This is a genomic window from Streptomyces sp. NPDC091279 (assembly GCF_044757465.1).
Lineage (GTDB): Bacteria > Actinomycetota > Actinomycetes > Streptomycetales > Streptomycetaceae > Streptomyces.
In genome coordinates, this window is sequence record NZ_JBIVVA010000020.1 from 1 (window position 1) to 112216 (window position 112216).

Consider the following 112216-nt stretch of genomic DNA (forward strand, 5'->3'; position numbering starts at 1 on the left):
AAACGCCCGGTTACATTTCGAACCCGGAAGCTAAGCCTCACAGCGCCGATGGTACTGCAGGGGGGACCCTGTGGGAGAGTAGGACGCCGCCGAACTCCTTTTATAGCTCCGGCTCTTGGGCATCACGCCCAAGAGCCGGAGCTTTTTTGCGTTGAGGTAGGGTCAGGGGGCATCATCGTCACTTTTCCTCATCAGGAGGCCCCCGGGTGGAGGTCCAGGAGACCCGTGTCCAGACGGACCGGGTGCTCACCATCCCCAACATCCTCAGCATGGCGAGACTGCTCGGCGTGCCGCTGTTTCTGTGGCTGATTCTGAGGCCCGAGTTCGGGGGCCCGCAGAGCGACGGCTGGGCGCTGCTGGTGTTGGCTCTGAGTGGAGTCAGTGACTATCTGGACGGCAAGCTGGCACGACGCTGGAACCAGATCAGCAACCTCGGCCGGCTTCTCGATCCCGCGGCCGACCGGCTCTACATTCTTTCGACTCTCGTCGGCCTCACCTGGCGCGAGATCCTGCCGATTTGGCTGACGTCTCTCCTGCTGGCACGCGAGCTGGTTCTGATGGTGATGGTCGGCATCCTCAGACGGCACGGCTATCCGCCGCCGCAGGTGAACTTCCTTGGGAAGGCCGCCACCTTCAACCTCATGTACGCCTTCCCTCTGCTCCTGCTCAGTGACGGAAGTAGCTGGATCTCGTCACTCGCTGCTATTTTCGGATGGGCGTTCGCCGGATGGGGTACAACCCTCTACTGGTGGGCAGGAGTCCTGTACGTGGTACAAGTCCGCCGACTGATCCGCGCAGACGCCCAGGACGATTGAGCCCGCCGATCGGGGCGGCCGTGGTCTCGATGGCCCCCGACGGAAAAGTGCGGGACAATCCTGACGGGTGAAGTCGGCAGTACCGTCGTCTCTTCGAGGAGGACGCTTCCGACATGAAGGCCGTCGTGATGGCTGGCGGTGAAGGCACACGCCTTCGCCCCATGACCTCAAGCATGCCCAAGCCGCTCCTGCCCGTGGTCAATCGACCGATCATGGAGCATGTACTCCGGCTGCTGAAAAGGCATGGGCTGAACGAGACCGTCGTCACCGTGCAGTTCCTGGCCTCTTTGGTCAAGAACTACTTCGGTGACGGTGAAGAGCTCGGCATGGAGCTCACCTATGCCAATGAGGAGAAGCCACTCGGTACCGCAGGCAGCGTCAAGAACGCCGAAGAGGCTTTGCGCGACGACGCGTTCCTCGTCATCTCCGGTGATGCCCTGACCGACTTCGACCTCACCGATCTGATCAGCTTCCACAAGGAAAAGGGAGCCCTGGTCACCGTCTGTCTGACGCGGGTGCCGAATCCGTTGGAATTCGGTATCACCATCGTCGACGAAGAGGGCAAGGTCGAGCGGTTCCTGGAGAAGCCGACCTGGGGACAGGTCTTCTCCGACACCGTCAACACCGGCATCTACGTCATGGAACCCGAAGTCTTCGACTACGTCGAAGCCGATGTGTCCGTCGACTGGTCCGGTGACGTCTTCCCTCAGCTGATGAAGGAAGGCAAGCCCATCTACGGCTATATCGCCGAGGGCTACTGGGAGGACGTTGGTACGCACGAGAGCTATGTGAAGGCCCAGGCAGATGTCCTGGAGGGCAAGGTCGACGTCGAACTCGACGGATTCGAGATCTCGCCCGGCGTGTGGGTGGCCGAGGGCGCCGAGGTGCACTCGGACGCCGTTCTGCGCGGGCCGCTCTACATCGGTGACTACGCCAAGGTCGAGGCCGGCGCCGAAATCCGTGAGCACTCCGTCATCGGCTCCAACGTCGTCGTGAAGAGCGGCGCCTTTCTGCACCGGGCCGTCGTCCACGACAACGTGTACGTCGGTGAGCACAGCAATCTGCGGGGCTGTGTCGTCGGGAAGAACACCGACATCATGCGGGCCGCCCGGATCGAGGACGGCGCCGTCATCGGCGACGAGTGCCTCATCGGCGAAGAGTCGATCATCCAGGGGAACGTGCGGGTCTACCCGTTCAAGACCATCGAGGCCGGTGCCTTCGTCAACACCTCGGTCATCTGGGAGTCCAGAGGACAGGCACATCTGTTCGGCGCCCGTGGCGTGTCCGGCATTCTGAACGTCGAGATCACGCCAGAGCTGGCGGTGCGTCTCGCCGGTGCGTACGCGACGACCCTGAAGAAGGGGTCCACCGTCACCACCGCCCGCGACCACTCCCGTGGTGCCCGTGCGCTCAAACGGGCGGTCATCTCCGCGTTGCAGGCCAGCGCCATCGACGTTCGGGATCTGGAGAACGTTCCGCTGCCGGTGGCGCGGCAGCAGACCGCGCGGGGCAGCGCCGGCGGCATCATGATCAGGACCACGCCCGGGGTGCCGGACTCCGTCGACATCATGTTCTTCGACGGCCAGGGCGCCGACCTGTCGCAGGGCAGTCAGCGCAAGCTCGACCGGGTGTTCGCACGGCAGGAGTACCGGCGCGCGTTCCCCGGTGAGATCGGCGACCTGCACTTTCCGGCCAGCGTCTTCGACTCGTACACCGGGTCGTTGCTGCGGAACGTCGACACCACGGGCATCGCCGACTCGGGGCTGAAAGTCGTCGTCGACGCCTCGAACGGCAGTGCGGGGCTGGTGCTGCCCAGCCTGCTCGGGAAGCTCGGCGTCGACTCGCTGACCGTCAACCCCGGTCTCGACGAGTCCAGGCCGACCGAGACGGCCGAAGTGCGGCGGGCGGGGCTGGTGCGGCTCGGCGAGATCGTGGCGTCCTCGCGTGCCGCGTTCGGCGTGCGATTCGACCCCGTCGGTGAGCGGCTGTCGCTCGTCGACGAGAAGGGCCGGATCATCGAGGACGACCGGGCGCTGCTCGTGATGCTCGACCTGGTGGCCGCGGAGCGGCGCAGCGGGCGGGTGGCGCTGCCGGTGACCACGACCAGGATCGCCGAGCAGGTGGCCGCCTACCACGGCACGCAGGTGGAGTGGACGACCACGTCGCCCGACGACCTGACCCGTGTCGGACGCGACGACTCGACCATCTTCGGCGGTGACGGGCGGGGCGGCTTCATCGTCCCGGAGTTCAGCAGTGTGTTCGACGGGACGGCGGCCTTCGTCCGGCTGATCGGCCTGGTGGCGCGCACGCAGCTCACGCTCAGCCAGATCGACGCCCGGATTCCGGGGGCGCACGTCCTCAAGCGCGATCTGGCGACTCCCTGGGCCGTCAAGGGCCTGGTGATGCGCCGGGTCGTGGAGGCGGCCGGAGATCGCTTCGTGGACACCACGGACGGGGTACGGGTCGTCGAGGCCGACGGGCGCTGGGTGATGGTGCTGCCGGACCCCGCCGAGGCCGTCACCCACCTGTGGGCGGAGGGCCCCGACGACACCTCCGCGCAGGCCCTGCTCGACGAGTGGGCGGCCGTCGTGGACAGCGCCGGACGCTGATCGCCTACCACGCGCGCGTGCCGGGCAGGTGCCCTCAAGGGGGCCTGTCCGGCACGTGGATGGGGCCATTCGGAGGTACTGGTCGCGACGTGCGACGATGTGCGGCATGCCGCAGCAGCCCCCCGTTCGGAGGACACCTACGCCACCCTCGCGTCCGGACGCCTCCATGTCGCTGCTCACCAACGTCATGGACCACAGCCTCGACGACGGATACGCCGAGGCGGCCGACCGGAAGCGCGCCGCGGGTGACGCGGGCCTGCCCAGGACGCTGCGTTCCCGGCTAGGTCTCGCCGCCGGTCTGGTGCTGGCCGCGCTGGTGGTCACCGTGGGCGCGGCACAGGCGCGCGTGGCGGCCCCCGTCGTCGCCAAGGAGCGCGAGGAACTGATCGACCGCATCGACCGTGAGACCACAGCGGCCGACAAGCTGGAGGGCGCCGTCGACACCCTGCGTGACGACGTGAGCGCCCGGCAGAAGAAAGCTCTCAGGACGAGCGGCGGTGGCGACCAGGCCGACCTGGTGGGCCTGTTGTCGGGCGCCGTCGCCGTGCACGGTCCCGGTGTGAAGCTCGTCGTGAACGACGCCAAGGAAGCCAGCACCGGCGGCGACGGCAACCCCCGGGAGACCTCCGGGTTCTCCGACACCGGTCGGCTCCGGGACCGTGATCTGCAACGCGTGGTCAACGGACTGTGGGAGTCCGGGGCCGAGGCGATCTCCATCAACGGGCAGCGGCTGACGGCGCTTTCGGCGATCCGGGCCGCGGGAGACGCGATACTGGTCGACAACAAGCCGCTGGTCCCGCCCTACACGGTGCTCGCCGTGGGGGACGGGAAGAAGCTGAGCACCACGTTCCAGAACAGCGCTGACGGGCTCTATCTGCACGCCCTGCAAGAGACCTACGGCATCCGGACGGCCATCTCCGTGGAGAGCGGCCTCCAACTGCCGGCAGCACCGAGTGTGATCGTTCGTACAGCACAGCCGAAAACCGAGAAGGGCACATCGTGATCGCCGTACTGGGCCTCGTCGTGGGAGTGGTGGCCGGCCTTTTGGTCCGGCCGGAGGTTCCGGCAGTCGTCGAGCCTTACCTGCCGATCGCCGTGGTGGCGGCGCTCGACGCCGTCTTCGGAGGGCTGCGGGCCATGCTCGACGGCATCTTCGACGACAAGGTCTTCGTGGTGTCGTTCCTCTCCAATGTGGTCGTCGCCGCTCTGATCGTCTTCCTGGGCGACAAGTTGGGCGTGGGCGCGCAGCTGTCGACCGGTGTCGTCGTCGTTCTCGGCATCCGCATCTTCTCCAACGCCGCGGCGATCCGCCGGCACGTCTTCAGGGCGTGACGCCGATGAGCAACCAAGAAGGTGAGCCGCAGCATCGGCTGCGCAAAGAGCTGCCCGCTGAGGTGCCGGCCGGCGCGGCCCCCGAGCCCGCCGAGGACGCGCCCGCGCAGCCGCCCGGGTTGACGGGGCGTCAACGGTTGATCCAGGGACTGTGGCCGCCGCGCGTGACGCGTGCCCAACTCATCGTCGCCCTCTTGCTGTTCGGGCTCGGATTCGGCCTGGCCGTGCAGGTCGCGTCGAACAGCGACAGTGACAGTGCGCTGCGCGGGGCACGTCAGGAAGATCTTGTGCGCATCCTCGATGAACTGGATGACCGCACTCAGCGTCTTGAGGACGAGAAGCAGGGACTGGAGAAGCAGCGCGACGAACTGGAGAACAGTTCGGACCAGGCCGAGGAGGCCCGCAAGCAGACCGTCGAGAAGGAGAAGCAACTCGGCATTCTGGCGGGCACCGTGGCCGCGCAGGGTCCCGGCATCACGATGACCATCGACGACACGAAGGGGACGGTCGAGGCGGACATGCTGCTCAACGCGATCCAGGAACTGCGCGCCGCGGGCGCGGAGGCGATCCAGGTGAACGGCGTGCGCGTGGTGGCCAACACCTATCTCACCGACTCGGGCAAGAGCGTGAGCGTCGACGGGAACAAGATCAACGCGCCCTATCGTTTCAAGGTCATCGGCAAGCCGGCGGACCTCGAACCGGCGCTCAACATCCCTGGAGGCGTGGTGCAGACCCTTGAGAAGGAGCAGGCCACCGTGACCGTCGAGCGGTCCGACAAGATCGTTGTGGACGCCTTGCGAGCGGCGAAGAAGCCTGACTACGCTCGGTCGTCCTCCCGGTGAACCGGGGGTGCATGGAGCTCGTCCGGCAGGGGCATGAGGTTGCGGGGGGTCGGCGCACGGATTGGCTGGTGCGTGGTGGAAACTGTCTGGTGGTTACGGACGTTGTGAGGATGTCCGGGTCGGCCGGTGTATGGAATCAGGGTTCGTCCTGCCCCACGGGCGGGTCTGTTTCGGTCAAGGGGAATCGCCCGTGAAGTTGTTTGCGAAGTTGTTCGGCAAGAGTCAGCGAGAGGGCAACGCCAACGCGACCGCCCACCATCGCGTGCAGCCCGACGCGGACGGCGAACGCCCGCTGTTCCGGGATCAGGTCGGCGGTCCGGACGGTGGCCAGGGCGCGGCGTCGGTTGACCCTGGCCAGTCCGGCGACATAGGTTTTGGACAACCGTCAACCTCAAGTACGGGTGGAGGGTTTTCCCCTATGTCAGCCCTGGTGTGTACGAGGTGCGGTAACCGCAACGCGGAGAACAGCCGCTTCTGCTCCAACTGCGGTGCGCCGCTGCGGCCCGGCGCCACGCCGGAACGGCCGTCCGAGACGACGTCCACGATCTCCATCTCCGGTCTTGAGGCCTACGACGCCGAGGTCACCGGTCAGACGCAGCTGCCGGCGCTGTCTCCCGAGGCGCAGGCCGCCGTGGACGCACTGCCGGTGGGCTCCGCCCTCCTGGTCGTGCGCCGCGGGCCGAACTCGGGCAGCCGCTTCCTGCTGGACGGCGACCTGACGACCGCCGGGCGCCACCCGCAGAGCGACATCTTCCTGGACGACGTGACGGTCTCGCGCCGGCACGTGGAGTTCCGCCGCGCGGCGGACGCCTCGTTCACGGTCGCCGACGTGGGCAGCCTGAACGGCACGTACGTCAACCGCGAGCGGATCGACCAGGTCGACCTGGCCAACGGCGACGAGGTGCAGATCGGCAAGTACCGGCTGGTCTTCTACGCGAGTCAGCCGGGTTACTGACCCGCCTCCGGACCAGGTCCGGAGGAATCCGAGGGAAGGTCCATGCTGCGAACACCGAGCGGCGGTGCCGGACACGGCACCGCCGCCACGGACAGCGGGCTGATGAGTATCGGCACCGTGCTGAACGCGCTGCGCGACGAGTTCCCCGAAGTCACCATCTCCAAGATCCGCTTCCTGGAGTCGGAGGGGCTCATCGAGCCGCAGCGGACGCCCTCGGGGTACCGCAAGTTCAGCCCCGCCGACGTCGAGCGCCTCGGCCATGTGCTGAGGATGCAGCGGGACCACTATCTGCCCCTCAAGGTGATCCGTGAGCACCTGGACGCCATGGAGCGCGGTGAGGCCCCGCCGTTGCCCGTGGTGGGGCGCCAGCGGGACGGAGAGGCCGCCCTGGAGGTCCTGGAGGGTCCCACGGCGGCCAGGATCGGCCGCGCCGAGCTGCTCGCGGCCGCCGACGTCGACGAGCAGGTGCTCGCCGAGTGGGAGTCGTACGGGCTGCTGACGGCGCTGCCGGACGGGTCGTTCGACGCGGAGGCGGTCACCGTGGCGGCCCTCGTGCTGGAACTGGGCCGGTTCGGGATCGAGCCGCGCCATCTGCGGTCCATGAAGGCGGCGGCGGACCGCGAGGCCGGTCTGGTGGACCAGGTGGTGGCCCCGCTCAAGCTCCACCGCAACCCGCAGACCCGGGCCCACGCCGAGGCCCGTACCAAGGAGCTGGCGGCGCTCACGGTGAAGCTGCACGGCGCCCTGGTGCGGACCGCGCTGGGTGTGCGGCTGCCCTGAACCGGCGGGTCGGGGGAGGCCGGATAGTCCTCCGGTTCCGGGCCCGACTACCCAAACATCCCGAGCACGTCCTAGGGTTGCTGTGTGAACGAGCTCGATGTCGTAGGTGTCCGGGTCGAAATGCCCTCCAACCAACCGATCGTGCTCCTGCGCGAAGTGGGAGGCGACCGCTACCTCCCCATCTGGATCGGGCCGGGAGAGGCGACGGCGATCGCCTTCGCGCAGCAGGGCATGGCCCCCGCGCGACCGCTGACCCACGACCTGTTCAAGGACGTGCTGGAGGCCGTCGGCCAGGAGCTGACCGAAGTGCGCATCACGGACCTGCGGGACGGCGTCTTCTACGCGGAGCTGGTCTTCGCCAGCGGGGTGGAGGTCAGCGCCCGGCCGTCCGACGCCATAGCGCTCGCGCTGCGCACCGGAACGCCGATCTACGGCAGTGACGGGGTGCTCGACGACGCCGGTATCGCGATCCCGGACGAGCAGGAGGACGAGGTCGAGAAGTTTCGTGAGTTCCTCGACCAGATCTCGCCGGAGGACTTCGGCACCAGCAATCAGTGAGCGTCGTCGGCCCGGCGGACCGACGCGGTCCGTGCGGGCCGGTGTTCGTTGTCGGGCGGTGCGACAGACGGCAATTGGCGTCGGTGAGTGGTGCGTCCTGCGGCTCGTCGCGAGCGCATTCGGCTAGCCTTTCCCCGCGGTGGGGTACGGGAAACCACTCCTGGGGTGATTATCACTCGGCGTGCCGAGTGTGGCGATCGTTGACGCGCCCCTGGTGACTGCCTACCGTCGAGAAGGCAGGTCAAGGACGGAGGTCGGCGTGAGAAGCAGCGGCGACGGCACGGCTGGGGGCTCCCCCGGACGCAGTCCGGTGCAGAGTGGTCCGTACCCGCTTCACAACAGCTCGGCCGACCACGCCCCGAGGCGACCGGCGGCCGTGCCCGGCGGCGGAGGGGCGGCGTCCATGGGGTCCGAGGAGATCGGCTACCGCGGCCCGACGGCCTGCGCGGCGGCCGGCATCACCTATCGGCAGCTGGACTACTGGGCCCGTACCGGGCTCGTCGAGCCGAGTGTGCGGCCCGCGTACGGGTCGGGGACGCAGCGGCTGTACAGCTTCCGGGACGTCGTCGTCCTGAAGATCGTCAAGCGGTTCCTGGACACGGGCGTGTCCTTGCAGAACATCCGGGCCGCCGTCGCCCATCTGCGGGAACGGGGCTTCAGCGATCTGGAGCGGATGACGCTGATGAGCGACGGCGCCACCGTCTACGAGTGCACGTCGCCCGACGAGGTGCACGCGCTGCTCCAGGGTGGCCAGGGCGTCTTCGGGATCGCCGTCGGGGTGGTGTGGCGGGACGTGGAGAACGCGCTGTCGCAGCTGCACGGCGAGCGGATCGACACCGGCGAGACCCTGATCGGGCAGAACCCGGCCGACGAGCTGGCCCGGCGGCGCAACAAGGCCGTCTGAGGCGTCGCGGCGGGGCGTTGTCAGTGGCGTAGGGCAGCATCGGAGATGTGAGAACCGCGCCCACGATCCTGCATCTCGACATGGATGCCTTCTACGCCTCGGCGGAGCAGGCGTCCAAGCCGAGCCTGCGGGGAAAAGCCGTCGTGGTGGGCGGGCTCGGGCCCCGGGGTGTGGTCGCCACCGCCTCCTACGAGGCGCGGGTCTTCGGGGTCAGGTCGGCGATGCCGATGGGGCAGGCGCGGCGGCTCGCGCCGAACGCCGCGTACCTGATGCCGCGCTTCGGGCTCTACCGGGCGGTCAGCGAGCAGGTGATGGGGCTCCTGCACGCGCTGTCGCCACTGGTGGAGCCGCTGAGCCTGGACGAGGCGTTCGTGGACCTGGAGGCCGCGGGGGCCGCCTGGGACCGGGACTCGGCGCTGCGGGTGGGGGAGCGGCTGCGGGCCGACATACGGGCCGTCACGGGGCTCACCGGGTCCGTCGGGCTCGCCGCGTCCAAGATGCTCGCGAAGATCGCCTCCGAGGACGCCAAGCCCGACGGCCTGGTCCTGATCGAGCCGGGGACCGAGCGGGCGCTGCTCGGGCCGATGCCGGTGCGGACGCTGCCGGGCGTCGGGCCGGCCACCGGCGATCATCTGCGGCGGGCCGGGATCACCACGGTCGACGAGCTGGCCGAGGCCGGTGAGGACGAGCTGGTGCGGCTGCTGGGCAAGGCACACGGGCACGGGCTGTACGCGATGGCGCTGGCGCTGGACGACCGGCCGGTCAACGCCGAGCGCGAGGCCAAGTCGGTGTCGGTGGAGGACACCTACGACGTCGACATCCATGACCGGGTCCGGGTCGCGGGCGAGGTGCGGCGGCTGGCCGACCGGTGTGTGGGGCGGCTGCGCGGGGCCGGGTTCTCGGGGCGGACGATCGTGCTGAAGGTGCGCCGGTACGACTTCTCGACACTGACCCGCTCGGAGACGCTGCGCGGGCCCACCGACGATCCGGAGGTGGTGCGGGAGGCGGCGGCCCGGCTGCTGGACTCGGTGGACACCACGGGCGGTGTCCGGCTGCTCGGGGTCGGGGTCACCGGGCTGGCCGACTACACGCAGGAGGACCTGTTCGCGCAGGCCGCGGGGGAGCGGGCGGCGCTCGTGCTGGAGGAGACGCCCCCGGAGCCGGTGGCGGTGGAGGCGGTACCCCGGGAGCGTGGGTGGGCCGCGGGCCATGATGTGCGGCATGCCCGGTTCGGGCACGGGTGGGTCCAGGGGAGCGGGCTCGGGCGGGTCACCGTGCGGTTCGAGACGCCGCAGGACACGGTGGCGGGGCGGGTGCGGACGTTCCGGACCGACGACACGGAGCTGGAGCCGGCCGAGCCGCTGCCGCTCGTGCTCGTGTCGCCGGAGGCCGGGGAGGCTGGGGAGGCCGGGGAGGCCGGGGAGGAAGCCGAGGAGGCCGGGGAGGAGGCCGGCGCTCAGGGGTCTTCCGAGCCGGCCAGCTTTCCGAAGTCACGGTCGGGGAAGGGGGAGGGCGACGGGGCGGCGACGTCGAGGCCGTAGTGGTGGTAGAGCTGGAGTTCCTGTTCGGGGGAGAGGTGGCGGCCGACGCCGAAGTCGGGGGCGTCCTTGATCAGGGACCGGTCGAACGGGATGTGCAGGGTGCCCTCGACCAGCTCGCTGGGCTCCAGGGGCACGAAGGCGTCCCGGGAGAACAGGCCGGTCCTTATGGCCGCCCACTCCGGCACGCCGGTCGCGTCGTCGAGGTAGATCTCGTCGACGGTGCCGATCTTGGTGCCGTTGCAGTCGAACGCCTTGCGGCCGATCAGGTTGCGCGGATCGATATCGGTCTGCACGGGCCCTCCTCTTGGTCGCAACTCATCCGTAAGCACTACAAAAGAGCACATTAGGCGGTGCGTCCAGTCGAAAATCGGTGCTGAAGACGCGCTGGTAGGCTGGCAGCGGCTGCTGACCCCGCGCGGGAGAGTCCTCCGGACATCACCGGAGGCGCCGAAGGAGCAAATCCTCCCCGGAATCTCTCAGGCTCACGTACCGCACGGACGAGGTCACTCTGGAAAGCAGAGCGGGTGTCGACGGCTCCCACTCTCACCGACGGTGAAAGCCGGCAGCCCTCGGGCGTGGCCGGTGAAGCTCTCAGGTCGAGATGACAGAGGGGGAGGCCGTCGGGGTACCCGCGCCGGGGTGCCCCTCGAAGGTCGCTCAGACCAGGAGGCCTCCGCCCATGACTCCCCACCGCACCCCACTCGCCGCACTCGAACAGGGCATTCCGTTCGAGCAGCGTCATATCGGGCCCGACCATGAGGCACGGGCCAAGATGCTCGCGCAGGTCGGCTATGGCTCGCTGGACGAGCTGACCGCTGCCGCGGTGCCGGACGTGATCAAGAACGCCGACGCGCTGGATCTGCCGGGCGCCCGTACCGAGGCCGAGGTGCTCGCGGAGCTGCGGTCGCTCGCGGACCGGAACAAGGTGCTCGACTCGATGATCGGGCTCGGCTACTACGGCACCTTCACCTCGCCGGTCGTGCTGCGCAACGTCATGGAGAACCCGGCCTGGTACACCGCCTACACGCCGTACCAGCCGGAGATCTCGCAGGGGCGTCTTGAGGCGCTGCTCAACTTCCAGACCATGGTCGCCGACCTCACCGGGCTGCCCACCTCCGGCGCCTCGCTGCTCGACGAGGGCACCGCCGCCGCCGAGGCCGTGGCGCTGTCCCGGCGTATGGGCAGGAACAAGAAGGGCCTGTTCCTGATCGACGCGGACACCCTGCCGCAGACGATCGCCGTGATCGAGACGCGGGCCGAGCCGACCGGCGTGGAGATCGTCGTCGCCGACCTCGGGGCCGGGATTCCCGCCGACCTCGCCGGCCGGGAGATCAACGGCGTCCTCGTGCAGTACCCCGGCGCCTCCGGTGCCGTGCGGGACCTGAAGCCGCTGATCGACGAGGCGCACGAGCGCGGCGCCCTCGTCACCGTCGCCGCCGACCTGCTCGCGCTGACGCTGCTGAAGTCGCCCGGGGAGCTGGGCGCGGACATCGCCGTCGGCACCACGCAGCGGTTCGGGGTGCCGATGGGCTTCGGCGGGCCGCACGCCGGGTACATGGCCGTCCACGAGAAGTTCGCCCGCAGCCTGCCCGGGCGGCTGGTGGGCGTGTCCGTGGACGTCGACGGGAACCGCGCCTACCGGCTCGCCCTCCAGACGCGTGAGCAGCACATCCGGCGCGAGAAGGCGACCAGCAACATCTGCACCGCGCAGGTGCTGCTCGCCGTCATGGCCGGCCTGTACGCCGTCCACCACGGGCCCGAGGGCCTTCGGGGCATCGCCCGCCGCACCCACCGCTACGCCGCGATCCTCGCCGAGGGGCTGCGGGCCGGCGGGGTCGAGATCGTGCACGGCGCGTTCTTCGACACCCTGACCGCGCGGGTGCCCGGCCGGGCCGCCGGGGTCGTCGCCGCCGCGCGGGAGAACGGCGTCAACCTCCGGCTCGTCGACGCCGACCACGTCTCCCTCGCCTGCGACGAGACCACCACCCGGTCCCGTCTCGGCGCCGTGTGGAACGCGTTCGGGGTCGAGGGGGACGTCGAGGCGCTGGACGCCGTCGCCCTGGACGCCGTTCCGGCGGGGCTGTTGCGTGATGACGAGATCCTCGGGCACCCCGTCTTCCACCAGTACCGTTCCGAGACGGCGATGCTGCGCTACCTGCGGCGGCTCGCCGACCGGGACTACGCGCTGGACCGGGGCATGATCCCGCTCGGTTCCTGCACCATGAAGCTCAACGCGACGACCGAGATGGAGCCGGTGACCTGGCCGGAGTTCGGGCAGCTGCACCCCTTCGCGCCGGCCGAGCAGGCGCAGGGGTACCTCACCCTCATCCGGGAGCTGGAGGAGCGGCTCGCCGAGGTCACCGGGTACGACAAGGTGTCCCTCCAGCCGAACGCCGGGTCGCAGGGGGAGTTGGCCGGGCTGCTCGCCGTGCGGGGGTATCACCGGGCCAACGGGGACGAGCGGCGGACGGTGTGTCTGATCCCGTCGTCCGCGCACGGCACGAACGCCGCCAGCGCCGTGATGGCCGGCATGAAGGTCGTCGTCGTGAAGACCGCGGGGGACGGCGAGATCGACGTCGAGGATCTGCGGGCCCGGATCGAGCAGCACCGGGACGAGCTGGCCGTGCTGATGATCACCTACCCGTCGACGCACGGCGTGTTCGAGGAGCACGTCGCCGACATCTGCGCCCAGGTGCATGAGGCGGGCGGCCAGGTGTACGTCGACGGCGCCAACCTGAACGCGCTGGTCGGGCTCGCCAAGCCGGGGCACTTCGGCGGCGACGTCTCGCACCTGAACCTGCACAAGACGTTCTGCATCCCGCACGGCGGCGGCGGGCCCGGCGTCGGACCGGTCGGGGTGCGCGCGCATCTCGCGCCGTATCTGCCCAACCACCCGTTGCAGCCCGCCGCCGGACCCGAGACCGGGGTCGGCCCGATCTCGGCGGCGCCGTGGGGTTCCGCGGGCATCCTGCCGATCTCCTGGTCGTACGTACGGCTCATGGGCGGCGCGGGGCTGAAGCGGGCCACGCAGGTCGCCGTGCTGTCCGCCAACTACATCGCCAAGCGCCTGGAGCCGCACTACCCGGTGCTGTACACCGGCCCCGGCGGGCTGGTCGCGCACGAGTGCATCATCGATCTGCGCCCGCTGACCAAGGCGACCGGCGTGAGCGTCGACGATGTCGCCAAGCGGCTGATCGACTACGGCTTCCACGCGCCGACGATGTCGTTCCCGGTGGCCGGCACGCTGATGATCGAGCCGACCGAGTCCGAGGACCTGATCGAGCTGGATCGTTTCTGCGAGGCGATGATCGCGATTCGCGGCGAGATCGAGAAGGTCGGCGCGGGCGACTGGCCGGCCGATGACAACCCGCTGTGCCACGCCCCGCACACCGCGGCCGCGCTCGGCGGTGAGTGGGAGCACGCGTACACGCGCGAGGAGGCCGTCTTCCCGGCCGGGGTGTCGGCCGCCGACAAGTACTGGCCGCCGGTGCGCCGGATCGACCAGGCCTTCGGTGACCGCAACCTCGTCTGCTCGTGCCCGCCGCTGGACGCGTACGAGGACTGAGCGTGAGTGAGGGGGCTCCGTCTTTCGGCGGGGCCCCTTTTCGCTATGCCGGGTAGGCATGGGTCTGGGACGCCTTGAGGGTGGCCCAGACCGGGGCGCCCGGGCGGAGGTCGAGTTCGGCCGCGGCGACCGTCGTGAGGTCGGCCAGCAGCGGGAGTTCGCCGGTGAGCTGGGCGCGGATCTGGTCGCCGTGGCTCTCCAGACCCGCGACCTCGCAGCGCCAGAGGTTGCGGGCGCTCACGCCGGTCGGGCGGTCCCGGTGCAGGGTGACGGCGTTCGGCGGGAACGCCACGAAGGCGTCCCCCGACAGGAGTTCGGTGACGGCGACGGACTGACCCGTGTCGAGCCGGACCGTCTGCCCCTCGGCGCGGCCCCGGTAGAGGTTGAGGCCGACCAGCTGGGCGATGTAGTCGGTGCGGGGGCGGCGCGCGATGTCGGCCGGGGCGCCCTCCTGGACGATCTCGCCCCGCTCGATGACGACCAACCGGTCGGCCAGCACCATCGCGTCCAGCGGATCGTGCGTGACGAGAACGGCGACCGCCTCGAACTCGGCCAGGTGGCGCCGGAGTTGGGCGCGGACCTCCAGCCTGGTGCGGGCGTCGAGGGCGGCGAGCGGCTCGTCGAGCAGCAGCAGCCGCGGGCCGGTCGCCAACGCCCTTGCCACGGCGACGCGTTGGGCCTGGCCGCCGGAGAGCCGACGCGGTTTCGCATCGGCGTGTTCGGCGAGGCCCAGACGCTTCAGCCACCCGGCGGCGCGGGCGCGGGCCGCGGCCTTGGAGGCGCCGTGGCAGCGCGGGCCGAACGCCACGTTGTCGAGGGCACTGAGATGCGGGAACAGCAGATAGTCCTGGAAGACCACGCCGACCGGCCGTCGTTCGGGCGGTGTCCGGTCCAACACCGCGCCGTCCAGCCGCAGATGGCCCCCGGAGAGGGGGACGAGCCCGGCGAGGGCGCGCAGTGCGGTGGTCTTGCCCGCGCCGTTGGGACCGAGCAGGGCGACGACGTCGCCGGGGGCGGCGGTCAGCGTGAGGTCGAGGCGGAAGTCGCCGCGCGCGACGACGAGATGGGCGTCGAGGCCGACCGCGTCGCCCGGCTCCGGGGTGTGGGTCATGAAGCCGTCATCCAGCGGTCCCGCAACCCCGCGAGCACCGCGATCGACACGGCGAGGAGCACCAGACTGAGCGCGATCGCCGCCTCCGGGTCGCTCTGCATGGCGAGGTACACCGAGAGCGGCATGGTCTGGGTGCGGCCGGGGAAGTTGCCCGCGAAGGTGATCGTCGCCCCGAACTCGCCCAGCGCCCGCGCCCAGGCGAGGACGGCGCCCGCCGCGACGCCCGGCGCGATCAGCGGCAGGGTGACCCGGCGGAACGCGGTGAAGCGGGAGGCGCCCAGGGTGGTGGCCGCCTCCTCGTAGCGGGGGTCGGCGGCGCGCAGGGTGCCCTCGACGCTGATGACCAGGAACGGCATCGCCACGAACGCCTCGGCGATCACGACGCCCGCCGTGGTGAACGGCAGGGTGATGCCGAACCAGGAGTCGAGCCACTGGCCGATGATGCCGTTGCGGCCGAGGGCGAGCAGCAGGGCGACACCGCCGACGACCGGCGGCAGCACCAGCGGCAGCGTCACCAGGGCGCGGACCAGACCCCGGCCGGGGAACTCGGTGCGGGCCAGGACCCAGGCCAGCGGGACGCCGACGACGAGACTCACCGCCGTCGCGGAGGTGGCGCACAGCAGGGACAGGCGCAGCGCCTGCCACACCTGGGTGCTGGTCAGCTGGTCGGGCAGGGTGCTCCAGGGGGCGCGGACCAGCAGCGCGAGCAGCGGCAGCAGCAGGAACGCCAGGCCCAGCACGGCCGGCAGCAGCAGGGGGAGCGGCACGCCCCGGTGGATGCGGAGGGGCCGGTTCCGGCCGCGCCGCGGACCGTCCCGGCGGGGGGCGGTCCGGGCGGCGGACTGGGCCGGTGGGGTCACGGCTTGAGGAACCCGGCCGCGTTCAGGACCTTCTGGCCGTCGGCGGACTCGACCAGGGCGATGAACGCCTTGGCCACGGGGGCGTTCGGGGCGTCCTTCAGGAGGGCGATCGGATAGTCGTTGATGGCGCTGGCGGACTCCGGGAACTCCACGCCCTCGACCTTGTCGCCGGCGGCCTTCACGTCCGTCTTGTAGACGACGGCCGCGTCCGCCTCCTTCAGGACCACCTTGTTGAGCGCGGACTTCACGTCCTGCTCGTAGGAGACCGGGGTCAGCTTCAACTTGCTGGCGGTCAGGGCCTTCTGGGCGGCGGCGCCGCACGGCACCGTCTTGTCGCACAGCACGACCTTGAGGCCCGACCTGGTCAGGTCCTTGAGGGAGGTGATCTTGTCGGGGTTGCCCGGCAGGGTGGCGATCTCCAGCTGGTTGCGGACGAACGTGGTGGGCGTGCCGGCCGCGTCGCCCTTGTCCGTCACGATCGCCATCGTCTTGGTGCTGGCGGCGGCGAAGACGTCGGCGGGGGCACCGCCGGTGATGTTCGCGGCGAGGGTGTCGCTGCCGCCGAAGCTGAAGTGGACCTTGGTGCCCGGGTGTTCCTTCTCGAACTGGTCGGCCAGCGTCTGGAAGCTGCCCTGGAGGGAGGCCGCCGCGAAGACGGTGATGTCGCCGGAGAGCTTCGAGGAGGCGGATGAGGAAGAGGAAGCGGACGGGGTGGCGTCCGCCGTCGTGCCGGAGTCGGAGGAGGAACAGGCGCTCAGGGTGAGCAGCGCGGCGACTCCTGCGCCGGCCACCTGCAACGAACGGCGGGTCCGGCGCGCGGAACGGGTCATCACGGGTCCACTCCCTGGTGTCTCGGTGGGGAGAAGCCGGTGGGGCCGCCCCTGTCCGCCGATCATACTGACGCAGATGCGAGGCGTACGTCTCCTGTCACATCGCATGAGCGGGCGTGATACGGCGGGGCGTTGGCATGTGCGTTCCTACGGAGCCGGTCCGGTGATCGGTCAGACACGGTCGATATGGACATTCGTCGACTTCACCCGGGCCGTCGCCTCCACGCCGACCTCCAGGCCGAGTTCCTCCACGGCCTCGCGGGTGAGCAGGGAGACCAGCCGGTGCGGGCCGGCCTGGATCTCCACCTGGGCGGCGACATCGCCGAGCTTGATGGCGGTGACGATGCCGGGGAAGGCGTTGCGGACCGAGGTGTACGACGTCGGCTCGTCCTCGGCGGCGTTGGCCCGGGCGAGTTCGACGGAGAACGCCGCCAGGTCCCGGCCCTCGATGAGGCGGCGGCCGCTCTCCTCGCGGTGGGTCGGCACGCGGCCCGCGTCGGCCCAGCGGCGGGCGGTGTCGGGGCTCACGCCGAGCAGCCGCGCTGCCTGGCCGATGGTGTAGGACTGCATGCCGCTCACGATAGGCGGGAGCGGCGGCCCGGGCTCGGCGGGGGACCGTCAGCCGGTGTGGACGCGGGGGCGGCGTTTGCGGTCCCGTTCCGCCTCGCGCAGCACCTCGCGGGTGACCGGGGCGACCTCGCCCTGGCCGAAGAGGAGGAAGCGCAGGAAGTTGGCGAACGGATTGCCCTCGGTCCACTCGAAGTACATGTGCGGAATGCAGCCCGTGGAGTCGCGGACGTGCAGCAGCAGGGCGGCCAGGGCGTTGGCGATGGAGGACGACTCCAGGGTCAGCACCCGGTACCGGTCGTGCAGGACCTCGCCGCGCACCGTGACGACGGACTCGAACTCGGAGGGGTCGGCCACCGTCACCTCGACGAACACGAAGTCCTCGCCGGGGATGTCGTTGTCGTTGCGGATCTGCTCCAGCTTCTCCCGGTACTCGGCCGGGTCGCGCTGGTCGGGCTCGTTGGCGATGAACCGGATCTTCCGGCTGGCCATGTCTCTGATGAAACGTTCCGCCATGGGGTCGAGCGTCACGCCGTTCACGCGGAGTTCGAAGGCGCGGGCCAGCCGGGAGAGCAGCGAGACCAGGATGATGCCGGCGATGAAGCAGGCGCCGATCTTCACGCCGTCGGGGCGCTCGATGACGTTCACGACCGTCGTGTAGAGGAAGACCGCGGCGATCACCGCGAAGCCGATGCTCCAACGGCGTTGGCCCGCCTTGCGGGCGGCGATGGTGACGGCGATCGCGGCGGAGCTGATCAGCACCAGGACGCCGGTGGCGTAGGCGCCGCCCTGGGCGTCGACGTCGGCGTTGAAGATCCAGGTGACCAGGAAGGCGACGAGGGTGAAGACGATGACCATCGGGCGGACCGCGCGTGCCCAGTGCGGGGCCATGCCGTAGCGGGGGAGGTAGCGCGGCATCAGGTTGAGCAGTCCGGCCATCGCGGAGGCGCCGGCGAACCAGAGGATGGCGATGGTGGAGATGTCGTAGATCGTGCCGAAGACGCCGCCCAGGTACTCGTGGGCGAGGTAGGCGAGCGCGCGGCCGTTGGCGTCGCCGCCGGACTTGAACTCCTTCTCCGGGATGAGCAGCGTGGTGATGAAGCTGGTGGCGATCAGGAACACGCTCATGATCAGGGCGGCCGTGGTGAGCAGCTTCTTGGTGTCCCGGATGCGGCCGGTGGGCCGTTCCTCGGTCTCGCCCGGGTCGCCCTTGACGTGCGGCATCACGGCGACGCCGGTCTCGAAGCCGGACAGGCCGAGGGCGAGCTTGGGGAAGACGATCAGGGCGACGCCGATCATCGCGAAGGCGTTGCCGTGCTCGGTGGTGAGGGCGCTGGACCAGTCGGTGATCACATGTTCGGCGGTGACGACGTGCCAGAGGCCGACGGCCACGACGACGACGTTCAGCGTGAGGTAGAGGCCGACCAGGGCGGTCGCGACGCCGATGGCCTCCAGGAAGCCCTTGAGGAAGACCGCGCCGAGCAGGGCCACCAGGATCAGGGTGATCAGCATCTGCTTGTCGTGCAGGGCGCTGGTCAGATGCGGGTTCTCGATCAGGTGGGTGGAGGCGTCGGCGGCCGACAGGGTGATCGTGATGAGGAAGTCGGTGGCGGCGAAGCCCAGCAGGGTCAGGACGAACAGCTTGCCCTTCCAGAACGACAGCAGCCGCTCCAGCATCGCGATCGAGCCCTCGCCGTGCGGGCTCTCCTCGGCCACCCGCCGGTACACCGGCAGCGCGCCCGCCAGGGTGACGACGACCAGCACGATCGTCGCGATGGGGGAGAGCAGACCGGCCGCGAGCGCCGCGATGCCCGGCTGGTAGCCGAGGGTCGAGAAGTAGTCGACGCCGGTCAGGCACATCACCCGCCACCAGGGCTGGCCCTTGTGCGGGGGCTCGGCGTGGGGCTGGGTGGCCGGGGTGCCGGTCTTGCCGCCCATCTCGGACAGGCCTTGCAGCATCCAGGTACGCAGACGGCTGGCGGGCGGGGGCTGGGTGGTGGCCATCGGCGTGCTCCTGGTGGGTGGCTCAGCGTGAGGTTCCGGCCATCACGCGGACGGCCGCACCAGCGTAAGCAGAGAGTGACGCGAGGGCCCACAGATGATCAGCTCGGAAGCGTCAAACTTCCGTTAAGACCGGCCTTGTCGGCGTTGCGCGGGCGGTGCGGGGCGGAGTTCGGGGGGCCGGGGCGCGGTTGGGCCGTACGGGGGAGGGGGCTGGGCGTACGGAGCGTCATGGCGTGCGGGGGTGGGGGCGGGAGGTGGTGGGGGTTCCGGTGGCTGGAAACGGTTGATGTGGGGTGCCGGTCTCCGGGACTCGGTCGTGTCGGTGGGGGCGCCGGCTCTCGGGAGCGGTGGCAGTCGGTGGGGGTGCCCGTGCTGGTGCGGGGTGGTGGTCGCTGGGGCGAGGGGTGGCTTCGTAATGTTCGGGTCTGGGGGCGAATGTTTCGGTGGTGGGGGGTGGGGCGGTGCGTGGCCCGGGGATCAATGTCCCGTGACGGTAAGGGAGTTGGCTGCGGATTCGCGGCGTACAAGGGGTTGCCACCGTTTGGGAGGTGTCTCTAGGGTGCGGCAACGACGCATCTTTCCGGATCTTCTCCGAAACTTTCGGTGCCAGTGGGAGGCCGTGGACACGGCCTCCCGTACCCAAGGAGCGCAACATGGGCGACCGGGAACTGTCCCGCCGCGGCTTCCTCTCGGCCTCCGCCGCGGCCGGTCTGGGCATGACGGCACTGAGCGGCTGCGGCGGGGAATCGGACAGCGGCTCCTCGTCGGGGCGGACGACGATCGAGTGGTGGAACATCTCCACCACCGAGCCCGCCAAGAGCGTCTGGGCCCAGCTCGCCAAGAAGTTCGAGACCCAGCACCCCGACGTCACCATCAAGACCGTCCAGCTGGAGAACGACGCCTACAAGGCGAAGATGACCGCGCTCACCGCCTCCGGCAAGCTCCCGGACATCTTCCACACCTGGGGCGGCGGCATCCTCGGACAGCAGGTCGACGCCGGACTCGTCGAGGACCTCACCGACCGGACGGAGCCATGGGCCGGCGACCTGCTGCCGGCCGCCAGACAGCCCTACCTCGTCGACAAGAAGGTGTACGGCATCCCCTTCGACGTCGGCATGGTCGGCTTCTGGTACAACAAGGCCCTCTTCGAACGGGCCGGCATCAGCGAGCCCCCCACCACCTGGGGCCAATTCCTCGAAGCCGTCAGCACGTTGAAGTCCGCCCAGCTCACGCCCCTCGCGCTGGCGGGCAAGGAGAAGTGGCCCGGCATGTACTACTGGGCCTACCTCGCGATGCGCACCGCGGGGATCGCCGCGCTGCAAAGGGCCGCCGCCGACAAGGACTTCAGTGATCCGGGGATCGTGAAGGCCGGCGCCCACCTCAAGGACCTGGTCCAACTCCAGCCGTTCCAGAAGGGGTTCCTCGGCGCCGCCTACTCCACGCCGACCGGGCAGGCCGCGACCGTCGGCAACGGCAAGGCCGCCATGGAACTCATGGGCCAGTGGGCCCCCTCGGTCGAGGCGGACGCGGGAAAGGGGCTCGGCGCCGACCTCGGCTTCTTCCCGTTCCCGGCCGTCGAGGGCGGCAAGGGCGCGCTCACCGAGGTGTTCGGGGGCGGCGGCGGGCACGCGCTGCGCCGGGGCGCCCCGCAGGCGGCCGTCGACTTCCTGAAGTTCTTCGCCTCCGAGACCACCGACCGCCAACTCGTCGAGAAGACCGGCGTACTGCCCGTCGTACCGGCCGCCGAGAGCGCCCTCGAAGACGCCAACACCAAAGCCGTTCAAGCACAGTTGAAGAGCGCCACCGGGTTCCAGCTCTACCTCGACCAGGCGTATCCGCCCGCCGTCGGCCAGGAGGTCAACGACAGCGTGGCCGCGCTCATCGCCGGGTCCATGTCCCCCGAGCAGGTCGCACAGTCGATCACGAAGACCGCGAAGGAAGAGCAGTAACCGGCGATGACCTCCACCTTCCTCCCGGACCGACGGACGGGCCCCGGCACCGCCGCGGAGCCCCCGTCCTCCGGCGCGGCCCCGGGGCGCAGACGGCGGCGCCTGCTGAACCTGCTCACCGCGGTCGGCTTCCAACTCCCCGCCCTGGTGCTCTTCATCGGCCTGGTCCTGCTGCCGATGCTGTTCGCGCTGTACGCGTCCTTCTTCCGCTGGGGCGGCTTCGGGATGCCGACCGACTACTCCGGCACCGACAACTTCACCCGGCTCTTCCAAGACCCCGTGTTCCTGGGCGACTTGGGGCGCTGTCTGGTCCTGGTGGCCCTCTCGCTCGCGCTGCAACTGCCGTTCGCGCTCGGTATCGCGGTGCTGCTCAACCAGAAGCTGCGCGGCCGGGCCGTCTACCGGATGCTGTTCTTCGCGCCCTATGTGCTCTCCGAGGCGATCACCGGCGTCCTGTTCAGCATGGTCTTCGCGCCGGGCGACGGGCTCGCCGACCATGTCCTGGGCGCGGTCGGCCTCGACGGGCTCGGCGGGGAGTGGTTCGCCGGCCCCTCGACCGTGATGGCGACCCTGTTCCTCGTCATGACGTGGAAGTACTTCGGCTTCCACATGATGCTCTACCTGGCCGGACTCCAGTCCGTCCCGGCCGAGTTGACCGAGGCCGCGCTGATCGACGGCGCCGGACCCTGGCAGCGGTTCCGCAATGTCACCCTGCCGCTGCTCGCGCCCACGCTGCGCATCAGCGTCTTCCTGTCGGTGATCGGCTCCATCCAGCTCTTCGACCTGGTGTGGGTGGTCACCCAGGGCGGCCCCGACCACCACTCGGAGACCCTCGCCGTGACGATGTTCCAGTACGGCTTCAAGCGCTACCAGGTCGGCTACGCCAGCGCCATCAGCGTCGTCATGTTCGGCATCTGCCTGGTCTTCTCCCTCGCCTACCAGCGGTTCGTGCTCCGCCGCGACCTCGAAGGCGCCACCACCACCATGAGGGGAGGCGGCGCGTGAGCCCGCGCAGGCCCGCCCGGGCCCTGACGCTCCACGGGGTCCTGGTCGTCATCGGCGCCGTGATGGCCGTTCCGCTGCTGTACGCGGTGCTGTCCGGCTTCAAGTCCACCGACCAACTCTCCCGCAACCCCGTCGGGTTGCCCGCGCCCTGGGTGATCGGCAACTACACCGGCATCCTCGGCTCCGGGGACTTCTGGCGGCTGGTCGGCAACAGCACGCTGATCGCGGTGGCGACGACGGTGCTGGTGGTCGCCCTCTCCGCGCTCGCCGCGTTCTCCTTCGCGCGGTTCGCCTTCCGGGGCCGCGAGGTGCTGTTCACCGTGTTCACGATGGGGCTGATGTTCCCGTTCGCGGTGGCCGCGCTGCCGTTGTTCCTGCTGCTGCGCTCGCTCGGCCTGCTGGACAACCCGCTGGGGGTGATCCTGCCGCAGGCCGCGTTCGGGCTGCCGATGACCATCATCATCCTGCGCGGCTTCTTCCGGCAGATCCCCGGCGAGCTGGAGGAGGCCGCCACGCTCGACGGGTGCGGCCCGTTCGGGTTCTTCTGGCGGGTGCTGCTGCCGATGGCCCGCCCCGCGCTCGGCACGGTGTCGGTGCTCGCGGTCGTCACCAGCTGGAACAACTTCTTCCTGCCGCTGCTGGTGTTCACCGACAGCACCTGGTGGACGCTGCCGATCGGCGTCCAGCAGTTCCAGGGCCAGTACGCGGCGGACTACGCCCGCGTCTTCGCCTACCTCGTCCTCGCCATGGCCCCGGCGCTGGCCTTCTACGCCGTCGCCGAACGGCAGTTGGTCGGCGGCCTCACCGCGGGGGCCACCAAGGGGTGACGGCCGGGCACGCGGGTCACGCCGGGCGGGCGGGGGGCGCGGTGCTGGCGCGGCGGACCAACTCCGTGCCCAGCTCCACCCGGGGTGAGTCGGGGCGTTCGTCGCGGGCCAGCCGCAGCACCGTGCGGACCGCCAACGTGCCCATCTCCGCGAGGGGTTGGCGGACCGTGGTGAGCGGCGGCGAGGACCAGCGCACTTCCGGAAGGTCGTCGAAACCCACCACGCTCAGGTCCTGCGGCACCCGCAGCCCGCGCCGGCGCAGCGCCTCGATCGCGCCCAACGCCATCTGGTCGCTGGCCGCGAACACCGCCGTCGGCGGCCGCTCCAGCTCCAACAGGGCGCCGCACGCGGTGAATCCGGACTCCGGGTGGAAGTCGCCGGGGACGACGAGGTCGGCGTCGACGGCGATCCCGGCGCCCTCCAGGGCCGCACGGTAACCGTCGTACCGGGCACGGGAGCACAGCAGCCGGGCGGGGCCCGCGATCAGGCCGATCCGCCGGTGACCGAGGTCCAGCAGATGCTGGGTGGCCGCCATGCCGCCCGCCCAGTTGGCGGCGCCGATGGTCGGCACGTCCAGCCCGGGCGAGCCCGCCGGGTCGACGACGACCAGGGGGACGCCGAGCGCGCGCAACTCCTCGTGCACCACCGGCTCCAGGGCCGAGGTGACCAGGACGACGCCGTCCGAGGCGCGCGAGCGCAGGTTGCGCATCCACTCCCGCGCGGCACCGGAACGCCCGTGCAGGGCCGACACCACCGTGCCCACCCCGGCCGCGTGCGCCGCCTCCTCCACACCCCGGATGATCTCCACGGCCCAGGGGCTGTCGAGGTCGTCGAAGACCAGGTCGAGCAGGGCGGCGCGGGTGCGGGAGGCGCTGGGGCGTCTGCGGTAGCCGTGGCGCAGCAGCAGGTCCTCGACCCGGGCGCGGGTGCTGGGGGAGACGTCCGACCTGCCGTTGACCACCCGGGACACGGTCGGCACGGACACCCCGGCCGCGCGGGCGATCTCCGTGATCGTGACCCTGCCCCGGGCGTCGGCGCCCTGACCGGCGTCCGCCGCGTGTGCTGCCACGTCCCCCACCTCCGTCGACGGTTCCCGCCGCGTGCCGTGCGGGGCGGGCGGCGAAACTTCCAGGATTCTTCCGGAAACACGCAGACTAGGGGAGTACGGGGGAGGAGTGATCACCGGGGCCGGCGGAGTGCGGGGGCGGGGCTACGGTCGGTGAACGGCGCCGGACGTGCGTCGGGGCCGGCTCGCGAGTCTCCGCGACCGGCCCCTCAAGTACCCCGGGCGGTGCGCCTGCCGCCCGGTGCCGCTCAGACGGCGGCGGTGATCCTGTCGGCGTCGACCGGTCGGTGCGGGCCGATGACACGGCCGTCGGGCAGCAGTTCACCGGTGTCCTCGAAGAGCAGGACGCCGTTGCACAGCAGGCTCCAACCCTGCTCCGGGTGGTGGGCCAGGAGCCGGGCCGACTCGCGGTCGGCGGAGGCTGCGGTGGAACACGGAGGCTGGTGCTGGCACATGGCAGGGATCTTTCGCTGTGTCGTCGTATGGGCGTGGGCAGTTGCGTCTGTGGTGTCTTTCCCGCGGCGAGTGTGTTCGTTCATTGCCGCCCCCCGTGGTGATGAGTCGGTCGAACCCAGTGTTGCCCCACGGACGTCGTTCCGCAGGGATTTCGCGGCACCGCTTCTCATAGTTGATGACGCATCACCCGCGTGGACGGTTCAGCTCGGTGGCACTGTCCCTTCGGATGGTTCCCGCTGGTCTTTTGGGGCTAGTCCATCCAGGTCACGGACAGGAAAAAGGCTCGTACGAGCAAGAAAATGCTCGTACGAGCGCAACGGCTCCGAGGGGTACGGGAGATCAGGCGGGCGAACCCAACAGCGGCGCCGGGGTGGCCCGGTGGGTCAGCACCGGCAGCAACTCGGCGACCCGGTGCGGACGGTGGGCCGCGATACCGGGCGGCGCCGGCGCGAGCGGGACCAGCAGGTCGGTGGCGGCGGGGTGGCCGTCGGCGCCGTCCGCCGCGACGTCGCCGTGCAGCCACAGGGTGAGCATGTAGAGCCGTGGCACCGACAACAGCCTTGGCTGGTAAGGCTGTTGGAGCAGCTCGGCCTGGCGCAGGGCCAGCTCGGTCGAGGTGATGTAGGGGCCCTCGAAGAAGTGCGAGAAGGCCCAGCCGTCGGGGGTCAGCCGGGTTTCGGCGGCGGCCACCGCACGGTCCCCGCAGCGGATCAGGAAGCGCCAGCCCGCCAGCCGGGTGGCGAACGGTCCCGCCGGGGTCGTCTCGTCCAACACATGGACGGGCAGCGGGAGTTCGGCTGCGGCGGGGCCCTTGGCGCGCAGCAGGGCGGGGGTGCGGGCCTCGTGGACGGCGGTGGGTGAGGCCAGGGCGGTGACAACGGTGCGCAGTGCGGGCGCGGGAGCCGGGGGGACATGCAGCGGCATGGTGGGTCGCCTCTCATTCGACAGGCACGGTGGCGCGAGGGCGGGGCGGACGACGCTGTCTGCTCACGAAGGTCAGAGGCGGGGCCACGGCCCGGGACGAGGAGGGTGGGTGAGGCATGCCGCACGTCAACCTCGACGGCAGGTTCCGGTACCGGGGTCGCCAACTCTCTGCCTTGCCCGCGAGTTTATACGACAAGTGTTCAGGCGGGGTTTCGGCTAGCCGCTTTCGGTGTACCCGGCAAGGTCGCAATCGGTCGGCGTTCTGCGGCGAAAGTCCCGTTTCCGATCCGATGGTGCGCGGGTGACCTCGGGAAAGGTCCGGCCAGCGGTCGGCCCATTCTCATCGTCGTTTTTCACGAGGGATCGAGTACCGGAACCGGTCACCTCTCCATGCCCCGTGAATGTGCCACTGGTCACACATCGTCAGGGTAGTCGGTGACGTGGCCGATCGGACACGTTATCGATCGGCTCGACTGGGCATCATCCACCGTGACCCAGGAGGCCGGCGGTCCTGATCGTCAAGGATCGCCCTTGTGAGGAGGGACCCCATATGGGGGAGAAGGTCGTGGCGGGTCGGTTCGACCTGTCCGATCGGCAGCACTACCGCGACAAGCTCCGGCGGTGTCTGTCGGGGCTGGAGCTGCTGCTGGAGCGCAAGCGGTTCGACCGGCCCAAGAACCTCATGGGTCTGGAGATCGAATTGAATCTCGCCGGCCCGGACGGGATGCCCAGAATGCTCAACGGGCAGGTCTTGGAACGCATCGCGAGCCGTGATTTCCAAACAGAACTCGCCATGTTCAATCTGGAAGTCAACATTGCGCCACACACGTTGGGAGGCCGGGTATTCGACCGGCTCGCCGAAGAACTCCGCACCTCGCTCGCGTATGCCCACCGAAAAGCCGGAGAAGTCGACGCGGGAATCGTGATGATCGGTATTCTTCCGACGCTCGAACGCGACGATCTGGTCTCTTCGAACCTTTCCGACGTCGACCGCTACACCCTGCTCAACGATCAGATAGTGGCCGCCCGCGGCGAGGACTTCCTGCTCGACATCGACGGCATCGAACGCCTCACCTGCACCTCCAAGTCCATCGTGCCGGAGGCCGCCTGCACCTCCGTGCAACTGCATCTCCAGGTCACCCCGGACCGGTTCGCCGACGTGTGGAACGCCGCCCAGGCCGTCACCGCCGCGCAGATAGCCGTCGGCGCCAACTCGCCGTTCCTCTTCGGGCGTGAGCTGTGGCGGGAATCCAGGCCGCCGCTGTTCCAGCAGTCCACCGACACCCGCCCGCCCGAACTCCAGTCCCAGGGCGTACGCCCGCGCACCTGGTTCGGGGAACGCTGGATCACCTCCGCGCACGACCTCTTCGAGGAGAACCTCCGCTACTTCCCCGCCCTCCTGCCGATCTGCGACGACGAGGAACCCCTGGACGTGGTCGCGGCCGGCGGCGTCCCCAGCCTCGCCGAACTCGTCCTGCACAACGGCACCGTGTACCGCTGGAACCGCCCCGTCTACGGCGTCGCCGACGGCGTCCCGCACCTGCGCGTGGAGAACCGCGTGCTGCCCGCCGGGCCCACCGTCACGGACGTCGTCGCCAACGCGGCCTTCTACTACGGGCTGGTCCGCGCCCTCGCCGAGGAGACCCGGCCGGTGTGGACCCGGCTGCCGTTCGAGGCCGCCGCCGCCAACTTCGACGCCGCCTGCCGGTACGGCATCGACGCCCAGCTCACCTGGCCACGGCGCGGCCGCTACGGTTCCACCGCGCAGGTCGACGCCGTCACCCTGGTCCGCGACGAGCTGTTGCCGCTGGCCGAGACCGGGCTCGCCGCGTGGGGCGTCGAACGCGCCGACCGCGACCTGTATCTCGGGGTCATCGAGGAGCGCTGCCGACGCCGGGTCAACGGCGCGACCTGGCAGGCGGCGACCTTCCACCGGGCGCTGGAGGCCGGGCTCCCGCGCGATGCCGCGCTGGCCGCCACCACCCGCCGTTACAGCGAGCTGATGCACCTGGGCGAACCCGTGCACACCTGGCCGGTCGGCCTCCCGACACCGGTCCCCACGGGGTGAGGGCGCCGATTTCGGTGAGGTGAGTGCCGGTTCTGGCGGGTGAACGGTGGTCGGGCTCGGGCGCGCTGGTTGCGCGCCGGGCGCTCCGGCCGCCGTTCGCCCGCTGCCGTGCGGGGGGTCGCCCGCGTCTGTCCCGGACCGATCGGGCAAGCTGTGACGTCCCATGACGTGACTGGAGGCAGGCGTGCAGGCAGAGGCGGGCGCGGTGGCCGGATCTCTTCCACCCGAGCGGCCCTCGCGGCGGTTCCTCCGTGACGAGACGCTGCTCGTCCTCGGGCTCTCGCTCGGCGCGAGCGGGGTGTCCGCCCTGATCAGCTTTGTCGGCTCGGTCACCAAGCCGGGCGGCCTCAAGGACCAGGCGGCCACGCTCAACGCGTCCGCCGCGCCCGGTCGGCCCTGGCTCGATCTCGCCTGGCAGCTCTTCGGGATCGCCACCGCGCTGGTGCCCGTCGCGCTCGTCGCCCACCTTCTGCTGCGCGAGGGCGCGAGCCTGCGCACCCTCGGCTTCGACCGCACCCGGCCCTGGTTCGACCTCGGGCGCGGGGCCGGGGTCGCGGCCGTGATCGGCAGTACCGGCATCGCGTTCTACCTCGCCGCCCGGGGCCTCGGCTTCAACCTCACCGTCGTGCCCGAAGCACTGCCCGACGTGTGGTGGAAGTACCCGGTACTGGTGCTGTCCGCGCTCCAGAACGCGATCCTCGAAGAGGTCATCGTCGTCGGCTATCTGCTGCGCAGGCTGGGGCAGTTGGGGTGGACGGCGGGGACGGCGCTGGTCGCGAGTGCGGTGCTGCGGGGTTCGTATCACCTGTACCAGGGGATCGGCGGGTTCATCGGGAACCTGGTGATGGGGCTGGTGTTCGTCTGTCTCTACCGGCGGTGGGGGCGGGTGGGGCCGCTGGTGGTGGCCCACTCACTCTTGGACATCGGGGCGTTCGTCGGGTACGCGCTGCTCGCGGGCAAGGTGGGCTGGCTGCCTACGGCTTGAGGCGGGGCTTGCCGAACGGGGGCTTGTCGGGCCGCAGTTGACCGGTCTGCGGCTGTCCGGCCTGCCGTTCGTCGGCTTGCGGTTGGCCGGCCCGCGGCTTGCCGGTCCGTGGTGCGCCGGTCCGTGGTGCGCCGGTCCCGCGGGGTTCCGGTCCGCGGCCGGTCACACGAGGAGTTCTCCGTCGACGACGGTGATCGCGTGTCCCTTCAACAGGGTGCGGTCGCCCAGGAGTTGGGTGCCGACCAGGCCGGTGCGGCGGGAGGCCTGCAAGCCCGTGAGCGCGGCGCGGCCGAGGCGGGCGGACCAGTAGGGCGCGAGTGCGGTGTGGGCGCTGCCGGTGACCGGGTCCTCGTCGATGCCGGAGTTCGGGAAGAAGCACCGGGAGACGAAGTCGTAGCCCCGGGACGGGTCCTGGGCGCGGGCGGTGGCGATCACGCCTCGGGTGGAGGCGGCGGCCAGTGCCCGGTGGTCCGGGGTGAGGTCGCGGACCGTCTTCTCGTCGGCGAGTTCGATGAGCAGCTCGCCCACGAGGGGGCCGGTGTCGAAGGTCGCGACCGGCTCGGCGCCCAGTGCCTCCGCGACGCCGGGTGGGGCCTCGTCCCGCGTGAGCGGTGCGGTCGGGAAGTCCAGGATGATCGAGCCGTCGCCCTGCGGGGTCGCGATCAGGATGCCGCTGCGGGTGGCGAAGCGGACGTTGCCCTGGTGGGTGGCGGTGGTGTGCAGGACGTGGGCAGTGGCGAGGGTGGCGTGGCCGCACTGGGGCACTTCCGTGGTGGGCGTGAACCAACGTAGGGCCCAGTCGGCGGCGCCCTCGCCCCGGCCGGCGCCCTCGCCCCGGAGGGGGTGGGCGAATGCCGTTTCGGCGTGGTTCAGCTCCGTGGCGATCTGTTGGAGGCGGGAGTCTGGGGGGAAGGTGTCCAGGAGGACTACGCCTGCGGGGTTGCCCTTGAAGGGGTGGGGAGTGAAGGCGTCTACGACTCGGATGCGCATGTGGGGACGGTAGGGGGTGAGCTTGGTGGTCGGCCAAGGCCAATCGGGTTTGGGTGGACTGGGGTGGGTGGTCACGTGCGGCGCCATGGGGGCTGGTCGCGCAGTTCCTCGCGCCCCTGGGGGGGGTGGGGGTAAGTCGTTGTTTGTTGGGTGACGGTAGGTACGGTCTCGCTCGCGTTCTTGTCCTGGAGGGACGGTCATGAAGGTCGCCGAAGCTGTGGGGCGGGCGCTCGTCTCCGCCGGGATCGGCCAGGTGTTCGGCGTGGTCGGGTCGGGCAACTTCCACCTGACCAACGCCATGGTCGCGGCCGGCGCCCGCTTCGTCGCCGCCCGGCACGAGGGCGGGGCGGCCACCATGGCCGACGCGTACGCCCGGGTCAGCGGTGCGCCGACCGCCCTCAGCGTCCACCAGGGACCCGGCCTCACCAACGCCCTCACCGGCATCACCGAGGCCGCCAAGAGCCGCACCCCGCTGCTCGTCCTGGCCGCCGAGGCGACCGGGCCGCACTCCAACTTCCGTGTCGACCAAGCCGTGTTGGCGCATGCCGTCGGTGCCGTCACCGCGCGCGTGACGACGGCGCACGACGCCGTGGAGCAGGCCCTCGCCGCACTGCACCGGGCCCACCGCGAACGCCGTACCGTCCTGCTCAACCTCCCTCTGGACGTACAGGCGTTGGAGGTGCCGGAGGGGGTGCGCGCTGCCGTGCGCGAGCCGTCCGGGCCGGTTGCCGTCGAGCCGCCAGCAGGCCAAGTGGGCGAACTGGCAAGGGTGTTGGACGCGTCCCGGCGGCCGGTGTTCCTCGCCGGGCGCGGTGCGCGGACGCCCGCCGCCCGGGACGCCCTCGCCGAACTCGCCGACCACTGCGGCGCGTTGCTCGCCACCTCGGCGGTCGCGCGCGGACTGTTCCAGGGCGACGACTGGTCGCTCGACGTCTGCGGCGGCTTCACCTCCCCGCTCGCCGCCGAACTGATCACCGGCGCCGACCTCGTCGTCGGCTGGGGCTGCGCCGTGAACATGTGGACCACCCGGCACGGCCACCTGATCGGCCCCGGCGCGACCGTCGCGCAGATCGACGACGACCCCACGGCGCTCGGCGCGCACCGGGCCGTCGACCTCGGTGTCACCGGGGACGTGGAACTGACCGCGCGCCGGGTGCTGGCGGCGTGCGGGCCACGGCGTGCGGGGTACCGGAGCCCGCAGCTCGCGGCCGACCTCGCCGCCCGGGTGCGCTGGCGGGACGTGCCCTACGACGACGAGAGCACCGGGGACCGCATCGACCCGCGCACGTTGAGCGCCGCCCTCGACGACCTCCTCCCGGCGGAACGGGTGATCGGCGTCGACTCCGGGAACTTCATGGGCTATCCGACCGCCTACCTCTCGGTGCCGGACCAGGACGGATTCTGCTTCACGCAGGCTTACCAGTCGATCGGCCTCGGGCTCGCGACGGCGATCGGAGCGGCGCTGGCCCGGCCGGACCGGGTGCCCGTGGCGGTGCTCGGCGACGGGGGTGCGCTGATGAGCGCGGTGGAACTGGACACGGTGCGCAGACTGGGGCTGCCGATGGTCGTCGTGGTCTACAACGACGACGGGTACGGGGCCGAGGTGCATCACTTCGGGCCCGACGGGTTCCCGCTGGACACGGTGACCTTTCCGGACACGGACATCGCGGCCGTGGCCCGGGGGTACGGCTTCGACGCGGTGACCGTGCGGACGCCGGGGGACCTCGACGCCGTTGCCGCGTGGGTGGCGGGGGCGAGGTCGGCGCCGTTGCTGATCGACGCGAAGGTGACGCGGGAGCACGGGGCGTGGTGGCTGGAGGAGGCGTTCCGGGGGCACTAACGGCAGTGCCGGTGACCCCGGGTCCCACTGGTCCAGGGGCGAGTGCCGGTGGCGTGCGAAAGGGCCGGCTCGACGGTGATCTCGTCGGGCCGGCCCCTTTCTCCGCCGTTCACCTCGAAGCCGTTCGGCCCCAACTGCCTGGAACGGCCGGGTGGTTCGGGCTGTGGGCGGTCAGTCCGTGCCGGACTCCATCGCGGCGCGGTCGAGGAGCGCGTCCTCGTCGGAGGACTCGCCGCGCGAGGCGATCGCCTCGGCGCCGCCCTCCGGCATGCTGCCGATCAGACCGGTCGCGGCGGCCTGCGCGGCGCCGATCGAGGGGCTGCCGCCGCCGATCAGACCGAGGCTCGCGTACTGCTCCAGCTTGGCGCGGGAGTCGGCGATGTCGAGGTTGCGCATGGTGAGCTGGCCGATCCGGTCCACCGGGCCGAACGCCGAGTCCTCGGTGCGCTCCATCGACAGCTTGTCCGGGTGGTAGCTGAACGCCGGGCCCGTGGTGTCGAGGACCGAGTAGTCCTCGCCGCGCCGCAGCCGCAGGGTCACCTCACCGGTGACGGCGGTGCCGACCCAGCGCTGGAGGGACTCGCGGATCATCAGGGCCTGCGGGTCCAGCCAGCGGCCCTCGTACATCAGGCGGCCCAGGCGACGGCCTTCGTTGTGGTACTGGGCGAGGGTGTCCTCGTTGTGGATGGCGTTGACGAGGCGCTCGTACGCGGCGTGCAGCAGGGCCATGCCCGGGGCCTCGTAGATGCCGCGGCTCTTGGCCTCGATGATGCGGTTCTCGATCTGGTCGGACATGCCCAGGCCGTGCCGGCCGCCGATCGCGTTGGCCTCCATCACCAGGTCGACGGCGGAGGCGAACTCCTTGCCGTTGATCGTCACCGGGCGACCCTGGTCGAAGCCGACGGTGACGTCCTCGGCGGCGATCTCGATCGACGGGTCCCAGAAGCGGACGCCCATGATCGGGTCGACGGTCTCGACGCCGGTGTCCAGGTGCTCCAGGGTCTTCGCCTCGTGGGTGGCGCCCCAGATGTTGGCGTCGGTGGAGTACGCCTTCTCCGTGCTGTCGCGGTAGGGCAGCCCGTGGGCGACCAGCCACTCGGACATCTCCTTGCGGCCGCCCAGCTCGGTCACGAAGTCCGCGTCCAGCCAGGGCTTGTAGATCCGCAGGTGCGGGTTGGCGAGCAGACCGTAACGGTAGAACCGCTCGATGTCGTTGCCCTTGAACGTCGAACCGTCGCCCCAGATCTGGACGTTGTCCTCCAGCATCGCCCGGACCAGGAGCGTGCCGGTGACGGCGCGGCCCAGCGGGGTGGTGTTGAAGTACGCCCGCCCGCCCGAACGGATGTGGAACGCGCCGCAGGTGAGCGCGGCCAGGCCCTCCTCGACCAGCGCGGCACGGCAGTCGACCAGACGCGCGATCTCGGCGCCGTAGGTGTGCGCACGGCCGGGCACCGACGCGATGTCGGGCTCGTCGTACTGGCCGATGTCGGCGGTGTAGGTGCACGGGACGGCGCCCTTGTCGCGCATCCACGCGACCGCGACAGAGGTGTCGAGGCCGCCCGAGAAGGCGATACCGACGCGCTCGCCGGTGGGCAGGGAGGTGAGGACCTTGGACATAGGAAGAGTATGCATCACGACGCATGGTCATGCAAAGGGGGGTCGGGTCTCCGGTTTCGAGGGATTGCCAGGCGAGCTGTTCCGATATATCGTTGAGGCATCGCGATTGATCAACGACTGGATGGAGTGATGGCGATGCGTTCCCACGGTTTCGAACATGGACACGGTGGACCCGGCTCTCGTGGCCGGGGTGGTTTTGAGGGGCGGCGGGGTGCCTTCGGGCCGTTCGGCCCGGGTGGTCCGGGTGGGCCCGGTGGGCCTGGCTCCGGCTTCGGGTTCGGGGGGCCCGGCCCCTGGGGGCCCAGGGGCAGGGGAGGTCCGCGGGGGCGGGCGCGGCGCGGTGATGTGCGCGCGTCGATCCTGGCGCTGCTCAAGGACCGGTCCATGCACGGCTACGAGATGATCCAGGAGATCGCCGAACGCAGCGGCGGGGCGTGGAAGCCCAGCCCCGGTTCGGTGTACCCCACCCTCCAACTGCTGGAGGACGAGGGGCTGATCACCAGTGAGAGCGAGGGCGGCAAGAAGCTGTTCGCACTCACCGAACCCGGTCGCACCGCGGCCGACGAGGGCCCGGACGCGCCCTGGGAGGAAGCCTCCCGCGGCGTCGACTGGGAGGCGCTCGGCGAGGTGCGGCAGGCCGGCTTCGGTCTGATGGAGGCCTTCGGCCAGGTCTGGAAGACCGGCACCAAGGAGCAGCGCGAGAAGGCGCTGGCGGTCATCAACGACACCCGCAAGAAGCTGTACCTGATCCTCGCCGACGAGGACTGACGGACGGCTGAACGGCGGTCCCGTCGCCCGGCGCGTGCGGTCACCCGGTGACCTCGTCGCCGTACGGGCGGCGGGTCCGGCGTCGTGACAGAGGCGCCCTGCGGAGCAGATCCGTGGGGCGCCTCTGTGTGCGCGGGGCGTCAGGTCGCCCGGTCTGCCGGTTCCAGTTCCCCGGCCGACGGATCGATCGTCGGGACGTGCGGAGGCCGCCTGGGGCCCTTTCCGGAGACTCGGGGGAGGCGTGTCTGATCTCATCCGTGAGGAGGAGATTTCGGGCGTCGGGCTCCACTTCTCGCGGGACGTGAAGATGGGCCGCTCCGCCGATGACCGGAACACGTGGGGCTGATGAGGTGGGACCTGTGCACGCCCCGACACCTCGGCCGGCGGTCGGTGATCCGAACGCCGCACCGACCACCGCACCGAACACCGCACCGGACATCGACGACGATGCCGGGACCGGCGCCGAACTGGCGGCGGTGGTCTTCGGCGCCCGCCGCCGCGCGGTCCGGGACGGGGACCGGCAGATCGACACCGCCCATCTGCTGCACTCGCTCCTGGAGGACGACCCCGAGGCCCGGGCCGTCCTCGACGACGGGGCCGAGAGCGCCCGGCTGCTCGGTTACCTCGTGCAGCGCAGCATCGGGTACGGGCTGCGCTGGCAGGGCACCGTCGAGGACTCCGGCGCGATTCCCGTGGACGCGGTGTCCGGGGCGACGCCCGTGGTGAGCGACTCCGACGCGCTCTCGCCGTTGGCCGCCGCCGCGATGGGATACGCCGGTGAGCGTGCCGCCGAAGGCGGGGAACCGGCCCGGGGGCTCCATCTGTTCGCCGCGCTCGTCATGGACCCCGACGCGCGGGCCGTCGAGGTGCTGCGCCGCGCCGGGCTCGACCGCCACGAGGTCCTCGCCCGGGTCGAGAAACTGCTGGCGCCATCGGTGCCGGGCGCCGGGTGGGAACGTTCCACCGACTGTCACGCCGAGTGCTCCACCGAGTGCTCCGCCGACTGAGGTGACGGCCGCGCGGTCCACCGGTCGAGACAGGTGTCAACGAGGGTGACGCTCATGTCGTCGCCTGTCATCATGTGCCGGTGCACACCTCAGCCAGTGATCAGCGCCGTTCCGGCAAGGGCGTCGGGCTCGGCCTCGCCGTCCTGTCCGCCCTCGCCTTCGGAGGTTCCGGCGTCGCCGCCAAGCCGTTGATCGAGGCGGGGCTCGACCCGTTGCACGTGGTGTGGCTGCGGGTCACCGGCGCCGCCCTGGTGATGCTGCCGGTCGCCGTGCGCCACCGCTCCCTGCCCCGCCGTCGGCCCGCGCTGCTCGCCGGGTTCGGGCTGCTGGCGGTGGCCGGTGTGCAGGCCTGCTACTTCGCCGCGCTCTCCCGGATTCCGGTCGGTGTCGCGCTGCTCGTCGAGTATCTGGCGCCCGCGCTGGTCCTGGCGTGGGTGCGGTTCGTGCAGCGCCGGCCGGTGACGCGGGCCGCCGCGCTCGGTGTGGTCCTCGCGGTCGGCGGCCTCGCCTGTGTCGTCGAGGTCTGGTCGGGGCTGAGCTTCGACGCCGTCGGGCTGGCCCTCGCGCTTGCCGCCGCCTGCTGCCAGGTCGGCTACTTCGTCCTGTCCGACCAGGGCAGCGACGCCGGCGACGACGCCCCCGACCCGCTCGGGGTGATCGCGTACGGCCTGCTGGTCGGCGCCCTCGTACTCACCGTCGTCGCCCGCCCCTGGACGATGGACTGGACGGTGCTGACCGGCACCGCCGACCTGAACGGCACCCACGTCCCGGCCGGGTTCCTGCTGGCCTGGATCGTCCTGATCGCCACCGTCGTCGCGTACGTCACCGGGGTGCTGTCGGTGCGACGGCTCTCACCGCAGGTCGCCACCGTCGTCGCGTGCCTCGAAGCGGTCGTCGCGACGGGGCTGGCCTGGGTGCTGCTCGGCGAGCACCTCTCCCTGCCCCAACTCGTGGGCGGGGCCGTGGTGTTGGTCGGCGCGTTCATCGCCCAGTCCTCGGCCCCGGTCGACCGGGCGGCGGGGCCGGTGGCCAGGGGCGGTCCGGAGAGTGAGCTGTCGGCGCGGGGAACGGCCGTTTAGGGGGCGGGAGTTGGGGGCCGGCCGGGGTGGAGCCCGGGTCGGGCGGTCGGGGGTGGAGCCCGGGCCGGGTGGTCGGGGGTGGAGCCTAGGTCGGGTGGTCGGGGGTGGAGCCTGGGCCCGTTTGCTTCGGGGGTGTGGCCCAGGTCCGGCTGGGGTGGCTGGGGGCGGGTCAGCGTTGTGGTGGCCATGTGCCGCGTCGGCGTAGCTGGTGTTCCCTGGCGGCCGCGTCGCCGGGGGTGTTCCGGGTCGCGAGCCCGGCCGCGATCTGGTCCTGGACCTCCTCCGGCTTGTGCGACGCGTACTTGAACTTCGCCCGGACGCCGGTGACGTCGAGGCGCAGGCCACGGATGCCGGAGAGCATTCTGCCGAACGGTTCCTCGCCGACCGCCGTCGGCGCCGAGACGCCCTCGCGCTGGAAGCGGCTCAACTGGCGGTTGAGCAGCTCCGCCTTGGCCTCCGGATCGTCCACCACATGGGCCAGGCACCGGAGTTGGACGGCCGTGTAGAAGCTGGTCGGGACGCTGTGCTCGGGCGGGGTGTCCGGCGGGGCCTGCCAGGGGCCGGGGACGAACACATAGTCGTCGACCACGCTCAACAGCACCTCGGGACGCGCCTCCAGATCCGCCCACAGCGGGTTCGGGCGGGCCAGGTGGGTGAGGACCTCGCCGCGCCCGGCGTCGTAGGCGAAGTGCAGGGGCTGGACGTGAGGGGGTTCGCCGGGTGGGCCGTTGACCGCGAGCTGCCCGAAGTCGTGGGCGCCGAGCCAGAGTTGCCACTCGGCGTCGTCGCGCGGGGCGTCCCAGGGGTGGATCAGCATCACGACGCCTTGAGGTAGTCGGGGAGTCGGGTGCCGGGGGCCAGGTCGGCGTCGGCCACGGGGGTGGCGTAGCCGGTGCGCAGAGGGACCAGACCGGCCCAGTGGGGGAGGGCGAGATCCTCGGGATCGTCGTTCACCCCACCCGTGCGGAGCTTGGCGGAGACCTCGTCGAGATCGAGGCGGATGACGGCGGTGGCGGCCAGCTCCTTCCGGTTCGCGGGCCGCGAGTCGGCCGCCCGGCCCGGCACGACGTGGTCGACCAGCGCGTCGAGGGCGGCCCGCTTCTCCTCCGGGTCGCACACGTCGTACGCGATGCCGTGCACCACCACCGAGCGGTAGTTGATCGAGTGGTGGAACGCGGAGCGGGCCAGGACCAGCGCGTCCACGTGCGTCACCGTCAGACACACCGCGAGCCCCGGATCGGCCTGCCCGGTCATCCGCAGCGGGCGCGAACCCGTCGAACCGTGCACGTAGAGCCGTTCGCCGACCCGGGCGTACAGCGTCGGCAGCACGACCGGCGCGCCGTCGCGCACGAAGCCGAGGTGGCCGACGTAGCCCTCGTCGAGTATCGAGTGCACCACTTCCCTGTCGTACGACGCCCGGTTCGCGGAACGGGTGGGAACGGTGCGGTCGGTCGGCGTGTAGGCGTCGGCGGGCGCTGACGTCGGCGTCCCCTGGGGCATGACTGTCTCCCTCGTCGTGCGGTGCGGCTTGCGTCCGGCATTGCACTAGTGCAGAATGTGGTTTGTGCTAGAAGGATATCGGATCGAAGGTCGTCGTGCAGCTGACATCGCTGCCGACGTCGAGCGCGCGGTGGGCGCCGGGGCCCTGGAACCCGGCCAACTGCTGCCACCCATGCGGGAGTTGGCCGCAGAGCTGGGCGTGAATCCGAATACGGTCGCGTCCGCATACCGGACTCTGCGGGAGCGCGGGGTCATCGAGACGGACGGGCGGCGCGGCAGCAGGGTGCGGGCCAAGCCGGCCACCACCGGGCGCGAGTACGTGCGGCACGAGGTGCCCGACGGGGTGCGGGACGTCGCCGACGGCAACCCGGACCCGGCGCTGCTGCCCTCCCTCGCGCAGGCCTTCGCCGCGGCCGGTGCGCAGTCCGACCGGGACCCCGTGCGGTACGGAGACGCCCTGGTGGAACCGGAGTTGGCGCGGATCGCGCGCGCCGCGCTGGACGCCGACGGAGTTCCGGACGGGCCCCTCGCCGTCACCTCCGGCTCCCTCGACGCCATCGAACGGGTGCTCGGCGCGCACCTCAAGCCGGGGGACACCGTCGCCGTCGAGGACCCCGGCTGGGGCGGGCTGCTCGACCTGGTCCCGGCGCTCGGGCTGCGCACGGCCGCGGTCGGCGTCGACGACGAGGGGCCGTTGCCCGGCGATGTGCGGCGGGCCCTCGCCGCCGGGGCGCGCGCCCTGATCGTCACCGATCGCGCGCAGAACCCGACGGGAGCGGCGGTGAGCGCGGTGCGGGCGACGGCGCTGCGCGCGGTGCTGCGGGAGCATCCCGAGACCCTGCTGATCGAGGACGACCATGGGCACGGCATCGTCGAACTGCCCGTCCATCCGCTGGCCGGGATCACCCGGCACTGGGTGTTCGTGCGGTCGGTCGCCAAGGCGTACGGCCCCGATCTGCGGCTCGCCGTGCTCACCGGGGACCCTGTCACGGTCGATCGAGTCGCCGGGCGGCATCGGCTCGGGCCCGGGTGGGTCAGCCGGATCATTCAGCGGGCGGTCGTCCGGCTGTGGTCCGACGGGGCGTTGGACACGCGGGCCGTCGCGGCGGCCTATGGGGAGCGGCGTGCGGCGCTGATCGGGGCGCTTGCCGAGCGGGGGATCGTCGCGCACGGGCGCAGCGGGTTGAACGTGTGGGTTCCGGTGCCGGACGAGACCGAGGTCGTTGCGCGGCTGCTGCACGGGGGGTGGGCGGTGGCGCCGGGGGCACGGTTCCGGATGAGTGCGGGGCCGGGGATTCGGGTGACGGTCGCCGCGCTGGGCGAGGGGGAGGTGGGGGCGCTTGCGGATGCGATCGCGTCCGCGGTGGGGGTGGGGTGGGCGCGGGCTCGGGGGCGGGCGTGAGGGGGTGGTGTGGTCTGCCGGGTTGTCTGTCGGGTGCGGCGGTGTGGGGCTGGTCGCGCCCGCGCGGGGGAGCCGCAGACCGATACAGCCCCGCGCCCCTCGGCGGCGTTGCCTGGTCGGGTGTTGACAACATCGGGCGCTCGTAGCGGCGTTGTGGGGTATGGCACGCCAACGTGGCTGAAGAGCTAGAAGAGTTGGGCTGGCCGTAAAGCCAATTGGGCTGCCCCTTACGTGCGGGGGCCGCCCAGTTTGCGGAAGTCCCAGGAGACGATTTTCTCCGGGGTCAGCCGGAGCCAGGCGTGGCGGCCGTCGTGCGGCATCTCCTCCAGGCGGAAGTTCTTGCGCGCGAACAGGACTTCAGGGACGTCGAGTTCGGCGCAGAGATCGCCGGTGCGCGGGAACTCGCCCACGAACTCCACGACCCCGGACAGCTCCACGCCCTGCAACTCGTCGTACTCCTCGCCGGTGTCGACCACGATCGCGACCCGTGGATCGCGGCGCAGATCGGTCCAACGCCTGCTGCGCACCACCGAGTACAGCCACATCGAGGTGCCGTCCCAGGCGAACCACAACGTGCTGACATGCGGAGCGCCGCTCGCCGAGACCGTCGCGACCCGGCAGGTGCGCTGGGTGGTGAGGAACTCGTCCAGCTCTCCCGGCGTCATCATGATCTTCCGGCCACGCCGCTGAGTGACGGTCATGTGTCCCTCTCTTCTCTCACGTCGTGCCAGAGGAACTCCGATGATCCTCTGACATTACGTCAGAAAAGGATGGGATGCCTTCCGTCCATGTGCCGGGGTGGTGACGTCCGCTCGTGAGGCAAGGGCGTCGGGCGCCCTCACCGTCGTCGTCCGACGGTTGCGCGGCCTGTTGCCGATCCCCAACGCCGTTGTCGGCGGCGTCCGTTGAGGCGCCGACGCCATCGCGGGTGTGCCCGCCGAGTACACGCCCGCGATGGTCCGTCACACCCTCGCTTTGGTCGCTACGGTCGCGACCACGGACGAGGTGCTGGGCCGCCCGGCCCGGAGCGGACGGGTCCGGCTCACGCCAGGGTGATCGAATCCCCGCTGACGGTGATCTTCGCGGCAGGCAGCCCCTCGGTCGCCGGGCCCTTCTTCACGCTGCCGTCCGTCACCGAGAAGTGGCTCTCGTGGCACGGGCAGACGATCACGCCGTCGGCGATGCTGCTCACCGCGCAGCCCCGGTGCGTGCACTTGGAGGAGAAGCCCTTGTAGGTGCCCGCGGTCGGCTGGGTGACGACCACCCCCGCGTCCGCGAAGATCTTGCCGCCGCCCTCGGGGATGTCGGACGTCTTGGCGAGCGCCGTCCCGGTCGACGAGGAGGAGTCCGAGGAGGAGCCGGAGGAGGAAGAGCCCGAGGAAGTGGAAGTGGAAGAGCCCTCCTGCGAACCGCACGCGGTCAGGGCGACGGTCAGTCCCGTCGCGCCGGCCGCCGCGACCACGGTGCGCCGGGTCGGTGCGGATAAGGGGTGAAGCGATTCGCTGCTCATGCTGGCGTTCCCTTTCGAGTGCGTAGATCTCCACAGGGGTACGGCCGTCGCGCATCGGTTGTTCAGACGGTGCCGCGAGCCTGCCGGGCCCGCTGTCGGGCCGGGATAAGCCAGAGCTGTCGTTTCGCTGTCGGGGTGGCGGCGAGGGCGTCACGGGGTGTTGCCGGGCGGTGACGTGTGCCTCAACGACCTGCGGATACAGGGGAGTTGGCGGTCTTCCGGGGTCGGCGGCGCGGCGTGGGGCGACGGGCTTGATTCCGCCGTGTCAGCATTCCTCTCCTAGAGTTCCACGCCGGTTCGCGAACCCGGCGATCCGGACCCGCCCGCCCCGTTCCCCACGCATCGGAGATCCACCCCCGTATGACTGCCGTGCCGTCGAAGCAGCCCGCCTCCGCCGTCCCGTCGGCCGACCCCGCCCGCTGGGTCCGGCACGGCAGGACCGTCCCCGAGACGCACGCCTACCCCGGCGTCGACGAACTCCTGGCCTCCTTCAGGGAGTTGGCGAGCGCCCACCCCGGCCTGGTCACCGAGCGACGGATCGGCACCTCCACCCTCGGCGAACCCCTGTACTCCTTCACCGTGGGCGACGGCTCCGAGCCCGAGGCCGGGGGATACGTCGTCGTCGGCGGAGTGCACCCCAACGAACCGGTCGGCGCGGTGACCACCCTGCATCTCGCGACCGCGCTGTGCCGGGACCCCCAGCTGCGGGGGCACTTCGGCGGCGCCTGGCATCTGGTGCCCTGCATCGACCCGGACGGCGCCCGGCTCAACGAGGGCTGGTTCGCCACCCCCACCGACAAGCAGAACTACGGCCGCCACTTCTACCGGCCCGCCGGTGACCGGCAGGTCGAGTGGACCTTCCCGTTCGCCTACAAGAAGGCGTGGTTCGACCGCGTCCTGCCCGAAACCCTCGCGCTGATGCGGCTGTTGGACACCGCCCGGCCGCGTTTTCTGACCACCCTGCACAACTGCGAGGCGGGCGGCGTCTATTACTACATGAGCGAGCCCGCCCCTGAGCTGTACGGCGTCCTCGCCGACATCCCCGCCGCCCTCGGCATCCCGCTGGCGACCGGCGAACCCGAGGCCGCGCACATCCCGCTCTACGCCCCGGCCGTCTACGGCTGCATCGACATGAAGGACGCCTACGACTACCTCGAAGGGCTCGGCCTCGACGCCGCCGCCAAGATCGGGGGCTCGTCGAGCGCCGCGTACGCCGAGCGCTACGGCACCTTCTACTTCGTCACCGAGGTGCCGCACTGGAGCCACCCCGACGCCGACGACACCTCGCCCACCGAGGAGCGTTACGCCGATGTCGTGCGGCGCCGGGCGCGGGACCTGGCCGAGACCGGCACCTTCCTCGGGGGCATCCTCGACGCGGCCGGCCCGGACCTGACCATCCCCACGCCCTTCCTGCGCGCGGTCCGCGACTTCGTGCCCGCGCTGCCCGAACTGGCCGCGACGGAAGCCGCCCGCGCCGACGAACTCCCCGACCGGCCCGCCACCGTCGCCGAGGCCTACGGCTGTGAGGCCGGCGTGCACAGTTTCCGCATCCGCTTCGGCTCCATGCTGCTGCGCGCCCTGTACGCCGAACTCGCCGCCGGCACCGCCACCCCCGAAGTCCGGCGCTGCCACCGGGAGTTGCTGGCGACCTACGAGACCTGGGAGCGCGCGGCCGACCCGGCCACCGGCGACCCCATCCCCATCGCCACGCTCTCCGGCATCCAGTACGCCGCCCTCCTCGCCGCCGCCGACCACGCACGCGCCGCAGCGGGGGAGAAGGACCCCGCCGCGCCGTCCGGGTGACGCGGCACCCGGCGCCGTTCCCGCAGGACTGTCGGACCGTCCGTCCAGTGGCTTGACGCATTGTCCAAGCTTTGGTTGCCTCGTCACAGCGTCGGCCTGCGGTGGCGGACGCGGACCCGAAGGAGCGCCCGTGGCGGCGGACGAGACGGCGGCCGACCCGTCGGCGGACGAACTGCTGGCGTCCTACGCGCGGATGGTGCCGGGCCTCCAGCAGACCTTCGGGGGCATCTGCGAGGTGGTGCTGCACGACTACCGGCGCACCGACCGGTCCGTGATCGCGGTCGCCGGGCAGGTCACCGGGCGCGAGGTCGGTTCCCCGATGAGCCGCATCGGCCTGTCCATGCTGCGCCGGGGCGACGACGCCGACGACGACCTCAACTACGTGACCCGGCTCCCCGACGGCCGGGTCGTCAAGTCGTCCACCCTGCTGATCCGCACCGCCGCCGGCCGCGTCGTGGGCGCCCTCTGCGTCAACCTCGACGTCACCGAGCTACGCGGCTTCCGGCAGATCCTCGCCGACCTCGCGGGCACCGGGGACGCGGGGGAGCCGTTGCGCTCGACGACGTTCAGTCCCGACCCCGACGCCGTGATCCAGGAGGCGCTGGCCGACGCGGAGGCCCGGCTCGGCCGCCCGCTGACCCGGCTGACGGTCGCCGAACGCACCGAGGTCTTCCGCCGGTTGGAGCGGACCGGCGTCTTCCAGCTCCGGCGCACCGTCCCCGTCGTCGCCGAACGCCTCGGCCTGTCCCGCGCGTCGGTCTACAACTACCTGGCCCGCGTCCGCGCCGAGGACGCCCCGGAGACCTGACGGGGCGTCAATTCCCGTTCGCCGGAGTGGGTTTGGGCCAGGTCTCGCGCAACTGCCCGTCGGACAAGGCGGAGGTGTGGGTGGGCGGGGCGTGTTCGAGGCCGAAGCCGATCAACAGGGCCTCGGCGTAACGGCGCCAGGTGCCGGGCGCGGCCTCCTCGGTGCGGTCGGCGATGGCACCCACCATGTAGACGAAGGCATACACATCGGCACCGGCGAAGTCCTCGCGGACCGCGCCCGCCGCCACCGCCCGCCCCGCCAGACCCGCCACCTGCTCGCCCAACTCGTCGCGCAGCCGCCCGACCGGGCCCGCTTCGAGGTCCGCGTGGGCGAGGATCACCTCCAGCGCCTGGTCCTCGGCCCGCCACCGCGCCGCCTCCAGGAGGTAGTGCCGCAGCGCCTGCCCGGCGTCCGGCCGCTCGGCGGCGGCCGTCGCGAGCCCCAGGAACACGGTGAACCGTTCGACGAACAGGGCGTCGAACAGCGTCTGGAGGTCGGGGAAGCGCCGGTAGACCGTGGCGACCCCGAGGCCCGCCTCACGCGCGATCTCGTTGAGGGTGACGGCCGATCCGCGCCGCGCGAACATGCGGGCGGCCGTGCTCATGATCAGCCGGCGGTTGCGTTCGGCGTCGGCGCGCAGCGGGCGTGGGGTGTCGGGGCTCACGCCGAGACATTCTCCAGCACGTCCCGGCGCGTGGCACGCCGGTCCCTGAGCAGCAGCAGGACGCCCGTCACGGTGCTCCACAGCAGCCACGAGTAGACGCCGCCGCGCTCGAACGCGCCCGCCGTGGACGCCGACACACCCGTGAGCGCCTCGCTGACCAGGCCCAGGACGCCGACCGTGACGCTGAAGACGCGGTACGCCTTCGACGCGCCGAGGCCGCGCAGCGACCCCGCCATGATCACCAGCGTGTTCGCGCAGATGATGCCGACCGCCGCGCCGCCGACATGGAGGGCGAGGCCGGCCTGGGGGCCGTTCGCGGAGCCGTGGAACAGGCCGACCAGCACCAGGCCCACCGCGTGCGCGAGGGCGAGGGCGATGACGACGCGGCGCACCCGGCCCTCGACCAGGCGGGCCAGCAGCACGATGCCGAGCGCGAACAGGACGCCCTCGGCGATGAACGAGACGTTCATCAGCGTGTGGTCGGGGGAGCACAGGACGCGGCCCTGGAACTGGGTGCCGCAGTCGGAGACACCGAGGTCGCTGATGTAGTTCGTGACGTAGCTGTACGGCGGGTCGGTCCAGGCGGCGGCCGTGATCGCCTCGGCGACCACCCACTGCACCGCGTTCACCACCAGCACCAGCGCTCCCAGCGGAAGCCAGCTTCTGCGGGTCATCGGACCCTCCTTCTTCTGTCATTGACAACGGCGGCCTTCACCCTAACATGAAGTGGATAGATCTATCCGTTTAACCGTTCGCTCAACCGTCCGTTTCGCTGCCTGTTCGGCTGTTTGATCCGCTTTCGTCCGGCGATTCCACGGCTTCCGCGTCGAGGCCGGGTGAGTGGCGGGCGTCACATCGCAGCGATCGAACTTTGCCGCTCGCCCCGCATCTAGTCCGCGGCAGTCCACTTCATTTCACCGAGGAACATGCAATGGCTTATCTGTACGGGTTCATCCCCTGGATCGTCGCCGGTGTCATCTCGTCCTTCGACTGGCGCTGGGGTGCGATCGGGGGTCTGGTCACCGGTCTGCTCCTGCTGCTGCGGGACCGGCGGCGCGGGGTCGACCTCGACGCCCTGGTCCTGGAGATCAGCACCATCGCCTACTTCGTGGTGATCGGCGCGGTGTCCGTCACGGACCCGGACTCGGCCCTGGCCGACCACACCGACGTGATCTCCTTCGCCTGGCTGGCCGCCACCGCCTGGGGCACCCTGGCGATCCGGCGCCCCTTCACCCTGGGCATCGCCCGGCGCCAGACTCCCCGCGAGTACTGGGACATGCCGGAGTTCATCCAGGTCAACAACCACATCACCAGCGCCTGGGGAGCCGGCTTCACCTTCATCGGCGTCAGCCTGGCCGTCTGCGGCGCGGTGGACGCCCCGGCCTGGACCGGCATCGCCGCCCACGTCGTCGGCCTGCTCGCCCCGGCGATCTTCACCAAGGTCTACCCGGCCCGCGCCGCCGCGCGCCTGGAGGCGGCCCAGGGCTCCGTCACGGACACGGCAAGGACAGCGGCATGAACGACCCCTCACCCCTCCCCCTCTACCTCCAGGGCCGGTTCGCCCCGGTCCCCGAGGAGCACACCTCGGCCGAACTCACCGTGCGCGGCACCCTGCCGCCCGACCTCGACGGCCGTTACCTCCGCAACGGCCCCAACCCGCTGCCCGGCGAGGACAACGGCCACTGGTTCACCGGACCCGGCATGCTGCACGGCATCCGGCTGCGCGGCGGCCGCGCCGAGTGGTACCGCAACCGCTGGGTGCGCACCCGGGAGTTGGCGGGCCACCCCTTCATCCGCGAGGACTTCACCGTCGACCTGACCGCGACGCCCGCCAACACCCACGTCATCCGGCACGCCGACACCGTGCTCGCGCTCTGCGAGGTGGGCCTGCCCTACTGGGTCTCCGACACGCTGGAGACCGTCGGCCCCTACGACTTCGGCGGGCGCCTGAAGACCGCGATGACCGCCCACCCCAAGGAGGACCCGGTCACCGGCGAACTCCACCTGTTCGGCACCGGGTTCGCCCCGCCGTACCTCACCTACCACCGGGTCACCCCGGCCGGTGAACTGCTGGACAGCCGGGCGATCGAGGTGCCGGGCCCGACGATGATGCACGACTTCGCGATCACCGAGCACCACATCGTCTGGATGGACCTGCCCGTCGTCTTCGACCGGACCCTCGCCGGACGCGGCGGCATGCCCTACCGCTGGGACGACGGCTACGGCGCCCGGCTCGGCGTCATGCCCCGCACCCCCGGCAGCACCGAGGTGCGCTGGTACGACGTCGAGCCCTGCTACGTCTTCCACGTCGGCAACGCCCACGAGGACGCCCGGGGCCGCATCGTGCTGGACGCGGTGCGCTACGACGACGCCGGGTTCCGCACGGTCTGGGGGGACATCGGCGGCCCCGTCCCCACCGGCCCGAACGGCCCCGCCGGGGTGCCGGGTCCTGGGCACACCGAGGCCCCGTCGGTGCTGTACCGGTGGACCCTGGACCCGGCCACCGGACGCGTCGTCGAGTCCGAACTCGACGACCGGGTCGCGGAGTTCCCCACCCACAACGAGACGCTGACCGGCCGCGAGAACCGCTACCTGTACACCGTCTCCGGCGACGGCATCACCCGCCACGACCTCACCGGCTCCACCACCCTCGTCCACGAGACACCCGGCAGCCGCTACGCGGGCGAGGCGGTCTTCGTCCCGGCGGCCGACGGCGCCGCCGAGGACGAGGGCTGGCTCCTGTCGCTGGTCTCCGACGACCAGGGCGCGGCCGGTGAACTGCTCGTCCTGAACGCCACCGACCTCTCCGTCCAGGCCGTCGTGGAACTGCCGTACGCCGTACCGGCCGGGTTCCACGGGAGCTGGCTGCCCGAACTGGGGAACTCCGGCTGAACAACGGGCGAAGAGCCCCTGCCGAGGCGCCGGCACGGCGTATTTTCCTCGGCAGGGGCCGTGCCGTTCCCGCTTCCTGACACTCCCCCCCCCCACACACACGAAAGCGTTCAGACATGGTGTCCCTCACACCCCCCACGGACGAGGAACTCACCCGCCGGGCCCAGGCCGGTGACAGCGCCGCCCTCGGCCTGCTGCTGGCCCGCCACCAGGCGCCGATGCGCGCGGTGGCGTTGAGCCTGCTCGGCTACGGCCCCGACGCCGAAGACGCCGTCCAGGACGCCGCGTTGACCGCGCTGCGGCGCATCGGTGACGTCCGCGACCCCGAGGCCGTCGGCGCGTGGCTGCGGGCGATCGTGCGCAACGCCGCCCGGATGCGGCTGCGCGCCACCCAGGAGACGCCCGGCCTCGACGGGCTGGACTTCGCCCACCCGTGCGCCGACGACTCCGCCCACCCCGAGAAGCTCATCGAGCAGCACGCGATGCGCGACTGGATCTGGGACGCGATGGCCGAACTCCCGCAGCAGCAAAGGCTGGTGCTGATGCTGCGGCACTTCAGCGGCATCACCTCCTACCAGGAGATCGCCGGGGCCTGCGAGGTGCCGGTCGGCACGGTCCGCAGCCGACTCAACCAGGCCCGGGCGAAACTGGCCAAGGTGCTGCTGTCCACCGCCGCCCAGGCGCACGACGACGCCTCGGCCCTCACCGAGGACAGCAGGCACGAGGCCCTGGTCACCCTGGACGGTGCCACCCGCGGCGTGCTGTCCCCGGAGATCGCTGAACTCTGGCCGGAGCAGGCCGAGTTGGTCGGCATCCTCAGCCGACCGGGGGAACGTTCCCACCCGCACGACGCCATGCGCCAGAACCGGGAGAAGGGCGTCCGCCAGCATCTGCGGCACGTGGTCGCCAGCCGCGACATCAGCATCTGGGAGATGGACGTCGTCAACCCCGCCGGCATCCCCCACCCCTGCCCGCCCACCCTGGCCTGGGTGATGTTCCGCCAGAACCGGCGCGTGCAGCGCCTGCGGGTGGTGTTTCCCCAGCAGTAGCCCCCGCGCCGGTCGTCCTCCTCGCGGGGAGGACGTTCCGGCCAGCCCGGTCGCGGGCGCGGGCATGACGGGCGGAGGGAAATGCACAGGTGATGCCCTGCGGGGAGGCAGGATGTGACTCCGTATTCGCACACGTATCCGTCGATATGGAGCCAACTTGCCCTTGAATAAGGCACATTAGGGCATATACGGAATGGGGTGCGGATATATTTCTTATTGGATGCGGCGCGTGAGGCTCCGAGAAAGCCTTGGCGGTCTCACACGTCACGAGGGAGATCCATGAAGCAGGGAACACGACTCGTGTCCGCGGCGGTGTTGGCGGGACTGGCGCTGCCCGTCCTGATCGGCCCGGTGAGCGCCCAGGCCGCACCCGGGGACGGAACGCAGGGAGCGAAGGCCGCACCGAGCAGCGTGGGCGGGCACGCCCTTTCGGTGGGGCCGTCGATCACGGCGACCAGGTCCACGGGGGCCCAGCAGGCGGCGGACGTCATCACCTGTACACCGCAGGTGCAGCGGCCGCACAATTCAAGTCATGTGCGCGGCACGGTCAATGTGGTCGTCACCATGAAATGCACCAAGCCGGTCGCCCGTATCGCCATCCGCGCGGCCCTGTACCGCAACGGCGGTCTCGTCAAGGATTCCGGTACGAAGACCTTCACCAACTCCGCCTCGGCACAGAACAACGCCGCCGTCGCCTGCTCCAGCGCGACGTACCAGGGCTGGATGTCCTACGTGGTGAATTTCCCGGCCGGTTACACCCCGCCGAGCAGGTCCGGCTCCGGATTCGGCAGCGCGGTCAACATCACCTGCTGACAGCGGTGAACCACCGCCCGTGACATGAGACGGGCGGGGCGGGCACCAGGAAGGGAAGACGTCCATGAGCGAGTCGGCGATCCGCATCCTCCGGGACCGGGTGGCGGAACTCGATTCCCCCCTGGTGCCCGCCGACGCGTCCGCCGGTGATCCACGGCTGGAGCGTGCCGTCTCGGTGATGAGCTTCTGCACCGACACCGAGATGGCCGCCGTGTCCGGCGGCACAGCCGTCCTCACCCCCGACGACGCCGACGAGGTGACCCGCGGCTGCCGGCTGCTGAAGGAGATCGCGCGGACCGACGCGTCCCTGGTCGAAGGGCCGCTGCGCAGGGACCGCCAGCGATGGATCGGCACGGCCGCGCACCCCGGTACCTCCGCGCACCCCGGTACCTCCGCGCCCACCGGTACCCCCGCGCCCCTGGACCGGTCGCGTTTCACCGAGGCGACAGCGGCCGCCGGTCATCCCCCCGAGGTCAAGCCGTTCCGGCACGGCCTGTTCACGTCGACCGCCACGCGCGGCGGCGCCGGGATGTGGGAGATGTACCTCCGCCCGTACCACGGGTCCGACCTGTTTCCGCTGCCGTGGCAGGTGTGGCAGGTCGAACCGACCGCCGAGGCATCGGTCCTCGACATCACCTCGGCGCGCGACTGGGCCGACTTCGTGGAGCGGTACGCCCGGGAGCACGAGGGGGTCGTCCACCCCGACTGGGAGAAGGCCGCCCAGGACGTCAGCGGCGTCCACCTCACCCTGCGGGCGATCGTCGCGACCCAGGGCTTCCAGTTCCGCACCGCGAGCGGCCTGACCGCCGCGCCCTACTGGGACGTCGAGACGACCCTCTGGCTGCGGTGGCACTTCTCGTCGGTCAGGTGCCTGGACGTCATCCACTGAGACCGCCCGCCCCGCCCGATCACTATGCTCCCTCCATGCCGCGAGGCCGCCGCGCCCTTCCGGGACCGGCGTGGAGCGAAGAGCCGACGAGACGGGTGGCCAGGGAACGTGCTTGAAGAGGTCGTGGTGACCCGCTACATCACCCCGCTGCGGGAGGGCGGTTCGCTGCCGGGGCTCGTCGAGGGCGACGACCTCGGCGCCTACGTCCTGAAGTTCGCCGGCGCAGGGCAAGGCCGCAAGACCCTGGTCGCCGAGGTCGTCTGCGGGGAACTCGCCCGCAGACTCGGCCTCCGGACCCCCCGCCTGGTCACCCTCGCCCTGGACCCCGTGCTGGGCCTCGGCGAACCCGAACAGCAGGTCCAGGACCTGCTGCGGGCCAGCGGCGGCAGCAACCTCGGCATGGACTTCCGCTCCGGCGCCCTCGGCTTCGACCCCCTCGCCTTCCCGGTGAGCCGTGAGGAGGCCGGCCGGATCGTCTGGTTCGACGCGCTCGTCAACAACGTCGACCGGTCCTGGCGCAACCCCAACCTGCTGATGTCACACGGCGAACTGTGGCTCATCGACCACGGCGCCACCCTGATCTGGCACCACAACTGGCCCGGCGCCGACGCCTCCGCCGCCCGCCCCTACGACGCCTCCGAGCACGCCCTCGCCCGCTTCGCCCCCGATCTCGCGGGCGCCGCCGCCGAGTTGGCGCCCCGCGTCACCGAGGACCTCCTCGCCGAGGTCACCGCCGAGATCCCGGACGCCTGGCTGGCCGACGAACCCGGCTTCGCCACCCCGGACGAACTGCGCCGGGCCTACGCACGCCCCCTGCTCGCCCGCGCGAACGACATCCACGCGCGCGTGCGCGGAATCGAGGACCACCGGTGAGCGAGCACTACACCCACACCGCGGGCCAGGTCACCGCCCGCCACATCACCCGGCCGGGCCAGGGCGGCGACCGGGACGTCTACGAGTACGCCCTGCTCCGCGTCGTCCCGCGCGTCGAACGCGGCGAACGCCTCAACGCCGGCGTCCTGCTCTACTGCCGGGCCCGCTCCTACCTCGCCGCCCGCATCCACCTCGACGAGCACCGGCTGCGCGCCCTCGACCCGGACGCGGACCTCGCCGGCATCCACGCCGCCCTCGACGTCGTCGCGGCCGTGTGCGAGGGCGGTGAAACGGCGGGACAGGCGGCCGGTGACGACGCCGGGCGGCGCTTCCGCTGGATCGTCGCCCCCCGCTCCACCATCGTCAGGCCGGGCCCCGTGCACACCGGCCTCACCGCCGATCCGGTGGCCGAGACCGAGCGCCTCCTCGACCTGCTGGTGAGGTAATCGATCACACCCGGCTCGTGGGGCGTTGACACCGCGTGTCAGGGCTTCTAGCGTCACGTGCCGAAGGTACTAAGCGGTCGCTCACCACAGCGGGCGTACGTTCCCCAGGACGAGGAGAACCAGCAATGTCCACCACTGAGCAGCGGGTCGCCGTGGTCACCGGCGGCGCCCGGGGCATCGGCGCCGCGACCGCCGTACGGCTGGCCGCCGAGGGCCGCGCGGTCGCCGTGATCGACCTCGACGAGGCCTCCTGCAAGGACACCGTGGAGCGGATCACCGCCGCCGGTGGCCGGGCCCTCGCGGTCGGCGCCGACGTCTCGGACGAGGCACAGGTCGAGGCCGCCATCGCGCGCGTGGCCGCCGAACTGGGCGCCCCGACGATCCTCGTCAACAACGCGGGCGTGCTCCGCGACAACCTGCTGTTCAAGATGAGCGTCTCCGACTGGGACACCGTCATGAACGTCCACCTGCGCGGCGCCTTCCTGATGTCCAAGGCCGTCCAGAAGCACATGGTCGACGCCGGGTTCGGACGCATCGTCAACCTGTCCTCGTCCTCCGCCCTCGGCAACCGCGGCCAGGTCAACTACTCCGCCGCCAAGGCCGGTCTCCAGGGCTTCACCAAGACCCTCGCCAAGGAACTCGGCAAGTTCGGCGTCACCGCCAACGCCGTCGCCCCCGGCTTCATCGCCACCGAGATGACCAAGGCCACCGCCGACCGCGTCGGCATGGGCTTCGACGACTTCAAGGCCGCCGCCGCCACCCAGATCCCGGTCGCCCGCGTCGGCGAGCCCGACGACATCGCCAACGCCATCGCCTTCTTCACCGGCGACGCCGCCGGATTCGTCTCCGGCCAGGTGCTGTACGTGGCCGGCGGACCGCTCGACTAGTTCGACCAAGGGACCAAGAACATGACTTCGGTGGAACTCTCCGGCCGCGTCGCCCTCGTCACCGGCGCCAGCCGCGGCATCGGCTACGGCGTCGCCGAGGCGTGCGTCGCCCGCGGCGACCGCGTGGCCATCACGGGCCGCAACGAGGACGCCCTCAAGGAGGCCGTCGACCGGCTCGGCGCCGACCGCGTGATCGGCATCGCCGGCAAGGCGCACGACCTCGACCACCAGGCCGAGGCCGTCGCCCGCACCATGGAGGCCTTCGGACGCGTCGACTTCCTGGTCAACAACGCCGGAACCAACCCGGTGTTCGGGCCGATGGCCGACCTCGACCTGAACGTGGCCCGCAAGGTCTTCGAGACCAACGTGATCTCGGCGCTCGGCTTCGCCCAGCGGACCTGGCACGCCTGGCAGAAGGACAACGGCGGCGCCATCGTCAACATCGCCTCCGTCGCGGGCATCGCGCCCTCGCCGTTCATCGGCGCCTACGGTGTCAGCAAGGCCGCGATGATCAACCTCACCCAGCAGCTGGCGCACGAGTTCGCGCCCCGCGTACGGGTCAACGCCATCGCCCCGGCCGTGGTGAAGACCAAGTTCGCGCAGGCCCTGTACGAGGGCCGGGAGGAGGAGGCGGCCGCCGCCTACCCGCTCGGCCGGCTCGGCGTGCCCTCCGACATCGGCGGCGCCGCCGCGTTCCTGACGTCGGAGCAGTCCGACTGGGTCACCGGACAGACCCTCGTGGTCGACGGCGGCATCTTCCTCAACGCCGGCGTCGGCTGACCCACCGGAGTGCGAGACGGGCGCCGCCGCGCGAAGGGCGGCGCCCGTCGGCGTGAACGGCGAGGTCAGGGCCGTTGTCAGTGGTCGGTTGTAGGTTCTGGGGCAGGGAAAGGACCGCACCTGGTCCACCGATCACCGCACATCGTGAGGAAGTTGACGTGACCGACATCGCCATGCTGCCCGAGTCCTGGCGCGGCGTCCTGGGTGACGAGCTACAGCAGCCCTACTTCAAGGAGCTGACCGAGTTCGTCGAGGAGGAGCGGGCGAAGGGCCCCGTCTACCCGCCGCGCGAGGAGGTCTTCGCCGCCCTGGAGGCCACCCCGTACGACCGGGTCAAGGTGCTGGTCCTCGGTCAGGACCCCTACCACGGCGAGGGACAGGGCCACGGCCTGTGCTTCTCGGTCCGCCCCGGCGTGAAGATCCCGCCGTCGCTGCGCAACATCTACAAGGAGATGCACGCCGAGCTGGACACCCCGATCCCGGACAACGGCTATCTGATGCCGTGGGCCCGGCAGGGCGTCCTGCTGCTCAACGCGGTGCTCACGGTCCGCTCCGGCGAGGCCAACTCGCACAAGGGCAAGGGCTGGGAGAAGTTCACCGACGCCGTGATCCGCGCGGTCGCCGAGCGGCCCGACCCGGCGGTGTTCGTGCTGTGGGGCAACTACGCGCAGAAGAAGCTCCCCCTGATCGACGAGACCCGGCACGTGGTGGTCAAGGGCGCGCACCCGTCCCCGCTCTCCGCGAAGAAGTTCTTCGGCTCCCGCCCGTTCACACAGATCGACGCGGCCGTCGCCGCCCAGGGCCACGAGCCGATCGACTGGACCGTGCCGAACCTCGCCTGACCCGCGCCCGGGCCGGTCTCGCGGGAGAGCGGCCCGGTGGAGCCTGACCGGGATTGCCGGTGGCTGCGGTTAGCGTCGGTCAGGACAGCGGGGCAGCGGGCGACGGGTGGAGGACGCGGTGGCCGAGGGACCCGAGCAGACGGCGTCGGACCAGGTGATGACGCGGATCGGACAGAGCGTGATCCTGCACCACGCCGGTGACCGCGAGGAGGCCCGCGACCGCTTCCTCGCCCTCTGGGCGGAGATCGGTGAGGACGGCGCGGCCCTGCACCGCTGCACCCTGGCCCACTACCTCGCCGACACCCAGGACGACCCCTCCGACGAACTCGCCTGGGACCTCCGGGCGTTGACGGCCGCCGAGGAACTCACCGACGGACGGCTCGCCGAGCACGAGGGCGCCCCCGCCGTCCGCGCCCTGTACCCGTCCCTGCACCTGAACCTCGCCGCCGACTACGTGAAACTCGGCCGCAGCGGAGCCGCCCGCACCCATCTGCGCCGGGCCAGGGGAGCGGCCGAGACCCTCGCCGAGGACCGCTATGGACAAGGCGTACGGGCGGCCATCAGCCGACTGGAACGCAGACTCGGGGACAGCGACGGGGCAGGCGAGGGCCACTGGGGCCCGCCCCGCCAGCGCCCCTAGCGGCAACGGTCCCGCGCGGCGCCGTCGGGCTCAGCGCCGGTAGGTCAGGCCGCACACCTGGGACTGCGGACTGTCCGCCGACCAGCCCCCGTACGTCCGGCCCAGCGCACACACGTCCTGCTGACTGCGGGGAACGGCCTGGGTGATGTCCGGGACCTGGACGCCCGGGGTGTGCCGGTGGTGCCGGGGGCGCTGCTCCGGATGCGGTGGCCGGGCGTCCTGACGCGGCCGGCGCTGCGGGGTCTCGGGCTGCCGCGCCGGGGCCGGGGCGGCGGGGCGCGGGGACGCCGAGCGCCGGGGGGTGGGGGACGGGCCGGTCAGCTCCAGCGCCTCAAGGGCCGGGGCCTGCACGATCCGCGGCTCGCCGCGCCCGTCGGGACGCGGTGCCGACGGCGGCAGGGCGGGGGCGGAGGCCGGTCCTGGCAGCGGCGGACGCTGCACCGTCACACAGCCGGTGAGGGCCGAGACGGCGACGGTGACCAGGAGCGTCGCGGTGGTCGTCGTTCGATGCACGCGCGCAACAATGACGGTTCACCGGCCCTGGCGACAGCGGACAGGCGCAGGATGCCCCGCACGGGTGACGCCGGGCCCCGGGGATGACGTCAGTCGCCGGTGGCGCCGTCGATACGCTCCCGCAGCAGGTCGGCGTGGCCGTTGTGGCGGGCGTACTCCTCGATCATGTGCGTGACGATCCAGCGCAGGTTGAAGATCTCGCCGGTGCGCCGGTGGCGGCCCTTGGACAGGTCGTCCAGCGTGAACCGGGCCGCGTGCAGCCGGGCCGTCTCGATCTCGGCCTGCCAGGTGGCGTACGCCTCGGCCCAGGTGTCCGCCTCGGTGAGCCGGAAATCGCCGTCCGGGTCGGCGTCGCTGGAGTAGATCGGCCCGGCGTCCTCGTCCATCAGCACCCGGCGGAACCAGGAACGTTCCACCTCCGCCATGTGCCGCACCAGACCCATCAGCGACAACGTCGACGGCGCCACCGACGCCGTCCGCAACTGGGCGTCCGTCAGCCCCTCGCACTTGAGGGCCAGCGTCTGCCGGTGGTAGTCGAGCCAGCCCTCCAGCATGGTGCGTTCGTCGGCTTCGGTGGCGGGTTCACTGCGTTCGATGGTCATCCCGGCATCCTGCCAGCAGCCACCCGCCGGCCGCCGGTCATTTCCGCGCCCCCTCACACAGTCCGACGCGCACCCCGCCCGGCCCGTATGCTTCCGTCGGGTTGGGCACGGGCAGGGCAGGAACGGACGGAGATCCCCATGAAGGTCGGCTGCATCGGGCTCGGGGACATCGCGCGCAAGGCCTATCTGCCGGTCCTCGCGAGCCTGCCCGGCGTCGAACTCCACCTCCACACCCGCACCCCCGCCACCCTTACCGACGTCACTGACAGCCTCCACCTCCCCGACGGACAACGGCACGTCACCCTCGACGCGCTCCTCGCCCAGGACCTCGACGCCGCCTTCGTGCACGCGCCGACCGCCGCCCACGCGGAGATCGGCACCCGGCTCCTCGACGCCGGCGTCCCGACCTACGTCGACAAGCCCCTCGCCTATCAACTCGCCGACTCCGAACGGCTGGTGAGCCTCGCAGAGGAGCGCCGACTCTCCCTCACCGTCGGCTTCAACCGGCGCTACGCGCCCGGGTACGCCCAGTGCGTCGAGCACCCGCGCGAGCTGATCCTCATGCAGAAGAACCGGATCGGGTTGCCCGAGGAACCGCGCGCGATGATCCTCGACGACTTCATCCACGTCGTCGACACCCTCCGCTTCCTGGTGCCGGGGCAGATCGACGACGTGACCGTGCGCGCCCGCACCGAGGACGGGCTGCTGCACCACGTGGTGCTCCAGCTGTCCGGCGACGGGTTCACCGCGCTCGGCGTGATGAACCGGCTCAGCGGCTCCGTCGAGGAGATCCTCGAAGTCTCCGGGCAGGACACCAAACGCCAGGTCGTCAACCTCGCCGAGACCATCGACCACAAGGGCCAGCCCACCGTGCGGCGGCGCGGCGACTGGGTGCCGGTGGCCCGCCAGCGCGGCATCGAACAGGCCGTGCTGACCTTCCTGGACGCCGTCCGCGCGGGCGAGGTGCTCAGCGCCCGGGACGCACTGGCGACTCACGAACTGTGCGAGCGGGTGATCCTGGCCGTCCGGGAACGTTCCACCTGAGCCGGCGGCCCACGACCACCCCGCCCCACGACCCCACCACCAGCAGCGCCATCTGCACCGGCCACTCACCGAGCCGGACAGAGAGGGTGGTGCCCGTCGCCACCGGCACCTCGAACACCCGGGCCGTGTCGGCGTCGGTGCCGAGCCACGGACCGACGCGCCTGCCGTTCGCGTCATAGACGGCGGAGACACCGGTGAGCGTCGCGTGCACCATCGACCGCCCGGTCTCCGCCGCCCGCAGCGCCGCCAGCGACGCGTGCTGCTCGGGCGCCCAACTCCGCTGGAACGACGACGTCGACGACTGCGCGACCAGCACCTGGGCGCCGTCCAGGGCGAGATGGCGGCTCATGTCGGGGAACGCCGACTCGAAACAGATCATCGGGCCGACCCGCAGCCCGTGCCCCACGTCCATCACCACCTGCTCGGTGCCCCGCCGACGGTCCTCACCGGCCGCCTTGCCGACCGAGGTCGCCCACCCGAGCAGCGAACGGGCCGGTATGTACTCGCCGAACGGCACCAACCGCATCTTGTCGTACCGGTCACCGGTCAGGCCGTCCGGTCCCACCAGCACCGAACTCTTGTATATGCCGGGCCGGTCCGAGCGCCGTGCGTCCACATTGACGAGCAGGTCCGCGCCGGTCTCCCGGGACAGCGCCGCGAGCCGACGCGCCAGGTCGGGGCGGGCGGCGAGGTCGTAGCCGACGCTGCTCTCACCCCAGACGATCAGGTCGGGGTGGCGGCCGGCGAGCGTGCGGGTGAGCTGTTCCTCGCGGGCGAAACGCCGGTCGACGCCGTCGATGACGCCGGGCTGTACGACCGCGATCCGGGTCCGCCCCTCGACGCCGGGGCGCGGCGCCCACAGCCAGGCCGCCGAGGTCACGGCCGCCGTCGCGACCAGGGACGCCAGCGCGGGCACCCGCGCCGCCCGCACCGCGACCAGCACCGTGACCGCCACATTGACGGTCACCACCAGGAAGCTGAGCAGCCACACCCCGCCCACCGACGCGAGCCGCAACGCCGGCGCCACCTGCCACTGGCTGGAGCCGAGCAGCCCCCACGGCCCGCCGAGCCCCTGCCAGGACCGCACCAGCTCCACCAGCAGCCAGCCCGACGGCACCATGCACAACGCGCCCGCCACCCGCGCCGCCCCGGGCGCCCCGCCCAGGAACCGGCGCACCAGCCAGCCCCACGGCGCCCACAGCGCCCCCAGCAGCGCGGCGACCACGAAGAGGAACACGTTCAGGCTCGGCAGCAGCCAGAGGTGCACGGCGAGCAGGAACCCGAACCCGCCCGCCCAGCCGTCGTACGCCGCCCGCCGCCCGCTCGGCGCGGCCCTGACCAGCACCATCCACGGCACCAGCGCCACATACGCGTACCACCACCACGACGGCGCCGGGAACGCGAACACCGGCAGCGCCCCCGCCAGCGCGGCGACGACCGAGCGCCGCCAGGGAGAGTAGAGCCACTGCCCGAACCGCTGCATACGACGCCGCCTCCCTGCCCGCTGGGTGGCTCCAGTGTGCGTCCTTGCGAAGATCCGGACCAGAGGAGGGGGCGGTGATCAGCCGCTCACGAGGGCGGTCGGCCGACGCCACTTCTCCTCGACGACGACCTCGGCGAACCGCCAGCCCTCAACCGTCCGGACCAGAGCGAACGCACACCGGCCGCCGGACACGAAGTCCGGTGCGCCGAGCGGCCCGTCGTCGTCCCCGGGGTGCGGCGGCGCGAGCCGCATCGGGTTGACGTAGTCGGCCCGCACGCGCGCGGTGTCACCCACGTCCTGGTCCAACGTCCCGAACCGCACCCGGCGGTTGACGATCAGATGCTGGCGCATCGGGAACCGCCGCATGGCCCCGGCGAGCCACTCGGCGACCGTGTCGGCGTCGCCCTCCACACCGCCCGCCGACCGGTAGTCGGCGCGACCGTCCGGCGCGAACAGCCCGCGGTACGCCGCCCAGTCGCCGTCGTCCACCGCCGTCGCGTACTCGGTCACCCACTCGTCGACGGCCAACCGGTCCATCACCGTCGCGAGTTCCACGCGCTGCGTCATCGGATCAGTCTTGGGCACCGGACGTGCCAGGCCAAGAGGCGCGCCAGCAAACCTTGAAACGCCGTGTCGGACACGGAAGTTGAACGGCGCACCGGCGGCCCGGATTTCTATAGTGACCCGATGACCTCTCTCACCTCCCTCCCGGTCGGCGCGCTGGAAGTGGCCATGGTGCAGACCGGCGCCCGCGCGGCCGACACCGTACGGGACACCGCCGACTTCGCCCGCGCCGTCGAGGAACTCGGCTGCTCCCGCCTCTGGTACGCCGAACACCACCACTCACCGGCCATCGGCGCGTTCCCGCCCGTCGTCCTGACCGCGCACGCCGCCGCGTCGACCTCGCGCATCAGGATCGGCTCGGGGGGTGTGCTCGCGCCGAACCACGCGCCGCTCACGGTGGCGGAACAGTTCGGCACGCTGGCCGCGCTCCATCCCGATCGGATCGACCTGGGCATCGGACGCGGCCCGGGCACCTTCCACGAGCCGACGGCCCGGGCGCTGCGCCGCGGGGCCGACCCGACGACCGACGACGAGTACCGCGCCGACGTCGCCCAGACCCTGCGGCTGCTCGTCGACGAGGTCGCTTTGGGAACGTTCCCGCAGCCCTGGTTACTGGCGTCGAGCACGGCCGGCGCGGCGCTCGCCGCCGACCTCGGCCTGCCCCTCGCCTTCGCCCACCACATCCGCCCCGACCACACCGAGGCCGGGCTCGCCCACTACCGGGACCGCTTCACCCCGTCCCGCTGGTGCGAACGGCCGCGCGTGCTGCTCTGCGTGGAGACGGTGTGCGCCGAGACCGACGAGGAGGCCGACCGCCTCGCGGGCCCCATGGACGTCATCAAGGCGGGCCTCCTCCAGGGCCGCAGCGAGTCGCCGTTCCCCACCCCCGAGGAGGCCGCCGCCCACTCCTTCACCGCCGGGGAGCGACGGGCGCTGGCCGGCTTCAAGGCGCAGCAGGCGCAGGGCGACCCCGCCACCGTCGGCAAGCGGCTGGCGGAACTGGCGGAGGCCACCGACGCGGACGAACTCCTGCTGGCGACACCGGTGTACGCGCTGGCCGACCGGCTGACGTCCTTCGCCCTCGTCGCGGAACGGATCAGGTCGACCGGGGTGGCCTGACCTCCTCGCGCGGTGCGGTCCCGGTCCCGGAGAACGGGTCCGCAGCGGTACGGAGAGGTCGTATGATCGCCGACGTGGAACGTTCCCAAAACACAGTGCCGACCATGGTCGTCTGGGATCTCGGGGGAGTCCTCGCCCCGCCCGGCCGGGCCCTGCCCCTCCTGGCGGCCGCCCTCGACCTCCCCGAGACCGAACTCACCGGCCCCTACTGGGCCCACCGCGACGCCTACGACCTCGGCGAACCACCCGAGGCCTACTGGTCCCGCGTCGGACAGTCCCTCGGGCACCCGCTCGACGCCGCGTGGGCCGACCGCCTCGACCGCATCGACACCGGGTGCTGGACGGTGCTCGACCCCGCAGCCGAGGCCGTGCTCCACCGCCTGGTCGCGAACGGGACGCCGCTGGGCGTGCTGTCCAACGCCCCGACCACGCTGGCCGTGGCCGTCCGGGGGGCCGCGTGGAGCACGGTGTTCGAGACGCTCGTCTTCTCGGCGGACCTCGGTGTGATGAAGCCCGACCCGCGCATCTACCGGGCCGCCGACCAACGGTACGGCCGCGCCCCCGCCGACGTCGTCTTCTTCGACGACCGCCCCGAGAACGTCGAGGCGGCCCGCGCCCACGGCTGGCGCGCCCATCTGTGGACCGGCGCCGAGGAGGCCACGCGCGCGCTCGTGCGCGAGGGCGTGCTCGATGGCTGACCGGCCGCGCAACCCCACGATCATCGACGTGGCCGCGCTGGCCGGGGTCTCCAAGTCGGTGGTCTCCCGGGTCGTCTCCGGACGGGGCAGCGTCGGTGAGGAGACCCGGCGCCGCGTGCTGCTGGCCGCCGAGGAACTGGGCTACGTCGTCAACGCGGTCGCCCGCGCCATGGTGGCCCACCGCACCTACACCGTCGGCGCGTTCGTGCGGGACGCCTCGACGCCGTTCTACGGGCACCTCCTCACCGCGTTGCAGGAACGCGCCGCCTTCCACGGGTACCGGGTCGTCACCGCGACCGGCTCCGGGCGGTTCGAGACCGCCGACGAGTTCCGTGCCCTGGAGACGCTGACGATGCTGCGCGTCGAGGCGCTGGTCGTGTGCAGCGGGATGCTGCCGAGCGAGCGGATCGTGCCGTTCGCGGCGCGGCTGCCGACCGTGGTCGCGGGGCGCCCGGAGACCCACCCGAGCATCACCAGCGTCTACTGCGACGAGGAGAAGGGCGGCGCCGCGCTCGCGGACCACCTCCTCGACCTCGGCCACCGCGAGGTCGCCGTCGTCACCGTGCCGATGAGCAGCTCCGTGACGATGGGCCCGCGCACCTCCGCCATGTCCCGCAGGCTGCGCGAACGCGGCGCGCGCGTGCTGGAGATTCCGGGACCGCGGCGCGAGACGGCCGGCGCGTGGGCGACCGAGGTGCTGCGGCACCCCGAGATCACCGCCGTGATGACCCCCAGCGACCGGCACGCGATCGCGCTGCTCGAACAGTTCAGGATGCGCGGGGTCGCCGTCCCGAAGATGCTCTCCGTCACCGGTTCCGACGGCATCGGTGAGCTGACCACGCCCCTGATCGGGCTGACCTCCTGGCGTCAGCCCGTCGACCTGATCGGCACCCGCGCGGTGGACGCCGTCGTGCAACTCCTCGACGGCGAGCAGCCGCCCGCCCACCACCAAGCCCTGCCCGGCACCCTCCTCGCGGGCTCCACCACCGGGCCCCCGCCGACCGGCTGAGCCGCCCGAACGGCATTTCACGTCGTGTTCACGTGGCCGCCGCTGCGCCTGTCAGGGACGGAGTGGGAACGTTCCACACATGCTTGGGAACGTTCCACTTCGACCGCGCGGACCACGCCGTCCGTCCTGGCCGCCGCGCCGTCCGTCCTGGCCGCCGCGCGGCCTGGCCGGGCCGCTGATGGTCCTCCCGTGCGTCGGACTGCTCCTCGTCTTCGCGTACTGGCCGGTCGTCCGCAGCGTCGTCCTGAGCCTCTACGGCAACGACCTGCTGGGTGATCCCACCCGGTTCGTCGGGCTCGCCCAGTACACCGAGATCGTCACCGACCCCGACCTGCGCCGGGCGCTGCTCGCCACCGGATCGATCGCCGTGCTCAGCGTGGTGCTCGCGGTCGGCGGCGCGCTCGCCGCCGCCCTGCCGCTGCGCCGGGCCGCCGCCCGGCCGCGGGCCGTGGTGTCGGTGCTGCTGTCGCTGCCGTTCGCGTACTCGGCGGCGGCCTCGGCGGCCGTGTTCGCCGGCCTGTTCGCCCCCGCCGTCGGCACCCTCGACGCCCTCCTCGGCCACGTCGGCATCACGGGGCCCGAGTGGCTGCGGTCGCCGGCCCTGGCGGTCGTGAGCATCTCGATCGCCACCGCCTGGTACGAGTTCGGGTTCGCGTTCCTGGTGCTGCTGGCCGCGCTGAGCCAACTCGACCAGCAGGTCATCGAGGCGGCGGCGCTGGACGGCGCCGGTGGGCTGCGGCTGGCCCGGTCGGTGATCATCCCGATGCTGCGGCCCAGCCTGGTCTTCCTGCTGGTCACGCAGACCATCAGCGGGTTGCAGATCTTCACGCAGGTCCAGGTGCTCACCCGGGGCGGCCCGGCCGGGGCGACCTCGACGCTGGTCTACGAGCTGTACCAACGGGCGTTCGGCGAGGCGTTGCCGCATGTCGGCTCGGCGTCGGCGCTCGCGGTGGTGCTGCTGGGGCTGGTCCTGCTGATCACGTCGGTCCAGTTCAAGGTGCTCAGGAGGTGGGCGTGAACCGCGTGAAGCGAATCCGGCTCGGTTCCGTGGCCCGTTGGCTGTGGCTGGGCGCGGTGGTCCTGGTCGTCGTCCTGCCCGTCTACGTCACCGTCGTCACCGCGCTGCTGCCCCGCTCCGACGTCGCCGCCGGGCGGCTGCTGCCGGTGCCGGGCCGACTCACCCTGGACAACGTCCGGTTCGCCCTGGACGCGGCGCCGTTGGCCCGGCAGTACCTGGTCAGCGTGGCCGTCACCGTCGGTCAGGCGGGGCCCAACTGGTCACGGCCGCGCTCGCCGCGTACGCGCTGGTCTTCCCGCGCTGGCGGGGCCGGGGCATCGTCTTCGGGCTGGTCCTGGCCACCCTGGCGTTCCCGGGGGAGAGCCTGGTCATCCCCAACTTCGAACTCGTCACCGGGCTCGGGCTGCGCGACACACTGCTCGGCGTCGTGATCCCGTATCTCGCCGCCGGATACGCGGTGTTCCTGCTCCGGCAGGCGTTCCTCGCGCTGCCCCGGGAGACCTGGGAGGCCGCCCGGCTCGACGGCTGCGGCGACCTGCGCGCCCTGCTGCATGTCGTCCTGCCCATGGCCAGGCCGCAGTTGGTGACGGCGGCGATGTGGTGCGCGCTGTCCGCCTGGAACGGCTACTTCTGGCCGCTGCTGATCACCGACTCCCCGCAACGGCGCACCATTCAGGTCGGCCTCGCCCAACTCGTCGTCGACCAGGCCACCTCACCGGCCGTGATCTACGCCGGGACTCTCCTCGTCCTCCTCCCGACCCTGCTCCTGGTGCTCTTCGGCCAACGTTTCCTGGTCCGAGGCCTGGCCTCCAGGGTCACGACCTAGCCCCTCCGGCCGGGGCGCCCCCTGAGCCCCTGACCCCGCCCGTGCCTACCGACGCACTACCGATCGCGCCCGCACCAGCCGCACCACCCGGTCCGCCGATCCCGCCCGCACCACCCGGTCCGCTGAACCCTGCCCGCACCACCCGGCACCGCTGAACTCACCCGCACCCGCGAGGGAGCCCGCGCCCTACCCGAGCGCTCCACCCGAACCCCCGCTTCCCCCCCGCACCCCCTGATACCGCCGGCACCTCCCGGCCGCCCCGAACTCCCCTGCGTTTCCCCGTACTTCCCCGTACTTCCCCGTGCGTCCGCGCACATCCCCGCGCTTCCGTGCGCGGCCCTGGTTGCTGTTGGCTTCCCTGAAGAGAGAGACGAATCGCGATGTCCTCACGTTCCGGACGACGACGCCCCCCTGTGCTGGCCGGGTGTCTGGCCGTGGCCGGTGTGCTGACGCTCACCGCCTGCGGTGGTGGCTCCGCCGCGCCGAAGGCCGACGGCGCGGCGCCGGGCGCCGCCGCTCTCACCGCCGAGAAGAAGCCGGTGACCGTGACCCTCTGGCACGGCCTCGGCGGCCCGGCCGGACAGGCGCTCCAGGCCGAGATCGACACGTTCAACCAGGCCCACCGGGGCAAGATCGTGGTGAAGGCGTCCTTCCAGGGCAGCTACGCCGACGCGATCGCCAAGTACACCTCCGCGATCCGTGGGGGCGGCACGCCGAGCATCATGGTCTCCAACGACATCACCAGCGGCTATCTGCGCGACGCGGGCCAGACCGTCTCCGCGCAGGCCATGGCGGCGGCCAACCCGAAGGACCTGGACCTCGACACCCTGCGCCCCGCGGCCCGCGACTACTACACGGCCGACGGCACCCTGCTCGCCGTTCCGCTGAACACGTCGATGCCGTTGCTCTACGTCAACGACAAGCTCCTCGACCGGGCGAAAGTCGATCGTTCCACTCTGGGCACGCTGTCGGGCGTGGCCGCCGCCGCGCGCAAGATCCATGCCGCGTCGCCCGACGTCAAGGGCATCGACCAGCCCCTCGACGGCTGGTGGTTCGAGCAGTTGAGCGCGGCGGCCGGGGAGCCGTACTGCGTGCGGGACAACGGGCGCAAGGCGGGCGGGGCCGACGCGCTGTCGTTGACCAGCGCCCCGCAGCGGGCGGCGATCGGCACCATGGCCAAGCTGTACACCGACGGCGTCGGCCTGGACACCGGCGCCGACGGCAACGCCGCGCTCTCCGCGTTCGTCGCGGGCAAGACCGCCATGATGTTCAACTCCAGCGGCTCCATCGGCGGGATCAACCAGGCCCGCATGAAGGGGTACACGGCGCTGCCCTACCCGTTGTCCGGCCCGTCGGCCACCTCGGGCGCGGCGATCGGCGGGGCCGCGATGTGGGTGGACCGGGCCGGGCACAGCGACGCCGAGCAGGTGGCGAGCTGGAAGGCGATCAGCTTCCTGGCCTCCGCCCCGGTGCAGGAACGTTTCGCCAAGGCGTCCGGCTACGCCCCCATCAACACCGGGGTCGACAAGTCGGCCAGTTGGAAGGCGTTCCTCGCCGAGAACGAGCCGTACGCCGTGCTCGGCAAGCAGTTCGCCGACACCCCGGCCACGAACGCCGCCGCAGGCTGCCTCTCCGGGGCCATGCCGGGCGTGCGGGACGCGGTCGTGCCGCGGATGCAGGAGGCGTTCAGCGGCAAGATCTCGCTGGACAGCGCCCTGGAGGCGGCGCAGAAGGCGGGCACCGAGAAGATCAAGGACTACCGAGAGCAGGCCGGTCAGTGACCATGCAGTCGATCCCCCAGCCGACGACCCCGATGGCCGTTCCGGACAAGGACGCCCGCTTTGGGCGGGGTGCGGGGGACCCGTATCGCTACGGGGTCTATCTCCGCCCCGACCCGGTGACCTGCGCGGCGGTCACCGCCGTCACCTCGCACCTGCGGGCCCAGTACGGCTTTGTGTCGGCCGGCGCGTTCCCGCCGCACGCGACCCTGGTCGGCAGCCGGCACCTGCCCGTCCCGGAGGACGAGATCATCGCCGCGGTGACGCGGGCGGTCGCGGACGTGCCCGCGTTCACCGTGCACAACGCCGGGGTGCGGCAGCAGGGCATCGGTCTGGTCTACGACGTCCACCACCTCGCCGACGGCGCCACCCCGAACCGTGAGTTCATGGACCTCGCCGCCCGGATCGACGCGGCGGTGGCACCGTTGGAGACCCCGGCGCCCAACCCCGCCGGGCACCCCTTCGACGCGGCCACCTTCCGGGCCCATCTGTCACTCCTCTCGCACGACATGAACGTCCGCCCGGACCTGTTCGAGGAGGCCGAGGAGTATGTGCGGGGGCTGGCGGTGCCGTACTCGGACAGCTTCCGGGGTGACACGGTCGCGCTGTACCGGACGAGCAGCGACGACTGGACGGGACGCTGGTGGACGGGCCTGACGTGGGAACACGTGCGGAGTTGGAGGTTGGGGAGTTGACGGGCTGAGGGGTTAGGGGCGGGGCGCGAGGTGAGTTGGGGTGCCTCGCGCCAGGGCAGGTGGTGAGTTGGGGAGTCTGAGGGAGGGAGGCGTTCAGTCGGCTCGCCCGCTCGCCCGCTCGCCTGCTCGCCCGCTCGCCCGCTCGCCCGTCTACCCCGTTCGTCCGGTGTCGGAATCTGCCCCGTTCGTCCGGTCTCGGAATGTGGGCCTTGGTCGCTGAGGTGCGGGTTTAACCTCTGGTTTGATCGATGATCGATCATTATCGTGAACCTCTCGATCATCCGTCTTCGAAGAGGAGGCCCTCATGGCAGGTCCCGACGCGGCAGGTCCCGGTGCAGCACGTCTCGGTACGGCACGTCCCGGTACGGCGCGTCCGGTCACGGTTGTCACCGGTGGTGGCAGAGGTATCGGCGCCGCGATCTGTCTTCGGCTCGCCGCCGACGGGCACGACGTCGCGGTCGGGTACGTCCGGGACGCCGACGCCGCCGAGGGGGTCGCGCGGGGCGTGCGGGAGGCGGGCGGGCGCGCGGTCACCGTCCGGGTGGACACCTCCGTCGAGGCCGAGGTGGAACGGCTCTTCGACCTGGCCGAGGCCGAACTCGGGCCTGTCACCGGGCTGGTGAACAACGCGGGTGTCAGTGGCCCGTTGGGCCGGCTCGCCGATGCCGACACCGAGGTGTTGCGCCGGGTCGTCGACGTCAACCTCCTGGGCACGCTGCTGTGTTCACGCCGGGCCGCTCGGCTGATGACCGCGCGGGGCAACGGCGTCATCGTCAACATCTCCTCGGGTGCGGCCACGCTCGGCAGCCCCGGTGAGTTCGTTCATTACGCGGCGACCAAGGCCGCCGTGGACACCCTCACCCTGGGGCTCTCCAAGGAACTCGGCCCTGACGGCATCCGCGTCAACGCCGTCGCGCCCGGGGCGGTCGTCACCGACATGCACGCCGAGATGGGCGAGCCGGACCGGGCGTACCGGGTCGCGGCCGGTGTCCCACTGCGCCGACCGGGCCAGCCCGAGGAGATCGCGGCGGCGGTGGCGTGGCTGATGTCGCCGGAGGCCTCGTACACGACCGGGACGGTGTTGCGGGTCGCGGGCGGGCGGTGAGTGAGGGGCGGTGAGGGGTCGTTCGGCCGGCTGCTTGCCTAGACGTGCGGCTGGCTGGACGCGTGCAGGGCCGAACGAGCGTGTGAGCGGCCGGGTGTAGGGGGGCCGGGTTCGCGTCCGGTTGGGGGAGGGGTGCCGTGGCCCGGCGTGCGGGACGGGGCGGCTTCGCTGCGGGGTGCGCGGCTGGACCGTTGCAAACGGCGCTGAACTCACCGCCGTTGCCAACGTTGTCCCGGCATCCGGCATCCGGCATCCGGCATCCGGCATCCGGCATCCGGCATCCGGCATCCGGCATCCGGCATCCGGCATCCGGCATCCGGCATCCGCCCCCACCAGGGCTCACCGGGGTTGACCGTGACCTGTGCCCGCCGGGGTCGGTCAGAACCGACCCCGAGTCGATCAGAAGCGGGCGTTGCCGGTCAGGCCGCTTCGACCACGGCCTCGCGTATCGCCGCCGCCCACTCGACCACCAACAGCTCGTACTCCTCGCGCTCCTGGGTCGACAGGGAACCACGCGCGCGCAGCCACAGCGACCGGATCTGCTCGTTCACCTCGGCGGCGGACCGCACGGAACCAGGGACCACGGAATCGGAGGACATGCTGACAAGCCTAGGGGCAATACCTGACAGTGCGCTACCAAACCGCTACCCGACCCCTATGGCGTCCGTCACGGGCGGGGGCGACGGGGCGGGTGGGAAGCAAGTGCGGGGTGTTGTCGGCGAGTTCCGCCGGGGTCACTCCGCGGACTCGGCCGCGTGCGGGCTGAGGACGCCCGCCGTCACCAGGGCGATGATGACGATGCCGAGGGCGATGCGGTACCAGACGAACGGCATGAAGCTCTTGCTGGAGATCCACTTCATGAACCACGAGATGACCGCGTATCCGGACGCGAAGGCGATCGCCGTGGCGAACAGTGTCGGGCCCCAGGCGATGTGGTCGCTCTCCAGCGCGTCCTTCGTCTCGAACACACCCGAGGCCAGCACGGCGGGGATGGCGAGCAGGAAGGAGTAACGGGCCGCGGCCTCACGGCGGTAGCCCATGAAGAGGCCGCCGCTGATGGTCGCGCCGGAGCGGGAGACGCCCGGGACGAGGGCCATCGCCTGGCACAGGCCGAAGATCAGGCCGTCCTTGACGCCGAGGTCCTTGAGTTCCTTGCGCTGCTTGGGGGCGCGGTGGCGGCCGCCGTCCTCGTCGCGGGCGGCGAGCCGGTCGGCGATGCCGATGATCACGCCGACCACGATCAGCATCGTCGCGGTGATCCGCAGATCACGGAACGGTCCCTCGATCGCGTCCTTGAACAGCAGCCCGAGCACGCCGATCGGGATCGAGCCGACGATGACGAGCCAGCCCATCTGGGCGTCGTGGTCGCCGCGCAGTTCCTTGTTGAAGAGGGAACGCGTCCAGACGGAGATGATCCGCCCGATGTCCTTGCGGAAGTAGATGAGGACGGCCGCCTCGGTGCCGATCTGGGTGATCGCCGTGAAGGCGGCCCCAGGGTCCTCCCAGCCGGAGAACGCCGCCGTCAGCCGCAGATGCGCGCTGGAGGAGACGGGGAGGAACTCGGTCAGCCCCTGGACGAGTCCGAGGATGAGGGATTCAAACCAAGACATGGAGTAACGGTGTCCAAGCGCTGATCGTGGAAAGGCCGTCGGAAACACCACGCCGCCGGGCGCGGTGATCACGGGTGTCCGGGGCAGCCTAGCGTCCCTGTGAGAACACCCGGGCACAGGGGTTTGACGAGGGGGCCCGGACCGGGGCTTGACCGTGAACGGAACGGGAGTTGGGCCCGGACAGGACGGGTGCGGGACCGGTGCCGGGCCGGTGCCGGACCGTGATCGGACCGGGGGTTGGGCTGGGCGCCCGGCCGGGGGTGAGGGGCGGCTCGCCCGCTGGGCCCCGTCGGTTGCGACGGCCTTGGGCGGCTCGCCGGTCAGGGGCCGGTGGTCACCGCTCGTGCCGATCACCTCACCTGCCAGGAGCTGGCTGTCACCGGCGGTGTCGGTCACCTCACCTGCCAGGAGCTGGCTGTCACCGGCGGTGTCGGCCACCTCGCCCGCCAGGGGCCGGTTGGCACCGGCCGTGCCGGTCACCTCGCCAGCCGGGGCCCAGTTGGCACCGCCCGTGCCGGTCACCGCGCCAGCCAGGAGCTGGCTGTCACCGGCTGTGCTGTCCACCGCGCCCGCCAGTAGAAGCCGGCCGTCACAGCTGTGCTGTCCACCGCGCCCGCCAGAAGAAGCCAGCCGTCACGCCCGTGCCGTTCACCTCCCCGCTCACAGTTCCGTCGGCCACCTCGCCGCCCCGGCCACCTCGCCGCCCCGGCCCGCCCCCGGCCCCCCCGACCCATCCGCCAAGGCCCCCGCCTCCCCATCCCCCCTCCGCGCCCCGCCCCGGGTGTTGACCTGCGGCGGGGCCGGAGCTTACGTTGCAGCGGAGGGGAAAGCGCTTGCTGCGTGCGGGGTCAGCTGTTCCGCCTCTAGGCTCGTCGTTCCTCCAAGGAGTGCTGATCCCGGCCATGTCCACACCGCAGACCGAACCCCGGACGTCCCCGACCCGCTCCGCCCCCCTCGCCGGCCGCCGGGTCCGGGCCGCCGTCATCGGCACCGGCGCCATCGGCCGGGGCTCGCATCTGCCCGCGCTGGCCAAGCTCGCCGAGGAGGGTGAGGTGGAGGTCGTCGCGGCGGTCGACGTCAACGCCGCCGCGGCCGAGGAGTTCTGCCGGGCCGGTGGCGTGCCGCACGCCTACACCGACCTGGGCCAGATGCTCGCCGAGCAGCGCCCCGACCTGGTCACCATCTGCACGCCGCCGACCCTGCACAAGGCCCAGACCATCGCCGCGCTGCGCGCCGGGGCCTGGGTGTGGTGCGAGAAGCCGCCCGTGCCGACGCTCGCCGACTACGCCGCCGTCGAGGCCGAGGAGGGCGTCGAGGGCGGACCGTACGCGTCGATCGTCTTCCAGCACCGGTTCGGCTCCGGCACCCGGCACGCGCGCCGGCTGCTGGACGGGGGCGCGCTGGGCCGGCCGCTCGTCGCGCACTGTCAGACCACCTGGCACCGGGACACCGCTTACTACGCGGTGCCCTGGCGGGGCCGTTGGGACACCGAGGGCGGCGGCCCGGCCATGGGCCACGGCATCCACCAGATGGACCTGATGCTCGACCTGCTCGGCCCGTGGAGCGAGGTCCGCGCGATGGCCGGACGCCTGGTGCACGACGTGGAGACTGAGGACGTCTCGACCGCGCTGGTCCGGTTCGAGAACGGCGCGCTCGCCACCGTCGTCAACAGCGTGCTGAGCCCCGACGAGGTCAGCCGCATCCGCGTCGACTGCGAGCGCGCGACCGTCGAACTGACCCACCTCTACGGCCACTCCAACGCCGACTGGCGCATCACGCCCGCCCCGGACGTGCCCGCCGCCGACGCCGCCGCCTGGCAGGACTTCGGGCCGGACGTGCCCAGTTCGCACGTCGAGCAGGTGCGCGAGCTGATCGTGAGCATGCGCAAGGGCGAACGGCCGCGCAGCAGCGGAGCCGACGGGCGCACGAGCCTGGAGCTGATCGCCGCGCTGTACAAGTCGGCGTTCACGGACGCCACGGTGCGCGCGGGCGAGATCGGCCCCGGCGACCCGTTCTTCACGTCGATGCACGGCGACGCGCCCGGCTGGGCCCCCGCCGCAGTCCAGGAGGTGACCGCGTGACCGCCCCGCACATCGTCCACGCCCACGGCGACCGCATCACCGTCACCGACCCCGCGACCGGCGTGGAGCTGCTCTCCTACGTCTACCGCGCGGAGGCCGACTGGGAGGCGCCGCGCCCCTATGTGCACCCGGTGCGCACGCTCGCCGGGGACGTCGTCACCGACTACCGCCCCAACGACCACCGTTGGCACAAGGGCCTCTCCCTGACCGCCTCGCACCTGTCCGGCGCCAACCTGTGGGGCGGCAACTCCTATGTGCACGGCGAGGGTTACCTCGCCCTCCCGGAGCGCGTCGGCTCGATGGCGCACGTCGCCTTCGACGAGGTCGCCGCCCACGAGGACCGGGTGGTGATCGCCGAACGGCTCACCTGGCACCCGCACGACGGCGCGCTGTGGGCCGACGAGTCCCGCCGCATCGAGGTCCACGACATCGACCCCGAGTCCGGTTCCTGGGCGCTGACCTGGACGAGCGCCATCACCAACCGGCGTGCCGAGGCACTGCACTTCGGCAGTCCGACCACCGCCGGGCGTGAACTCGCCGGGTACACCGGCCTGTTCTGGCGCGGACCTCGTGCCTTCCGCGACGGCCGCATCCTCGCCCCCGACGCCGAGGGCCCCGACCTGATGGGCCGTCAGGCGCCCTGGCTCGCCTACTCCGGCGAGCACGACGGCACCGACGGCCACGCCACCCTCCTCTTCGCGCACGCCCCCGAGAACGACCACCTCGGCGCCCAAGGCGCCCACCCGGCCCACTGGTTCGTGCGCAACGAACCGTTCGCCGCCGTCGCCCCCTCCTGGTCGTTCTACGACGAACTCGAACTCGCCCCCGGCGACACCCTCACCCGCCGCTACCGGGTCGTCGTCGCCGACGGGGCGTGGGAACGTGCGGACATCGTCAAGTACCTGGAGGCGCACCCGTGGTGAGCAGCACGACGTACGCGGGCCTGCCGGGCGGGGTGGCCGTCTCCCGGCTCGCCGTCTACGACTGGCCGGCCGCCGACGGTGTCTGCGGCGGAACTCCCCATATGCACCTGACCTGTTCGGAGGCGTACGTCGTCACCGGCGGGCGGGGCGCCGTGCAGACCCTGACGACGTCCGGGTACGAGGAGACGCCTCTCGAACCGGGCACGGTCGCCTGGTTCACGCCGGGCACCATCCACCGGCTGGTCAACGAGGACGACCTGCGCATCACCGTCCTCATGCAGAACAGCGGCCTGCCCGAGGCCGGTGACGCGGTGCTCACCCTGCCGCCGCGCTACCTGGCCGACCCCGCGGCCTACGCGGCGGCCACCGTCATCCCTGCCGACGCGCCCGAGGAGGAACGCGAACGGGTCGCCCGGGCCCGCCGTGACCTCGCCCTGGAGGGCTACCGGGCCCTGCGTGCCGCCGAAGGGCCCGAGGCGCTCGCCGCGTTCCACGAGGCCGCCGCCGCACTGGTCCGGCCCCGGCTCGCCGCATGGCGCGCCCGCTGGCAACAGGGCGCCGAGGCCGCCGCGTCGGCCACCGGTGAGCAACTGGACCGCCTCGCCGCCGGCGATGTCAGCCACCTCGCCGAAGCCACCGTCCGCGCCGAACAGCCCTCCACCCAGGGCAAGTTCGGCATGTGCGGCCGCCTCGACGTGTACGAGGGCACGAGCTGACGCCGATGAGGTGAGGCCCCGGCCGCAGACCGACGCGAGCGGCGAGGCCGGGGTTCCGGGGCTCCGACTCGGGCCCTGGAGGGGCCACTTCGGCCGACGGCCAGAGCCTCAACTGCCCCGCAAGTGGTGGCGTTTGCGCCAGGCCATGATCGTGGCTGCCAGGGCCGGGAGGGCGATGGCCGCCATGGCGATCAGGAACGCCGGGGAGGTCGGGGACGAGGCGCGGGCGCCCGCCACGACGTAGGCGGCGGTGTTCGGGACCGAGCCGAGGGCCGTCGCGACGAGGAAGGGCAGCCAGCCCATGCGGGAGACGGCGGCGCAGTAGTTCGCGGCCCAGAACGGCACCCCGGGGAAGAGCCGGGCCACCATCATCGAGCGGAAACCGTGCCGGCTCAGCTGGCCGTCGGCCGCGTGCAGCAGCCGTCCGCGCAGCAGCGGGCGCAGCGCGTCCTGGCCCAGTATCCGGCCAAGACCGAAGGCGACGCCCGCTCCGATCACCGTGCCCGCGAGGGCCACCGCTGTCCCCAGCGGGCAGCCGAACAGCGCGCCCGCCGCGAGGTTGAGCAGCGGCCTCGGCACGAACGCCACCGTGCACAGCCCGTACGCCACCGCGAACACCGTGGCCGCCGTGAGGCCGCCGAGCTGGGGTGGCCAGCCGTCGGCCAGGAGTCTCTGCGGCTCGAACAGCAGGACGGAACCCGCGGCGGCGGCGAGCAGGGCCACCAGCAGGGACAACCGCGACCAGGGCGACAACAGCACGCGCGTACAGCGTGCGGCGAGCCCGCGCGGGGCGGGTACGACGACGGCGAGCTCCGTGGCGGCGGCCCGGGGAACGGCCGTTGCGGTGCCCTCCGAGCGGAGTGGGGCATCGAGCATCCCGCGACACTAACCGACGGGTGTGTGTGGGCGCCGTATGGTTCGTCGCATGAACGTCACAGGTGCGGGCGGACCCGACATCCCGCCCAGCGCCCTCGCCGACACGCTGCTGGAGCGGCTGACGCACGCCTACCCGGCCGCCGCCGACCCCGCGCGGGCCGCCGCCATGCGGGCGTACCTGAAGGACATCGCCCCCTTCCTCGGGCTGACCACCCCGGTGCGCCGGGCCCTGGACCGCACCGTCGTGCGGGGGCTGCCCCGGCCCACCGAGGCCGACTGCACCGCGATCGCCCTGCGCTGCTGGGCCAGACCCGAACGCGAGTACGCCTACTTCGCCGTCGACTATCTGCGCCGCCACATCGCCCGCTGCTCCTCCGGCTTCCTGCCCGTCGCCCGGCACCTCGTCGCCACCGTCTCCTGGTGGGACACCGTCGACCTGCTGGCCGCGCATGTCGTCGGCGTCCTGGTCGCGGCCGACCCGCGCCTCGTCGCCGACATGGACGCCTGGATCGTCGACCCCGATCTGTGGGTGGCCCGCACCGCGCTGCTCCATCAGCTCCGCTACCGGGACCGCACCGACAGCGCACGGCTGTTCTCCTACTGCCTGCGCCAGTCAGGGCACCCCGACTTCTTCGTCCGCAAGGCGATCGGCTGGGCCCTGCGCGAGTACGCCAAGACCGACCCGGACGCGGTCCGTACCTTCCTGGCCGGGGAACGCGGCCGGTTCGCGCCGCTCTCGGTGCGTGAGGCGCTCAAGAACATCGGGCCCTGAGCTCCGCCCCGACTCCCGCCGCACAGAAAACCGTTCGACGTCCGTCCCGCCGTCGGCCATGCTCGGACCATGTTCCGGTACGCCTTCCTCCTAGCGGCATCCGCGCCCGCGGATGCGCCGAAGGCTGCCGTCCGGACCCTCCTGACCGCCGTCGACGGCGCCCGAAGCTGACCCTCCCCGGAACGTCCGGCGGACCCCGCAGGGGGAGGGTCGGCGAGATTCCGGGGTCCCCAGCGCCACCACCAGGTTTCGAGGAACCGCCATGCCCAAGACGGCATACGTCCGCACCAAACCGCACGTCAACATCGGCACCATGGGCCACGTCGACCACGGCAAGACCACTCTGACCGCCGCCATCACCAAGGTCCTCGCCGACCGCGGCACCGGCACCTTCGTCCCGTTCGACCGTATCGACCGGGCCCCGGAGGAGGCCGCCCGCGGCATCACCATCAACATCGCGCACGTCGAGTACGAGACCGACACCCGCCACTACGCGCACGTGGACATGCCGGGTCACGCCGACTACGTCAAGAACATGGTCACCGGCGCCGCGCAGCTCGACGGGGCGATCCTCGTCGTCTCCGCGGTCGACGGGATCATGCCGCAGACCGCCGAACACGTGCTGCTCGCGCGGCAGGTGGGCGTCGACCACATCGTCGTCGCGATGACCATGGCCGACGTGGCCGACGAGGAGCTGTCCGACCTGGTCGAGCTGGAGGTGCGCGAACTGCTCACCGGGCAGGGGTACGGCGGCGACTCCGTGCCCGTCGTACGGGTCTCCGGGCTGCGCGCGCTGGCCGGTGACCCGCACTGGACGGCGGCCATCGAGGCGCTGCTCGACGCCGTGGACACCTATGTGCCCATGCCGGAACGGTATGTGGACGCGCCGTTCCTGCTGCCGGTGGAGAACGTCCTCACCATCACCGGCCGGGGAACCGTCGTCACCGGCGCCGTCGAGCGGGGCGTCGTACGGGTGGGCGACCGGGTCGAGGTGCTCGGCGCCGGAGTCGAGACCGTCGTCACCGGTCTGGAGACCTTCGGCAAGCCGATGACGGAGGCGCAGGCCGGGGACAACGTGGCGCTGCTGCTGCGCGGGGTGGCGCGGGACGCCGTCCGACGCGGGCAGGTCGTCGCGGCGCCCGGCAGCGTCACGCCCCGACGGCGGTTCTCGGCGCGGGTGTACGTCCTGTCGACCCGCGAGGGCGGCCGCAGCACCCCGGTGTCGACGGGCTACCGGCCGCAGTTCTACATCCGCACCGCGGACGTCGTCGGTGACGTCGACCTCGGGGAGGTCGCCGTCGCCCGCCCCGGCGACACCGTGACGATGGCGGTCGAACTGGGCCGGGACGTCCCGCTGGAGCCCGGCCTCGGCTTCGCCGTCCGCGAGGGCGGCCGGACCGTCGGCGCGGGCACGGTGACGTCGGTCGGCTGACCCGCCCGGTTCCGGTGCCCGTCCTCCCGAGCGAGGGCGGGCACCGGCGTCCGGGACCGGCACAATGGACCCGTGAACGACCCCATACCCGTGACCCGCGACGTCGACCACGGCACCGCCAAGCTGATGCCGGACGTCGACCGGGAACGGGCCTGGCTGCTCACCGTCGACGGGGCACCGCAGTCCTATGTCGACCTGGACGAGCCCGCCCACCTGGAGTTCGAGTACGTCCGGCGGCTCGGGCACGTCCTGGACACCCTCGCCCGGCCGGGGCGCCCGCTCGACGTCCTGCACCTCGGCGGCGGCGCGCTCACCCTGCCCCGTTACCTGGAGGCCACCCGCCCCGGCTCCGTCCAGCACGTCGTCGACGTGGACCGTGCCCTGCTCGACCTGGTCGTCGCGCACCTCCCGCTGCCCGCGAAGGCACCGATCACGCTGCACGCCGCCGACGCCCGCCGCTGGCTGGAAGCGGCCCCCGACGACTCGGCCGACGTGCTCGTGGCCGACGTCTTCGGCGGCTCCCGCATCCCCGCCCACCTCACCTCCGCCGGCTACGCGGCCGAGGCACGGCGGGTGCTGCGCGCCGACGGCGTCTACCTCGCCAACCTCGCGGACGCCACGCCGTTCGGCTTCCTGCGTTCCCAACTCGCCAATTTCCGGGCGGTGTTCGAGGAACTGGTACTGATCGCGGAACCGGCGGTGCTGCGTGGCCGCCGGTTCGGCAACGCGGTGCTCGCCGCCACCCACCAGCCCCTGGACCTCGGCGAGTTGAGGCGGCTGACCGCCGGGGACGTCTTCCCGGCCCGCGTCGAACACGGGCCGGGGCTACGGGAGTTCATCGGCGACGCGCGGCCGGTGCGGGACGAGGACGCCGTCCCGTCACCGGAGCCGCCCGCCGGGGCGTTCGGCATCGGCTGAGCCGCACCGCCCGCCCCGTGTCACTCGGTGGGGTCGCCGGAGAGCCGGACGGTGCTCATGATCTTCATGATGGTGGCGTCGGGCACCTCGCCCTTGACGCCGGTCGCGCCGTACAGGTTCCAGGCCACGAACTCGTCCTTGGAGTTCTTGAAGCCGAACGTGATCGCCTTGCCGTCGCTCGCGCACTTGTCCGTGCCCTTCTGCGGGCTGTTGTGCGAGCGGGCCCAGGCGTACTTGCCGACGATCCCGGCGGTGGTCGTGAAGCTCGTGGCCTTCTTGTCGAAGGTGATGCTCTTCTTGTCCGGCTGCGTGTAGCCGCCGAACACCCACCACGGCACCTGATTGACCGCGACCTCGTCGGTGTCCTTGGAGCCGTCGGCGCCCTTGGTGCCCACGGCGGCGAGGCCGGTGTCGTCGGTGTTGCCGTCCTTGTCCTTGGACGTGCACCACTTCGGCTTGTAGGCGGCGGGCGCGGACATCACGATGAGCGGCTTGCTGCCGGCCGGCTTGCTGTGGTCCTCGAAGCCGATCAGGGTGCCGGGCGTGTCGACCTGCCAGTCGGCCGGTACGTCGAAGGCGGTGCCCCACTTGGGGTTCACCACGACCTTCCAGCCCGGGATGGTGGCCTTCACGGCGTCGCCGCCGCGCGGGTCGGCGTCCGAGGCGGAGACGCTCGGCGAGGCCGACGGCGACGTCGAGGCGGACGGGCTCTGCTTGTTGTCCGTGCCGCCGTCCGCGGTGTCGTCCTTGTCGCCGCCCAGCACCAGGAACCCGGTCACCCCGGCGGCCACGACGACGGCCAGCGCCGCCACGATCGCCACCAGCCGCGTCCGGTTGCCGCCGCCCTTGCCACCGCCGGGCGGCTGCGGAGGCCCTGCCTGCGTGGGCGGTCCCCAACCCGGCTGCTGCCCATACGGGTTGGGCTGCTGATAGCCCGGCTGCTGGTACGGATTCGGCTGCTGGAACCCCGGTTGCTGATAGGGGTTGTTCTGCGCTTGCGGATTCTGCTCGCCCCCGGGCGGCTGCTGTCCTGGCCACATGTGGAGTCACCTTATGCGGCCGAGGAAACGATTCGGTCACCGCGGCCGGTAAGGGCCCGTTCCGGAGAGGGGGAGATTCGGCGGAACGTCGGCGGATCTTCGGCGGATCTTCGGCGGATCTTCGGCGGAACTTCGGCGGAATGTCGACGGACCAGGGCCGGACGGGGCGAAGGCGGGCGCCGTTCGGCCTGGTCACCGCTGGCTACTCATGGGTAACATGCCGGGCATGAGCGCAGATCAGATGTCCATCGGCGAGATGCTCGCCGCCACGGTGCCGATGGTTCGCACACTGAACCTGGAGTACCTGGAGACCACCCCGGAGCGGGCCGTGGTGGCCCTGCCGGACCAGGCCGAGTACCGCAACCACGTCGGCGGCCCGCACGCCGGTGCCATGTTCACGCTGGGGGAGTCGGCCAGCGGCGCGATCGTGCTGGCCGCGTTCGGGGACCAGTTGGAGCGGGCGGTGCCGTTGCCGGTCAACGCCGAGATCGCGTTCAAGAAGATCGCCCTCGGACCGGTCCGGGCCACCGCGACCCTCGGCCGCCCGGCCGCCGACGTGGTCGCCGAACTCGACGCGGGCGAGCGCCCGGAGTTCCCGGTGACCGTCGCCCTCCAGCGCGCGGACGGGGCGGTGACGGGGGAGATGACCGTGCTGTGGACCCTGCGGCCCCACAGCTGAGGCGGACCGACGCGCAGGGGTGAGGGCCGGGTGGCGGATTGCCGCCCGGCCCTCGCAACGTCCTTTGCCGCCCGGCCCGTTGAGGGGTCTCAGGCCGCCAGTCGGTCCAGGTCGGCGCTCTCGCCGTTCTCCAGACCCGCGACGAACTCCTTGAGCCAGGACGTGAACTCCGGGCCCAGGTCATCGCGTTCGCAGGCGAGGCGGACCACCGTGCGCAGGTAGTCGGCCTTGTCGCCGGTGTCGTAGCGCAGTCCGTCGAAGATCACGCCGTGCACCGTGCCGCCCGCCGCCAACTCCTGGAGTGCGTCGGTCAGTTGGATCTCGCCGCCACGGCCGGGCGGGGTGCGCTCCAGGGTGTCGAAGACGGCCGGGTCCAGGACATAGCGTCCGATGACCGCGTAGTTGCTCGGCGCGTCCGCGGCCGACGGCTTCTCCACCAGCCCGGTGACGCGGACCACCCCGTCCTCGTCGGTGGGCTCGACGGCGGCGCAGCCGTAGAGGTGGACCTGCTCCGGCGGCACCTCCATGAGCGCGACGACGCTTCCCTCGTGCCGTTCGCGGACCTCCAGCATCTGGCTGAGCAGGGTCTCGCGCGGGTCGATCAGGTCGTCGCCGAGCAGCACCGCGAACGGCTGGTCACCCACGTGCCGTCGGGCGCACAGCACGGCGTGGCCGAGGCCGAGGGGCTCGCCCTGGCGGATGTGGTGGATGTTGGCCAGCCGGGCGGGGTCGCGCACCGCGTCGAGGCGGACCGCGTCACCCTTGGCGGCGAGGGCCTGCTCCAGTTCGAAGGCGTTGTCGAAGTGGTCCTCGATGGCCCGCTTGTGGCGGCCGGTGACCATGAGGACATCGTCGAGCCCGGCCGCGGCGGCCTCCTCGACGACGTACTGGATGGCCGGCTTGTCGACGACCGGGAGCATCTCCTTGGGTGTCGCCTTGGTCGCGGGCAGGAAGCGGGTGCCGAGCCCGGCGGCGGGGACGACAGCCTTGCGGACGGGGGTCTTGGGGCTCTTCGAGGAGTGGGGGGTGCTCATGCGGCCCATGCTCGGACACGCGGATGAGAGCCCGCCGAGAGAAACTTCGGAGCCCGCTGTGTGTTCGGCGCGATGACGGAGGGGTGTCGGGGCGCCGGTGGAGGCTCTTTGGGGACATAGCGGGAAGGGGGCCCGGGTGAAGGCGAGTTGACGAGTGGATACGTCAACTCCCTTTATTCCGGCCTATGTTGGGGTTCTGTGAATCTCGCCTTTGGGGTACGGGTGCGCATACCGCCGGTAACTCCGGTGGAGTGAAAGCGCGTTGAGCCCGAGGCGCCCCAGCTTCTCGCTTCCCGTGTGTTCTCTGTGTGGAGGCCGACGGCTCTTCAGGGGTCGTGATCGCCGGGTCCGTCGGTCGCCGGTCGGGGCGGTGCGTCGTGGGCGCGGGTCGGCCGGTGAAGCGGGCCCCCGGATGGCCCCCGCTCCCTCGCCGCGCCCAGGAGGGTCAACTCCCGACCTGGTGTCCGTTATGTCGCATAGTGCGTTTCGGAATCGTTCGTGGGCAGGGCGTCGGGCGCAACCGCGGTTCGTCTCGCTGTGTCCGTGCAGTGGAGGAGTGAGGTCTGTGAGAGACACCGTTTCCCGGCGAGCCGCGCTGCGTCTGATGGGAGGTGCTGTCGGGGTGGTCGCGGGCGTCACCGGCGGGTTCGGGTCGCCCGCTCGGGCCCTGGACCGGGGGCGCGTCGACGGGCTGGTCCGGAAGCTCACCCTCGACGAGAAGATCTCTCTCCTGCACGGCGCCAACGACCCCGCCTCGCTCGGCCAGGCGGGCTACGTCCCCGGGGTGAAACGGCTCGGCATCCCCCCGCTGCGGCTCGCCGACGGCCCGGCCGGAGTGCGCGTCACCCGGCACGCGACCGCGCTGCCCGCGCCCGTGCTGCTGGCGTCGGCGTTCGACCCGGAACTGGCCCGGCGCTACGGACAGGTCATCGGGCAGGAGGGCCGCGCCCTCGGGCAGGACGTGCTCCTCTCCCCGATGGTCAACCTCATCCGCACCCCCTACGCGGGCCGCAACTTCGAGACGTTCAGCGAGGACCCGCTGCTCTCCTCGGACCTGGTCGCCGCCGAGATCACCGGCATCCAGGGCGCCGGACTGATCGCCACCGTCAAGCACTACGCGCTCAACAACCAGGAGAAGGACCGGGGTTCTGTCGATGTGCGGGTCGACGAACAGACCCTGCACGAATGCGAGTTGCGCGGGTTCGAAGCCGCCGTCGAGGCCGGGACGGGGGCGGTCATGGGCGCCTACAACAAGGTCGACGGGACCTTCGCCTGCGAGAACAAGGCCTTGCTCACCGGAATCCTTCGGGAGAGGTGGGGCTTCGACGGGTTCGTGATGACCGACTGGGACGCCGCCCACAGCACCGTCGCCGCCCTCACCGCGGGCCTCGACATGGAGATGCCCGAGGGGAAGTACTTCGGCGCCGCGCTGAAGGCGGCCGTGGCCGACGGCAGCGTGCCCGAGCGGGACGTCGACCGGGCCGTGCGCCGCGTCCTCACCGTCATGGACCGCTTCGGACTCCTCGCCGCCGACGCCCCACCCCGTCCGCGCCGGGACCCGCAGGCCGGGGCTGCCGTCGCCCTGGAGGTCGCCAAGGCGGGCGCCACCCTGCTGCGCAACGCCCACGACACCCTGCCACTGCGACCCGGCACCAGCGTCGCCGTCATCGGCCCCACCGGAAGCCTGCCCTCGGTCAGCGGCGGCGGCAGCGCCCATGTCGTCCCCGACCACGCCACCAGCCCCCTCGACACCATCACGTCCCGGGCAGGGAACGTCACGTACGCCCTCGGCGAGGATCTCTTCGGCACCCCGGTCCCGGCCGCCGCGCTCCGCCCCGCCCTCGCCGCCGACGGACACCGCGTGGCCGCCGGGCAGGACTGGAGCTACGACGGCACCCTCACCGTCACCGACGCCGACGAGTGGACGTTCGTCCTCCACTTCTCCGGCGACCCGGTCGCCCGCCCCACGGTCCACCTCGACGGCGCCGAACTCTTCCCGCTCGCCCCCGGCTACGAGGAGTACTTCGTCGGCGGTGTCGTCTCCGCCGCCCCCGACGGGATGACCGTCCGCCGCGCCACCCTGCACCTCACCCCGGGCAGCCACCCCCTGCGGATCAGCGCGCGGGGCGGGGACAGCGGGCGCCACTTCCGGCTGCACCGCATCACCCGCGCCACCCGGGCCCGCGATGTCACCGAGGCCGCCGAGGCCGCGCGGGCCGCCGACACCGTCGTTCTCTTCGCCTACGAGGACGCCACCGAGGGGCGGGACCGCGCGCGTCTCGCCCTGCCCGGGAACCAGGAGCGGCTGATCGCCGCCGTGACCGAGGCCAACCCGCGCACCACCGTCGTCCTCAACACGTCGTCGGCCACCTCGATGCCCTGGCTGGAGCGGACCGGGGCCGTGCTCCAGATGTACTACCCGGGGCAGGAGGGCGCCGAGGCCACCGCCGCCGTGCTGTACGGGGAGTGCGACCCGGGCGGGCGGCTCACCCAGTCCTTCCCGGTCGACGACGACCACCACCCCGTCGCGGGGGACCGCCGCCGGTATCCGGGGCGCGACGGCGTCGAGGAGTACTCCGAGGGCATCCACCTCGGGTACCGCTGGTACGACGCCGAAGGGGTCCGGCCGCTGTTCCCCTTCGGGCACGGCCTGTCGTACACCGCCTTCACCTACGAGGAGCTGTCCGCACGGGCCGTGGGGCAGGGCATCGAGGTGAGCCTCGTCGTGCGCAACACCGGGGCGCGGGCCGGGATCGCGGTTCCGCAGGTGTACATCGGGCCCTCCGAACGGCTCCGACTGGAGCAGGCGGTACGGGTGCTGGGCGGCTATCGGCGCCTCGCGCTGGGCCCGGGGGAACGGCGGCGGGTGAGCGTCCGGGTCGACGCGCGCACCCTCTCCTCGTGGGACCCGCACACGCACGACCGGGTGCTCGGCACCGGGCCGCGCACGGTGTGGGCGGGGGCGTCGGCGGGTGATCTGCGGCTGCGCACGAGCGTCGAGGTCGGTGGCTGAACCGGTAGGCTGCCCGGCGTGCGTCCGTCCAAAGCGGCGTGCGCCGGGAACACAGTGATCCTTGGGAGGAACCGGCTTTGCACGTGCAGGAATGGCTCGACAGCGTCCCCCCGGTGGCCGTCTACGCCCTGGTGGGCCTGGTCATCGGAGTGGAGAGCCTCGGCATTCCGCTGCCCGGCGAGATCGTCCTCGTCTCCGCCGCCCTGATGTCCTCCCAGCACGCCCACATCAACCCCCTGATCCTCGGCGCCTGCGCCAGCCTCGGCGCGATCGTCGGTGACTCCATCGGGTACGCCATCGGCCGCAAGGGCGGACGGCCGCTGCTGGCCTGGCTCGGGACGAAGTTCCCCAAGCACTTCGGCGAGGGCCATGTGGCCACCGCCGAGCGGTCGTTCGAGAAGTGGGGCATGTGGGCCGTCTTCTTCGGCCGCTTCGTCGCCCTGCTGCGGATCTTCGCCGGGCCGCTGGCCGGTGTCCTGCACATGCCGTACTGGAAGTTCCTGATCGCCAACGTGCTCGGCGGGATCGTCTGGGCGGGCGGCACCACCGCCGTCGTCTACTACGTCGGCATCGTCGCCGAGGACTGGCTGAAGCGGTTCTCGTACGCGGGCCTCGCGGCGGCCGTGCTGTTCGGGGTCGCCTCGATGCTCGTCGTCAAGCGGCGCGCGAAGAAGGCGTCGGAGCAGGCGGCCGAGAAGAAGGAAGCGGCTGGGACCGCCCCCGTCCCGGCCGCCGAATAAGCCCCCTCAGCCCTCGTCGGCCCCGGCGGGCTCGTCGTGCAGCGCGCGGTGCTCCTTGGCGAGGTCCGCGTAGTGGGTGCCGTTCGACGTCAACCCCTGGCGCTCCTCCTCGGACAGTTCCCGGCGGACCTTCGCCGGGACCCCGGCCACCAGGGAACCCGGCGGCACCCGCATGCCCTGCGGTACGAGTGCCTGCGCGGCGACGAGTGAACCGGCGCCGATCACCGCGCCGTTGAGGACCGTCGCGCCCATCCCGATCAGACAGTCGTCACCGACCGTCGCCCCGTGCACCACGGCGTTGTGCCCCACCGACACCCGCTCGCCGATGGTCACCGGGAACCCGGGGTCGGCGTGCAGGGTGCAGTTGTCCTGGACGTTGCTGCGCGCGCCGACGGAAATCCGCTCGACGTCGCCGCGCAGCACCGCCCCGTACCAGACGCTGGCGCCCTGCGCGAGGGTCACGTCCCCGATCACCGACGCCGTCGGCGCCACGAACGCCTCCCCGTCGATCCGCGGCTCCCGCCCGCCGATGCCCGTGATCAACGCCCTGTGCCCCATGGCCTCTCCTCGTCCTCGATCCCCCCGCACGGTACGCCACCCGGTGGGGTGAAGATCACAGGCCGGTTGACCGATGGGCGTCCCGCGCGCTGAGTACGGTGAGCGGGTGCCGAAGCCCACGAACACCTTCGCGTCCTGGTCCCGGGGGCTCGCGCAGCGTGCCGTGCACGCGGGCTGGGCCTGGGTGCGGGCCACCGGCTCGGTCACCGCCGAACACCCCGGCCGCTTCCGGTTCGGCGCGCTCGGCACCGGCACCCGGCTCGCGTTCCCGCTCGGCACGGTCTTCGGGGAACCGTGGATTCACCTCGGCGCCCACTGCATCGTCGGCGAACAGGTCACCCTCACCGCGGGACTCATGCCCGACCTCGACCTCGGCCCCGACCCGATCCTGCGCATCGGCGACGGCGTCGTCCTCGGCCGGGGCAGCCACGTCATCGCCGACACGACGGTCACCATCGGCAGCGACTGCTACGTCGGGCCCTATGTGTACGTCACGTCCACGAACCACTCCTACGACGATCCGCACCAGCCCATCGGCAAGCAGTGGCCCCGGATGGAGCCCGTGGAGATCGGCACCGGCTGCTGGATCGGCACGGGCGCGGTGATCCTGCCCGGTGCGAAGATCGGGCGGAACGTCGTCGTCGCGGCCGGAGCGGTGGTGCGCGGCACGGTCCCCGACTACACGGTGGTCGCGGGCGCCCCCGCCCGGGTGGTCCGGCGCTGGACCGCCGCGCAGGGCTGGCAGCCGCCGCTCAGGACCCCGCCCCCGGTGCCGATCCCGGACGGCGTCACGCCCGAACAGCTGCTGCGGCTCTCGGAGTTGACCGAGGCGACGGTGGCCCACCTCGCGGAACGGGAACCGGACGCCTGAGTGCCGCTCCGGCGGCGCGGGCAGGCCGTGCCGGGCCGGGTGGCCCCGCAGTACAGTTCGGTGCACGGGCGGGGCCACCCCACCATGGGTCAGCCGACCGGACTCCGCCCGCCACCTCAGTGCTCCGCGAGAGCCCCGATAGTTGGACGGAACGTGTCGGACCTCGACCTGCTGACCCAGTCCCTGGCGCGCAACGTCAGACGCTGGCGCACCGACCGCGGCTTCACCCTGGACACCCTCGCCGCCCGCGCCGGGGTCAGCCGCGGCATGCTCATCCAGATCGAGCAGGCCCGCACCAACCCGAGCATCGGCACGGTCGTCAAGATCGGCGACGCCCTCGGCATCAGCATCACCACCCTGCTCGACTACGAACAGGGCGCCACGGTCCGGATCGTCCCCGCCGAGCAGGCGGTACGGCTCTGGCACACCGACGCGGGCAGCTACAGCCGGCTGCTGGCCGGCACCGAGGCGCCCGGCCCGCTGGAGATGTGGGACTGGCGGCTGATGCCGGGCGACCGCAGCCCCTCCGACCCGCACCCGGTGGGCACCGTCGAGATCGCGCACGTCACGTCCGGCGAGCTGACCCTCACCGTCGACGGCGTCGCGCACCGCGTCCCGACCGGCGCCAGCGTCACCTTCGAGGCCAACACCCCGCACGTGTACGGCAACACCGGCGACGAACCGATGACGATGCTGCTGGCCGTCTCCGTCCCGCCGGTGCAGTGAACGGCCGCCCGCGCGGCTGTTGGCGTGCCGTCATGGACGCACCTCTCGGTCACTTCGACACCGCCGCCCCCGCCCCCGACCGCCTCGACGAACTGACCGCCCCGGTCGCCGACGCCGTACGGCACTGGAGCGGCACCGTCCCCGCCGAGCAGCTCGTGTACGTCGACACCGACCCGCAGTGGGCGGACACCGCCACCTTCGTCGAGCACTACGGGCGTGAACTCCTGGAGCAGTCGGCGAACTGCGTGGTCGTCGCCGGCAAGCGCGGCGGTGACACCACCCTCGCCGCCTGTGTCGTGCTGTCCACCACCCGGGTCGACGTCAACGGCGTCGTCCGGCGCCAACTCGGCGCGCGCAAGGCGTCGTTCGCGTCGATGGACACGGCGACCGGGCAGACCGGCATGGAGTACGGAGGCATCACGCCGATCGGACTGCCGGGCGGCTGGCCGGTGTTGGTGGACTCGGCCGTCGTCGACCTGCCCTACGTCCTGGTCGGCAGCGGACGCCGACGCGGCAAACTCCTCGTGCCGGGCAAGGCGTTCGCCGACCTGCCCGATGCCGTAGTGCTTGACGGGCTCGGGGTGGTCTCAGGCGCCGGGCCGCTCAGCGCGCGTTCTCGCCGAGGTACTGCTCGGCGAACGTGCCCGCCGCCGCTGGGGAGTTGAACAGGCGGCGCAGCCTGGCCAGGGTGGTGCCCGCGCGGTACGGGTCGCCCGACGACGCCCCGTGCAGCACGTCCGACAGCCACTGCGAGAACTCGTTGTAGTCCCACACGCGACGCAGGCAGGCCTCCGCATAGCCGTTCAGCCCGGTCATGTCGCCGGCCGTGAGATACGCGGTGAGCGCGTCGCCGAGCAGGAACGCGTCGTGCAGGGCGAGGTTCATGCCCTTCGCCGCGATGGGCGCGACCAGGTGGGCCGCGTCCCCGGCGAGGAAGAGCCGCCCGAACGCCATGGGTTCGGTCACGTAGTTGTGCATGTCGAGGACGCGCTTCTCCAGGAGCCGCCCCTCGGTGAGCGGCGGCCGGTCCGACGCCGCGAGCCGTTCCTGCAACTCCGCCCAGACCCTCTCGTCGGGCCAGTTGCCGGGGGTGTCGCCGGGCGGGCACTCCAGGTAGTAGCGGGTCAGCTCGGCGCTGCGCGGCATGTGTCCGGCGAACCCGCGCGGATGGACGCCGAACACCACACAGTCCGACGACGGCGGCACCTCGGCGAGCAGCGCCAGCCAGCCGATGCCGTAGTCGTGCCGGCTGGTGCGGGCCTGCTCGGGCAGCACCGTCCGGGTCACCCCGCGCGCCCCGTCGCAGCCCGCCACGAAGTCGGCGTGCACCAGCCGCCGTCGGCCCGCCGCGTCGGTGTACGACACCGCGGGCCTGACCAGGTCCAGGCCGTGCAGCTGGACGTCCCGCACCTCGAACTCGATCGCGCCGCCGCGCACGTCGGCGTACTCCCGCACCAGATCCGTCACGAGCAACGGCTGTGGATAGACGAAGTGGTGACGTCCCGTCAGTTCCTGGTAGGGGAGCCGGTGGCGCCGCCCCTCGAAGCGGAACTCGCACGCGGTGTGCGTCTCGGCGCGCGCCAACAGGTTCCCCGCCAGGCCCCGTTCCTCCAGGCCGCGCACGGCCCACTCCTCGATGACACCGGCCCGGGGCCGCCGCTCGATGAACTCCCGGCTCTCGGTCTCCACCACCAGACAGTCGATACCGGCGGCCCGCAGCACATTGCCGACCGTGAGCCCAGCGGGCCCGGCCCCCACGATGACGACCGGGAAACGCGAGGCGGCGGGGGAGCCGGGCGGGTCGTGGGGGTGGGGGGCGTCGCTCGTCACCCGGCCATTATGACCGTGGCCCGTCAGCCACCGCGGGGCAGGGGAGCGGTGGCCGACGGGCCCTGGGGAGGGGAGGCCAGGGAGGCCAGGGAGGCCGGGGAGGGGAGGCCGGGAGGGGTCAGTGGGTGGGCGCGTCCGTCACCACGACCTCGTCGATGCTCCGGACGATCTCCTCGGTGCGGGAGGCGGTGGCGCGCGCCCAGTAGTAGATGCCGAGCGAGAACGCCGTGATGATCAGCATGTCCCACCACAGCGGGATGCGCCCGGCGCCGCCGAAGCCGCCCTGCCAGGAGATCACGCCCATGCCCAGCAGATAGACCGGCAGCCACTGAGCTGCCTTGAAGTCCATGCGGGGCGCGTCCGGCCGCTCACTCGCGATGGCGTACCAGGCGTAGCAGCCCAGCAGCAGGTAACCGAGGACGATCGCCACACCGAGCCGCCACAGGGTGTCCCAGCCGGCCCAGTAGATGATGAGGTTGGCGACCACGAACGACAGCGGGGCGATCACGCCGCCCGCGGGCAGCCGGTACGGGCGCTCCAGGTGAGGCAGGCGCTGCGCGAAGACGCCGTAGGCCAGCGGGGCGCCCGCGTACATCAGGACGCTCGCCGAGGTGATGAAGCCGACCAGTTCCTGCCAGCTCGGGAAGGGCAGGAAGCAGACCACGCCGGTCACGAACGAGACGATCAGGCCGAACCACGGGACACCGCGGGCGTCCGTGCGCGCGAAGATCTTCGGCGCGTAGCCGTTCTTCGCCAGACCGTAGGAGACACGGGAGGTGGCCGTGGTGTAGATGAGGCCGGTGCCGCCGGGGGAGATCACCGCGTCGATGTAGAGGACGACACCGAGCCAGCCCAGGCCGACCATGGTGGCCAGGCCCGCCCAGGGGCCGCTGATGCCGGGGAAGTCGAGCTTGGCCCAGCCGTGCGCGAACGTGCTGTGCGGGAGGGCGCCGATGAAGACGATCTGGAGCAGCAGGTAGATGACGGCGCCGATGGCGACCGAGCCGAGCGTGGCGCGGGGCAGGTCACGCTTGGGGTTGCGGCTCTCTCCGGCCAGCTGGATGGCCTGCTCGAAGCCGAGCAGCGCGAAGATGATGCCGCTGCCGCTGATGGCGCTGAGGATGCCCTTGGCGCCGAACGGGGCGAAGCTCTCCGAGGTGAAGTTGCCCGGGTGGAAGTTGCCCGCCGCGATGATGAAGATGGCGCCCAGCGGGACGGCGATCTTCCACCAGGTGGCGGCGCTGTTGGTGTGCGCGAGGGCCCGGACGCCGAAGAAGTTCACGGCGACGAAGACGGCCATGAGCACGACGGCCGCGATCAGCCCGGAGCCGGTCAGGGTGCCGTTGGCGTGCTCGAAGCCCTTCGCGAAGCCCCAGTGACCGGCATAGCCGATCATCGCCTCGACCTCGATGGGGGCGACCGTCGCGGCCTGGAGCCAGGAGAACCAGCCGAAGGACATGCCGGCCAGTCCGCCGAAGGCGTAGTGCGGATAGCGGGCGGTACCGCCCGCCACCGGGAAGAGGCCGCCGAGTTCCGCGTGCACCAGAGCGAGCAGGACGATCGCCACCGCGCCGATCACCCACGAGATGATCGCCGCGGGCCCGGCGGCCGTGACCGCCTTCTCGGCGCCGTACAACCAACCGGACCCGATGATGGAACCGACGGAGGCCCACATGAGGCCGATGAGTCCGACGTCCCGTCTCAGGGAGTTGGAACTTCTGGTGCCTTCTTCGGGGGCGTGGCCGACACTTACCATTTTCTCAACGGCCTCTCATAATGTGAATGCGCGCTTTCAGCGTCTGAGAGGTTGCAGATTACGAATCAGCGCGCGCACGGCAGAAGATGCCGGGACCATTTTTGACCAATACCGGGGACGATCCTGAACAGCGCATCACACGTTCTGTACGCAGGGGAAACGCGCGCGCCGATCACGTGACGACTTCGACAAGACCCGTTCCGGTTTCGGTAAGAACGGTGGCGGAAACGGATCAAGGCTGTCGGCCGCCAGGCGGAAACGGATCAACTCCGGTGGGCGGTACGGGAAAAGAGCCGACACCGGCGGGCGACGCGGGAAAGGATCAACTCCGGTGGGCGGTATTTCACCGCCTGTCGTCCCTCGCGAATCCGCTCGGGCCCCGGAAAAACGGCGCCGCGCTCTCCGGCCGGCCCGTGGGGCCCGTCAGCCGAGGCGGGGTATCTCGATCGCCGGGCAACGGTCCATGACCATCGCCAGGCCCGCCGCACGGGTACGCGCGAACGCCGCCTCGTCGACGACCCCGAGCTGGAACCACACCGCCCGCGCGCCCTTGGCCACGGCCTCGTCGGCGACCGCTCCGGCCAGCTCGCTGTTCACGAACACGTCCACCACGTCGACGTCGAACGGGATCTCCGCGAGGCTCGCGTACCCCTGCTCGCCGTGCACCGTCTCGGCCTTGGGATGCACCGGCACGATCCGCTTGCCGAAACGCTGGAGGACCTGGGCGACCCCAAAGGCGGCACGCCCCCGGTTGGCCGACAGGCCCACCACGGCCCAGGTGTCACCGAGCCTGGTGAGGATCTCGCGAACCGCCGCGTCGTCGCCGTACACCGTCGGCCTCCCTGAACCGGATGAATGTGTCGCTGCCCTTCAGCCCTCCCAACGGACGACAACGCGCCAAGATTCCCGGTTCGCGCACCCGATGGTTTCGGCGGTCGGCGCGACCTGGTCGGAAATCGACGCCCGGCGCCTGCGCCCGGGCGCGCGGGCGCCTACGCTCAGGACGTGCTGCGCATCACCGACGCCCGAAGCGGCGAGACCGTCGAGGCCGCCCCGGTCCGCCGGAGACTGACCAGGGTCGAGGCCCACGTACCCGAACGAGGCACCGGCGCCCTGCGGGTCCTGCTGGTCGCCGACCTCCTCGCCCGCACCCTGGAACTCGGCGGTACCCCGGTCTGGAGCGTCCTGACCGGCGACGCCGACCCGCGGGAGGTGCAGGCCGACGGCGCGGCGCTCGGGGTACGGCCCTCCGAGGACAGCAGGGACGTCGGCCGCGGACTCGGCGAGGCACAGATCGTGCACGTCATCGCGGCGGACGGCGGCCCGACCCCCGACGGCGTCCGCGTCACCGTCGCCCCCGGCGGCCCCGTCGACCTCACGGGCGCCGACCCCACCGTGATCCGCCTGGCCCTGCTCGCCACGCCCCGCGACACCCCCGTCCGGCTCGACCCGGCCACCCTGGACGAGGCCCGGGACACGCTCCTGCGGTGGCGGCGCGCGGTCGCCTCCTGGGCCGCCTCGCCCTCCCGGCCCGTCCCCGAGAGCCTGCGCGGCCGGCTGCGGGACGCCTGGGAGAACGACCTCGACGTGCCCGAGGTGCTGCGGATTCTGGCCTCGGTGGAGACCGCGTCGGGCGGCGTGGACGGCGCCCGGTTCGAGACGTTCGCCTACGCGGACCGGCTGCTCGGGCTCGACCTCACCCTCGCCCTGGGCTCGGGCACATGAGCGAGCGCACGGGCACCGGCCCGTTGCGGCGCCTGGTCGTGCTGCGGCACGCGAAGTCCGCGTGGCCACCGGGCGTTCCCGATCACCAACGGCCGCTCGGCCCGCGCGGACTGCGGGACGCACCGGCCGCCGGACGCGCCCTCGCCGAGGACGACGTCCTGCCCGACCTCGCCCTGTGCTCCACCGCCGAACGCACCCGCCGCACCTGGGAACTGGCCTCGGCGCAGTGGGCCACCCCACCGCAGGTCCGCCACGACGAGCGGCTGTACGCGGCCGACGCGCGGGAGTTGCTGGACGTCGTCCACGAGGTGCCCGCCCGGGTCGAGACGCTGCTCCTGATCGGGCACAACCCCGGCCTGGAGGAACTCGTCCTCACCCTCGCCGGTGACAGCCTGGACGACGCGCTGGACGCGGTCCGCGTGAAGTTCCCGACCTCGGCGATCGCCGTCCTGGCCTGGCACGGCACCGACTGGCGGCACCTCGGCCCCGGCGCCGCCCTGCTGACCGCCGTGCGCGTTCCCCGGGGCCGTATGTCCTAATGTCCTAACCCACGTGCACATGGGGGCGTCGTTCCGGATTCTCCTCCGCGCGGCGCAGCACCTCGCGGGTCACCGGGGCGACCTCGCCGTCACCGAAGACCAGGAACCGGACGAGATGGCTGAGGGGATTGCCCTCGGTCCAGCTGAAGTACGCGTGCGGGACCTCGCCGGTGCGGTCGCGCAACGCCAGCAGCACCGCCGCGATCGTGTTCGGCACCGTCGGCCCCGACACCCGCAGCCGCCGCACCCCGTGCTTGTGGTCGCCGTGCACGGTGACGTCCGAGGTGAAGTCGGACGAGTCGTGCAGGAACACCTCCAGGAACAGCGGATGCCGCCCGCCCGGGATGTGGGTGTGCGCCCGCTGGTCGTACTCCTTGGCCCGGTACTCGCGCCTGCTGTGCTCCTGGGGCTCGTTCGCGATCAGCTGCAACGGCCCGCTGCGCGCCGCCTCGTCGACGAGTCTCGCCGCCGTCTCGTCGAACGTGACCTCGGCGGCCCGCAGTTCGAACGCCCGGTGCACCCGGGAACCGAACGACGTCGCCAGGATCGCCACGATGAAGATCGCCGCGATCTTGATGCCGTCGGGGCGCTCCGCGACGTTCGTGACCAGGGTGTACGCGAAGACCGCCGTGATCGTGCCGAACCCGAGGGTGGCCGGGCGGCTGCCGCGCCGGTGCATCGCCACCGTCGACGCGAACGACGCCGACAGCATCAGGACGAGCACCCCGGTCGCATAGGCGCCGCTCTGCGCGTCGACGTTCGCGTCGAACCACACCGTGATGAGGACCGCGGCCCCCATGAAGACGAGCACCAGGGGACGCACCGCGCGGGTCCACTCCGGGGCCATGCCGTAACGCGGCAGATAACGCGGCACCAGATTCAGCAGCCCGGCCAGCGCGGACGCGCCCGCGAACCACAGGATCGCGATCGTCGACACGTCGTACACCGTCCCGAACACCGGCCCCAGATGCTCGTGCGCGAGATACGCCAGGGCCCGTCCGTTGGCCGGTCCGCCGCTCCTGAAGTCGGCCTGCGGGATCAGGACCGTCGTCGCCAGGCTCGACAGGAGCAGGAAACAACTCATGATCAACGCGGCCGTGGTGAGCAGCTTCCTGGTGTCCCGGATGCGCCCCTCCGGCTTCTCCCAGGTGTCCGTCGCATCGCCCTTGACCTGCGGCATCACGGCCACCCCGGTCTCGAAGCCGGACATGCCGAGCGCCAGCTTCGGGAACACCAGCAGGGCCACGCCGACCATGGCGAGCGGCGAGGAGTGCGCGGCGGTCAGCGCGTCCGTCCAGTTCCCGATCCGCACCGGGTGGCTGAACACCTCCCACGCGGAGACGGCGAGCACCACGACGTTGAGCGCGAGATAGGTCGTCACCAGCACCACCGCGATGCCGATGGCCTCCCGGAACCCCTTGAGGAAGACACCGCCCAGCAGACCGAGCAGGATCAACGTGATCCACATGCTGTCGCCCGCCAACCAGTGCGGGGCCAACGGGTTCTCCACCACGTGCGCGGCGGCGTCGGCGGCCGACAGGGTCATCGTGATCATGAAGTCGGTGGCCGCGAACCCCAGCAGCACCAGCACGAAGAGCTTCCCCGCCCACCAGGACAGCAGCCGCTCCAGCATCGCGATCGACCCCTCCCCGTGCGGGCTCTCCCGCGCCACCCGGCGGTACACCGGCAGCGCGCCCAGCAGGGTCAGGCCGATCAGCACCAGGGTCGCGAGCGGGGACAGCAGCCCGGCCGCGAGCGCCGCGATGCCCGGCTGGTAGCCGAGGGTCGAGAAGTAGTCGACGCCGGTCAGACACATCACCCGCCACCAGCGGTGACCCTGTTGCTCGGCACGCGGCGTTGCGTGCGGCCCCGGATGCCGGGCCGACTGCTCGCTCAACCCCTCCAGCAGCCACGACCGCAGCCGGGACCTCCTGGACGGGGAGCGTGCCGCGTCCGCCGCGCTCCCGGCCTCCGTCCCCGTCATGGGCTGGCCTCCCTGCGATCGGTACGGTCGGGCGGACCGGCCCCGCCGACGACGAGGAGTGAGTATCCCCGACATCGTCCCCGTACCCGGCGCGGAGGGCGAGCCCACCTGCTCCGCATAGGCTGGCCGGATGCCCGACGAGTACCGCACCGTCGCCCACGCGGGCGTGCACGAGACCGAGGTCAACCGCTCACGCTTCCGCTGCGCCCTCGCCCCGGCGGCGACCGAACAGGAAGCCCAGGAGTTCATCGCCGCCCTCCGCAAGGAACACGCCGACGCCAGCCACAACTGCTGGGCCTACGTCATCGGCGCCGACGCCGCCGTCCAGCGCGCGAGCGACGACGGCGAACCCGGCGGCACCGCGGGCGTCCCCATGCTCCAGATGCTGCTCCGCCGCGACATGCGGTACGTCGTCGCCGTCGTCACCCGCTACTTCGGCGGCGTCAAACTCGGCGCGGGCGGCCTCATCCGGGCCTACGGCGGAGCGGTCGGCGAAGCCCTCGACACCCTCGGCACCACCACCCGGCGCCGCTTCCGGCTGGCCACGATCACCGTCGACCACCACCGCGCCGGCAAGATCCAGAACGACCTGCACAGCGCGGGACGCGAGGTCAGGGACGTCCGCTACGGCGACCGCGTCACCATCGAGATCGGCCTCCCCGACGCCGACGTGGACACCTTCCGCACCTGGCTCGCCGACGCGACGGCGGGCTCGGCGGAGTTCGAGGTGGGCGGGGAGGCGTACGGGGACGCGTGAAGGGGCGCGTGGAGCGACGGGGCGGGTGAAGGGGGCGCCTGGAGCGACGGGGACGCGCGTGAGGCGGGTCGGGTGCGGTGGGGTGCGGGGTGTGTGAGGTGGGCGGGGCACGTGAGTTGGGCGTGGGCCTGTGGGGCGGGTCGGGTGCGTGGGACGCGTGGGGTGCGTGAGGTGCGAGGGGACGCGTGCGGCAGGTGGGGTGTGCGGCGGGCCGTGGCTGTCGCGGGGAGGCTTCCGGTCCATGGCCGTTCCGGGCGTTGCCGGTTGGCTGATCCGGGGTCGGTAACAGCTCTGACCTGCTGGTACGGGAGTATCGGCACGGGTTGTCAGACCCGGCCGTTAGTCTCGGGATCATGAGACTTCTGCACACCTCCGACTGGCATCTCGGCCGGGCGTTCCACCGGGTGAACATGCTCGGCGCCCAGGCCGAGTTCATCGGTCACCTCGTCAGCACCGTGCGCGAGCGCGGCGTGGACGCCGTGGTCGTGTCGGGGGACGTGTACGACCGTGCGGTGCCGCCCCTCGCCGCGATCGAGCTGTTCGACGAGGCCCTGCACCGGCTCGCCGACCTCGGGGTGCCGACGGTGATGATCTCCGGGAACCACGACTCGGCCCGCCGCCTCGGGGTCGGCGCCGGACTCATCGGCCGGGCCGGCATCCATCTGCGGACCGAGCCCGCCGCGTGCGGAACGCCGGTGGTGCTCGCCGACGACTTCGGGGACGTCGCCTTCTACGGCCTGCCCTATCTCGAACCGGCGCTGGTGAAGGCCGAGTTCAAGGTGGCGAAGGCCCGGCATCAAACCGTCCTCGCGGCGGCCATGGAGCGGGTCCGCGCCGACCTCGCCACCCGCGCGCGGGGCACCCGTTCCGTCGTCCTCGCGCACGCCTTCGTCAGCGGCGGCGAGGCCAGCGACAGCGAACGGGACATCACCGTCGGCGGGGTCGCCGCCGTACCCGCCGGAGTCTTCGACGGCGTCGACTACGTGGCCCTCGGCCATCTGCACGGCTGCCAGACCATCACCGAGCGGGTCCGCTACTCGGGCTCCCCGCTGCCCTACTCCTTCTCCGAGGCCGTCCACCGCAAGACCATGTGGCTCGTCGACCTCGACGCCGACGGCTCCGTCACCGCCGAGCGCGTCGACTGCCCGGTGCCGCGCGCGCTCGCCCGCCTGCGCGGCACCCTGGACGACCTGCTGGCCGACCCGGAGCTGACCCGGCACGAGGAGGCGTGGATCGAGGCCACCCTCACCGACGCCGTCCGCCCCGCCGACCCCATGGCCCGGCTCACCGAGCGCTTCCCACACACCCTCAGCCTCGCCTTCGACCCCGAGCGCGCCCCCGAGGACCCCGCCGTGTCGTACGCCAGGAGGCTCGCGGGCCGCAGCGACCAGGAGATCGCCGAGGACTTCGTCGCCCATGTACGCGGCGCCGGACCGGACTCCCGCGAACGAGGCGTCCTGCGCGACGCGTTCGACGCCGTGCGCGTGGACGAGACCCTGCGGGAGGTGGCGCGGTGAGGCTGCACCGGCTCGACCTCACGGCGTTCGGCCCGTTCGGCGGCTCCCAGAGCGTCGACTTCGACGACCTCTCCGCCGCCGGACTGTTCCTGCTGCACGGCCCCACCGGCGCCGGCAAGACCTCCGTCCTCGACGCCGTCTGCTACGCCCTCTACGGCTCCGTCCCCGGCGCCCGCCACAGCGGCCAGGGCGCCACCCTGCGCAGCGACCACGCGTCCGCCACCGCCCGCACCGAGGTCACCCTCGAACTGACCGTCGCCGGACGCCGGTTGGAGATCACCCGGCAGCCACCCTGGGAGCGGCCCAAGAAGCGCGGCACCGGCACCACCCTGGAGAAGGCCCAGACCTGGCTGCGCGAGCACGACGCCGGGACCGGCACCTGGCGGGACCGCAGCCGCTCGCACCAGGAGATCGGCGAGGAGATCACCCAGCTGCTCGGCATGAGCCGCGAGCAGTTCTGCCAGGTCGTCCTGTTGCCCCAGGGCGACTTCGCCCGCTTCCTGCGCGCCGACGCCGAGGCCCGCGGCAAGCTCCTCGGCCGCCTCTTCGACACCCAGCGCTTCGCGGACGTCGAGAAACGCCTCTCTGACCGGCGCCGCGCCACCGAGGCCCAGGTGCGCGAGGGGGACGCCGCGCTGCTCGCCGACGCCCACCGCATGCAGCAGGCCGCGGGCGGCGCCATGGACCTGCCCGCCCTGAAACCGGGCGAACCGGGCCTCGCCGACGCCGTGCTCACCGCCGCCGCCCTCGCCCGCGCCGACGCCCGCGAACAGCTGACGATCGCCCGCTGCGGGCTGAGCGCCGCCGAGTCCGCGCAGGCCGCCGCCGACCGCACGCTCGCGGACGTCCGCGAACTGGACCGGCTGCAACGGAGGTTCACTCAGGCGCGGGAGCGGGCCGCGCTCCTCGAACAGCGCTCCGACGCCTACCACCAGGCACAGGCGCGCATGGAGCGGGCCCGCAAGGCCGAGACCGTGGCGCCCGCCCTGGAGCTGCGGGACACCGCCGACACCGAGCACCGCACGGCCACCGTCGCGGAGACCCGTGCCCGGGCCCAGCTCCCGGCGACCTTCGCGGACGCCGGAGCGGCCGGGCTCGCCGCCGCCGCCCGCCGGGCCGCCGAGGAGCTGGGCGGCCTGGAGTCCGCCCGCCGCGCCGAACACCGGCTGACCGAACTGACCGGCGAACGCGCCCGGCTCGACCGCCAGGAGCGGGCCGACGAGGACGTGCTCCAGGAGGCCGACGCCTGGCTCGCAGACTGGGACGCGACCCGCGCCGCGCTCCAGGCCGCCGTCGAATCCGCCCAACAGGCCGCCACGCGGGCCGAGCAGCTCGCCGTGCAGCGTGACCCCGCCCGCGCCCGGCTCGCCGCCGCCCGGCAACGGGACCTGCTCACCCGGGAGGCGCGGGAGGCGCGCGAACACGCCGTCACGGCCGCCTCCGACGCCGTCCAGGCCCGCGCCGCCTGGCTGGACGTCAAGGAACAGCGGCTGAACGGCATCGCCGCCGAGCTGGCCGGCCGGCTGGCCGACGGCGACCCGTGCGCGGTGTGCGGAGCGACCGAACACCCGGCCCCGGCCCGCAAGGACGCCGGACACGTCGACCGGGACACCGAGGAACGCGCCCTGGCCGCCTACCAGTCGGCCGACGAACGGCGCACGGAGACCGACCGCGCACTCGGCCAGGTACAGCGCGCCCTGGCCGCAGCCGAGGGCGAGGCCGGTGACACACCCACCGAGCAACTCGCCCGGGACGCGGCCGCGTTGGAGGAGCGGTACACACACGCCCGGAGCGCCGCAGCGCTGCTGCACCCGTCGACCGAACGGCTGCGCCACGCCGAGCAGGAGCGCGACCGGCGCTTCTCCGCCCGCCAGCAGGCCGCCGTGGACGCCGCGTCACGGGTCGCCGCCCGGGACGCCCTCGACCGGGAACGGACCACGCTGGAGCGGGAGTTGACCCACGCGCGCGGCACCGCCGACAGCGTGGCCACCCGTACCCGGCAACTGGAGCGACAGGTCGCCCTCCTCACCGACGCCGCCGACGCCGCCCGCGCCGCCACCGACACCGCCCAGCGCCTCAAGGACGCCGACGCCCGGCTCGCCGACGCCGCCTTCCGCGCCGGGTTCGACACCCCGCGGGCCGCCGCCGACGCCCTCCTGGACGACACCGCCCACCGCGAACTGCAACGGCGCCTGGACGCCTGGCAGTCCGAGGAGGCCACCGTGCGCGCGGTCCTCGCCGAGACCGACACCGCCGAGGCCGCCCGCAGAGCCGCCGCCGACCTCACCGGCGCCGAGGACACCGCCGCCGCTGCCTCGGCACGGGTCCGCGACGCCGCCTCCACGCGCGACGCGGCAGACAGCCGGTGCGCCGAACTCGACCGGCTCTCCGCCCGGTCCGCGACCGGAGTGCGCCGCCTCGCCCCCCTGCGCGAGGAGTACGACCGCGTCGCCCGCCTCGCCACCCTCGCCGCGGGCACCTCCGCCGAGAACGAACGCCGGATGCGCCTGGAGTCCTACGTTCTCGCCGCCCGCCTCGAACAGGTGGCCGCCGCCGCGACGGTACGGCTCCAGCGGATGTCGTCCGGCCGCTACACCCTCGTCCACTCCGACGACCGGTCCGGGCGCGGGCGCAGCGGACTCGGCCTGCATGTCGTCGACGCGTGGACCGGGCGCGAGCGGGACACCTCGACGCTCTCCGGCGGCGAGACGTTCTTCGCCTCGCTCGCCCTCGCCCTCGGCCTCGCGGACGTCGTCACCGACGAGGCCGGCGGGGTCCGCCTCGACACCCTCTTCATCGACGAGGGCTTCGGCAGCCTCGACGACCAGACCCTCGACGAGGTCCTCGACGTCCTCGACTCCCTGCGCGAACGCGACCGCAGCGTCGGCATCGTCAGCCACGTAGCCGACCTGCGCCGCCGCATCCACGCCCAACTGGAGGTCGTCAAGAGCAGATCGGGGTCGACCCTGCGGCAACGGGGGGTTGGGTAGCGGGGGGCGCCGAGGGCGCCGACCGTTAGGCGGCGGTTGAACGGGCGGTGAGGCACGGGGTGGCGGTGGAGCGGGCGCGGCGCGGGCGCTGGCGTTGGCGCGGGCGAGGGACGGGACGGCGGTCGAACGAGCGGTGCGGGAAGGGGCGGCAGGGCGAGAGGTGCTGGCTGGGTGCCGGTCGGGGGGCGTCGACGCCGGAGCGCCGCTCTTCTCCTTCTCTCCGGGGCTCCTTCGGGTGCTGTGTGGAGTGGGTGGTGGCTTGGGTGGCGAAGTGGCGGGTCACCGGTCCGCTGACGGCGCCGAGGGGAGCGGCGGCAGGGGGGAGGGGTGAAGGGTGGGCGTCGGTTCGGGGGCGTCGATGCCGGAGTGCCGCTCTTCTCCTTCTCTCCGGGGCTCTTTCGGGTGCTGTGTGGAGTGGGGAGGGGCTTGGGTGGCTATGCGGCGGGCGTGAGGGGCTCGGCAGGTTGCCGGTGTTGGGGTGGGAGACGCGTAACGGCCTTTGGGGGTAGCCCAGTTGAAGGGGGGTGGGCCCTGGGTGTGTACGGTTCTGCGCCATGGTGCGATACGCGGAACCCGGAGTCGTCGAGTGGGTCGAATCGGGCGGTGGACCCCTCATAGCGATACCGGAGACGGTCCTGCCGTTCTGGGCCGGGGCCGACGGCGACGACCTCGCCTCCGACTACGACCGGGCCTGCGAGGTCGACGGCATCGTCGGCCTGCTGCCGGTCGGTGACTGCGTCGCCCTGGTCCTCGGCGACGAACCCGCCGCCACCTGCTATCTGCCGGAACACGGCACGTTCGTCCGCTGGCGTGCCGCGAACACCGAGGAGGAACTCCTCGCCGGAGTACCGGACGCGCTCGCCACCGCCGACTGGGAGGACGAGGTGCACTGGGACGTGCCCGGCGCGGTCGTGCTGTTCGACTCGGCGTGGCCCGGCGGTGAAACCGACCGAACCGACTGCCTCCGGGTCGCCCTGGAACCCGGCCCCTACGCCGTACGCGCTGCCCAGGCCCAGCCGGGCCCCGAGACCTGGCTCGACTTCATCCAGCTGCGTCGCCTCGACGAGGGTCAATTGCCGCGCCGGGCCTAGCCGTTCGGTGCCGGGGGGCGCGGGAATTCGGGTGCGGCGTGCATTGCCGATCGCCATCATGTGGCCCGTGACAGGAACCTCGCTGCTCGACCCCGGCGATTTGGGCCGCGACGCCCTGCCCCTACGCCGTGCGCGCTGCCCAGGCCCAGCCGGGCCCCGAGACCTGGCTCGACTTCATCCAGCTGCGTCGCCTCGACGAGGGTCAATTGTCCGGCCAGGCCTAGCCATTCGGCGTCGGGGGGCGCGGGAATTCGGGTGCGGCGTGCATTGCCGGTCGCCATCATGTGGCCCGTGACCGGAACCTCGCTGCTCGACCCCGGCGATTTGGGCCGCGACGCCCTGCCCTTGCGCCGTACGCGCCGCCCAGGTCCAGCCGGGCCCCGAGACCTGGCTCGACTTCATCCAGCTGCGTCGTCTCGACGAGGGTCAATTGTCCGGCCAGGCCTAGCCGTTCGGCGTCGCGAAGGGGGCGGGAATTCGGGTGCGGTGTGGGCCGCCGGTCAGCATCATGTGGACCGTGACCCTAACCCCGCCGCCCGACGCCGGCGACCTGCGCCGTGACCCCCTGCCGTTGCGCGGACGCGCCGCCCTTGTCACCGGGGCCAGCAGACGGGCCGGTATCGGGCACGCCGTTGCCCGGCGGCTGGCGGCGTACGGGGCGAGCGTCTATCTGCACCACCACGTGCCGCACGACGCCGCCCAGCCCTGGGGCGCCGACCACCCCGATGCCGTGACCGCCTCCGTGCGGGACGCTCTCGGCGACCCCGGGGCCGTCGTCGTGGCCGGCCCCGGCGACCTCTCCGACCCGGCCGCGCCCGCCGCACTCGTCGCGACAGCCGCCTCGGCACTCGGCGGACGGCTCGACATCGTCGTTGCGAACCACGCGATGAGCGGCAACGACGGTGCCCTCGACGCGATCGACGCCGCGATGCTCGACGCGCACTGGGCGGTCGACACCCGTTCGGTGCTGCTGCTGGTGCAGGCGTTCGCACGGCTGCGGGCGGGACGGGAGGCGGGTGCGCCCGGCGGGCGGGTCGTGATGATGACGTCCGGGCAGGACATCGCGGGCGGCATGCCGGGCGAGATCGCCTACGCCCTCCAGAAGGGCGCCCTCGCCTCGATCACCCGGTCCCTGGCGACCGGGCTCGCCGGGCGGTCGATCACCGTGAACACCGTCAACCCCGGTCCCGTGGACACCGGTTACCTGACCGGCGACGCCCACGCGGCCGTCGCCGCCGCGTTCCCGGCCGGGCACTGGGGCATGCCGGACGACCCGGCCCGGCTCATCGCGTGGCTCGCGACGGACGAGGCGGGCTGGGTCACCGGTCAGGTCATCGACTCCGAGGGCGGCTTCCGCCGTTGACCCGGCGGATGCCTCAGAGCTTGGACAGCTCGTCCACCAGGTCGTCCAGGCCCAGCGAACCCTGCGAGAGGGCCGCCATGTGCCAGGCCTTCAGGTCGAACGAGTCGCCGTGCCGCGCCCGTGCCTTCTCCCGGCCGAGCAGCCAGGCCCGTTCGCCCAGCTTGTAGCCGATCGCCTGGCCCGGGATCGTCAGATAGCGGGTCAGCTCGCTCTCCACGAAGTCGGCCGGACGGCTGCTGTGCGCCCCGAAGAACTCCTGCGCCAGCTCCGGCGTCCAACGCTCACCCGGGTGGAACGGCGAGTCCGCCGGGATCTCCAGCTCCAGGTGCATGCCGATGTCGACGATGACCCGCGCGGCCCGCATCATCTGCGCGTCCAGGTAGCCGAGCCGTTCCTCGGCGTCCTTGAGGAAGCCCAGCTCGTCCATCAGCCGCTCCGCGTACAGCGCCCAGCCCTCGGCGTTGGCGCTGACCATGCCCACGCCCGCCTGGTAGCGGGACAGTTCCCCGGCGACATGCACCCACTGCGCGAGCTGGAGGTGATGGCCGGGCACCCCCTCGTGGTACCAGGTCGACACCAGGTCGTAGGCGGGGAAACGGGTCTGCCCCATCGTCGGCAGCCAGGTGCGGCCGGGACGCGAGAAGTCCTCCGACGGAGCCGTGTAGTAGGGCGCCGCCGCGCTGCCGGCCGGTGCGATGCGCGACTCGACCTTCCGGACCCGGTCGGCGAGTTCGAAGTGGGTGCCGTCCAGCTGTTCGATCGCCTCGTCCATGAGGGTCTGGAGCCAGGCGCGGACCTCGTCGACGCCCTCGATGTGCCGGCCGTGCTCGTCCAGGTGCGCGAGCGCCACCCACGGGGTCGCGGCGCCGGGCAGGATCTTCTCCGCCTCCCGCTTCATCTCGCCGAGCAGCCGGTGGTACTCGGACCAGCCGTACGCGTACGCCTCGTCGAGGTCGAGGTCGGTGCCGTTGAAGTACCGGGCGAGGCGGGCGTACCGCTCGCGGCCCACCGTGTTCGGGGCGCCCTCGATCGCCGGGGCGTACACGTCCCGCATCCAGTCCCGCAGTTCGACCACGGCCGCCGTCGCCGTCCGGGCCGCCGCGTCCAGCTCCGCGCGCAGCTCCTCGGGGCCCGGCGCCGCGAACTCCTCGAACCAGCCGCGACCCTGCCCGTCGATGTCCGCCCACTCGCCGAGCTGCGTCACGAAGGTGGCCGTCGGGCGCGGCGCCGCGAACAACTTGCGCTCCAGGCCGAGCGCGAGCGACGTGCGGTAGCCGGCCAACGCCGTCGGCACGGCCCGCAGCCGCTCGGCGATCGCGGTCCAGTCCTCGACGGTCTGGTTGGGCGTAACGGTGAAGGCCTCACGGATTCCGTGCACGACCGTGCCCATGTTGCCGACCGAACGCAGGCCCTCCTCGGCCTCGTGCACGGCCAGCTCCGCCGTCAGGCGCTCGCGCAGCAGGCGCGCGCACCGGCGCTCGGTGTCGTGGTCCGCGCCGGGCTGCCGCTCGGCCTCGTCCAGCTTCGCGAGGGTCGCCCGTTGCAGCGTGGCGAGCGCCTCCTGGCCCGCCGGTGAGGTGTCGGGCAGCCGGCTGGAACTTTCCTTCACACCGAGGTAGGTGCCGGTGAGCGGGTCGAGGGCGATGAGGTCGTCGACATACGCGTCGGCGACCGCACGGGGCAGCAGGGTCTTCGTCTCAGACATACGCCCATCCTCATACGGACCCCCACCACCCGTCACCACGATTGCGCCGAGGGCGTAGGGGGCCAACGCCGGGCCACCGGAGGACAGGCCTCGGCCGCACCGGCGCTGCCAGGCTCCGGCCCATATGGGGCATCCCGCCGGGGTGCCGGGGAGTAGGGGATCGGCCCGAGCGGGGGCGTCCTGCTGGGGCTGGGCTATCGGGCACCGTCCCGTATGGGGTATCCCGCCGAGTCCCGGGGCACAGGGGCCCGGCCCGCGCGAGGTGTCCTGCTGGGCCTGGGGCATCGGGCGACGGTTGGCGGTTGGCGTGAGTGTCTCGCTCGGCCCGGGGATCGGGGGCCGGTCCCGCGCGGGGGTGTCCGGCTGGGGCTGGGCTATCGGGCGCCGTCCCGTATGGGGTATCCCGCCGGGGCACAGGGGGCTGGTCCGCGCGGGGCGCCCTGCTGGGCTTGGGCCATTGGGCGACGGTTCGCATGAGCGGTCTCGCTCGGCCCGGGGGCAGGGGGTCGGCCCGCGTGAGGCGCCTCGCCCGACCCGGGGCATCGGGCGGCGGTTGGCGTGAGCTGTCTCGCTCGGCCCGGGTCACCGGGGACCGGTCCGCGCGGGGCACCCCGCCCGACCCGGGGCGCCAGGCAACGGTTCACATGAGGCATCCCACCAGGCCCGGCCCGCCAGACCCGGCCCACCAGGCCCGGCCCGCCAGACCCGGGTCGGCGCAGGTGCCCCAACTGACCCGGGCGGGCCAGGTGCCGAGGCGGCCCGAGGCCTCCGAGCCTCGGCCCTCCGCGCGGGATGTTCCGCCCGGCCCAGTCGGTCGGATCAGGGACCGAGGCTGTCCCAGGACCCTGAGCCCGAAGGCCGCGGGGCTCCTGAACCCGAACGGCCACGCGGCTCCTGAAGCGAGCCAGACTCATCGCGGACCCGGGTCCGGACCCACGGCCGACCCCGGGTACCGAAAAGCCGGACGGCCCGGCGTTCCCCGCCGGGCCGTCCCTGTGTCGCCCTGGGGCGGGCGCCTCCGTGTCACGCCGCATCGCTGACGCCGATCGGTCCGCCCGATCCGGTCCGCCCGATCCGTCCGCCCGTCCGATCCGGTCCGTCCGTCGAGCCGATGGCTCAACCCGCCCCGCATGCCGGGCGGTTCCGTTCCTCCGGCGGGCCGTTCTCGTCAGTCGCGGGCGAGACCCTTGCCGATGTGCTGCTCCTCGGGCGTCGCGTCCGGGTTCGCGCTCGTGGTCGGTTTCGGTTCCAGGCGGGCCGTGACGACGAGGGTGCCTTCCTCGATCTGGTAGTCGAGGGGCAGCTCCAGGCCGCGCATCGCCGCGACCATGCCGGTGTTCGACGCCTGCGTCACCGCGTACACGCTCTCGCAGCCCGCCTCCGCGGCCATCGCCATCAGCCGGGACAGCAGCTCACCGCCGATGCCGCGCCGCTGCCACGCGTCCTCGACGAGCAGTGCCACCTCCGTCTCGTCGCCGTCCCACAGCAGGTGACCCAGGCCGATGACACGGCCCGAGGCGGTCTGCACCGCGAGCGTGCGCCCGTAACGGGGGCTGAGCAGGTGGTCGAGATAGCGGTCGGCGTCGCCGACCGGCCCGTGATAGCGCAGGCCCAACGTCCGCGACGAGCACCGCTCGTGCATCTCCTTCGCGGCCTCCAGGTCCCGCGCGTCCGCCCGGCGCACGGTGATCTCGTTGCCCTCCGGCAGCGTCAGCACGTCCTCGCCGCGCGGCAGCCGGGGCCCGAGCCGGGCATCCAGCTCCACCAGGGCGCGCGCCCGCGCGAACTCCGTCGGCGTGAACGGCAGATACGGCCGCTCCACGGTGATCATGCCGCCCTCCGGCGCCCGCAGCCGCAGCACGGTGTCCTCCAGGGCCCCTTCCACCGGCTCACCCACCCGGCCCCGACGGCTGTCGCCCGGTCCGGCGGGCTGCTGGTGGATGGTGCAACGGCCCAGCAACTGGCGCAACGCCAACGGCAGCTCCGCCGCGTCCAGGGCGGTCCTGGCGGCCAGGCCCAGCACCCGGGTCGGCACGTCGACCAGGTCGTGGGCGTCGGCCCGCTCGACCCAGGTGTCCGTACCGCCGGCCGTGGCCACCACCCGCGTCAGCTCCGAGGCCGCCAGATCGGCCGGGGCCCGCAGCAGGAACTCGTCCACCGTGCCGTCCGCCAACGGATGCGTCTGGAGGCTCAGGATGTCCACCCGGCTCCCGGCGAGCCCGGTGCACAGCACCGCAAGCGACCCCGGCTCGTCCTTCACCGTCGTCCGCATCCGCCACAGCGTGCTCGCCCCGGGCACGGTCTCCGGCGTCCGCGTGGTCGGTTCGGACGGCCCGGCCTGCGGTCCCTGGGACGGCGGCCGGGCACCGGTATCGCTCACCGGCGGCGCGTGACCGTGGCGGCGTGACCACCAGATGTGGAACCCGGCCGTGGCGGCGAGCACGGCCGCCGAGATCACCAGCAGCGCGGGACCGCCGGGCCCGTGCCCGATCAGGTTGGCCACCCCGTCGGCCACGGCCACCGCCGTGAACAGCGCGGCCAGTTCGACGACGTCCCGCCGCCAGTGGTGCACGGGACGCCCGCGCTTCGTCCGCGTCACATCAGTCATGTTTCGAGTCATGCACCCACTGTGACCGACCGGTGTTGCGTGATCACGAACGATCTGTGACCGATGGGTTAAGCATTGCTATGCGGCTTATATCCCTTTCGTCCGTATTTCTCGCGATGAGGACACGAGCGGTCATGGTCCGGGCGGTCAGGGTCCGACCGGTCGTGGTCCGGGCGGTCACCGTGCGGGCGGTCATCATGCGAGTGGCCCCGGCCTGAGCGCTCACCGTGCGGGCGGCGCGACAGCGGATCGCGTCATGGGAAAACCATAGAGGCCCCCACTGACAATCGACCTGACCTGCGAAAACGCCCTACACGCCGGGGAGTTCAGAGGGGCGCGGCCCAGCCGCGCACCGGGGGATGACGCCGATGCGCGGCCGGGCTCAAGGGTACGGGAGTCACTGCCCGACCCGGCCCGGCTGGAGCACCTGCGTGAACAGCACGGTGCCGTCGTACTCGCGCAGACGGACCGTCAACTCCCCGCTGTCGCCGTCGATGTCGACCTCGCCGAAGAACTGGTAGCCCTCGGCCGGTGAGACGTTCTGCGCGGTCGGCGCCTTCACGAACACCCGGTCGGGACCGAACGTGCCGTCCAGGTCGTTGGCCGGAAAGGCACCGGCGTTGAGGGGGCCGGAGACGAACTCCCAGAATGGCTCGAAGTCCTTGAACGCGGCCCGCGACGGGTCGTAGTGCTGGGCCGAGGTGTGGTGGACGTCGGCGGTCAGCCACACCGTGCCGGTGATCCGGCGGTGCTTGACGAAGCGCAGCAGCTCGGCGATCTGCAACTCACGCCCGAGCGGCGCGCCCGGGTCGCCCTGGGCGACGGCCTCGATGTTGGCCTTGCCCTCGACCGGGTCCGGCACGACGAGACCGAGCGGCATGTCCGCCGCGATGACCTTCCACACCGCCCGCGACCGGGACAGTTCCCGCTTGAGCCACTCCAGCTGCTCGCGGCCGAGGATGCCCTGCGGGTCCGTCTTCTGGTCGTCGGCGGAGTTCGCGTTGCGGTAGGTGCGCATGTCGAGGACGAACACGTCCAGCAGCGGGCCGTGGTGGACGGTGCGGTAGATCCGGCCGTCGGGGCGGCCGCTGACCCCCGAGATCGGGAAGTACTCCGAGAAGGCGCGCCGGGCCCGCACGGCCAGGTCGTCGAGCTTCGTACCGGCCGGGTAGGGCGTGCCGGTGCCGATGACCTCGCCCGGGTACCAGTTGTTGCGGACCTCGTGGTCGTCCCACTGGATGATGCTCGGCACCTGTGCGTTGAACCGGCGCAGCGGCTCGTCCAGCAGGTTGTAGCGGAACGCGCCCCGGAAGTCGTTCAGGGTGACCGCGACGTGCGACTTCTCCTCGGTGGTGACGCTCCGGTACACGCTGCCGTCGGGGAGCGCGGCGGTCGCGGCGATCGGTCCGTCGGCGTAGATGTTGTCGCCGCTGCACAGGAAGAAGTCGGGGTCCAGCTTGGCCATCGCGTCGTAGATGCGGTAGCCGCCGATCGCCTCGTTGATGCCCCAGCCCTGCCCGGCCAGGTCACCCGACCAGAGGAATTTCACGCCCTTGCGGCGTTTCTCGGACGCCGTGCGGAAGGTGCCGGTCACCGGTTCGCCGGTGCGGCGCGGGTCGTCCGGGTCGGCCAGCCGCACGCGGTAGTGGATCTGCTCGCCCGCGGGCAGCCCGCGCAGCCGGGTGGTGCCGGTGAAGTCGGAGCCGGGGCCCAGCAGCGGGCCGTGCAGGAGGCGCGGATTGCGGAACGACTCCGTCGCGGACGTCTCGACGATCATCCGGGCCGGCCGGTCGGAGCGCACCCACACCAGACCGGAGTCCGTGGTCACGTCTCCCGCCTGCACACCCCACGCCGCCTTCGGGCGCCCGGACAGGGCGAACGCCGGTGCCGAGGCGAGGGCGGTGGGCAGGGTCAGGGCCGCCGACGCGGCGAGGGAGCCGCGCAGGACGCTGCGGCGCCCGGGGAACGGACGGTGTGACATGAAGGTGCCTCCGGGGAAGGTTCCGGCCGATGTGTCCTCCCACACCTACTGGGGCGTCGCAGCGCGCACGCAAACCACAAGTGAACAACTGGCCGACGCCTCCCGGAAGCCCTCGCGCACTCCGGCCGCTCCCGCAGCGCACAGGATCGGCCACCCGTCGACGTACGCGCGGAAACGGGCTCCCGGTAGGCATCGCGGACGTGGCTGGCCGACACTCGTCCACGCGCGCGTGCACGCCGGGAAGCGCACGGCGATCGTCACCGTCCTCGACGCCACCCGTCGACGTGCGCGCGGAACCCGGAACCGCCCCGGGTCCGTCCCGGTCGGTCAGCGGCTGCCGTCGAGGACGACGCGGGCGACCAGCGCGGGATCGTCGTTCATCGGGACATGCCCGCAGCCGGGGAGCCGTATCAGCCGCGCGCGCGGGATGATTCGCTTCGCGCGCACCCCCTGGCGGCGCACGAGGATCTTGTCCCGGGTGCCCCAGGCCACGGTGACCGGCAGCCCCGGGAGGTCGTCGGTGAACCGCACGGCGGCGCCCGCCCTGAGCGTCTCGTCGAACCCCGTGGCCCGCACGAGGGCGAGCGTCTCGGCGACCACGGCCTCGGGCGAACGGCGGCCGGGGCGGGCGTAGATGGTGCTGGTGAGCAGCGCGCGGCCGGACGCCGAGCGGGACAGCCGTTGGACCAGCGGCAGCGGCATACCGCGGGCTATGCGCCGCATCGTGAGCAGCACACCGAAGGCGTAACGGCGTTCCGCGTCCGACCAGAATCCGGCGGGGGAGAGGGCGGTGACGGTCCGCACGAGCTTCTCGCGGCCCAGTTCCAGGGCTATCAGACCGCCGAGGGAGTTGCCGACGACGTGCGGCCGGTCCAGTTCCAGCGCCTCGCAGAAGGCGCCGAACACGGCGGTCGACGTGGCCAGGTCGTGGGCGAGGCCGTCCGGCAGGGCGGGGGAGGCACCGAACCCGGGCAGGTCGACGGTGATCACGTCGCGTTCGGTGGCGAGGATGTCCACCACCGGGTCCCAGGCCTGCCGGTGGTGGCCTATGCCGTGCAGCAGCAGAAGCGGCTCGCCGCGCCCCACGCGCGCGTAGGCGAGCGTCACGGGCCGTGGACCGTGAGGGGTGGGGACATCGAACGTGACGGTCGCGGACATGCGGCTGCTCCTCGGCGGGACTCGCGGACGGACACGGGGTAGACAGTTTGTCAGCGACTGCTACCGACGGGTAGCCCCTGATGTTCGCGACCTCTTCGGAGTCCGGCTCCGCGCAACTCCCTTCGTCGGCACCCCGGTTCGCACCCCGGCGGCGCCGCTTCGTGACGGGAGCCTTGCCGCGATGTCACGGAACCGGTCGGGCGTCAACGCCCTGTGAACGCGTTGCTATGTCCTCGGTATGGGTTGTCCCAGGGTTCGATGATTGGTCTTGACCAAGGGTTTGGGCCGCCTTATGGTCGCGTATAAGTGCAACAACCTTTAATAAACAAGGGCGCTAAAAACGCCGCCGGACCACGGCGATCGCGGAGGATCAGGGTGGGGACCACGCAGCTGGAATCGGTACCGGAACCGAAGTACTGGCATCTCAGGACCGTGCTCACCGAGGCGCTGGACTCCGAGTTCGCGGTGGGCGAGATCCTGCCCAACGAGCGTGACCTCGCCGCCCGCTTCGGCGTCGCCCGCGCCACCCTCCGCCAGGCGCTGGAGCAGCTCGAACTGGAAGGCAGGCTGCAACGCAGGCGCGGCGTGGGCACGACGGTGGCGCCCCCGCGCGTGGGCGTGGCCGTCGACGCGGAGCAGCACGCCTGGCCGGGCGCCGACGGCGATGTCTGGGAGCCCGTCGACTGCGTCAGCGCGGTGCCGCCCGCCTCCGTCGCCGCCGCGCTGGAGACCGCCCCGGACGAGGCCGTGCTGACGGTCCGCCGCTCCCGTGTCTCGCACGGCCAGCCGGTCGCCGCCGAACTCCTCTACGTGCCCCGGTCGTCGGTGCCCGACCCTGCCGGGCTCGACGCGCCCGCCGGAGCGGCACGCGCGCGTGCGGTGCTGTGCGCGTTGCAGCACCTGGAGCTGGAGAGCCGGGCCGGCGCGGTCGAGCTGGGCTCGGCCCGCGCGGACGACGCGAAGGAACTGGACCGGCTGCCGGGCGCGCCCGTCCTGATCGTCACCACCCGCTTCCTCGCCGACGGCCGCACGGCCGCGCTCTCCGTCGCCACCTACCGGGCGGACACGTGCCGTCTGACGTTCGGGGACTCGGGCGGCGTGGAGATCCACCAGGACCCGGCCCACGCGGCCTCCTGAGCGGCGTCAGCGGCCTCTGGGGCCCCGGGCCGGGCTCGGGGCGCCGCGGCCCTCATCGGCGGGCCGTCACCGTGCCCTCCACCGCGAACAGCTCTTCCTCCACGTGGTCGAGGGCCAGCCGTAACGCGCCGGTCGCCACGGCCGCCTCGCCGAGGAGCGACAGGGCCACCTTCGGCGGGCGCAGGCAGTAGCGCGCCAACTCCCGCCGCAGCGGCTCCAGTACGCCGTCGAGACCGGCCGCCCAGCCGCCGATGACGACGAGTTCCGGGTCGAGGGCGAGGACCAGTGCGGCCACGTCGTGGACCAGCCGCTGGATGAACCGTTCGACGGCCTCGCGGGCCCGCCGGTCGCCCTCGCGGGCCTGCGTGAACACCGCGGCGACGGCCGGTTCGTCGAGCGGGGGCAGCGGCTCGCCGGTCGTCGACAGCAGCGTCTCCGGCGTCACCTCCCGGCCCAGCAGATGCAGCGCGCCGATCTCACCGGCGGCCCCGCCGTACCCCCGGTGCAGCCGGCCCCCGATCAGCGATCCGGCGCCCGGGCTCAGCCCCGCCAGCACGAACACCATGTCGTCGGAGCCGGTGGCGGCGCCCTGCCAGTGCTCGGCGACGGCCGCCGCGTTGGCGTCGTTCTCCACCAGCACCGGGCACTTGAAGGAACGGCTCAGCCGCTCGCCCAGCCGTAGCCCCGTCCACTGCGGCAGCGCGGTGCCGAGCCGCACGGTGCCGTCCGCCTCGACGATGCCCGGCGTGCCGACGCCGACCGCGCGCAGCGAGCCCCGGGCGACTCCGGCTCGGCGCAGCAGGTCGGCGACGGTGGTGCGCAGCCGTTCCAGACGCTCGTCCGCCGGGGCGCTCACGTCGACGTCCCTGGCCTGCGTGCCCAGCACCTGGCCGTCCAGGTCCGCGAGGAGCGCGGCGACGCGGTGCGGGCCTATCTCCAGGCCCAGCAGGTGGCCCGCCTCCGCCCGGAACCGGAAACGGCGGGCGGGTCTGCCCTGGCGGCGGACGGCGCCCTCCGTCGGTGCGGTCTCCACGACGAGGCCGGCCTCGATCAGGCCCTCGACGACGCCCTCGACCGTCGGTCGGGACAGGCCCGTCGCCCGGGTGACCTCGGTGAGGGTCGCGTGGTCCGCGGCGCGCAGCGCGTGCAGCACCACGGTGGAGTTGATTCTTCGCAGCAGCGAGGGGTCCCCGCCGGTCAACCGCCCCAACGTTTCGTCCTCCCGGCTCGTGCGCGTGTGGCGGATCGTACTCGGAGGGGTGGGACGCGGCGAGGGGCGGGACCCCTTGCCGGGCCCCAGGACCCCTTGCCGGTACCCCGGTTGTGGGCGGGTGCGGCGCCGTCGTGGCTGGTCGCGCCCGCGCGGCAGGGCCGCATAGGGATACAGCCCCGCGCCCCCCAGCCGCACCCCGTCTACACCTCCGCTTCTTCTCTCAAGCGGGCGTACTCATTGGCCATGGTCTGGGATGTCCAGTGGGCGTTGAGGCCGCTGGGGTTGGGGAGGGCCCAGACGCGGGTGGTGGCGATGGTGTGGGGCTGGGGGCCGATCACGGCCTTCGGGGCGTTGAAGGCGGCTCGGTAGGCGGTGATGCCCACGACCGCCAGCCAGGTGGGCCGGAGCTGGGTGACCTTCTCCGTGAGGAGGCGGCCGCCTTCTTGGTATTCCTCCGGCGTCAACTCGTCGGCTCTGGCCGTGGCGCGCGCTACGACGTTGGTGATGCCCAGGCCGTATGACAGCAACTCCTGCTGTTGTGACGGCTTCAGGAGGCGGGGCGTGAATCCTGACAGGTACAGGACCGGCCAGAAGCGGTTGCCGGGGCGGGCGAAGTGGTGGCCGGTCGCCGCCGTCATCAGACCCGGGTTGATGCCGCAGAACAGGACGCGGAGGCCGTCCGCGACGACGTCCGGTACGAGACGGTCGCGGGCGGCCTCCAGCTCCTCGCGGGTGGGGCGGGTCAGAGGATCGCCCCGGGGGTGTAACCGGCGGCCTCCGGGCGCTGCTTGACGATCTCCTCGACGCGGGCGACGACCGTGGCGACCTGGTCGGCGGCGGCGCCCGTGAAGGACAGCTTGTCGGCCATCAGCGCGTCCAGCTGCGCGCGGTCGAGCGGGATGCGCTCGTCGGCGGCCAGCTTGTCGAGGAGTTCGTTGCGCTCGGCGCCCTGCTCGCGCATGGCCAGCGCGGAGGCGACGGCGTTCTCCTTGATCGCCTCGTGCGCGACCTCGCGGCCGACCCCGGCCCGCACCGCGCCCATCAGCACCTTGGTGGTGGCCAGGAACGGCAGGTAGCGGTCCAGCTCACGGGCGACGACGGCCGGGAACGCACCGAACTCGTCGAGGACCGTCAGGAACGTCTCCAGCAGGCCGTCCAGGGCGAAGAACGCGTCGGGCAGCGCGACCCGGCGCACCACCGAGCAGGACACGTCGCCCTCGTTCCACTGGTCGCCCGCCAGCTCGCCGGTCATCGACGCGTAGCCGCGCAGGATGACCATCAGGCCGTTGACGCGCTCGCAGGACCGGGTGTTCATCTTGTGCGGCATCGCGGAGGAGCCGACCTGGCCGGGCTTGAAGCCCTCGGTCACCAGCTCGTGCCCGGCCATCAGCCGGATCGTCTTGGCCGTCGAGGAGGGCGCCGCCGCCAGCTGCACCAGCGCGGTCACCACCTCGTAGTCAAGCGAGCGCGGATACACCTGGCCGACCGAGGTGAACGCCTGCGAGAAGCCCAGGTGCCCGGCGATCCGCTGCTCCAGGTCGGCCAGCTTGGCCGCGTCGCCGCCCAGCAGGTCCAGCATGTCCTGGGCGGTGCCGACGGGGCCCTTGATGCCGCGCAGCGGGTAGCGGCCGAGCAGCTCCTCCACGCGCGCGTGGGCGACGAGCAGCTCGTCGGCTGCGGTCGCGAAGCGCTTGCCGAGGGTGGTGGCCTGCGCGGCGACGTTGTGCGAACGGCCGGCCATGACCAGCTCGGCGTACTCGCCCGCGAGCTTGCCCAGGCGGGCCAGGACGGCCACCGTGCGGTCGCGCACCAGCTCAAGGGAGAGCCGGATCTGCAACTGCTCGACGTTCTCCGTGAGGTCACGCGAGGTCATGCCCTTGTGGACGTGCTCGTGCCCGGCGAGGTCGTTGAACTCCTCGATGCGCGCCTTCACATCGTGCCGCGTGACCTTCTCGCGTTCGGCGATGGAGGCCAGGTCGACGGTGTCCAGGACGCGCTCGTAGTCGGCGATCGCCGCGTCCGGCACCTCGATGCCGAGGTCCTTCTGGGCGCGCAGCACGGCGAGCCAGAGCTGCCGTTCCAGCTTCACCTTCTGCTCGGGCGACCAGAGCGTGGCGAGCTCGGCGGAGGCGTAGCGTCCGGCGAGGACGTTCGGGATGCGGGGCTTGGCGGGCGCTGAAGTCACGTGAACGGATTCTACTGGCGATTCGTGCAGGCCAGCGCCGAGGGTCGGGTCGTACGAAGCTACGAGACGCCCGTCACGCCGGGTGTCGAAGAGGCCTCTGACGTCGGCCGCTACGCCGTTCCGCCCTCGTACGGCTGGAGTTCGGGGCGCTTCGGGGCACGCCCGTCGCCCGAGGAGCGGCCGGTCAGCCGGCGGCCGATCCACGGGAGCAGGTACTGCCGGGTGAACCGGGCGTCGGCCACCCGCCGCGCACCCCACCCCGGCGGCGGGGTCACCGGCATCGGCGTCCGCCACTCGGTGTCCTCGGGGTCATGACCGAGCCCCTGCCAGACCGCCTCCGCGACCCTGCGGTGCCCCTCGGCGCTGAGGTGCAGCCGGTCCACGTCCCAGATCCGCGGGTCGCCCAGCGAGGGCGCCCCGTACAGGTCGACGACCAGGGCGTCATGGCGCCGGGACAACTCGTCGACGCACGTGAACAGCTCCTCCATGCGCGGCCGGAACCGCTCCATGAAGGGGCCCTCGCGGCCGGGGCTGCGCATCAGGACGAGCCGTTCGCAGGACGGGGCCAGCTTCTCCACGGCC

Annotated in this window: 103 protein-coding genes, 1 rRNA gene, 1 pseudogene and 1 riboswitch (1 of these 106 cut by a window edge); of the genes and pseudogenes, 66 read left to right on the top strand and 39 right to left on the bottom strand. The window is 71.9% G+C overall.

What is annotated here, in order from left to right:
* The 11 genes from rrf to ACIQOU_RS34700 form a co-directional block, all read left to right on the top strand.
* Positions 1–95 (top strand): 5S ribosomal RNA (gene rrf, locus ACIQOU_RS34650); the annotation flags it as partial.
* A 111-nt stretch (positions 96–206) separates the two neighbouring features.
* Positions 207–815, top strand: a complete 609-nt coding sequence (locus ACIQOU_RS34655; RefSeq protein WP_401543888.1) for a CDP-alcohol phosphatidyltransferase family protein — start codon at positions 207–209, stop codon at positions 813–815.
* A 113-nt stretch (positions 816–928) separates the two neighbouring features.
* The gene (locus ACIQOU_RS34660) at positions 929–3424 is read left to right on the top strand and encodes a sugar phosphate nucleotidyltransferase (protein WP_401543891.1); all 2496 of its coding nucleotides are present in this window, start codon (positions 929–931) and stop codon (positions 3422–3424) included.
* Between the two features lie 106 nt (positions 3425–3530).
* Positions 3531–4427 carry a DUF881 domain-containing protein gene (locus ACIQOU_RS34665; RefSeq protein WP_401543894.1) on the top strand — a complete coding sequence of 299 codons (897 nt, stop codon included), beginning with the start codon at positions 3531–3533 and terminating at the stop codon, positions 4425–4427.
* A complete protein-coding gene (locus ACIQOU_RS34670) occupies positions 4424–4756 on the top strand; it encodes a small basic family protein (RefSeq protein WP_003988855.1) in 333 nt (110 codons plus the stop codon). Before ACIQOU_RS34665 ends, ACIQOU_RS34670 begins: the two co-directional genes overlap by 4 nt.
* Before the next feature lie 5 nt (positions 4757–4761).
* Positions 4762–5598, top strand: a complete 837-nt coding sequence (locus tag ACIQOU_RS34675) for a DUF881 domain-containing protein (protein ID WP_401544148.1) — start codon at positions 4762–4764, stop codon at positions 5596–5598.
* A 61-nt stretch (positions 5599–5659) separates the two neighbouring features.
* Entirely contained in the window at positions 5660–6553 is an 894-nt protein-coding gene (locus ACIQOU_RS34680; protein WP_401543896.1) for an FHA domain-containing protein, read from the top strand.
* A 42-nt stretch (positions 6554–6595) separates the two neighbouring features.
* Positions 6596–7333, top strand: coding sequence for a MerR family transcriptional regulator (locus ACIQOU_RS34685; protein ID WP_401543899.1), 738 nt, complete (start codon positions 6596–6598; stop codon positions 7331–7333).
* An 84-nt stretch (positions 7334–7417) separates the two neighbouring features.
* The gene (locus ACIQOU_RS34690) at positions 7418–7891 is read left to right on the top strand and encodes a bifunctional nuclease family protein (RefSeq protein ID WP_128976543.1); all 474 of its coding nucleotides are present in this window, start codon (positions 7418–7420) and stop codon (positions 7889–7891) included.
* Between the two features lie 259 nt (positions 7892–8150).
* Entirely contained in the window at positions 8151–8795 is a 645-nt protein-coding gene (locus ACIQOU_RS34695; protein WP_401543902.1) for a MerR family transcriptional regulator, read from the top strand.
* Between the two features lie 47 nt (positions 8796–8842).
* Positions 8843–10336: a DNA polymerase IV gene (locus ACIQOU_RS34700; protein ID WP_401543905.1), complete on the top strand. Its 1494-nt coding sequence runs from the start codon at positions 8843–8845 to the stop codon at positions 10334–10336.
* Here ACIQOU_RS34700 and ACIQOU_RS34705 read toward each other — a convergent pair.
* On the bottom strand, positions 10252–10629 hold the full coding sequence (locus tag ACIQOU_RS34705) for a PRC-barrel domain-containing protein (RefSeq protein ID WP_401543907.1): 378 nt from the start codon (positions 10627–10629) through the stop codon (positions 10252–10254). The two genes, ACIQOU_RS34700 and ACIQOU_RS34705, sit on opposite strands and share 85 nt — an antisense overlap.
* Before the next feature lie 113 nt (positions 10630–10742).
* Positions 10743–10838, top strand: a riboswitch (glycine riboswitch).
* Between the two features lie 177 nt (positions 10839–11015).
* Between ACIQOU_RS34705 and gcvP the strand changes: the two genes are divergently transcribed.
* A complete protein-coding gene (gene gcvP / locus ACIQOU_RS34710) occupies positions 11016–13901 on the top strand; it encodes an aminomethyl-transferring glycine dehydrogenase (RefSeq protein WP_401543910.1) in 2886 nt (961 codons plus the stop codon).
* Positions 13902–13944: 43 nt separating this feature from the next.
* On the opposite strand, the gene ACIQOU_RS34715 is transcribed toward gcvP, so the two are convergent.
* The 5 genes from ACIQOU_RS34715 to ACIQOU_RS34735 form a co-directional block, all read right to left on the bottom strand.
* Positions 13945–15012 carry an ABC transporter ATP-binding protein gene (locus tag ACIQOU_RS34715; protein WP_401543912.1) on the bottom strand — a complete coding sequence of 356 codons (1068 nt, stop codon included), beginning with the start codon at positions 15010–15012 and terminating at the stop codon, positions 13945–13947.
* Positions 15009–15872 (bottom strand): molybdate ABC transporter permease subunit, encoded by an 864-nt coding sequence (modB, locus tag ACIQOU_RS34720; RefSeq protein ID WP_401543915.1) that lies wholly within the window; start codon positions 15870–15872, stop codon positions 15009–15011. Before modB ends, ACIQOU_RS34715 begins: the two co-directional genes overlap by 4 nt.
* Positions 15869–16702 carry a molybdate ABC transporter substrate-binding protein gene (modA, locus tag ACIQOU_RS34725; RefSeq protein WP_401543917.1) on the bottom strand — a complete coding sequence of 278 codons (834 nt, stop codon included), beginning with the start codon at positions 16700–16702 and terminating at the stop codon, positions 15869–15871. Before modA ends, modB begins: the two co-directional genes overlap by 4 nt.
* A gap of 171 nt (positions 16703–16873) precedes the next feature.
* On the bottom strand, positions 16874–17272 hold the full coding sequence (locus ACIQOU_RS34730) for a molybdopterin-binding protein (RefSeq protein WP_401543920.1): 399 nt from the start codon (positions 17270–17272) through the stop codon (positions 16874–16876).
* Between the two features lie 48 nt (positions 17273–17320).
* A complete protein-coding gene (locus ACIQOU_RS34735) occupies positions 17321–19273 on the bottom strand; it encodes an APC family permease (RefSeq protein ID WP_401543923.1) in 1953 nt (650 codons plus the stop codon).
* A 653-nt stretch (positions 19274–19926) separates the two neighbouring features.
* Between ACIQOU_RS34735 and ACIQOU_RS34740 the strand changes: the two genes are divergently transcribed.
* The 3 genes from ACIQOU_RS34740 to ACIQOU_RS34750 all read left to right on the top strand — a co-directional run bounded on the left by ACIQOU_RS34740 (position 19927) and on the right by ACIQOU_RS34750 (position 23054).
* A complete protein-coding gene (locus ACIQOU_RS34740; RefSeq protein ID WP_401543925.1) occupies positions 19927–21222 on the top strand; it encodes an extracellular solute-binding protein in 1296 nt (431 codons plus the stop codon).
* A 6-nt stretch (positions 21223–21228) separates the two neighbouring features.
* On the top strand, positions 21229–22227 hold the full coding sequence (locus ACIQOU_RS34745) for a carbohydrate ABC transporter permease (protein WP_401543928.1): 999 nt from the start codon (positions 21229–21231) through the stop codon (positions 22225–22227).
* Positions 22228–22289: 62 nt separating this feature from the next.
* On the top strand, positions 22290–23054 hold the full coding sequence (locus ACIQOU_RS34750) for a carbohydrate ABC transporter permease (RefSeq protein WP_401544151.1): 765 nt from the start codon (positions 22290–22292) through the stop codon (positions 23052–23054).
* A 16-nt stretch (positions 23055–23070) separates the two neighbouring features.
* Here ACIQOU_RS34750 and ACIQOU_RS34755 read toward each other — a convergent pair whose 3' ends face one another.
* The 3 genes from ACIQOU_RS34755 to ACIQOU_RS34765 form a co-directional block, all read right to left on the bottom strand.
* A complete protein-coding gene (locus ACIQOU_RS34755) occupies positions 23071–24123 on the bottom strand; it encodes a LacI family DNA-binding transcriptional regulator (RefSeq protein WP_401543931.1) in 1053 nt (350 codons plus the stop codon).
* A 245-nt stretch (positions 24124–24368) separates the two neighbouring features.
* Positions 24369–24575, bottom strand: coding sequence for a DUF5999 family protein (locus tag ACIQOU_RS34760; protein ID WP_401543934.1), 207 nt, complete (start codon positions 24573–24575; stop codon positions 24369–24371).
* A gap of 340 nt (positions 24576–24915) precedes the next feature.
* Entirely contained in the window at positions 24916–25500 is a 585-nt protein-coding gene (locus ACIQOU_RS34765) for a hypothetical protein (RefSeq protein WP_401543936.1), read from the bottom strand.
* Positions 25501–26050: 550 nt separating this feature from the next.
* On the opposite strand from ACIQOU_RS34765, the gene ACIQOU_RS34770 reads away from it, so the two are divergent.
* Positions 26051–27568, top strand: a complete 1518-nt coding sequence (locus tag ACIQOU_RS34770) for a glutamate-cysteine ligase family protein (RefSeq protein WP_401543939.1) — start codon at positions 26051–26053, stop codon at positions 27566–27568.
* A 184-nt stretch (positions 27569–27752) separates the two neighbouring features.
* On the top strand, positions 27753–28553 hold the full coding sequence (locus tag ACIQOU_RS34775; RefSeq protein ID WP_401543941.1) for a CPBP family intramembrane glutamic endopeptidase: 801 nt from the start codon (positions 27753–27755) through the stop codon (positions 28551–28553).
* A gap of 162 nt (positions 28554–28715) precedes the next feature.
* On the opposite strand, the gene ACIQOU_RS34780 is transcribed toward ACIQOU_RS34775, so the two are convergent.
* A complete protein-coding gene (locus ACIQOU_RS34780; protein ID WP_401543944.1) occupies positions 28716–29543 on the bottom strand; it encodes a PhzF family phenazine biosynthesis protein in 828 nt (275 codons plus the stop codon).
* A 199-nt stretch (positions 29544–29742) separates the two neighbouring features.
* Here ACIQOU_RS34780 and ACIQOU_RS34785 point away from each other — a divergent pair, with 199 nt between their 5' ends.
* Positions 29743–31383 carry a thiamine pyrophosphate-binding protein gene (locus tag ACIQOU_RS34785; protein ID WP_401543947.1) on the top strand — a complete coding sequence of 547 codons (1641 nt, stop codon included), beginning with the start codon at positions 29743–29745 and terminating at the stop codon, positions 31381–31383.
* Between the two features lie 171 nt (positions 31384–31554).
* Here ACIQOU_RS34785 and argG read toward each other — a convergent pair whose 3' ends face one another.
* Positions 31555–33000, bottom strand: coding sequence for an argininosuccinate synthase (gene argG, locus ACIQOU_RS34790; protein WP_401544153.1), 1446 nt, complete (start codon positions 32998–33000; stop codon positions 31555–31557).
* Between the two features lie 135 nt (positions 33001–33135).
* Here argG and ACIQOU_RS34795 point away from each other — a divergent pair, with 135 nt between their 5' ends.
* From ACIQOU_RS34795 to ACIQOU_RS34805, 3 genes are all read left to right on the top strand, one after another.
* The gene (locus ACIQOU_RS34795) at positions 33136–33768 is read left to right on the top strand and encodes a PadR family transcriptional regulator (protein WP_401543950.1); all 633 of its coding nucleotides are present in this window, start codon (positions 33136–33138) and stop codon (positions 33766–33768) included.
* Between the two features lie 359 nt (positions 33769–34127).
* Entirely contained in the window at positions 34128–34775 is a 648-nt protein-coding gene (locus ACIQOU_RS34800; RefSeq protein ID WP_401543953.1) for a Clp protease N-terminal domain-containing protein, read from the top strand.
* Between the two features lie 74 nt (positions 34776–34849).
* Positions 34850–35854 carry an EamA family transporter gene (locus tag ACIQOU_RS34805; RefSeq protein WP_401543955.1) on the top strand — a complete coding sequence of 335 codons (1005 nt, stop codon included), beginning with the start codon at positions 34850–34852 and terminating at the stop codon, positions 35852–35854.
* Positions 35855–36023: 169 nt separating this feature from the next.
* Here the strand turns inward: ACIQOU_RS34805 and ACIQOU_RS34810 are convergent, their stop codons facing one another.
* Together ACIQOU_RS34810 and ACIQOU_RS34815 are read right to left on the bottom strand one after the other, a co-directional pair.
* A complete protein-coding gene (locus tag ACIQOU_RS34810) occupies positions 36024–36671 on the bottom strand; it encodes an FMN-binding negative transcriptional regulator (RefSeq protein ID WP_401543957.1) in 648 nt (215 codons plus the stop codon).
* The gene (locus tag ACIQOU_RS34815) at positions 36671–37354 is read right to left on the bottom strand and encodes a pyridoxamine 5'-phosphate oxidase family protein (RefSeq protein WP_401543960.1); all 684 of its coding nucleotides are present in this window, start codon (positions 37352–37354) and stop codon (positions 36671–36673) included. The genes ACIQOU_RS34810 and ACIQOU_RS34815 overlap by 1 nt, the downstream gene beginning before the upstream one ends.
* Positions 37355–37418: 64 nt before the next feature.
* Here ACIQOU_RS34815 and ACIQOU_RS34820 point away from each other — a divergent pair, with 64 nt between their 5' ends.
* Positions 37419–38756 carry an aminotransferase class I/II-fold pyridoxal phosphate-dependent enzyme gene (locus ACIQOU_RS34820; RefSeq protein WP_401543962.1) on the top strand — a complete coding sequence of 446 codons (1338 nt, stop codon included), beginning with the start codon at positions 37419–37421 and terminating at the stop codon, positions 38754–38756.
* 227 nt (positions 38757–38983) lie between these two features.
* Here the strand turns inward: ACIQOU_RS34820 and ACIQOU_RS34825 are convergent, their stop codons facing one another.
* Together ACIQOU_RS34825 and ACIQOU_RS34830 are read right to left on the bottom strand one after the other, a co-directional pair.
* Positions 38984–39457, bottom strand: coding sequence for a pyridoxamine 5'-phosphate oxidase family protein (locus ACIQOU_RS34825; protein WP_401543965.1), 474 nt, complete (start codon positions 39455–39457; stop codon positions 38984–38986).
* Between the two features lie 341 nt (positions 39458–39798).
* Positions 39799–40266, bottom strand: a complete 468-nt coding sequence (locus tag ACIQOU_RS34830) for a Rieske (2Fe-2S) protein (RefSeq protein ID WP_401543967.1) — start codon at positions 40264–40266, stop codon at positions 39799–39801.
* 360 nt (positions 40267–40626) lie between these two features.
* Between ACIQOU_RS34830 and ACIQOU_RS34835 the strand changes: the two genes are divergently transcribed.
* Positions 40627–42069 (top strand): M14 family zinc carboxypeptidase, encoded by a 1443-nt coding sequence (locus ACIQOU_RS34835; protein WP_401543970.1) that lies wholly within the window; start codon positions 40627–40629, stop codon positions 42067–42069.
* Between the two features lie 130 nt (positions 42070–42199).
* A complete protein-coding gene (locus ACIQOU_RS34840) occupies positions 42200–42877 on the top strand; it encodes a transcriptional regulator (RefSeq protein ID WP_401543973.1) in 678 nt (225 codons plus the stop codon).
* Between the two features lie 7 nt (positions 42878–42884).
* On the opposite strand, the gene ACIQOU_RS34845 is transcribed toward ACIQOU_RS34840, so the two are convergent.
* Positions 42885–43541, bottom strand: a complete 657-nt coding sequence (locus tag ACIQOU_RS34845; protein ID WP_401543976.1) for a TetR/AcrR family transcriptional regulator — start codon at positions 43539–43541, stop codon at positions 42885–42887.
* Positions 43538–44215 (bottom strand): DUF998 domain-containing protein, encoded by a 678-nt coding sequence (locus ACIQOU_RS34850; protein ID WP_401543978.1) that lies wholly within the window; start codon positions 44213–44215, stop codon positions 43538–43540. Before ACIQOU_RS34850 ends, ACIQOU_RS34845 begins: the two co-directional genes overlap by 4 nt.
* Before the next feature lie 257 nt (positions 44216–44472).
* On the opposite strand from ACIQOU_RS34850, the gene ACIQOU_RS34855 reads away from it, so the two are divergent.
* The 11 genes from ACIQOU_RS34855 (at position 44473) to ACIQOU_RS34905 (ending at position 53652) form a co-directional block, all read left to right on the top strand.
* The gene (locus ACIQOU_RS34855) at positions 44473–45060 is read left to right on the top strand and encodes a hypothetical protein (protein ID WP_401543981.1); all 588 of its coding nucleotides are present in this window, start codon (positions 44473–44475) and stop codon (positions 45058–45060) included.
* Entirely contained in the window at positions 45057–46433 is a 1377-nt protein-coding gene (locus ACIQOU_RS34860) for a carotenoid oxygenase family protein (protein WP_401543984.1), read from the top strand. The genes ACIQOU_RS34855 and ACIQOU_RS34860 overlap by 4 nt, the downstream gene beginning before the upstream one ends.
* A gap of 116 nt (positions 46434–46549) precedes the next feature.
* The gene (locus tag ACIQOU_RS34865; RefSeq protein ID WP_401543986.1) at positions 46550–47482 is read left to right on the top strand and encodes an RNA polymerase sigma factor; all 933 of its coding nucleotides are present in this window, start codon (positions 46550–46552) and stop codon (positions 47480–47482) included.
* 279 nt (positions 47483–47761) lie between these two features.
* A complete protein-coding gene (locus ACIQOU_RS34870) occupies positions 47762–48295 on the top strand; it encodes a hypothetical protein (RefSeq protein ID WP_401543989.1) in 534 nt (177 codons plus the stop codon).
* Positions 48296–48359: 64 nt separating this feature from the next.
* Positions 48360–49184, top strand: coding sequence for a hypothetical protein (locus tag ACIQOU_RS34875; RefSeq protein ID WP_401543992.1), 825 nt, complete (start codon positions 48360–48362; stop codon positions 49182–49184).
* Between the two features lie 108 nt (positions 49185–49292).
* Positions 49293–50057, top strand: coding sequence for a HipA family kinase (locus ACIQOU_RS34880; RefSeq protein ID WP_401543995.1), 765 nt, complete (start codon positions 49293–49295; stop codon positions 50055–50057).
* A gap of 44 nt (positions 50058–50101) precedes the next feature.
* A complete protein-coding gene (locus ACIQOU_RS34885) occupies positions 50102–50503 on the top strand; it encodes a DUF3037 domain-containing protein (RefSeq protein WP_401544156.1) in 402 nt (133 codons plus the stop codon).
* Between the two features lie 125 nt (positions 50504–50628).
* Positions 50629–51390, top strand: coding sequence for a 3-oxoacyl-ACP reductase FabG (fabG, locus tag ACIQOU_RS34890; protein WP_401543997.1), 762 nt, complete (start codon positions 50629–50631; stop codon positions 51388–51390).
* A 21-nt stretch (positions 51391–51411) separates the two neighbouring features.
* A complete protein-coding gene (locus ACIQOU_RS34895; protein ID WP_401543999.1) occupies positions 51412–52170 on the top strand; it encodes an SDR family oxidoreductase in 759 nt (252 codons plus the stop codon).
* A gap of 158 nt (positions 52171–52328) precedes the next feature.
* Positions 52329–53012, top strand: a complete 684-nt coding sequence (gene ung, locus ACIQOU_RS34900) for a uracil-DNA glycosylase (RefSeq protein ID WP_401544002.1) — start codon at positions 52329–52331, stop codon at positions 53010–53012.
* A gap of 118 nt (positions 53013–53130) precedes the next feature.
* The gene (locus ACIQOU_RS34905; protein WP_401544004.1) at positions 53131–53652 is read left to right on the top strand and encodes a hypothetical protein; all 522 of its coding nucleotides are present in this window, start codon (positions 53131–53133) and stop codon (positions 53650–53652) included.
* 30 nt (positions 53653–53682) lie between these two features.
* On the opposite strand, the gene ACIQOU_RS34910 is transcribed toward ACIQOU_RS34905, so the two are convergent.
* Together ACIQOU_RS34910 and ACIQOU_RS34915 are read right to left on the bottom strand one after the other, a co-directional pair.
* Positions 53683–54165, bottom strand: a complete 483-nt coding sequence (locus tag ACIQOU_RS34910) for a hypothetical protein (RefSeq protein ID WP_401544006.1) — start codon at positions 54163–54165, stop codon at positions 53683–53685.
* 89 nt (positions 54166–54254) lie between these two features.
* Positions 54255–54767: a DinB family protein gene (locus tag ACIQOU_RS34915; RefSeq protein ID WP_401544009.1), complete on the bottom strand. Its 513-nt coding sequence runs from the start codon at positions 54765–54767 to the stop codon at positions 54255–54257.
* A 138-nt stretch (positions 54768–54905) separates the two neighbouring features.
* On the opposite strand from ACIQOU_RS34915, the gene ACIQOU_RS34920 reads away from it, so the two are divergent.
* Complete coding sequence (locus tag ACIQOU_RS34920; RefSeq protein ID WP_401544011.1) at positions 54906–55811, top strand: Gfo/Idh/MocA family protein; 906 nt, start codon at positions 54906–54908, stop codon at positions 55809–55811.
* On the opposite strand, the gene lnt is transcribed toward ACIQOU_RS34920, so the two are convergent.
* On the bottom strand, positions 55735–57294 hold the full coding sequence (lnt, locus tag ACIQOU_RS34925) for an apolipoprotein N-acyltransferase (protein WP_401544014.1): 1560 nt from the start codon (positions 57292–57294) through the stop codon (positions 55735–55737). The genes ACIQOU_RS34920 and lnt overlap by 77 nt on opposite strands.
* A gap of 78 nt (positions 57295–57372) precedes the next feature.
* Positions 57373–57861: a nuclear transport factor 2 family protein gene (locus ACIQOU_RS34930; RefSeq protein WP_401544016.1), complete on the bottom strand. Its 489-nt coding sequence runs from the start codon at positions 57859–57861 to the stop codon at positions 57373–57375.
* Between the two features lie 120 nt (positions 57862–57981).
* On the opposite strand from ACIQOU_RS34930, the gene ACIQOU_RS34935 reads away from it, so the two are divergent.
* The 9 genes from ACIQOU_RS34935 to ACIQOU_RS34975 all read left to right on the top strand — a co-directional run bounded on the left by ACIQOU_RS34935 (position 57982) and on the right by ACIQOU_RS34975 (position 66106).
* Entirely contained in the window at positions 57982–58977 is a 996-nt protein-coding gene (locus tag ACIQOU_RS34935; RefSeq protein WP_401544019.1) for an LLM class flavin-dependent oxidoreductase, read from the top strand.
* A 74-nt stretch (positions 58978–59051) separates the two neighbouring features.
* A complete protein-coding gene (locus ACIQOU_RS34940; protein ID WP_401544022.1) occupies positions 59052–59675 on the top strand; it encodes an HAD family hydrolase in 624 nt (207 codons plus the stop codon).
* Positions 59668–60684 carry a LacI family DNA-binding transcriptional regulator gene (locus tag ACIQOU_RS34945; protein ID WP_401544025.1) on the top strand — a complete coding sequence of 339 codons (1017 nt, stop codon included), beginning with the start codon at positions 59668–59670 and terminating at the stop codon, positions 60682–60684. The genes ACIQOU_RS34940 and ACIQOU_RS34945 overlap by 8 nt, the downstream gene beginning before the upstream one ends.
* 79 nt (positions 60685–60763) lie before the next feature.
* The gene (locus ACIQOU_RS34950) at positions 60764–61702 is read left to right on the top strand and encodes a carbohydrate ABC transporter permease (RefSeq protein ID WP_401544028.1); all 939 of its coding nucleotides are present in this window, start codon (positions 60764–60766) and stop codon (positions 61700–61702) included.
* Positions 61699–62133 (top strand): hypothetical protein, encoded by a 435-nt coding sequence (locus ACIQOU_RS34955; protein ID WP_401544171.1) that lies wholly within the window; start codon positions 61699–61701, stop codon positions 62131–62133. Before ACIQOU_RS34950 ends, ACIQOU_RS34955 begins: the two co-directional genes overlap by 4 nt.
* Positions 62019–62528 (top strand): carbohydrate ABC transporter permease, encoded by a 510-nt coding sequence (locus ACIQOU_RS34960; RefSeq protein WP_401544159.1) that lies wholly within the window; start codon positions 62019–62021, stop codon positions 62526–62528. Before ACIQOU_RS34955 ends, ACIQOU_RS34960 begins: the two co-directional genes overlap by 115 nt.
* Before the next feature lie 380 nt (positions 62529–62908).
* Positions 62909–64309 carry an extracellular solute-binding protein gene (locus ACIQOU_RS34965; protein ID WP_401544031.1) on the top strand — a complete coding sequence of 467 codons (1401 nt, stop codon included), beginning with the start codon at positions 62909–62911 and terminating at the stop codon, positions 64307–64309.
* 2 nt (positions 64310–64311) lie between these two features.
* A complete protein-coding gene (locus ACIQOU_RS34970; protein ID WP_401544033.1) occupies positions 64312–65001 on the top strand; it encodes a 2'-5' RNA ligase family protein in 690 nt (229 codons plus the stop codon).
* Positions 65002–65305: 304 nt separating this feature from the next.
* Positions 65306–66106, top strand: a complete 801-nt coding sequence (locus ACIQOU_RS34975; RefSeq protein WP_401544035.1) for an SDR family NAD(P)-dependent oxidoreductase — start codon at positions 65306–65308, stop codon at positions 66104–66106.
* A 419-nt stretch (positions 66107–66525) separates the two neighbouring features.
* Here the strand turns inward: ACIQOU_RS34975 and ACIQOU_RS34980 are convergent, their stop codons facing one another.
* The gene (locus ACIQOU_RS34980; protein ID WP_401544038.1) at positions 66526–66705 is read right to left on the bottom strand and encodes a hypothetical protein; all 180 of its coding nucleotides are present in this window, start codon (positions 66703–66705) and stop codon (positions 66526–66528) included.
* Positions 66706–66840: 135 nt separating this feature from the next.
* Positions 66841–67716, bottom strand: a complete 876-nt coding sequence (locus ACIQOU_RS34985; RefSeq protein ID WP_401544040.1) for an undecaprenyl-diphosphate phosphatase — start codon at positions 67714–67716, stop codon at positions 66841–66843.
* Positions 67717–68046: 330 nt separating this feature from the next.
* Here ACIQOU_RS34985 and ACIQOU_RS34990 point away from each other — a divergent pair, with 330 nt between their 5' ends.
* From ACIQOU_RS34990 to ACIQOU_RS35005, 4 genes are all read left to right on the top strand, one after another.
* Complete coding sequence (locus ACIQOU_RS34990) at positions 68047–68295, top strand: hypothetical protein (RefSeq protein ID WP_401544042.1); 249 nt, start codon at positions 68047–68049, stop codon at positions 68293–68295.
* Positions 68296–68618: 323 nt separating this feature from the next.
* Complete coding sequence (locus tag ACIQOU_RS34995; protein WP_401544044.1) at positions 68619–69797, top strand: Gfo/Idh/MocA family protein; 1179 nt, start codon at positions 68619–68621, stop codon at positions 69795–69797.
* Positions 69794–70720 carry a PmoA family protein gene (locus ACIQOU_RS35000; RefSeq protein ID WP_401544047.1) on the top strand — a complete coding sequence of 309 codons (927 nt, stop codon included), beginning with the start codon at positions 69794–69796 and terminating at the stop codon, positions 70718–70720. The genes ACIQOU_RS34995 and ACIQOU_RS35000 overlap by 4 nt, the downstream gene beginning before the upstream one ends.
* 101 nt (positions 70721–70821) lie before the next feature.
* Positions 70822–71436 (top strand): cupin domain-containing protein, encoded by a 615-nt coding sequence (locus tag ACIQOU_RS35005; protein ID WP_401544162.1) that lies wholly within the window; start codon positions 70822–70824, stop codon positions 71434–71436.
* A gap of 108 nt (positions 71437–71544) precedes the next feature.
* Here the strand turns inward: ACIQOU_RS35005 and ACIQOU_RS35010 are convergent, their stop codons facing one another.
* Positions 71545–72312: a TVP38/TMEM64 family protein gene (locus ACIQOU_RS35010; RefSeq protein WP_401544049.1), complete on the bottom strand. Its 768-nt coding sequence runs from the start codon at positions 72310–72312 to the stop codon at positions 71545–71547.
* A gap of 49 nt (positions 72313–72361) precedes the next feature.
* Between ACIQOU_RS35010 and ACIQOU_RS35015 the strand changes: the two genes are divergently transcribed.
* The 3 genes from ACIQOU_RS35015 (at position 72362) to ACIQOU_RS35025 (ending at position 75434) form a co-directional block, all read left to right on the top strand.
* Positions 72362–73084, top strand: coding sequence for a DNA alkylation repair protein (locus tag ACIQOU_RS35015; protein ID WP_401544052.1), 723 nt, complete (start codon positions 72362–72364; stop codon positions 73082–73084).
* Between the two features lie 262 nt (positions 73085–73346).
* Positions 73347–74516, top strand: a complete 1170-nt coding sequence (gene tuf / locus ACIQOU_RS35020) for an elongation factor Tu (RefSeq protein ID WP_401544055.1) — start codon at positions 73347–73349, stop codon at positions 74514–74516.
* Between the two features lie 72 nt (positions 74517–74588).
* Entirely contained in the window at positions 74589–75434 is an 846-nt protein-coding gene (locus ACIQOU_RS35025; protein ID WP_401544057.1) for a spermidine synthase, read from the top strand.
* A 20-nt stretch (positions 75435–75454) separates the two neighbouring features.
* Here ACIQOU_RS35025 and ACIQOU_RS35030 read toward each other — a convergent pair whose 3' ends face one another.
* Complete coding sequence (locus tag ACIQOU_RS35030) at positions 75455–76474, bottom strand: hypothetical protein (protein ID WP_401544060.1); 1020 nt, start codon at positions 76472–76474, stop codon at positions 75455–75457.
* Between the two features lie 241 nt (positions 76475–76715).
* On the opposite strand from ACIQOU_RS35030, the gene ACIQOU_RS35035 reads away from it, so the two are divergent.
* Positions 76716–77153 (top strand): DUF4442 domain-containing protein, encoded by a 438-nt coding sequence (locus ACIQOU_RS35035; RefSeq protein WP_401544166.1) that lies wholly within the window; start codon positions 76716–76718, stop codon positions 77151–77153.
* 89 nt (positions 77154–77242) lie between these two features.
* Here ACIQOU_RS35035 and galU read toward each other — a convergent pair whose 3' ends face one another.
* Entirely contained in the window at positions 77243–78187 is a 945-nt protein-coding gene (gene galU, locus ACIQOU_RS35040; RefSeq protein WP_401544063.1) for a UTP--glucose-1-phosphate uridylyltransferase GalU, read from the bottom strand.
* Between the two features lie 565 nt (positions 78188–78752).
* Between galU and ACIQOU_RS35045 the strand changes: the two genes are divergently transcribed.
* Both ACIQOU_RS35045 and ACIQOU_RS35050 read left to right on the top strand, forming a co-directional pair.
* Entirely contained in the window at positions 78753–81200 is a 2448-nt protein-coding gene (locus ACIQOU_RS35045; RefSeq protein WP_401544065.1) for a beta-glucosidase, read from the top strand.
* A 77-nt stretch (positions 81201–81277) separates the two neighbouring features.
* Positions 81278–81940, top strand: a complete 663-nt coding sequence (locus ACIQOU_RS35050; RefSeq protein WP_401544068.1) for a DedA family protein — start codon at positions 81278–81280, stop codon at positions 81938–81940.
* A 6-nt stretch (positions 81941–81946) separates the two neighbouring features.
* On the opposite strand, the gene ACIQOU_RS35055 is transcribed toward ACIQOU_RS35050, so the two are convergent.
* On the bottom strand, positions 81947–82498 hold the full coding sequence (locus ACIQOU_RS35055; protein ID WP_401544070.1) for a gamma carbonic anhydrase family protein: 552 nt from the start codon (positions 82496–82498) through the stop codon (positions 81947–81949).
* A 73-nt stretch (positions 82499–82571) separates the two neighbouring features.
* On the opposite strand from ACIQOU_RS35055, the gene ACIQOU_RS35060 reads away from it, so the two are divergent.
* From ACIQOU_RS35060 to ACIQOU_RS35070, 3 genes and pseudogenes are all read left to right on the top strand, one after another.
* Complete coding sequence (locus ACIQOU_RS35060) at positions 82572–83369, top strand: acyltransferase (RefSeq protein WP_401544073.1); 798 nt, start codon at positions 82572–82574, stop codon at positions 83367–83369.
* A gap of 153 nt (positions 83370–83522) precedes the next feature.
* Positions 83523–84095 carry an XRE family transcriptional regulator gene (locus tag ACIQOU_RS35065; protein WP_401544076.1) on the top strand — a complete coding sequence of 191 codons (573 nt, stop codon included), beginning with the start codon at positions 83523–83525 and terminating at the stop codon, positions 84093–84095.
* A gap of 32 nt (positions 84096–84127) precedes the next feature.
* Positions 84128–84679: pseudogene (locus ACIQOU_RS35070) on the top strand (YbaK/EbsC family protein); the annotation flags it as partial.
* A 19-nt stretch (positions 84680–84698) separates the two neighbouring features.
* Here ACIQOU_RS35070 and ACIQOU_RS35075 read toward each other — a convergent pair.
* The 3 genes from ACIQOU_RS35075 to ACIQOU_RS35085 all read right to left on the bottom strand — a co-directional run bounded on the left by ACIQOU_RS35075 (position 84699) and on the right by ACIQOU_RS35085 (position 88512).
* Positions 84699–85925, bottom strand: a complete 1227-nt coding sequence (locus tag ACIQOU_RS35075) for a 4-hydroxybenzoate 3-monooxygenase (protein ID WP_401544079.1) — start codon at positions 85923–85925, stop codon at positions 84699–84701.
* Positions 85926–86043: 118 nt separating this feature from the next.
* Complete coding sequence (locus tag ACIQOU_RS35080) at positions 86044–87681, bottom strand: APC family permease (RefSeq protein WP_401544082.1); 1638 nt, start codon at positions 87679–87681, stop codon at positions 86044–86046.
* Positions 87682–88104: 423 nt separating this feature from the next.
* Complete coding sequence (locus tag ACIQOU_RS35085; protein ID WP_401544085.1) at positions 88105–88512, bottom strand: CoA-binding protein; 408 nt, start codon at positions 88510–88512, stop codon at positions 88105–88107.
* Positions 88513–88686: 174 nt separating this feature from the next.
* Here ACIQOU_RS35085 and ACIQOU_RS35090 point away from each other — a divergent pair, with 174 nt between their 5' ends.
* Together ACIQOU_RS35090 and ACIQOU_RS35095 are read left to right on the top strand one after the other, a co-directional pair.
* A complete protein-coding gene (locus ACIQOU_RS35090) occupies positions 88687–89406 on the top strand; it encodes a hypothetical protein (RefSeq protein WP_401544088.1) in 720 nt (239 codons plus the stop codon).
* A complete protein-coding gene (locus ACIQOU_RS35095) occupies positions 89403–89945 on the top strand; it encodes a SixA phosphatase family protein (protein ID WP_401544090.1) in 543 nt (180 codons plus the stop codon). The genes ACIQOU_RS35090 and ACIQOU_RS35095 overlap by 4 nt, the downstream gene beginning before the upstream one ends.
* Positions 89946–89949: 4 nt before the next feature.
* Here the strand turns inward: ACIQOU_RS35095 and ACIQOU_RS35100 are convergent, their stop codons facing one another.
* Complete coding sequence (locus ACIQOU_RS35100; RefSeq protein ID WP_401544092.1) at positions 89950–91929, bottom strand: amino acid transporter; 1980 nt, start codon at positions 91927–91929, stop codon at positions 89950–89952.
* 130 nt (positions 91930–92059) lie between these two features.
* Here ACIQOU_RS35100 and ACIQOU_RS35105 point away from each other — a divergent pair, with 130 nt between their 5' ends.
* The 5 genes from ACIQOU_RS35105 (at position 92060) to ACIQOU_RS35125 (ending at position 99647) form a co-directional block, all read left to right on the top strand.
* Positions 92060–92686: a YigZ family protein gene (locus ACIQOU_RS35105; protein ID WP_401544095.1), complete on the top strand. Its 627-nt coding sequence runs from the start codon at positions 92060–92062 to the stop codon at positions 92684–92686.
* Positions 92687–93039: 353 nt separating this feature from the next.
* Entirely contained in the window at positions 93040–94203 is a 1164-nt protein-coding gene (locus ACIQOU_RS35110) for an exonuclease SbcCD subunit D (protein ID WP_401544097.1), read from the top strand.
* Positions 94200–97193, top strand: coding sequence for an AAA family ATPase (locus ACIQOU_RS35115; RefSeq protein ID WP_401544100.1), 2994 nt, complete (start codon positions 94200–94202; stop codon positions 97191–97193). Before ACIQOU_RS35110 ends, ACIQOU_RS35115 begins: the two co-directional genes overlap by 4 nt.
* A gap of 554 nt (positions 97194–97747) precedes the next feature.
* The gene (locus tag ACIQOU_RS35120; RefSeq protein ID WP_401544102.1) at positions 97748–98284 is read left to right on the top strand and encodes an immunity 21 family protein; all 537 of its coding nucleotides are present in this window, start codon (positions 97748–97750) and stop codon (positions 98282–98284) included.
* A gap of 508 nt (positions 98285–98792) precedes the next feature.
* Positions 98793–99647, top strand: coding sequence for an SDR family oxidoreductase (locus ACIQOU_RS35125; protein ID WP_401544105.1), 855 nt, complete (start codon positions 98793–98795; stop codon positions 99645–99647).
* Positions 99648–99660: 13 nt separating this feature from the next.
* Here ACIQOU_RS35125 and ACIQOU_RS35130 read toward each other — a convergent pair whose 3' ends face one another.
* The 4 genes from ACIQOU_RS35130 to ACIQOU_RS35145 form a co-directional block, all read right to left on the bottom strand.
* Positions 99661–101352, bottom strand: coding sequence for a DUF885 domain-containing protein (locus ACIQOU_RS35130; protein WP_401544108.1), 1692 nt, complete (start codon positions 101350–101352; stop codon positions 99661–99663).
* A 1168-nt stretch (positions 101353–102520) separates the two neighbouring features.
* Positions 102521–103960, bottom strand: coding sequence for a GNAT family N-acetyltransferase (locus ACIQOU_RS35135; RefSeq protein WP_401544110.1), 1440 nt, complete (start codon positions 103958–103960; stop codon positions 102521–102523).
* A gap of 397 nt (positions 103961–104357) precedes the next feature.
* Complete coding sequence (locus ACIQOU_RS35140) at positions 104358–105941, bottom strand: alkaline phosphatase D family protein (protein ID WP_401544113.1); 1584 nt, start codon at positions 105939–105941, stop codon at positions 104358–104360.
* A 327-nt stretch (positions 105942–106268) separates the two neighbouring features.
* Complete coding sequence (locus ACIQOU_RS35145) at positions 106269–107099, bottom strand: alpha/beta fold hydrolase (protein ID WP_401544116.1); 831 nt, start codon at positions 107097–107099, stop codon at positions 106269–106271.
* Positions 107100–107474: 375 nt separating this feature from the next.
* Here ACIQOU_RS35145 and ACIQOU_RS35150 point away from each other — a divergent pair, with 375 nt between their 5' ends.
* Positions 107475–108236, top strand: a complete 762-nt coding sequence (locus ACIQOU_RS35150) for a GntR family transcriptional regulator (protein ID WP_401544118.1) — start codon at positions 107475–107477, stop codon at positions 108234–108236.
* Positions 108237–108288: 52 nt separating this feature from the next.
* Here ACIQOU_RS35150 and ACIQOU_RS35155 read toward each other — a convergent pair whose 3' ends face one another.
* The 4 genes from ACIQOU_RS35155 to ACIQOU_RS35170 all read right to left on the bottom strand — a co-directional run.
* Positions 108289–109446: an ROK family transcriptional regulator gene (locus tag ACIQOU_RS35155; RefSeq protein WP_401544120.1), complete on the bottom strand. Its 1158-nt coding sequence runs from the start codon at positions 109444–109446 to the stop codon at positions 108289–108291.
* Between the two features lie 203 nt (positions 109447–109649).
* Entirely contained in the window at positions 109650–110195 is a 546-nt protein-coding gene (mug, locus tag ACIQOU_RS35160) for a G/U mismatch-specific DNA glycosylase (protein ID WP_401544168.1), read from the bottom strand.
* Positions 110192–111634 (bottom strand): adenylosuccinate lyase, encoded by a 1443-nt coding sequence (gene purB / locus ACIQOU_RS35165; RefSeq protein WP_401544123.1) that lies wholly within the window; start codon positions 111632–111634, stop codon positions 110192–110194. The genes mug and purB overlap by 4 nt, the downstream gene beginning before the upstream one ends.
* 110 nt (positions 111635–111744) lie before the next feature.
* Positions 111745–112216, bottom strand: partial view of an SGNH/GDSL hydrolase family protein gene (locus ACIQOU_RS35170; RefSeq protein ID WP_401544125.1) — the 3' portion only. The gene runs 311 nt beyond the window's last position; only the last 472 of its 783 coding nucleotides appear in the window; the start codon falls outside the window, past its right edge; the stop codon is at positions 111745–111747.

What these genes read in the sequence shown, in the direction of transcription:
- ACIQOU_RS35145 (WP_401544116.1), bottom strand. Translation starts at nt 107,099, where the DNA reads ATGTCCGCGACCGTCACGTTCGATGTCCCCACCCCTCACGGTCCACGG.
- ACIQOU_RS34740 (WP_401543925.1), top strand. Translation starts at nt 19,927, where the DNA reads ATGGGCGACCGGGAACTGTCCCGCCGCGGCTTCCTCTCGGCCTCCGCC.
- ACIQOU_RS34855 (WP_401543981.1), top strand. Translation starts at nt 44,473, where the DNA reads ATGGCTTATCTGTACGGGTTCATCCCCTGGATCGTCGCCGGTGTCATC.
- ACIQOU_RS34860 (WP_401543984.1), top strand. Translation starts at nt 45,057, where the DNA reads ATGAACGACCCCTCACCCCTCCCCCTCTACCTCCAGGGCCGGTTCGCC.
- ACIQOU_RS35135 (WP_401544110.1), bottom strand. Translation starts at nt 103,960, where the DNA reads ATGACTGATGTGACGCGGACGAAGCGCGGGCGTCCCGTGCACCACTGG.
- ACIQOU_RS34935 (WP_401544019.1), top strand. Translation starts at nt 57,982, where the DNA reads ATGACCTCTCTCACCTCCCTCCCGGTCGGCGCGCTGGAAGTGGCCATG.
- ACIQOU_RS35015 (WP_401544052.1), top strand. Translation starts at nt 72,362, where the DNA reads ATGAACGTCACAGGTGCGGGCGGACCCGACATCCCGCCCAGCGCCCTC.
- gcvP (WP_401543910.1), top strand. Translation starts at nt 11,016, where the DNA reads ATGACTCCCCACCGCACCCCACTCGCCGCACTCGAACAGGGCATTCCG.
- ACIQOU_RS35125 (WP_401544105.1), top strand. Translation starts at nt 98,793, where the DNA reads ATGTGGACCGTGACCCTAACCCCGCCGCCCGACGCCGGCGACCTGCGC.
- ACIQOU_RS34870 (WP_401543989.1), top strand. Translation starts at nt 47,762, where the DNA reads ATGAAGCAGGGAACACGACTCGTGTCCGCGGCGGTGTTGGCGGGACTG.
- ACIQOU_RS34865 (WP_401543986.1), top strand. Translation starts at nt 46,550, where the DNA reads ATGGTGTCCCTCACACCCCCCACGGACGAGGAACTCACCCGCCGGGCC.
- tuf (WP_401544055.1), top strand. Translation starts at nt 73,347, where the DNA reads ATGCCCAAGACGGCATACGTCCGCACCAAACCGCACGTCAACATCGGC.
- ACIQOU_RS34745 (WP_401543928.1), top strand. Translation starts at nt 21,229, where the DNA reads ATGACCTCCACCTTCCTCCCGGACCGACGGACGGGCCCCGGCACCGCC.
- galU (WP_401544063.1), bottom strand. Translation starts at nt 78,187, where the DNA reads ATGAGCACCCCCCACTCCTCGAAGAGCCCCAAGACCCCCGTCCGCAAG.
- ACIQOU_RS34850 (WP_401543978.1), bottom strand. Translation starts at nt 44,215, where the DNA reads ATGACCCGCAGAAGCTGGCTTCCGCTGGGAGCGCTGGTGCTGGTGGTG.
- ACIQOU_RS34665 (WP_401543894.1), top strand. Translation starts at nt 3,531, where the DNA reads ATGCCGCAGCAGCCCCCCGTTCGGAGGACACCTACGCCACCCTCGCGT.
- ACIQOU_RS34685 (WP_401543899.1), top strand. Translation starts at nt 6,596, where the DNA reads ATGCTGCGAACACCGAGCGGCGGTGCCGGACACGGCACCGCCGCCACG.
- ACIQOU_RS35010 (WP_401544049.1), bottom strand. Translation starts at nt 72,312, where the DNA reads ATGCTCGATGCCCCACTCCGCTCGGAGGGCACCGCAACGGCCGTTCCC.
- ACIQOU_RS34675 (WP_401544148.1), top strand. Translation starts at nt 4,762, where the DNA reads ATGAGCAACCAAGAAGGTGAGCCGCAGCATCGGCTGCGCAAAGAGCTG.
- ACIQOU_RS35030 (WP_401544060.1), bottom strand. Translation starts at nt 76,474, where the DNA reads ATGTGGCCAGGACAGCAGCCGCCCGGGGGCGAGCAGAATCCGCAAGCG.
- ACIQOU_RS34920 (WP_401544011.1), top strand. Translation starts at nt 54,906, where the DNA reads ATGAAGGTCGGCTGCATCGGGCTCGGGGACATCGCGCGCAAGGCCTAT.
- ACIQOU_RS34975 (WP_401544035.1), top strand. Translation starts at nt 65,306, where the DNA reads ATGGCAGGTCCCGACGCGGCAGGTCCCGGTGCAGCACGTCTCGGTACG.
- lnt (WP_401544014.1), bottom strand. Translation starts at nt 57,294, where the DNA reads ATGCAGCGGTTCGGGCAGTGGCTCTACTCTCCCTGGCGGCGCTCGGTC.
- ACIQOU_RS34950 (WP_401544028.1), top strand. Translation starts at nt 60,764, where the DNA reads ATGCTTGGGAACGTTCCACTTCGACCGCGCGGACCACGCCGTCCGTCC.
- ACIQOU_RS34895 (WP_401543999.1), top strand. Translation starts at nt 51,412, where the DNA reads ATGACTTCGGTGGAACTCTCCGGCCGCGTCGCCCTCGTCACCGGCGCC.
- argG (WP_401544153.1), bottom strand. Translation starts at nt 33,000, where the DNA reads ATGTCCAAGGTCCTCACCTCCCTGCCCACCGGCGAGCGCGTCGGTATC.
- ACIQOU_RS34810 (WP_401543957.1), bottom strand. Translation starts at nt 36,671, where the DNA reads ATGCTGATCCACCCCTGGGACGCCCCGCGCGACGACGCCGAGTGGCAA.
- ACIQOU_RS34715 (WP_401543912.1), bottom strand. Translation starts at nt 15,012, where the DNA reads ATGACCCACACCCCGGAGCCGGGCGACGCGGTCGGCCTCGACGCCCAT.
- ACIQOU_RS34750 (WP_401544151.1), top strand. Translation starts at nt 22,290, where the DNA reads ATGGCCGTTCCGCTGCTGTACGCGGTGCTGTCCGGCTTCAAGTCCACC.
- ACIQOU_RS34760 (WP_401543934.1), bottom strand. Translation starts at nt 24,575, where the DNA reads ATGTGCCAGCACCAGCCTCCGTGTTCCACCGCAGCCTCCGCCGACCGC.
- ACIQOU_RS34780 (WP_401543944.1), bottom strand. Translation starts at nt 29,543, where the DNA reads ATGCGCATCCGAGTCGTAGACGCCTTCACTCCCCACCCCTTCAAGGGC.
- ACIQOU_RS34970 (WP_401544033.1), top strand. Translation starts at nt 64,312, where the DNA reads ATGCAGTCGATCCCCCAGCCGACGACCCCGATGGCCGTTCCGGACAAG.
- ACIQOU_RS34980 (WP_401544038.1), bottom strand. Translation starts at nt 66,705, where the DNA reads ATGTCCTCCGATTCCGTGGTCCCTGGTTCCGTGCGGTCCGCCGCCGAG.
- ACIQOU_RS34915 (WP_401544009.1), bottom strand. Translation starts at nt 54,767, where the DNA reads ATGACCATCGAACGCAGTGAACCCGCCACCGAAGCCGACGAACGCACC.
- ACIQOU_RS34965 (WP_401544031.1), top strand. Translation starts at nt 62,909, where the DNA reads ATGTCCTCACGTTCCGGACGACGACGCCCCCCTGTGCTGGCCGGGTGT.
- ACIQOU_RS34875 (WP_401543992.1), top strand. Translation starts at nt 48,360, where the DNA reads ATGAGCGAGTCGGCGATCCGCATCCTCCGGGACCGGGTGGCGGAACTC.
- ACIQOU_RS34830 (WP_401543967.1), bottom strand. Translation starts at nt 40,266, where the DNA reads ATGAGCAGCGAATCGCTTCACCCCTTATCCGCACCGACCCGGCGCACC.
- ACIQOU_RS34795 (WP_401543950.1), top strand. Translation starts at nt 33,136, where the DNA reads ATGCGTTCCCACGGTTTCGAACATGGACACGGTGGACCCGGCTCTCGT.
- ACIQOU_RS35055 (WP_401544070.1), bottom strand. Translation starts at nt 82,498, where the DNA reads ATGGGGCACAGGGCGTTGATCACGGGCATCGGCGGGCGGGAGCCGCGG.
- fabG (WP_401543997.1), top strand. Translation starts at nt 50,629, where the DNA reads ATGTCCACCACTGAGCAGCGGGTCGCCGTGGTCACCGGCGGCGCCCGG.
- ACIQOU_RS34660 (WP_401543891.1), top strand. Translation starts at nt 929, where the DNA reads ATGAAGGCCGTCGTGATGGCTGGCGGTGAAGGCACACGCCTTCGCCCC.
- ACIQOU_RS34825 (WP_401543965.1), bottom strand. Translation starts at nt 39,457, where the DNA reads ATGACCGTCACTCAGCGGCGTGGCCGGAAGATCATGATGACGCCGGGA.
- ACIQOU_RS34835 (WP_401543970.1), top strand. Translation starts at nt 40,627, where the DNA reads ATGACTGCCGTGCCGTCGAAGCAGCCCGCCTCCGCCGTCCCGTCGGCC.
- ACIQOU_RS34945 (WP_401544025.1), top strand. Translation starts at nt 59,668, where the DNA reads ATGGCTGACCGGCCGCGCAACCCCACGATCATCGACGTGGCCGCGCTG.
- ACIQOU_RS34730 (WP_401543920.1), bottom strand. Translation starts at nt 17,272, where the DNA reads ATGCAGTCCTACACCATCGGCCAGGCAGCGCGGCTGCTCGGCGTGAGC.
- ACIQOU_RS34765 (WP_401543936.1), bottom strand. Translation starts at nt 25,500, where the DNA reads ATGCCGCTGCATGTCCCCCCGGCTCCCGCGCCCGCACTGCGCACCGTT.
- ACIQOU_RS35140 (WP_401544113.1), bottom strand. Translation starts at nt 105,941, where the DNA reads ATGTCACACCGTCCGTTCCCCGGGCGCCGCAGCGTCCTGCGCGGCTCC.
- ACIQOU_RS35095 (WP_401544090.1), top strand. Translation starts at nt 89,403, where the DNA reads ATGAGCGAGCGCACGGGCACCGGCCCGTTGCGGCGCCTGGTCGTGCTG.
- ACIQOU_RS35080 (WP_401544082.1), bottom strand. Translation starts at nt 87,681, where the DNA reads ATGGTAAGTGTCGGCCACGCCCCCGAAGAAGGCACCAGAAGTTCCAAC.
- ACIQOU_RS35005 (WP_401544162.1), top strand. Translation starts at nt 70,822, where the DNA reads ATGCACCTGACCTGTTCGGAGGCGTACGTCGTCACCGGCGGGCGGGGC.
- ACIQOU_RS34985 (WP_401544040.1), bottom strand. Translation starts at nt 67,716, where the DNA reads ATGTCTTGGTTTGAATCCCTCATCCTCGGACTCGTCCAGGGGCTGACC.
- ACIQOU_RS34995 (WP_401544044.1), top strand. Translation starts at nt 68,619, where the DNA reads ATGTCCACACCGCAGACCGAACCCCGGACGTCCCCGACCCGCTCCGCC.
- ACIQOU_RS35130 (WP_401544108.1), bottom strand. Translation starts at nt 101,352, where the DNA reads ATGTCTGAGACGAAGACCCTGCTGCCCCGTGCGGTCGCCGACGCGTAT.
- ACIQOU_RS34770 (WP_401543939.1), top strand. Translation starts at nt 26,051, where the DNA reads ATGGGGGAGAAGGTCGTGGCGGGTCGGTTCGACCTGTCCGATCGGCAG.
- ACIQOU_RS34785 (WP_401543947.1), top strand. Translation starts at nt 29,743, where the DNA reads ATGAAGGTCGCCGAAGCTGTGGGGCGGGCGCTCGTCTCCGCCGGGATC.
- ACIQOU_RS34930 (WP_401544016.1), bottom strand. Translation starts at nt 57,861, where the DNA reads ATGACGCAGCGCGTGGAACTCGCGACGGTGATGGACCGGTTGGCCGTC.
- ACIQOU_RS35110 (WP_401544097.1), top strand. Translation starts at nt 93,040, where the DNA reads ATGAGACTTCTGCACACCTCCGACTGGCATCTCGGCCGGGCGTTCCAC.
- modA (WP_401543917.1), bottom strand. Translation starts at nt 16,702, where the DNA reads ATGACCCGTTCCGCGCGCCGGACCCGCCGTTCGTTGCAGGTGGCCGGC.
- ACIQOU_RS35120 (WP_401544102.1), top strand. Translation starts at nt 97,748, where the DNA reads ATGGTGCGATACGCGGAACCCGGAGTCGTCGAGTGGGTCGAATCGGGC.
- ACIQOU_RS35060 (WP_401544073.1), top strand. Translation starts at nt 82,572, where the DNA reads ATGGGCGTCCCGCGCGCTGAGTACGGTGAGCGGGTGCCGAAGCCCACG.
- ACIQOU_RS34735 (WP_401543923.1), bottom strand. Translation starts at nt 19,273, where the DNA reads ATGGCCACCACCCAGCCCCCGCCCGCCAGCCGTCTGCGTACCTGGATG.
- ACIQOU_RS35100 (WP_401544092.1), bottom strand. Translation starts at nt 91,929, where the DNA reads ATGACGGGGACGGAGGCCGGGAGCGCGGCGGACGCGGCACGCTCCCCG.
- ACIQOU_RS35035 (WP_401544166.1), top strand. Translation starts at nt 76,716, where the DNA reads ATGTCCATCGGCGAGATGCTCGCCGCCACGGTGCCGATGGTTCGCACA.
- ACIQOU_RS35105 (WP_401544095.1), top strand. Translation starts at nt 92,060, where the DNA reads ATGCCCGACGAGTACCGCACCGTCGCCCACGCGGGCGTGCACGAGACC.
- ACIQOU_RS34815 (WP_401543960.1), bottom strand. Translation starts at nt 37,354, where the DNA reads ATGCCCCAGGGGACGCCGACGTCAGCGCCCGCCGACGCCTACACGCCG.